Annotated in this window: 107 protein-coding genes and 1 CRISPR repeat array (1 of these 108 cut by a window edge); of the genes, 59 read left to right on the top strand and 48 right to left on the bottom strand. The window is 67.9% G+C overall.

The genetic code is table 11. The features are described from left to right. The 3 genes from ML01_RS12855 to ML01_RS12845 all read right to left on the bottom strand — a co-directional run. Positions 1–829, bottom strand: the 5' portion of a protein-coding gene (locus ML01_RS12855; RefSeq protein WP_058555796.1) for a mechanosensitive ion channel family protein. Its footprint begins 197 nt before the window's first position; the window shows 829 of its 1026 coding nt (coding positions 1–829); it begins with the start codon at positions 827–829; the stop codon falls past the left edge of the window. A 70-nt stretch (positions 830–899) separates the two neighbouring features. After that, positions 900–1265 carry a hypothetical protein gene (locus tag ML01_RS12850; RefSeq protein ID WP_058555795.1) on the bottom strand — a complete coding sequence of 122 codons (366 nt, stop codon included), beginning with the start codon at positions 1263–1265 and terminating at the stop codon, positions 900–902. Between the two features lie 307 nt (positions 1266–1572). Beyond that, a complete protein-coding gene (locus ML01_RS12845; RefSeq protein WP_058555794.1) occupies positions 1573–2520 on the bottom strand; it encodes a glutathione S-transferase family protein in 948 nt (315 codons plus the stop codon). A 134-nt stretch (positions 2521–2654) separates the two neighbouring features. Between ML01_RS12845 and ML01_RS12840 the strand changes: the two genes are divergently transcribed. From ML01_RS12840 to ML01_RS12825, 3 genes are all read left to right on the top strand, one after another. Next, positions 2655–4253: an ATP-binding protein gene (locus tag ML01_RS12840; protein WP_082674232.1), complete on the top strand. Its 1599-nt coding sequence runs from the start codon at positions 2655–2657 to the stop codon at positions 4251–4253. Beyond that, a complete protein-coding gene (locus ML01_RS12835) occupies positions 4250–4942 on the top strand; it encodes a response regulator (RefSeq protein WP_058555793.1) in 693 nt (230 codons plus the stop codon). The genes ML01_RS12840 and ML01_RS12835 overlap by 4 nt, the downstream gene beginning before the upstream one ends. 362 nt (positions 4943–5304) lie before the next feature. Next, positions 5305–5841 carry a hypothetical protein gene (locus ML01_RS12825; RefSeq protein ID WP_058555791.1) on the top strand — a complete coding sequence of 179 codons (537 nt, stop codon included), beginning with the start codon at positions 5305–5307 and terminating at the stop codon, positions 5839–5841. A 56-nt stretch (positions 5842–5897) separates the two neighbouring features. Here the strand turns inward: ML01_RS12825 and ML01_RS12820 are convergent, their stop codons facing one another. The 12 genes from ML01_RS12820 to ML01_RS12765 form a co-directional block, all read right to left on the bottom strand. Continuing rightward, positions 5898–6392: a hypothetical protein gene (locus ML01_RS12820; protein ID WP_216819171.1), complete on the bottom strand. Its 495-nt coding sequence runs from the start codon at positions 6390–6392 to the stop codon at positions 5898–5900. A 245-nt stretch (positions 6393–6637) separates the two neighbouring features. Continuing rightward, entirely contained in the window at positions 6638–7906 is a 1269-nt protein-coding gene (locus tag ML01_RS12815) for a hypothetical protein (RefSeq protein ID WP_058555789.1), read from the bottom strand. A gap of 228 nt (positions 7907–8134) precedes the next feature. After that, a complete protein-coding gene (locus ML01_RS12810) occupies positions 8135–8422 on the bottom strand; it encodes an encapsulin-associated ferritin-like protein (RefSeq protein WP_058555788.1) in 288 nt (95 codons plus the stop codon). A gap of 190 nt (positions 8423–8612) precedes the next feature. Continuing rightward, a complete protein-coding gene (gene hisC / locus ML01_RS12805; RefSeq protein ID WP_058555787.1) occupies positions 8613–9692 on the bottom strand; it encodes a histidinol-phosphate transaminase in 1080 nt (359 codons plus the stop codon). A gap of 90 nt (positions 9693–9782) precedes the next feature. Further along, positions 9783–11090, bottom strand: a complete 1308-nt coding sequence (gene hisD / locus ML01_RS12800) for a histidinol dehydrogenase (RefSeq protein WP_058555786.1) — start codon at positions 11088–11090, stop codon at positions 9783–9785. Between the two features lie 33 nt (positions 11091–11123). Beyond that, positions 11124–11777: an ATP phosphoribosyltransferase gene (hisG, locus tag ML01_RS12795; RefSeq protein WP_058555785.1), complete on the bottom strand. Its 654-nt coding sequence runs from the start codon at positions 11775–11777 to the stop codon at positions 11124–11126. Positions 11778–11861: 84 nt separating this feature from the next. Continuing rightward, a complete protein-coding gene (gene murA, locus ML01_RS12790; RefSeq protein WP_058555784.1) occupies positions 11862–13121 on the bottom strand; it encodes a UDP-N-acetylglucosamine 1-carboxyvinyltransferase in 1260 nt (419 codons plus the stop codon). Positions 13122–13198: 77 nt separating this feature from the next. Beyond that, positions 13199–13576 carry a lipid asymmetry maintenance protein MlaB gene (locus ML01_RS12785; protein ID WP_058555783.1) on the bottom strand — a complete coding sequence of 126 codons (378 nt, stop codon included), beginning with the start codon at positions 13574–13576 and terminating at the stop codon, positions 13199–13201. 2 nt (positions 13577–13578) lie between these two features. Further along, the gene (locus ML01_RS12780; protein WP_058555782.1) at positions 13579–14217 is read right to left on the bottom strand and encodes a phospholipid-binding protein MlaC; all 639 of its coding nucleotides are present in this window, start codon (positions 14215–14217) and stop codon (positions 13579–13581) included. Further along, positions 14214–14684, bottom strand: a complete 471-nt coding sequence (gene mlaD, locus ML01_RS12775; protein ID WP_058555781.1) for an outer membrane lipid asymmetry maintenance protein MlaD — start codon at positions 14682–14684, stop codon at positions 14214–14216. The genes ML01_RS12780 and mlaD overlap by 4 nt, the downstream gene beginning before the upstream one ends. Before the next feature lie 3 nt (positions 14685–14687). Next, on the bottom strand, positions 14688–15470 hold the full coding sequence (mlaE, locus tag ML01_RS12770) for a lipid asymmetry maintenance ABC transporter permease subunit MlaE (protein ID WP_058555810.1): 783 nt from the start codon (positions 15468–15470) through the stop codon (positions 14688–14690). Beyond that, complete coding sequence (locus ML01_RS12765; RefSeq protein WP_082674231.1) at positions 15470–16369, bottom strand: ATP-binding cassette domain-containing protein; 900 nt, start codon at positions 16367–16369, stop codon at positions 15470–15472. Before ML01_RS12765 ends, mlaE begins: the two co-directional genes overlap by 1 nt. Positions 16370–17077: 708 nt before the next feature. On the opposite strand from ML01_RS12765, the gene ML01_RS12760 reads away from it, so the two are divergent. From ML01_RS12760 to ML01_RS31050, 4 genes are all read left to right on the top strand, one after another. Continuing rightward, the gene (locus tag ML01_RS12760; protein ID WP_058555780.1) at positions 17078–17221 is read left to right on the top strand and encodes an entericidin A/B family lipoprotein; all 144 of its coding nucleotides are present in this window, start codon (positions 17078–17080) and stop codon (positions 17219–17221) included. A 71-nt stretch (positions 17222–17292) separates the two neighbouring features. Next, positions 17293–17631, top strand: a complete 339-nt coding sequence (locus ML01_RS28725) for a hypothetical protein (RefSeq protein ID WP_162268016.1) — start codon at positions 17293–17295, stop codon at positions 17629–17631. Positions 17632–17807: 176 nt separating this feature from the next. Then, a complete protein-coding gene (locus ML01_RS12755) occupies positions 17808–18026 on the top strand; it encodes a DUF2892 domain-containing protein (protein WP_058555779.1) in 219 nt (72 codons plus the stop codon). Positions 18027–18134: 108 nt separating this feature from the next. Further along, positions 18135–18269, top strand: coding sequence for a hypothetical protein (locus ML01_RS31050; protein ID WP_256363642.1), 135 nt, complete (start codon positions 18135–18137; stop codon positions 18267–18269). A gap of 893 nt (positions 18270–19162) precedes the next feature. Here the strand turns inward: ML01_RS31050 and ML01_RS12750 are convergent. The 6 genes from ML01_RS12750 to ML01_RS12725 all read right to left on the bottom strand — a co-directional run bounded on the left by ML01_RS12750 (position 19163) and on the right by ML01_RS12725 (position 32876). Then, on the bottom strand, positions 19163–21175 hold the full coding sequence (locus ML01_RS12750; protein WP_058555778.1) for a YgiQ family radical SAM protein: 2013 nt from the start codon (positions 21173–21175) through the stop codon (positions 19163–19165). A 454-nt stretch (positions 21176–21629) separates the two neighbouring features. Beyond that, on the bottom strand, positions 21630–30299 hold the full coding sequence (locus tag ML01_RS12745) for a glycoside hydrolase family 94 protein (protein ID WP_254045243.1): 8670 nt from the start codon (positions 30297–30299) through the stop codon (positions 21630–21632). A 401-nt stretch (positions 30300–30700) separates the two neighbouring features. Beyond that, positions 30701–30910, bottom strand: a complete 210-nt coding sequence (locus ML01_RS12740; protein WP_254045242.1) for a hypothetical protein — start codon at positions 30908–30910, stop codon at positions 30701–30703. 95 nt (positions 30911–31005) lie between these two features. Continuing rightward, positions 31006–31215: a CsbD family protein gene (locus ML01_RS12735; RefSeq protein ID WP_058555776.1), complete on the bottom strand. Its 210-nt coding sequence runs from the start codon at positions 31213–31215 to the stop codon at positions 31006–31008. Positions 31216–31590: 375 nt separating this feature from the next. Next, the gene (locus ML01_RS12730) at positions 31591–32664 is read right to left on the bottom strand and encodes a DUF2333 family protein (protein WP_058555775.1); all 1074 of its coding nucleotides are present in this window, start codon (positions 32662–32664) and stop codon (positions 31591–31593) included. A 23-nt stretch (positions 32665–32687) separates the two neighbouring features. Beyond that, positions 32688–32876 carry a Thivi_2564 family membrane protein gene (locus ML01_RS12725; protein ID WP_058555774.1) on the bottom strand — a complete coding sequence of 63 codons (189 nt, stop codon included), beginning with the start codon at positions 32874–32876 and terminating at the stop codon, positions 32688–32690. Positions 32877–33190: 314 nt separating this feature from the next. Here ML01_RS12725 and ML01_RS12720 point away from each other — a divergent pair, with 314 nt between their 5' ends. Then, positions 33191–33826 (top strand): Crp/Fnr family transcriptional regulator, encoded by a 636-nt coding sequence (locus ML01_RS12720; RefSeq protein ID WP_254045241.1) that lies wholly within the window; start codon positions 33191–33193, stop codon positions 33824–33826. A 226-nt stretch (positions 33827–34052) separates the two neighbouring features. Further along, entirely contained in the window at positions 34053–34796 is a 744-nt protein-coding gene (locus tag ML01_RS12715; RefSeq protein ID WP_058555772.1) for a Crp/Fnr family transcriptional regulator, read from the top strand. A gap of 10 nt (positions 34797–34806) precedes the next feature. Here the strand turns inward: ML01_RS12715 and ML01_RS12710 are convergent, their stop codons facing one another. Then, on the bottom strand, positions 34807–35421 hold the full coding sequence (locus ML01_RS12710; RefSeq protein WP_058555771.1) for a hypothetical protein: 615 nt from the start codon (positions 35419–35421) through the stop codon (positions 34807–34809). 131 nt (positions 35422–35552) lie between these two features. Between ML01_RS12710 and kdsC the strand changes: the two genes are divergently transcribed. The 18 genes from kdsC (at position 35553) to ML01_RS28720 (ending at position 52392) form a co-directional block, all read left to right on the top strand. Then, positions 35553–36092, top strand: coding sequence for a 3-deoxy-manno-octulosonate-8-phosphatase KdsC (gene kdsC / locus ML01_RS12705; protein ID WP_058555770.1), 540 nt, complete (start codon positions 35553–35555; stop codon positions 36090–36092). After that, the gene (gene lptC, locus ML01_RS12700) at positions 36089–36700 is read left to right on the top strand and encodes an LPS export ABC transporter periplasmic protein LptC (RefSeq protein ID WP_058555769.1); all 612 of its coding nucleotides are present in this window, start codon (positions 36089–36091) and stop codon (positions 36698–36700) included. The genes kdsC and lptC overlap by 4 nt, the downstream gene beginning before the upstream one ends. Further along, positions 36690–37295 carry a lipopolysaccharide transport periplasmic protein LptA gene (gene lptA, locus ML01_RS12695; RefSeq protein ID WP_058555768.1) on the top strand — a complete coding sequence of 202 codons (606 nt, stop codon included), beginning with the start codon at positions 36690–36692 and terminating at the stop codon, positions 37293–37295. Before lptC ends, lptA begins: the two co-directional genes overlap by 11 nt. After that, positions 37292–38032: an LPS export ABC transporter ATP-binding protein gene (gene lptB / locus ML01_RS12690; protein WP_058555767.1), complete on the top strand. Its 741-nt coding sequence runs from the start codon at positions 37292–37294 to the stop codon at positions 38030–38032. Before lptA ends, lptB begins: the two co-directional genes overlap by 4 nt. Positions 38033–38220: 188 nt before the next feature. Continuing rightward, positions 38221–39702 carry an RNA polymerase factor sigma-54 gene (locus ML01_RS12685; protein WP_058555766.1) on the top strand — a complete coding sequence of 494 codons (1482 nt, stop codon included), beginning with the start codon at positions 38221–38223 and terminating at the stop codon, positions 39700–39702. Between the two features lie 61 nt (positions 39703–39763). After that, positions 39764–40111: a ribosome hibernation-promoting factor, HPF/YfiA family gene (hpf, locus tag ML01_RS12680; protein ID WP_058555765.1), complete on the top strand. Its 348-nt coding sequence runs from the start codon at positions 39764–39766 to the stop codon at positions 40109–40111. 211 nt (positions 40112–40322) lie between these two features. Further along, positions 40323–40787 carry a PTS sugar transporter subunit IIA gene (locus ML01_RS12675; RefSeq protein WP_058555764.1) on the top strand — a complete coding sequence of 155 codons (465 nt, stop codon included), beginning with the start codon at positions 40323–40325 and terminating at the stop codon, positions 40785–40787. A gap of 63 nt (positions 40788–40850) precedes the next feature. Next, the gene (gene hprK / locus ML01_RS12670) at positions 40851–41804 is read left to right on the top strand and encodes an HPr(Ser) kinase/phosphatase (RefSeq protein ID WP_058555763.1); all 954 of its coding nucleotides are present in this window, start codon (positions 40851–40853) and stop codon (positions 41802–41804) included. Between the two features lie 68 nt (positions 41805–41872). Beyond that, positions 41873–42742 (top strand): RNase adapter RapZ, encoded by an 870-nt coding sequence (gene rapZ / locus ML01_RS12665; protein ID WP_058555762.1) that lies wholly within the window; start codon positions 41873–41875, stop codon positions 42740–42742. After that, positions 42739–43215, top strand: a complete 477-nt coding sequence (locus ML01_RS12660) for a PTS sugar transporter subunit IIA (protein WP_082674230.1) — start codon at positions 42739–42741, stop codon at positions 43213–43215. The genes rapZ and ML01_RS12660 overlap by 4 nt, the downstream gene beginning before the upstream one ends. Next, the gene (locus ML01_RS12655) at positions 43209–43478 is read left to right on the top strand and encodes an HPr family phosphocarrier protein (RefSeq protein WP_058555761.1); all 270 of its coding nucleotides are present in this window, start codon (positions 43209–43211) and stop codon (positions 43476–43478) included. The genes ML01_RS12660 and ML01_RS12655 overlap by 7 nt, the downstream gene beginning before the upstream one ends. Next, entirely contained in the window at positions 43475–45220 is a 1746-nt protein-coding gene (gene ptsP / locus ML01_RS12650) for a phosphoenolpyruvate--protein phosphotransferase (protein WP_058555760.1), read from the top strand. The genes ML01_RS12655 and ptsP overlap by 4 nt, the downstream gene beginning before the upstream one ends. Before the next feature lie 283 nt (positions 45221–45503). After that, positions 45504–46865, top strand: a complete 1362-nt coding sequence (mgtE, locus tag ML01_RS12645; protein ID WP_058555759.1) for a magnesium transporter — start codon at positions 45504–45506, stop codon at positions 46863–46865. 458 nt (positions 46866–47323) lie between these two features. Next, entirely contained in the window at positions 47324–47728 is a 405-nt protein-coding gene (locus ML01_RS12640; protein WP_058555758.1) for an H-NS histone family protein, read from the top strand. Positions 47729–48147: 419 nt separating this feature from the next. Continuing rightward, complete coding sequence (locus ML01_RS12635; RefSeq protein WP_058555757.1) at positions 48148–49935, top strand: extracellular solute-binding protein; 1788 nt, start codon at positions 48148–48150, stop codon at positions 49933–49935. A 10-nt stretch (positions 49936–49945) separates the two neighbouring features. Next, positions 49946–51412: a substrate-binding domain-containing protein gene (locus tag ML01_RS12630; protein WP_058555756.1), complete on the top strand. Its 1467-nt coding sequence runs from the start codon at positions 49946–49948 to the stop codon at positions 51410–51412. Between the two features lie 91 nt (positions 51413–51503). Continuing rightward, complete coding sequence (locus ML01_RS12625) at positions 51504–52172, top strand: hypothetical protein (RefSeq protein WP_082674229.1); 669 nt, start codon at positions 51504–51506, stop codon at positions 52170–52172. A gap of 82 nt (positions 52173–52254) precedes the next feature. Then, complete coding sequence (locus ML01_RS28720; RefSeq protein ID WP_156427695.1) at positions 52255–52392, top strand: hypothetical protein; 138 nt, start codon at positions 52255–52257, stop codon at positions 52390–52392. A 72-nt stretch (positions 52393–52464) separates the two neighbouring features. On the opposite strand, the gene ML01_RS12620 is transcribed toward ML01_RS28720, so the two are convergent. Together ML01_RS12620 and ML01_RS12615 are read right to left on the bottom strand one after the other, a co-directional pair. Further along, positions 52465–52806 (bottom strand): nucleotidyltransferase family protein, encoded by a 342-nt coding sequence (locus tag ML01_RS12620; RefSeq protein ID WP_058555755.1) that lies wholly within the window; start codon positions 52804–52806, stop codon positions 52465–52467. Further along, positions 52803–53210 carry an HI0074 family nucleotidyltransferase substrate-binding subunit gene (locus ML01_RS12615; protein WP_058555754.1) on the bottom strand — a complete coding sequence of 136 codons (408 nt, stop codon included), beginning with the start codon at positions 53208–53210 and terminating at the stop codon, positions 52803–52805. Before ML01_RS12615 ends, ML01_RS12620 begins: the two co-directional genes overlap by 4 nt. A 601-nt stretch (positions 53211–53811) precedes the next feature. Here ML01_RS12615 and ML01_RS12610 point away from each other — a divergent pair. From ML01_RS12610 to ML01_RS12580, 7 genes are all read left to right on the top strand, one after another. Continuing rightward, entirely contained in the window at positions 53812–55059 is a 1248-nt protein-coding gene (locus tag ML01_RS12610; RefSeq protein ID WP_058555753.1) for an MBL fold metallo-hydrolase, read from the top strand. Then, a complete protein-coding gene (locus ML01_RS12605) occupies positions 55019–56008 on the top strand; it encodes a hypothetical protein (protein WP_216819170.1) in 990 nt (329 codons plus the stop codon). The genes ML01_RS12610 and ML01_RS12605 overlap by 41 nt, the downstream gene beginning before the upstream one ends. Positions 56009–56506: 498 nt before the next feature. Continuing rightward, the gene (locus tag ML01_RS12600; RefSeq protein WP_058555751.1) at positions 56507–57067 is read left to right on the top strand and encodes a hypothetical protein; all 561 of its coding nucleotides are present in this window, start codon (positions 56507–56509) and stop codon (positions 57065–57067) included. Positions 57068–57094: 27 nt separating this feature from the next. Beyond that, complete coding sequence (locus ML01_RS12595) at positions 57095–59146, top strand: hypothetical protein (RefSeq protein WP_058555750.1); 2052 nt, start codon at positions 57095–57097, stop codon at positions 59144–59146. Between the two features lie 759 nt (positions 59147–59905). Next, positions 59906–60412, top strand: a complete 507-nt coding sequence (locus ML01_RS12590; protein ID WP_058555749.1) for a Rab family GTPase — start codon at positions 59906–59908, stop codon at positions 60410–60412. After that, a complete protein-coding gene (locus ML01_RS12585) occupies positions 60409–61995 on the top strand; it encodes an ATP-binding protein (protein ID WP_082674228.1) in 1587 nt (528 codons plus the stop codon). The genes ML01_RS12590 and ML01_RS12585 overlap by 4 nt, the downstream gene beginning before the upstream one ends. Positions 61996–62120: 125 nt before the next feature. Continuing rightward, positions 62121–62351 carry a BolA family protein gene (locus ML01_RS12580; RefSeq protein WP_058555747.1) on the top strand — a complete coding sequence of 77 codons (231 nt, stop codon included), beginning with the start codon at positions 62121–62123 and terminating at the stop codon, positions 62349–62351. Between the two features lie 115 nt (positions 62352–62466). On the opposite strand, the gene phoR is transcribed toward ML01_RS12580, so the two are convergent. The 3 genes from phoR to ML01_RS12565 form a co-directional block, all read right to left on the bottom strand. Then, complete coding sequence (phoR, locus tag ML01_RS12575; protein WP_058555746.1) at positions 62467–63807, bottom strand: phosphate regulon sensor histidine kinase PhoR; 1341 nt, start codon at positions 63805–63807, stop codon at positions 62467–62469. A gap of 52 nt (positions 63808–63859) precedes the next feature. Next, positions 63860–64540, bottom strand: a complete 681-nt coding sequence (gene phoB, locus ML01_RS12570; protein WP_058555745.1) for a phosphate regulon transcriptional regulator PhoB — start codon at positions 64538–64540, stop codon at positions 63860–63862. A 337-nt stretch (positions 64541–64877) separates the two neighbouring features. Beyond that, a complete protein-coding gene (locus tag ML01_RS12565; protein WP_058555744.1) occupies positions 64878–65063 on the bottom strand; it encodes a hypothetical protein in 186 nt (61 codons plus the stop codon). 431 nt (positions 65064–65494) lie between these two features. On the opposite strand from ML01_RS12565, the gene ML01_RS12560 reads away from it, so the two are divergent. The 3 genes from ML01_RS12560 (at position 65495) to ML01_RS28715 (ending at position 67303) form a co-directional block, all read left to right on the top strand. Further along, positions 65495–66304, top strand: coding sequence for an MBL fold metallo-hydrolase (locus ML01_RS12560; RefSeq protein ID WP_082674227.1), 810 nt, complete (start codon positions 65495–65497; stop codon positions 66302–66304). 132 nt (positions 66305–66436) lie between these two features. After that, positions 66437–67060, top strand: a complete 624-nt coding sequence (locus ML01_RS12555) for an NUDIX hydrolase (protein WP_371258213.1) — start codon at positions 66437–66439, stop codon at positions 67058–67060. A gap of 90 nt (positions 67061–67150) precedes the next feature. Then, positions 67151–67303, top strand: coding sequence for a hypothetical protein (locus ML01_RS28715; RefSeq protein WP_156427694.1), 153 nt, complete (start codon positions 67151–67153; stop codon positions 67301–67303). Positions 67304–67340: 37 nt separating this feature from the next. Here the strand turns inward: ML01_RS28715 and ML01_RS12550 are convergent, their stop codons facing one another. The 21 genes from ML01_RS12550 to rpsT all read right to left on the bottom strand — a co-directional run bounded on the left by ML01_RS12550 (position 67341) and on the right by rpsT (position 92218). Further along, positions 67341–69746, bottom strand: a complete 2406-nt coding sequence (locus ML01_RS12550; RefSeq protein ID WP_058555743.1) for a sucrose synthase — start codon at positions 69744–69746, stop codon at positions 67341–67343. 11 nt (positions 69747–69757) lie between these two features. After that, positions 69758–70648 (bottom strand): PfkB family carbohydrate kinase, encoded by an 891-nt coding sequence (locus tag ML01_RS12545; RefSeq protein WP_058555742.1) that lies wholly within the window; start codon positions 70646–70648, stop codon positions 69758–69760. Between the two features lie 298 nt (positions 70649–70946). Then, on the bottom strand, positions 70947–71393 hold the full coding sequence (locus tag ML01_RS12540; RefSeq protein ID WP_058555741.1) for a DsrE family protein: 447 nt from the start codon (positions 71391–71393) through the stop codon (positions 70947–70949). 996 nt (positions 71394–72389) lie between these two features. Next, complete coding sequence (locus ML01_RS28710; protein WP_156427693.1) at positions 72390–73286, bottom strand: hypothetical protein; 897 nt, start codon at positions 73284–73286, stop codon at positions 72390–72392. Continuing rightward, entirely contained in the window at positions 73283–76714 is a 3432-nt protein-coding gene (locus ML01_RS28705) for a hypothetical protein (protein ID WP_156427692.1), read from the bottom strand. The genes ML01_RS28710 and ML01_RS28705 overlap by 4 nt, the downstream gene beginning before the upstream one ends. A gap of 607 nt (positions 76715–77321) precedes the next feature. Continuing rightward, positions 77322–77504, bottom strand: a complete 183-nt coding sequence (locus tag ML01_RS30200) for a type II toxin-antitoxin system VapC family toxin (RefSeq protein WP_216819169.1) — start codon at positions 77502–77504, stop codon at positions 77322–77324. After that, positions 77501–77758 carry a PIN domain-containing protein gene (locus ML01_RS30195; protein ID WP_058555734.1) on the bottom strand — a complete coding sequence of 86 codons (258 nt, stop codon included), beginning with the start codon at positions 77756–77758 and terminating at the stop codon, positions 77501–77503. Before ML01_RS30195 ends, ML01_RS30200 begins: the two co-directional genes overlap by 4 nt. Next, the gene (locus ML01_RS12500; RefSeq protein WP_156427691.1) at positions 77758–78006 is read right to left on the bottom strand and encodes a hypothetical protein; all 249 of its coding nucleotides are present in this window, start codon (positions 78004–78006) and stop codon (positions 77758–77760) included. Before ML01_RS12500 ends, ML01_RS30195 begins: the two co-directional genes overlap by 1 nt. A gap of 337 nt (positions 78007–78343) precedes the next feature. Further along, the gene (locus ML01_RS12495) at positions 78344–78721 is read right to left on the bottom strand and encodes a HEPN domain-containing protein (protein WP_058555732.1); all 378 of its coding nucleotides are present in this window, start codon (positions 78719–78721) and stop codon (positions 78344–78346) included. Between the two features lie 26 nt (positions 78722–78747). Further along, complete coding sequence (locus ML01_RS12490; RefSeq protein WP_254045240.1) at positions 78748–79155, bottom strand: nucleotidyltransferase domain-containing protein; 408 nt, start codon at positions 79153–79155, stop codon at positions 78748–78750. 489 nt (positions 79156–79644) lie between these two features. Beyond that, entirely contained in the window at positions 79645–80442 is a 798-nt protein-coding gene (locus ML01_RS12485) for a metal ABC transporter permease (RefSeq protein ID WP_254045239.1), read from the bottom strand. Further along, a complete protein-coding gene (locus ML01_RS12480) occupies positions 80433–81002 on the bottom strand; it encodes an ATP-binding cassette domain-containing protein (protein WP_058555731.1) in 570 nt (189 codons plus the stop codon). The genes ML01_RS12485 and ML01_RS12480 overlap by 10 nt, the downstream gene beginning before the upstream one ends. Before the next feature lie 10 nt (positions 81003–81012). Further along, positions 81013–81894, bottom strand: a complete 882-nt coding sequence (locus ML01_RS12475) for a metal ABC transporter substrate-binding protein (protein WP_058555730.1) — start codon at positions 81892–81894, stop codon at positions 81013–81015. Positions 81895–82016: 122 nt separating this feature from the next. Beyond that, complete coding sequence (locus ML01_RS12470) at positions 82017–83639, bottom strand: TonB-dependent receptor (protein WP_058555729.1); 1623 nt, start codon at positions 83637–83639, stop codon at positions 82017–82019. Positions 83640–83792: 153 nt separating this feature from the next. Then, entirely contained in the window at positions 83793–84113 is a 321-nt protein-coding gene (locus ML01_RS12465) for a hypothetical protein (protein ID WP_156427690.1), read from the bottom strand. 76 nt (positions 84114–84189) lie between these two features. After that, on the bottom strand, positions 84190–84663 hold the full coding sequence (locus tag ML01_RS30575) for a DUF6399 domain-containing protein (protein WP_254045238.1): 474 nt from the start codon (positions 84661–84663) through the stop codon (positions 84190–84192). 35 nt (positions 84664–84698) lie between these two features. Then, the gene (locus ML01_RS12460) at positions 84699–85940 is read right to left on the bottom strand and encodes a hypothetical protein (RefSeq protein WP_058555727.1); all 1242 of its coding nucleotides are present in this window, start codon (positions 85938–85940) and stop codon (positions 84699–84701) included. Between the two features lie 411 nt (positions 85941–86351). After that, the gene (locus ML01_RS12455; protein WP_058555726.1) at positions 86352–89579 is read right to left on the bottom strand and encodes a hybrid sensor histidine kinase/response regulator; all 3228 of its coding nucleotides are present in this window, start codon (positions 89577–89579) and stop codon (positions 86352–86354) included. A 653-nt stretch (positions 89580–90232) separates the two neighbouring features. Beyond that, entirely contained in the window at positions 90233–91342 is a 1110-nt protein-coding gene (locus ML01_RS12450) for a hypothetical protein (RefSeq protein WP_254045237.1), read from the bottom strand. A 17-nt stretch (positions 91343–91359) separates the two neighbouring features. Continuing rightward, positions 91360–91716: a cupin domain-containing protein gene (locus tag ML01_RS12445; protein ID WP_082674225.1), complete on the bottom strand. Its 357-nt coding sequence runs from the start codon at positions 91714–91716 to the stop codon at positions 91360–91362. A 232-nt stretch (positions 91717–91948) separates the two neighbouring features. Next, positions 91949–92218, bottom strand: coding sequence for a 30S ribosomal protein S20 (gene rpsT / locus ML01_RS12440; RefSeq protein WP_058555725.1), 270 nt, complete (start codon positions 92216–92218; stop codon positions 91949–91951). 388 nt (positions 92219–92606) lie between these two features. On the opposite strand from rpsT, the gene ML01_RS12435 reads away from it, so the two are divergent. From ML01_RS12435 to ML01_RS12330, 22 genes are all read left to right on the top strand, one after another. Next, positions 92607–94043, top strand: a complete 1437-nt coding sequence (locus ML01_RS12435) for a cytochrome ubiquinol oxidase subunit I (RefSeq protein WP_058555724.1) — start codon at positions 92607–92609, stop codon at positions 94041–94043. Between the two features lie 50 nt (positions 94044–94093). Next, on the top strand, positions 94094–95095 hold the full coding sequence (gene cydB / locus ML01_RS12430; protein WP_058555723.1) for a cytochrome d ubiquinol oxidase subunit II: 1002 nt from the start codon (positions 94094–94096) through the stop codon (positions 95093–95095). A 184-nt stretch (positions 95096–95279) separates the two neighbouring features. Beyond that, complete coding sequence (locus tag ML01_RS12425) at positions 95280–95663, top strand: hypothetical protein (protein WP_156427689.1); 384 nt, start codon at positions 95280–95282, stop codon at positions 95661–95663. A gap of 131 nt (positions 95664–95794) precedes the next feature. Further along, positions 95795–96814 carry a CRISPR system precrRNA processing endoribonuclease RAMP protein Cas6 gene (cas6, locus tag ML01_RS12420; RefSeq protein WP_058555721.1) on the top strand — a complete coding sequence of 340 codons (1020 nt, stop codon included), beginning with the start codon at positions 95795–95797 and terminating at the stop codon, positions 96812–96814. Between the two features lie 1045 nt (positions 96815–97859). Then, positions 97860–99056 carry an RAMP superfamily CRISPR-associated protein gene (locus tag ML01_RS27265; protein WP_082674224.1) on the top strand — a complete coding sequence of 399 codons (1197 nt, stop codon included), beginning with the start codon at positions 97860–97862 and terminating at the stop codon, positions 99054–99056. A gap of 3 nt (positions 99057–99059) precedes the next feature. After that, a complete protein-coding gene (cas10, locus tag ML01_RS12410; RefSeq protein WP_058555719.1) occupies positions 99060–100961 on the top strand; it encodes a type III-B CRISPR-associated protein Cas10/Cmr2 in 1902 nt (633 codons plus the stop codon). 178 nt (positions 100962–101139) lie between these two features. After that, positions 101140–102348: a type III-B CRISPR module-associated protein Cmr3 gene (locus ML01_RS12405; RefSeq protein ID WP_254045236.1), complete on the top strand. Its 1209-nt coding sequence runs from the start codon at positions 101140–101142 to the stop codon at positions 102346–102348. Between the two features lie 11 nt (positions 102349–102359). Next, positions 102360–103250 (top strand): type III-B CRISPR module RAMP protein Cmr4, encoded by an 891-nt coding sequence (gene cmr4, locus ML01_RS12400; RefSeq protein ID WP_058555801.1) that lies wholly within the window; start codon positions 102360–102362, stop codon positions 103248–103250. 12 nt (positions 103251–103262) lie between these two features. Continuing rightward, complete coding sequence (cmr5, locus tag ML01_RS12395) at positions 103263–103706, top strand: type III-B CRISPR module-associated protein Cmr5 (RefSeq protein WP_082674222.1); 444 nt, start codon at positions 103263–103265, stop codon at positions 103704–103706. Next, entirely contained in the window at positions 103703–104731 is a 1029-nt protein-coding gene (cmr6, locus tag ML01_RS12390) for a type III-B CRISPR module RAMP protein Cmr6 (protein WP_058555717.1), read from the top strand. The genes cmr5 and cmr6 overlap by 4 nt, the downstream gene beginning before the upstream one ends. Before the next feature lie 47 nt (positions 104732–104778). Beyond that, positions 104779–106341, top strand: a complete 1563-nt coding sequence (gene csx16, locus ML01_RS27260) for a CRISPR-associated protein Csx16 (RefSeq protein WP_162268015.1) — start codon at positions 104779–104781, stop codon at positions 106339–106341. Between the two features lie 4 nt (positions 106342–106345). Next, positions 106346–106885 carry a hypothetical protein gene (locus ML01_RS12380; protein WP_058555716.1) on the top strand — a complete coding sequence of 180 codons (540 nt, stop codon included), beginning with the start codon at positions 106346–106348 and terminating at the stop codon, positions 106883–106885. Between the two features lie 110 nt (positions 106886–106995). Continuing rightward, a complete protein-coding gene (locus ML01_RS12375) occupies positions 106996–107421 on the top strand; it encodes a nucleotidyltransferase family protein (protein ID WP_162268014.1) in 426 nt (141 codons plus the stop codon). After that, on the top strand, positions 107414–107839 hold the full coding sequence (locus tag ML01_RS12370; protein WP_254045234.1) for a DUF86 domain-containing protein: 426 nt from the start codon (positions 107414–107416) through the stop codon (positions 107837–107839). The genes ML01_RS12375 and ML01_RS12370 overlap by 8 nt, the downstream gene beginning before the upstream one ends. A 57-nt stretch (positions 107840–107896) precedes the next feature. Next, positions 107897–108214, top strand: a complete 318-nt coding sequence (locus ML01_RS12365) for an STIV orfB116 family protein (protein ID WP_058555714.1) — start codon at positions 107897–107899, stop codon at positions 108212–108214. Between the two features lie 108 nt (positions 108215–108322). After that, the gene (locus ML01_RS12360) at positions 108323–108964 is read left to right on the top strand and encodes a hypothetical protein (protein WP_058555713.1); all 642 of its coding nucleotides are present in this window, start codon (positions 108323–108325) and stop codon (positions 108962–108964) included. A gap of 242 nt (positions 108965–109206) precedes the next feature. Continuing rightward, a complete protein-coding gene (locus ML01_RS12355) occupies positions 109207–110340 on the top strand; it encodes a hypothetical protein (RefSeq protein ID WP_058555712.1) in 1134 nt (377 codons plus the stop codon). Positions 110341–110477: 137 nt separating this feature from the next. Next, positions 110478–111029: a hypothetical protein gene (locus ML01_RS12350; RefSeq protein ID WP_058555711.1), complete on the top strand. Its 552-nt coding sequence runs from the start codon at positions 110478–110480 to the stop codon at positions 111027–111029. A 27-nt stretch (positions 111030–111056) separates the two neighbouring features. Next, a complete protein-coding gene (locus ML01_RS12345; RefSeq protein ID WP_058555710.1) occupies positions 111057–111344 on the top strand; it encodes a CRISPR-associated endonuclease Cas2 in 288 nt (95 codons plus the stop codon). A gap of 229 nt (positions 111345–111573) precedes the next feature. Continuing rightward, positions 111574–112059: a CRISPR-associated endonuclease Cas2 gene (locus tag ML01_RS12340; protein ID WP_058555709.1), complete on the top strand. Its 486-nt coding sequence runs from the start codon at positions 111574–111576 to the stop codon at positions 112057–112059. A 35-nt stretch (positions 112060–112094) separates the two neighbouring features. Next, positions 112095–113192: a CRISPR-associated endonuclease Cas1 gene (cas1, locus tag ML01_RS12335; protein ID WP_058555708.1), complete on the top strand. Its 1098-nt coding sequence runs from the start codon at positions 112095–112097 to the stop codon at positions 113190–113192. A gap of 128 nt (positions 113193–113320) precedes the next feature. Continuing rightward, the gene (locus ML01_RS12330) at positions 113321–114250 is read left to right on the top strand and encodes a reverse transcriptase domain-containing protein (RefSeq protein ID WP_082674220.1); all 930 of its coding nucleotides are present in this window, start codon (positions 113321–113323) and stop codon (positions 114248–114250) included. A gap of 94 nt (positions 114251–114344) precedes the next feature. Continuing rightward, positions 114345–115001: a CRISPR direct-repeat array (repeat unit 36 nt; unit sequence GTCCGACCGCTGCCCCGAATTGAAGGGGATTGAGAC). Positions 115002–115033: the final 32 nt, after the last annotated feature.

The following is a 115033-nucleotide window of genomic DNA, read 5'->3' as shown; positions in this document are numbered from 1 at the left end:
ACATGCCCCATCGCCCGCACCAGCCGCGGCGAAGCTTCCAGCAGCAGTTGCAAGGCGGCGGGGGCGATGACCAGCACCTGCCCCGATTGGGCGGCACCTCGTAAGCGAAGCTGAGCTCCACCCCGCCGGCGCGCTCGAGCGTCGGGCGGGAGAGATTGCTGAACGAGCCCTTATAGAGCGCCGAGTTGGGCACGATCTTGAGCTCCAGGCTCGTCGTCTGCAGCCGCACCGAGCGCCAGTTGATCTCTACCACTCGGCCGGTGACGCCATCGACGGTGATCCAGTCCCCCACCGCCAGCGGGCGCTCTGCGAGCAGGATCAGTCCGGACACCGTGTTGCCAAGCGGCTCCTGCAACGCGAGACCGATCACCACTGAGCCGAGCCCGAGCGCCGCCCAGGCGGTGCCGATCTCCTTGCCCCACACCTCCGAGTAGATGAAGGCCGCGCCGATCCCGACCACGGCAAAGCGCACCAGGTCGCGCACCAGGCTCGGTACCCGAGCCTGCCAGGAGCCCTCCGGCGCCGCGCCGAACAGGACGTGATTGACGAACGACAACCCCTGGTACAGCACCGCGATCCACAGCACGGTCTTGACGAGCTGCACGACCGTGTTGTCCTCCGGCAAGCCGAGGATGTAGCGCAGGAACAGGATGAGCGCGAGCGTCGGCACCACCAGCACGCGCACCCCGGAAACCACGCCGGCCGCCGGCCAGCCGCGGCGACGGCCCAGCGCCGAGAGCTCGCCGAGCGCCACCATCAACAGCGGAAACCCCACCGCCAACGCGATGGTCCAGGGCAGGATCGGTTCAGAGAGGATGCTCGTGTCCATCGCTCCGGCTCATTGGGTGATGTGTTGCCGCGGCCGTGTCGGGCGGCTAGGCGGCCGGCTAGGCGGGCGGTCAGGCGGGCGGACGGCGGTGATGGCGGCTCGGCCCCGCGGCAAGCGGCGGGTCAGTCGAGCAGTCGTCGAGCGCCGGGTCGATATGCACATCTTCGAGGGTGCGGAAGGCGTCGGCAAACTCCTGCATGGCCGCAACGCCCGTTCGGCTGTCGGCGAGGCTCCGCGCCTGATTGCGCATATTGGAGAGCAGGCTCTCCAGTACGTTGGTCTTGGCCACCCGCTGGCCGACGAGCTGGTTCTGCGCCATGGCGGAGAAGGCATCCCGGGCGCGCACGTAGCCGATCACGGTCACGATCAGCACGGAGAACAGGCTGACGAGGAGCAGCGCTAGGATGAGCTTCGATTGGATGCTGAGATGCTTCACTCGGTGGCCCGCCGGAAGGTGCAGAACGACTCGGGTGGGCGGGGCGCCGCCGCGGACCCGGGTGTAGACAGGCGAGCAAGCGCTGCGCCTGCGGCAGACCTTGCCGGGAGGCCACTTTCAGCGGGTGGCAACCGTCAATCTTGCGTGGATTCTGCGCCTGACGCGGCGTTCTTGGATGCCCGCCAGGTGCGTACAACGACAGGCCGCCGTGCGCCCCGAGCGGCCGCCGATGCACGGATGTGTTGCATGCGCGCAAACTGCACACGCAATGCACTGGCGCGCGGCGCGCCCGCACCCCGGCTCGGGCTCAGCCGTCGGTCCTGCGAGCCGCGCGCCCGTGCGGCGCCAGAAAGTCCAGCGCCGGCCCCTTGGGCACGATGCCGGTCGGGTTGATGGCGGTGTGGCTGGCGTAGTAGTGCAGCTTGATGTGGTCCATACGCACGGTCTCGGCGACGCCGGGCATCTGATACAGCTCGCGGGTGTAGGCCCAGAGGCTGGGATAGTCCACGATGCGCCTCAAGTTGCACTTGAAGTGGCCGTGGTAGACCGCGTCGAAGCGGACCAGGGTCGTGAAGAGTCGCCAGTCCGCCTCGGTGATGCGACCGCCGACCAGGTAGCGTTGCGTGGCGAGCCTGGCTTCCAGCTCGTCGAGCGTCGCGAAGAGCGCGTCGAAGGCCGCCTCGTAGGCGCTCTGGCTGGTCGCGAAGCCGGCCCGGTAGACGCCGTTGTTGATGTTGTCGTAGACCAGATCGTTGACCGCATCGATGTCGGTGCGCAAGGCCTCGGGGTACAGATCCAGGTCCGCGCGCCCGAAGGCGTCGAAGGCGCTGTTCAGCATGCGGATGATCTCCGACGACTCGTTGTTGACGATGGTGTCGCGCGCCTTGTCGTAGAGCACCGGCACCGTCACGACGCCGTCGAAGCCTGGCGCGGCGTGCGCGTAGAGCTGATGCAGTTTCTCGTACCCGTGCACAGGGTCCGGCGTCGCGCCCGGGTAGTCGCCGAAGACCCAGCTCTCCGGCGGCATCACGGGGTGCACGACGGACACCGAGATCAGGTCTTCAAGCCCCTTCAGCGCGCGCACGATGAGCGTGCGGTGCGCCCAGGGGCAGGCGTAGGAGACATACAGGTGATAGCGGCCCGGCTCGGCGCGGAAACCGCCGTCGCCGGACGGCCCGGGGCTGCCGTCCGGCGTCACCCAGTTGCGAAAGCCAGACTCCCAGCGAACAAACTCACCGTTGCGATTGGTCTTCATGCGGCCCTCCGGGGCGTTGGGTGGCGGGTGGCGTGGGTCGGGTGATGCAGCTCGGCGGGCGTCCATCTTTGCTGCAACGTTCGCGCGCAGACTCGTTTGTCCGAGAATGGCGGCAGCCGAGCCGGTTTTCGCCCATGCAGTTATCCCTACGCACAAAGCTCTTCCTGGCGCTCCTGTGCGTCAGCCTATTCGCGGTGCTAGTCACCCAGGGCTTCGTGCGCTGGTCGTTTCAGCGCGGGCTGGAGCAGCTCGCCGCCGAGCGGCAGGCGCAGCGCCTGGACGCCATCGCGGAGCGGCTCGTCGCCATCCACAGCGCCGACGGCGGCTGGCAGCGGCTGGCCGCGGACCGGCGGCTGTGGGTGCGCACGCTGCTCGGCGCGCCGGAGCGCGGCTGGCAGCGGCGGCGCGACGGCGAGCCCGACGACCCGGGCGCTCCCGTCCACGGCCCCCGCAGCCATGGCCCGCCGCCCTGGCTGCACGACGCGCTGCGCGGGCGCTTCGGCGGCCCCGGCGACCCCAACGCCTGGCCGCCGGCGCGGGCGCTGGAACGCCTCGCGGCCGGGGAGCCGCCGCACCCGCTGGAGCTCAGGCTGATGCTGCTCAATGCGGCCGGCGACAGCGTCTACGCCCGCCCGGAGCTGCTCGCGGACGCCGAGCGGCTGCCGCTCATGGACGCGGGCGCGCAGATCGGCACCCTGGCCGTGCTGCCAGGGCCGCCCGTCGCGGAGCTGGCGGACCTGCGCTTTCGCGAGCGCCTGCGCCTGGCGCTCTGGCTCATCGCGCTCGGCGTGTCCCTGCTCGCGGCACTGTTGGCCTTTCCGTTGTCGAAGCGGCTGACCCGGCCGGTGGCGGACTTTCAGCGCACCATGCGCCGCCTCGCCGCCGGCGACTATGGCGCGCGCGTGGCCGTGCAGGGCCAGGACGAGCTCGGCCGGCTGGCGCTGGACCTCAATGCGCTCGCCGCCGCACTCGCACAGACCGAGCAGGCACGCCGGCAGTGGGTGGCGGACATCTCGCACGAGCTGCGCACGCCGCTTGCGCTGCTGCGCGCCGACATCGAGGCCATGCAGGACGGCGTGCGTCCGCTGAGCCCCGCGGCACTCGATGCGCTGCATGCCGATACGCTGCGGCTCAAGCGGCTCATCGACGACCTCTACGAGCTGTCCATGACGGACCTGGGCGCGCTCAGCTATCACCGCGAGCCGCTGGACCTCGCGGCGCTGCTTGCAGAGACGCTGGACGGCCATCGCGAGGCCTTCGCGGGAGTCCGCCTCGGGCTTGAGCTGGACGTCGGCCATGCCCGGGACTGGACGCTGTTCGCCGATCCGCAACGGCTGGCGCAGCTCTTTCGCAACCTGCTCCAGAACAGCCTCGCCTATACCGATGCCGGCGGCGAGCTGCGCGTCGGCCTCGCCCGCGTCGACGGGCGGTTCTGCATCGACTTCCACGACAGCGCGCCGGGCGTGCCGGCGGCGGCGCTGCCGCACCTGTTTGAGCGGCTCTACCGCGTCGACAGTTCCCGCAACCGCGCCACGGGCGGGGCCGGGCTCGGCCTCGCCATTGCGCGCAACATCGTGCTGGCCCATGGTGGCGACATCGCCGCCATGCCGTCGCCGCTCGGCGGGCTCTGCGTGCGCATTAGGCTGCCGCCCGGGGGCGGTGCCGCCGCCGAGGCGCGCGGTGGCGGCGCCGACGGCACCGCAACCCACTCCGCCGAGATCGCAGGACCATGACCGAGCGCATCCTGATCATCGAAGACGAGACCCGCCTCGCGGCACTGCTGGCGGATTACCTCAAGGCCGCAGGCTTCGCGACCGATTGCCTTGCCACGGGCACCGGCGCCGTGGACTGGATTCGGGCGCACGCGCCCGCGCTGGTGCTGCTGGACCTGCGGCTGCCCGGGATGGACGGACTCGACATCTGCCGCCAGGTGCGCGCCTTCTCGGCGGTGCCCATCATCATGACCACGGCGCGGGTGGAGGAGATCGACCGCCTGCTCGGGCTCGGGCTCGGCGCCGACGACTACGTCTGCAAGCCCTACAGCCCGCGCGAGGTCGTCGCCCGGGTCAAGGCCGTGCTGCGGCGGCTGCACCCGCCAGAACCCGTCGCGGACGCCGCTGTCGCCGGCCCGCTCCGGCTCGATGACGACAGCCTGCGGGTGCGCGCCGACGGCGGCGAGATCCAGCTCACCGCCGTGGAGTACGCGCTGCTGCGCGCGCTGGTGGCGCGGCCCGGCAAGATCCTCTCGCGCGCCCGGCTCATGGAGCGCATCTACGACGACCACCGCATCGTGTCGGACCGCACCATCGACAGCCACGTCAAGAAGCTGCGCAAGCGGCTCGCCGAGATCCTGCCCCCCGGGCGGGAGCTGATCCACTCCGTCTACAGCGTCGGTTATCGCTACGAGGATGTCGCGGACTAGATTGCTTGACGGCAGGGGGGAGGGCCGAGGGCCGAGGGCCGAGGGCCAAGGAAGACCTGCTCGGGCATTGACCTTACCGTCTTCATCGAAATCGCTATCGAAATCGAAATCGGGATCGCTATCGGCATCGCTATCGGCATCGACACGACATGACACCGGGCCATGAGAAGCGAGATTTCGATAGCGATTTCGATGCTCGCCGACCCCTCGCAACGATTTGCACGATCCTTGCCCATTGCCTGCGTCGGCGTTGCCGACGGGCGGCCTAGACTGCAACGCGTGGATGGCGCGACGCGCAGTGAAGCAAGCGCGGCGCCCGTCCCGAACAGCCCTGCACAAGCCACTGCATTGGAGACGAAAGCATGTTCAAGACCGACACCCTGCCGCTGGCCGCCCTCGGCCTCGCCCTCTGCCTCGGCTCGACGGCGGGCATCGCCCTCGCCGAGCCGCTGGACGGCCATCCCCGCGGCGCCGCCCGCGTCGACGCGCGCCTAGAGCGGATGACCGAGCAGCTCGACCTCACCGAGCCGCAGCGCGATGAGATCCGGGCCCTGCTGGACGAGCATCATCAGGCTGCGGATCAGGAACGCGCAGTGCTTCGCGAGCAGATCGACGCGGTGCTCACCGACACCCAGCGCGAACGCCGCGATGAGCTGCGCACGGGGCGCATGGACCGGCGGCTGGACCGGCTGGCGGAACAGCTCGATCTGAGCGATGCGCAGCGCGACGAGATCCGCGCCATCATGGACGCCAAGCGGTCGGACCCGGACAGGGACCGCGCGGCGGTGCGCGATGAGATTGCAGCGGTGCTGACCGATGCGCAGCGCGCGGAGCTGCGCGACCGGCGCGGCCCGGGTCGCGGCGGCCCGGGCGGCTTCGACGGGGACGTTCTGCGCTGAGGTTCTGCGCTGAAAGCCACGCCGGCGCGCGAACGGCGCGCCGGTGCGGCACCGGGTCAAGCGGCGGGGCTTGTGTGCGTCGGCTTCACGAGATAGCCACGGACCAGCAGCGACAACGCGATGGCGGCGACCGCCGCGATACCGACCACCAGGGTCAGGATCATCCAGTTGTCGTTGAGCCAGGCGATGGCGACGCCGGACAGGAGCAGAAACGTGCCGAACAGGGCCATCTTCCAATCGATGTAGATGCCGGACAGCACCGCGGCCAAGCCGATCAGGTAGATGGTCACGAAGGCCGACTGCTCGTCGTTCAGAAAGTCCTGCACCGCGTGCGCATACAGAAGCCTGAGCACGAGGATCAGCACGGCCCAGTGCAGAATCTGGCGCACGATGTAGGTCCAGCGATCGGCGCTGGACGTACCGGCCCAACGCCAGCCGCCGAGGATCGATACCAGCGCCACGAGCGGGATGAACAACTGCCAATAGGTGCTCATCTCCGCGGCGTCGTGGGCCGTCATGGCCACCAGGCCGATGGCAGCCACGTACAGCACCAGGTACGGCAACTAGTAGAACATGAAGCGCTTGCGCTCAAGCTGTTGGTCGGATGCGGACACGGCGAGATCTCCTTCGACTTGCGGTTCTCTCGTTGTTGGGTCCGCCCGCGCGGCGGCGGCGGGCACGGACGAGGCGGCGCACAGCATAACCCTGACGCCCGGGCCGGGACAGGGAAACTTGACCGCGAGCGGGGTTTCGGCCGCGGTCGCGATGACGCCCCGACGCCCCGCAACCGGATTAATCAGCCGCCCGCGTGATCGAGCTCCACCGCCTCCAGCAGCCGGTCGTAGATCTGCGGAAAGGTGTAGGCGACGCGGTTCCAGGACGGGATCAGCTTCGCCTCCTGCGGGCCCTTGCTCTGCATCCAGGCATCCCACAGAAAGCCGCGGAAATGGCTCGCGGCGGATTCTTCCTCGTACAGGTCGTAGTGCAGATCGTTGACGTCCGCGTCGTAGCTGTACTTGCGAATGTACTTGAGCGCGTTCTGGTAATAGGTATGCAGCAGCATGTCGACGTAGGAGTCGTCCAGCGGCACGCCATGCGAGCGCATGTAGGTGAGATAGAACTTGGCGATGTCCACCACCATGCGATGCAGGCCCTTGTTGGTGTCGTCCGGCGATAGCTCCTGGTGCTTGTGCTCGTAGTTCGGCGCGAGGTCGATCTGCGCCACCTGCCGGCGCGTCAGTTGGTCGTAGACCTGCGACAGGGTCGCGACCTCAAGGCCCCAGTCGTAGGCGATGTTGAGCCCGCGGGCGAGGTCGGACGTGAAGCAGAACTCGCCGGCCAACGGATACTTGAAGGCCCGGTGGTAGTCGAAGAAGCGCTGCAGCTCCGTCTGGCCGTGCTGGCACATGAGGCGCGAGAGGGTATCGACGAAGGGCGTCACGAACAGCCGCGTGACGCGGCCCTTCAGGGAGCGCTCGGTGGGGGAGATGCGCGCGTAATAGCCCTTGCAGAATTGGAAGTCGTTGTTCGGGTTCGCCACGGGCTCGATGAGCCGCCCGAGCATGGTGCGGCTGTAGGTGACGATGTCGCAGTCGTGCAGCGCGATGATGTTGGCTTGATCGCGCGCGAATAAATAGCCAAGGGTAAGCCATACCGACTGGCCCTTGCCCTGCTCGCCGGTGGGGATGCCGCGCTCGGCCATCTGCGCGAGCAGGTTTTGGATGCGCGGACCGTCGATCCACACCACCCGCACCTCGCGCCCGGGCGTCGCGAGCCGGCCGAAGTAGGCCTGTGCCTCGCGGAACTTGTCTTCTTCCGGCGCGCCGCCCAAGGCGACGACGATGCTGCGCAGGTAGCGCACGTCGGCGATGCGCTCGATGATGCGGTCGAGCACACCGGCGTTGCCGAGCTCGGCGTACAGCGACGGCAGCAGCAGGCTGATGTGCTCGTGACGGGCGTGTTGCTCGAGCTTGCGCTCCAGACTGACCAGGTAGTTTTCTTTGTCGAACGCCTCGTAGAGGGCGTGCAGTGTCGTGATCTGCGGTTCCTGATGGAAATCGGCCATGAGCGAAACCCTCAGGTCGGTGTCGCGGTGGGACACGACCAGTCGGTGGCTGCGCCCTGCGCCCGGTCCGCCGGCGCCGCCAAGTTCTCCAGGGGAGCGATGGGCAGGATACCCGCTCGGCTGCTATGCAACAATCGCTCCAAGGTATCGACGCGCGGGTCCTCAAGCCCGCGGCGCCGCAGTCGCGCGCGGCCGGGAAGGACTGGCGCGCGACGCTTGCTCAACGCGTTATTTGTGCGCGATGGGCTTGTCCGTGAACAGGTAATCCTTCAGCTCGCCGTCGAAGGCCGGGTCCTTGCGGCGGATCCACTCCAGCACCATCGCCGCGTGCTCCTTCTCCTCGTCGCGGTTGTGCGCGAGGATCGCGGCCAGATCCGGGTCCTTGCAGGCATCCACGCGCTGGTTGTACCAGTCGACGGCTTCGAGCTCCTCCATCAACGAGATGATGGCGCGGTGCATGTCGCGCGTCTCATCGGAAAGCTCCGCGACGGGTTCGTGGTAGCCCTCGTTTGCCATGCTGTCGTACTCCTCTAAGTCGAAGAAGACCGGTTGCGATCGGGGATGGCGCAGTCAAACGCCGGATGATCAACCGGAAACTCACCGCTAAGGATGACAGAAAAGACCCGTCGGGTCCCGCACGCAGTGTATTGGCGCGGCGGTTCGCGGCCAGCCCGCTCGCCGACCGCTGTGGTCGGCGCCGCGCCGGTCAGGCGTCGGCAATGCTCTGTTTAAGCGCCGCAAGCAGGCTCGCATTCTCATCCGGCGTGCCGACGGTCAAGCGCAGGCAGTCCGCGAGCAGCGGATGGGCGCCGTCGAGCTTCTTGATCAGCACGCCGCGCGCAAGCAGGCCGTCAAAGACGGCGCCGGCACGGCCCGGCGCCGTGCGCGCGAGGATGAAGTTGGCATCGCTCGGGTAGGGAAAGATGCCGGCGAGGGCCGAGAGGGCGTCGTAGAGCCTGCCGCGCTCGGCGCGGATCGCGGCGGTCTGCGCGTCGAGCCTGTCGCGGTGGCGCAGCGCAAAGGCCGCGCTCGCCTGGGTGAGCACGTTGATGTTGTAGGGCAGCCGGACCTTGTCGACCTGCGTGAGCCACTCGGCCGGCCCCGCGAGATAGCCGAGCCGCAGGCCGGCTAAGCCCATCTTGGACACGGTGCGCATCACGAGCAGGTTCGGCCACTCCCCGAGCCGGGGCAGGAAGCTTGCGTCCGTGAAGGGCGCGTAGGCCTCGTCGACGATGACGAGGCCGGGACAGGCCTCGATGACGCGCTCAATGGCCGCCGCGTCGAACAGGTTGCCGGTGGGGTTGTTCGGATAGGCGATGAAGGTCAGCGCGGGCTGCTCGCGCTCGATGGCGGCCAGCGTCGCGTCGAGGTCGAGGGCGAAGTCTGCCGCCCGCAGCGGCACGCCCACGTAGTCCATGCCCGCGAACAGCCCGATCATCCGGTACATCACGAAGCCCGGATCGAGCGACAGCACCTTGCGGCCCGGCTGGGCCACCGCGAGCGCGAGCATCTGGATCAGCTCGTCGGAGCCGTTGCCGAGCAGCAGCGCCATCTCCGCCGGGATGCCCATGGCCTCGCGCAGGGCCTGCTGCAGCTCGCGCCCCTGCGGGTCCGGATAGCGGTTCAGCGGTGCATCGCGCAGCGCGGCGAGCCAATCGTCGCGCAGTGCCTCCGGCCAGGCATAGGGGTTCTCCATGGCGTCGAGCTTGATGAGGCCGGCGCTGTCCGGGACGTGATAGGCCCTCAGAGCCTGAATGTCCGGGCGGATGAGATCAGCGGGGGGCATGGAGAAGTTTGAAGTTTGAAGTTTGAAGTTTGAAGGGTGAAGGGTGAAGGGTGAAGGGGGAAGTGTCAAGGGCGGCCGGTATTTCAAACTTCAAACTTCAAACTTTCCTCGATATTCCGCGGAGCGCGCATGCGCCGTCAGCCCCTCGCCGCGGGCCAGAATCGACGCGGTCTTGGCCAGCTCCGCGGAGCCGGCCGCGGAGGCCATGATGAGGCTGGTGCGCTTCTGGAAGTCGTAAACGCCGAGGGGCGATGAGAAGCGCGCGGTGCCCGAGGTCGGCAGCACGTGGTTGGGGCCCGCGCAGTAGTCGCCGAGTGCCTCGGCGGTGTGGCGGCCCATGAAGATGGCGCCGGCGTGGCGGATCTTGGCGGCGAGCGCCTCGGGGTCGGCCACCGACAGCTCCAGGTGCTCCGGGGCGATGCGGTTCGCGACCCCGGCGGCGTCGTCCGCGTCCTGCGCCAGGATCAGCGCGCCGCGGGCGTTGAGCGCCTTGGCGATGATGTCGCGCCGCTCCATGGTCGGCAGCAGCTTGTCGATGCTCGCGGCAACGCGGTCGAGATAATCCGCGTCCCAGGCGACCAGGATTGACTGAGCGTCCTCGTCGTGCTCGGCCTGGCTGAATAGGTCCATCGCGATCCAGTCCGGATCGGTGGCGCCGTCGCAGAGGATCAGGATCTCGGACGGGCCGGCGACCATGTCGATGCCGACCTGGCCGAACACGGCGCGCTTGGCCGTGGCGACATAGATGTTGCCGGGGCCGACGACCTTGTCGCAGGCCGGTACGCTCTCGGTGCCGTAGGCGAGTGCGGCGATGGCCTGCGCGCCGCCGATGGCGAAGGCGCGATCGACGTTCGCGATGTAGGCCGCGGCGAGCACCAGCTCGTTCAGCTCGCCGTCCGGCGTCGGCACCACCATGACCAGCTCCGGCACGCCCGCGACCTTGGCCGGAATCGCGTTCATCAGCACCGACGACGGGTAGGCCGCCTTGCCGCCCGGCACGTACAGGCCGACGCGATCGAGTGGCGTGACCTTCTGCCCCAGCAGCGTGCCGTCCGGCTCACGGTAGCTCCAGTCCTTGAGCTTCTGGTGCTCGGCGTAGGCGCGGATGCGCGCCGCGGCGGCGGCGAGGGCGTCGCGCTGCACCAGCGGGATCAGCTCCATCGCCTGCGCGAGGCGGGCGCCGGGGATGCAGAGCGCCGCCGCGTCGGCGGGCTGCCAGCGGTCGTAGCGGGCGGTGAATTCCATCAGCGCCGCGTCACCGCGCGCGCGCACGGCGTCGATGATGTCATCGACGGTGCGCTGCACCTCGCGGTTGGACACGGCGTCCCAGGCCAGCAGCGCATCGAGGCGCGCGGCGAAGTCGGCGTCGGCTGAGCGGAGGCGGGCGATGTCGGGCATGGCGATGCTCCGGGGTATTGGGCGGGCCGCGGTTCAGGCCGCGGCGCGGGCGCCGACGGCGCCGCGCAGCGCCTGCAGCAGGGCGGTGACGCGGGCGTGCTTCATCTTCCACGACGCCTTGTTGACGACCAGTCGCGAGCTGATGTCGCAGATGTGCTCCAGCGGCACCAAGCCGTTGGCCTTCAGCGTGCTCCCGCTCTCGACCAAGTCCACGATCAGGTCCGCGAGGCCCACCAGTGGCGCCAGCTCCATGGAGCCGTAGAGCTTGATGATCTCCACCTGCTGGCCCTTGGCGGCGAAGTGCCGCTCGGCGCAGCGCACGTACTTGGTGGCGATGCGCTGGCGGCGGCGGTCGGTGCGCCCGTCGAGCTGCGTGCCGGGCTTGCCGGCCACCATCATGCGGCAGCGGGCGATACCCAGATCGAGCGGCTCGTAGAGCCCGTCACCGCCGTGCTCCAGCAGCACGTCCTTGCCGGCGACGCCCACATCCGCGGCGCCGTATTCGACATAGGTCGGCACGTCGCTCGCGCGGATGATGACGAGCTTCACGCGCGGGTCATTGGTGTCCAGGATCAGCTTGCGGCTCGTCTCCGGGTCCTCGGCGGTGTGGATGCCCGCCGCCGCCAAGAGCGGCAGCGCCTGCTCGAAGATGCGGCCCTTGGACAGCGCGATGGTCAGCGTGGACATTGGAGGAAAGTTTGAAGTTTGAAGTGTGAAGTTTGAAAAGGGCGGCACCTAGCCCCTAGCCCCTAGCCCCTAGCCCCTAGCTCCTCAACTAACACGGCGAATCACGGCCCCGAGCGCGGAGAGCTTCTCTTCGATGTGATCATAGCCACGGTCGATGTGGTAGATCCGGTCCACCAGCGTGTCGCCCTCGGCCACCAGGGCCGACAGTACCAGGCTCGCCGACGCGCGCAAGTCAGTGGCCATCACCGGCGCCGCCGTCAGCCGCGAGACGCCCCGGCAGATGGCCGTGTTGCCCTCGATGGTGATGTCCGCGCCCATGCGCTGCATCTCCTGCACGTGCATGAAGCGATTCTCGAAGACCGTTTCCGTCACGATGCCGGTGCCCTCGGCGATGCTGTTCAGCGCGCAGAACTGCGCCTGCATGTCGGTCGGAAAGGCCGGGTGCGGTGCGGTGTGGATGTTCACGGCGCGCGGACGACGGCCGTGCATGTTCACCTCGATCCAGTGCTCGCCGGTGGCGACCTCGGCGCCGCATTCGCGCAGCTTGCCCAGTACCGCCTCCAGCAGCCCGGCGCGCGTCTCGCGCACCCGTACGCGCCCGCCCGTCATGGCCGCCGCGACGAGGTAGGTGCCGGTCTCGATGCGGTCCGGCAGCACGCTGTACTCGCAGCCCGTGAGCCGCTCGACGCCGTCGATGACGAGGGTGTCGGTGCCGGCGCCCGCGATGCGCGCGCCCATCTTATTCAGAAACAGCGCCAGGTCTTCGATCTCCGGCTCGCGGGCGGCGTTTTCGAGCACGGTGCGCCCGTCGGCCAGCGCCGCCGCCATCATCAGGTTCTCGGTGCCAGTGACGGTGACGATGTCCATGAAGTAGCGGGCGCCCTTGAGCCGCTTCGCGCGGGCGTGGACGTAGCCGTTCTCGACGGTGATGTCCGCGCCCATCGCGCGCATTCCTTCGATGTGCAGGTTCACCGGCCGCGCGCCAATGGCGCAGCCGCCCGGCAGCGACACCTGCGCCTCGCCGAAGCGGGCAAGCAACGGCCCCAGCACGAGGATCGACGCGCGCATGGTCTTCACGAGGTCATAGGGCGCCTCGAAGCGCGTGACCTCGGTGGCGTCCACATGAATGCGCATGCGCTCGTCCACGGTGAGGTGGGCGTCCATGCGGCCGAGCAGCTCCATGGTCGTGGTGATGTCGCGCAGGTGCGGCACGTTCGACAGCAGGCATTCGCCGTCGGCGGCGAGCAGCGTCGCGGCCATGATCGGCAGCGCGGCATTCTTGGCGCCGGAGGCGCGTACCTCGCCGTCGAGGCGGTTGCCGCCGGTGATCAGAAGTTTATCCATGGTGTGCGTCGGTGCGGATGGGCGACGGGCGCGGGCCCGCCGCGTCAGGTCTTGATGTGGGTGCGCGGGCGGGTGCTTCAGCCGGGCGCGGCGTTGGTGTGCGCGGCCTGCGCATCGAGCCCGAGCAGGCCGTCCACGTTCGCCAGCTCCGCGAGCCGACCGAGCGCCGCCGGCGCGTTGTGCAGCAGCAAGACCTTGCCCGCGGGCCGCAGCATCGCCTGCCATTGCAGCAGCAGGGCGACGCCGGCGCTGCTCGCGCGGCCGACGCCGGCCAGATCCAGCGTCACCTGCCCGGCCGCGTCCGCGGTGGGCATTTGCGCCGCCAGCGCGGCCACGGCCGCCAAGGTCAGGTCGCCGTCGAGCCGCCAGCATCCCGGCCCCGTTTGCGTCAGGCGCGCGTCGCCCCGGTCGCCGACGGTGGCAGGGGCCGCCACGCTGCGCAGCGCCGCCGCCATGCTCAGGCGCCGCGGGCCTTCGCCTGCAGCTCGCGGATCAGGCCGTCGATGCCGGAACGGGCGATGGTAGTGCGGAACTGGCCGCGATAGCTGGAGATCATGCTGACGTTCTCGATGACGAGGTCATAGACCTTCCAGCTCCCGCTCTCCTTGTGCATGCGGTAGTCGATGGGGATCGGCGGGGCGCCCGTGGAGCGCACCTCGGTGGGCACCACCACGGTGCCGGCCCGCGTGCCCGGGCGAGAGGGCTTGTAGGTCACCTCCTGACCGGAGTACTTGGCGAGCGACTTCGCGTAGGTGCTGATGAGGAGCTCGCGGAACGAGGACACCAGCTCCGCGCGCTGCGCGGCGGTGGCCTTGTTCCAGTCGACGCCGACGGCGGAGCGGGTGATCAGCTCGAAGTCGAAGTGCGGCGCGAGCTTGCTGCCGACCAGATTGTAGATCGCGGTCGGGTTGCCGCTCAGCTCGCTGCGGCGGCTCTGGAGCGTCGCGAGGGTATCCTCGGCGGTGCGCTTCACCAGTGCCTCGGCGGCGCTGTCCGCCGATGCCGCCCCCGACAGGGACACCAGCGCCGCCAGCAGGACCGCCAGCAGTGCTCTTGAGGCCCGGCTTGCCCGCCGTGCCGGGTTTGCGATGCTCATTCGGAGCCCTCCGCTGCCTTGTTGAAGAGAAACTGGCCGATCATCCGCTCCAGCACCAACGCGGACTGGGTATGCTCGATCTGGTCGCCGTCGCCGAGATAATCCGGGCTGCCGCCCGGATCCAGCGCGACGTACTGCTCCCCAAGCAGCCCCGCCGTGTAGATATTGGCGAAGGTGTCCGCCGGGATGCGGTCGTAGCCCGCATCGATGCGCAGTGTCACCACGGCCTGATAGCTGTCCTGGTCAAACGTGATGGCCTCGACGCGACCCAGGCGCACGCCGGCCATGCTCACCGGCGAGCGGACCTTGAGGCTGCCGATGTTATCGAACCGCGCCATCAACGCGTAGCCGTCGCCGTTGGCCGCTGCGCTCAAATTGCTGACACGCATGGCCAAAAAGAACAGGGCCAGGCAACCCGCGGCGATGAAGGCGCCCACCAGGATCTCCGTCGTGCGCGTCGTGCCCATGCATCAGTCCCCAAACATCAAGGCCGTCAAAACGAAATCCAGCGCCAGCACCGCCAGCGCCGCATGTACCACCGAGCGCGTGGTGGCCCGGCTGACCCCGGCGGACGTCGGCGTCGCGTCGTAGCCCTGGAACAGCGCAATCCAGGTCACCACCACACCGAACACAATGCTCTTGATGACGCCGTTCAGCACATCCTCGCGAAAGTCCACCTTGGCCTGGGTCTGCCCCCAGAAGGCGCCGTCATCGACCCCGAGCAGCCCCACGCCGACGAACCAGCCGCCGAGCACGCCGAGCGCGCTGAACATGGCGGCAAGCAGCGGCATCGCCAGCACACCGCCGAAGAAGCGCGGCGTCAATATGCGCCGCACCGGGTCCACGGCCATCATCTCCAGCGCCGAGAGCTGCTCGGTGGCCTTCATCAGGCCGATCTCGGCGGTGAGCGCCGAGCCCGCGCGCCCGGCCACCAGCAGCGCCGTCACCACCGGGCCGAGCTCGCGCACCAGCGACGCCGCGACCATGATGCCGAGGCTCTCGGCTGCGCCGAACTGGCTCAGCACGTAATAGCCCTGGAGCCCGAGCACCATGCCGACGAAGAACCCGGACACGGCGATGATCAGCACCGACAACACGCCGATGGAATAAAGCTGCGCGATCAGGAGCCGCGGCTTCAGCAGCAGCTCCGGCAACCCGGCGACGATGGCCGCGAGCAGCAGGTTGGCCCGGCCGATGCCCGCCAGGGCCGCGAGCCCGGAGCGCCCGAGTCGCGCCAGCGGCTCCAGCAGCATCATCGCCGCCCTCCATTGCCAAGCAGGTCATCGGCCAGCGGTGGAGCCGGGTAGTGGAAGCGCACCGGGCCGTCCGGCTGCCCGTCCAGAAACTGCCGCACCCGCGGTCCCGGATCCGTCGACACCTGCGCCGACGTGCCGCGGCAGATGATGCGGCCCTCGGCGATGACGTAGACATAGTCCGCGATGCTCAAGGTCTCCGGCACGTCGTGGGAGACGATGATGCTGCTCAAGCCGCCGGCGTCGTTCAGGTGCCGCACCAGGCTCACGAGCACGCCCATGGAGATCGGGTCCTGCCCGGTGAAGGGCTCGTCGTACATGACCATCATCGGGTCCAGCGCCACCGCGCGGGCCAGCGCGACGCGCCGCGCCATGCCGCCCGAGAGCTGCGCCGGCATCAGATAGGCGGCGCCGCGCAGCCCGACGGCCTCCAGCTTCAGCAGCACCAGCCGGCGCAGCAGCGCGGCCGGCAGCCGGGCGTGCTCCCGCAGCGGATACGCCACGTTGTCGAACACCGACAGGTCGCCGAGCAGCGCGCCGCTCTGAAACAGCATGCCCATGCGCGTGCGCAGCGCATAGAGCCGGCGGCGGCTCAAGCAGTGCACGTCCTCGTCATCGACGACAATGCTGCCGGCCTGCGGCGCAAGCTGGCCCGCGATGAGCTTCAGCAGCGTGGTCTTGCCGGTGCCGGACGGACCCATGATGGCGGTGACGGCGCCGCGCGGGATGTCCAGGTCCATGCCGTCGAAGATGACCTTGCCGGCGCGGGCAAAGCGCAGGCCGCGGATGCGCACCAGCGGCGGCGCCGCTGCGTCATCCGACACGGTGCCCGCGGTGGTCGCGTCGGCGTTGCCGAGGGCAGAGCCCGGATTGGCGGCTGCGGGGAGGCCGTTCCCCATGCGTTTGGCTCACTGACAGGCGGCTAAAACAACTCGGCATTCTCTGGCCCGCATCGGCAAGCGTCAAGCAGCACCGCGTCCGAACCCGCATTGATCGGGCGGGATTGCACTGACTGCCAACCGGCTTTAGCCCCTAGGGCCGCTCCGATGCCGACCGCCGCCCCCCATCGGCCACCGGCGAACGGCTGGCGATCGCGGAGACACGCCGCCCGACGTCCGCGGTAGGTCGCTGGCTTTCTCCCCAACCCCTCAGCTCGTCGCTCCTGCCGAAGACTTCGCGCTGATCTGATCCCGCGCTCCCGCCGCCGATGGCACGGGCTGTCCGCGACGGCGTCGTCATGGCGGCTAAGGCGATTTCTGTCAAATAACATACCGCCTGGCTTGTCTTTTCGCCCGCCTTCTGCGTCGCGGCAGCGGGTGCATAGTTCGACTATGCACCCGCTGCCGCTCCTTGAAGGCGGACGAGAATCCTGCGCCATTCGGTACGTTTTTCTCCGGCGATCGCCTAAGTTCGCTAGCGCACAGTCAAGGGTAGGCTGATCGGCATAAATTCGCGATCATCGGGCGAGTGCCATGTGCGCTCCCGCATTCGGGTTTCGAATCTGAGGTGCCGTCAAGACCGCGAGCGCCGGGCAGTCCGGATCGGAGCGCCAAAGGCCGTGAGAGGGCAAAACGTCAACCACTGGCCGCCACAATGAGGTGAAAGTAATGATCAAGCTCGTGATACTGATGCTGTTGATCGCGATGGGAGGGCTGTCCGGCTGCAACACAATAGAAGGCGCGGGCAAGGATATCGAGAGCGGCGGTGGCGCCGTCAGCGATGCGGCGCGCGAGGTCAAAGAGGATCTGTAACGCAGCAGGGCGGGGCGTTGCGAGAATAACCTCAGCAATCCGCCGGTCACGCACTATTGGACCGCCGCATCGTGGACCGCCGCATCGGCGCACCACCAACCGGAGACCCACAGGCAATAATAAGGAGTGTCGAGATGGCGCGATTACGCAAGACACCCATTCGTCAGCAGCGCGATGGCTCACCCAGCCAACAACTCGCGGAAGGGCCTGAACCTCGGGTTGCGGCGGTCTCGGATTTGATCCGTCAGCGCCGCAAGATCGCCCTGGGCTATCGCCGCAGCCTGAGCGAGGCCGAACTGCATCATCTGCGGGATATCGACCACCAGCTCGCCGGGTACAACATCGATATTCCCGCCATTGAGCACCGTGTCGCACAACGCAGCGCCGAGCGCTCGCAAAAGGGGCCGTGAAAAGCCCGTCAAGCGCTCCGCCGGCCCACTGCGAACGCCGGCGTACTGTTCCAAACCTCTGCCCCGCCACCCGGGCATGCAATCCAGGCAGCGGTCCCGGCGAGCACCGCCCCCGTCATTCTGGGCCGGCCCGACAGTCGAGCCGGGACCGACCATCCACCACCGGAGCTTTCGTCATGCAATTTGATTACACCAAGCACAACGTCGGCAACTCCGACAGCCTCATCCGCTCGGTTGTCGGCACCCTCCTCATTGTCGGTGCCGTTCTCGGCGGAAGCTGGATTGCCGGGCTGATCGGCGTGGTGGCGCTCGGCACCGCCTATTTTCGCTTCTGCCCGGCCTACGCGCTGTTCAGTTTCAGCTCGAAGAAGGACGCTGCACCCGTCGCCAAATAGCCCGAGCCGACCCGGCCACCGCCCTGGTGCTTATGCCTGGGCCTCGGGCACGACGCCGGCCGCCCGTGCCGCTCCTGCTGCAACCCCACTCCCCACTGACTGCATGCCATGACCAAAGAACGCCAAAGCAACAAAGAAACCAAGAAGAAGCCCAATTTGACACTCAAAGAGAAGCGCAACGCGAAGAAAACCAAGCAAGAGCCCAAGGGCTTGTTGGAAAGCGGGAAAGGCGCGCGGGTCTAGGGAGGCTGCGCCTCTGACCGACGAGTCGTGACCGCCGCTTTGGAAGGATACGAGTCGAAACCGAAGCCGTTCTGGCAATCCTCGCGGCTGCTCAAGCCGGCGCCATTGGGTTGATGAATCCCGAGGCGCTCGAATACGAAAGAGCGCGTATTCCAGGCAGACAACGTCGTACTGAGGTGGCGGGAATGCTAGCCCCGTCGGCCTTGATCATCACTCCGACCAGCGCGCGGGGGCTGCTACGGAGCGCGGCGGCTGTAGGGCCGAGGGCCGAGGATGGCTCCCTCGGCCCGCGGCCCTCGGCCCTTCCCCCAGGTGTGGTCGTACACTTGACTCATCTGCAAACTCTCAAACTGGGGTATGCCCGACAAGCGGGCTCGAGACCGCGCCGGCGCCGACTGGGAGCGCCGGCTTTCAGCCGGCTTCGCGTGCCGGGGGCTCGATGCCCCCGGCGCGCGATCTGCGGCGCGGGAGCCGGGCGGTTGCCCATGCCGCGCGGCCGGCCGGACGAGCGCGCATGTGCTCTATGATCAGCCAGGACGCCGCCGACGCGGCATCGAGCCGCGCCGGCGGCGAGCCGGCTGGAAAGCCGGCGATCCCAGCGCAGTAGTGTCCGCTGTGCGAACCGCTTGCGTGCGGCAGGCGATGTGGCCGGCACGATGATCGAGGCCGCCCCGTCGCAGTAGCGCATCAAAATCACTGATGAGGCAGAGGGGTTACCATGAAAGTCGCGCGCAGTAGCGCTCCTTAGTCCCCTTCTCCCTCTGAGAGAGGGCCGGGGTAAGGGTAACGGCCATGGCGAGCAGCGCCTTTCATCCTGCGGGGTGGCGCTGGTCGCCATGGCCGTTAGCCGAATCCCTTGAGAGCCGTGGCAGCAGTGTAATGGACGCCCCGGATCACCGCGGCGGCCTAGTCCGCGCGCCTTGGGCGTTGGGGCGCGCCTTGCCGCTGCCCGCGGGCTGAAAGCTCGGTATCAGATGTCGCTTGCCGTTGCCGATGAGGTCCGCGCGACCCATGCGCCGCAGCGCTTCGCGGAGCTGCGGCCAGTTTTCCGGATCATGCCAGCGCAGGAAGGCCTTGTGCAGCCGGCGCTGGCGGAGCTTGCGTACGACACTGACGCGCTCGGCACCGGGCCGGACCGGCCGCAGCGGGTTCCAGCCGGTGTGGTACATGGCGGTGGCGAGCGCCATGGGTGTCGGCAGGTAGGCCTGCACCTGGTCCGGGCGAAAGCCGTTGCGTTTGAGCCAGAGCGCGAGGTTGAGCATGTCCTCATCGCTGGTGCCGGGGTGCGCGGCAATAAAGTACGGGATCAGGTACTGCTCCTTGCCGGCCTCGCGGGAGAAGCGCTCGAACAGTTGCCGAAAGCGCTCGAAGCTGCCGATGCCGGGCTTCACCATCAGCGCGAGCGGCCCGGGCTCGGTGTGCTCCGGGGCAATCTTGAGATAACCGCCGACGTGGTGCGTCACCAGCTCGCGCACGTAGGCCGGCGAGTGCACGGCCAGGTCGTAGCGCAGCCCCGAGGCGATGAGCACGCGTTTGACGCCGGGCACGGCGCGGGCCTTGCGGTAGAGCTGGATCAGCGCCGAGGGGTCCGTGGACATGTGCTTGCACACGTCCGGATAGACGCAGGACAGGCGCCGGCAGGCGCGCTCGACGGCCGGGTCGCGGCAGGCGAGGCGGTACATGTTGGCCGTGGGTCCGCCTAAGTCCGAGATGGTGCCCGTGAAGCCCGGCGTGCGATCGCGGATTTCGGCGATCTCCGCCAACACGGAGCGCTCGGAGCGGCTCTGGATGATGCGCCCCTCGTGCTCGGTGATGGAGCAGAAGCTGCAGCCGCCGAAGCAGCCGCGCATGATGGTCACCGAGAAGCGGATCATCTCCCAGGCCGGGATGCGCGCGTCGCCGTAGGACGAGTGCGGGCGGCGGCTGAAGGGCAGCTCGTAGAGGCGGTCCATCTCCTCGGTGGTGAGCGGAATCGGCGGCGGGTTCAGCCACAGGTCGCGGTCGCCGTGGGCCTGGACCAGCGCGCGGGCGTTGCCCGGATTCGTCTCCAGGTGCAGCACGCGGGCGGCATGCGCATAGCGCATCGGTTCGGCGCGCACCTGCTCGAAGGCCGGCAGGCGCAGTACGGTGCGGGCGCGCTCGGCAGCGCGGTCGGCTTGCGCGCCTCTGGCGGTCGGTAGTCCGGGCTGTTCCGGGGCGCTTGCGTCCAGCTCGGTCCAGCCCGGCGGGCGTTCGCCGTGGGGCGTCAAATAGGCGGTGCCGCGCACGTCGCGAATGCTGCGGATGGGCTCGCCGCGGGCCAGGCGATGCGCCACCTCGCACAGGGCGCGCTCGGCGTTGCCGTAGATCAGCAGGTCCGCCTTGCTGTCCACCAGCACCGAGCGGCGCACCGCGTCGGACCAGTAGTCGTAGTGGGCGACCCGGCGCAGGCTGGCCTCGATGCCGCCGAGCAGGATCGGCACGTCCTTGAACGCCTCGCGCACGCGCTGGGCATAGACCAGCACGGAGCGATCCGGCCGCCGATTGCCGGCGCCGCCAGGCGAATAGGCATCGTCGGAGCGTGGGCAGCGGTCGGCCGTGTAGCGGTTGACCATGGAGTCCATGTTGCCGGCGCCGACGCCGAAGCACAGGTTCGGCCGCCCGAGCACGCCGAACGCCTCGGCCGAGGTCCAGTCCGGCTGCGCGATGATGCCGACGCGAAAGCCCTGCGCCTCCAGCAGCCGCCCCATCAGGGCCATGCCGAACGAGGCATGGTCCACGTAGGCATCGCCGGTGACGATGATCACATCGCATCTGTCCCAGCCGAGCAGGTCCATCTCGTCGCGCGACATGGGCAGCTCCGGTGCGATGCCGAGCTTGTGTGCCCAGTGCTTGCGGTAGCCGAAGAGGTTGGGGGCGGATTCCATGCTTGGAGACGGGCAGGCGATGATGGCAACGAGAGCAACGGCACCGACGGGCAGAGCGCTCGGCCAGGGTCGAGGGCCGAGGGCCGAGGGCCGAGGATCGATCCAGTGCCGCGGCGGCGCAGATGTTCCGGGACCGTCTCGGATCGTAGAGAACGATGGCAACCGGTCTCGGGATGTCCGCCGCGCAGCACCAGACCCGCACAAAGGCCGAGCAAGCGCCGGCTTCTGAGTCCGCGCCTCGGCTCTGCCCCGTTAATTTAGCTCGCGCCTCGCCTGTCGCGGTTGACCTCAGGCAGCTCGGAAGCCGACGCGCGCCCTCGCGCGTCATGCCCGCTCCCCGAGCGCCGCGCGCAGCTTCTGCCGAGCGCGGAAGAACTGTGTACCGGCTCGCTTGCGCGCGTGGTTTGATAAGGGCGCATTGGCCAGATCCGCGCGCCGCCAGCCCTTCGCCCGCCTATCCAGCCAAGTCGATCTCCACGCGATGCACCTGACCGTCATCGCCCAGTTGAATCGGCGAGCCTTCCACCTCGACGCCATCCAGCGTCGTTCGCGTGCCACCGTGGTCGCCGCTCGCAAGCGGGCCGATCTGCCGGACGCGGATCTCGTAGGGCGTGGCCCGATACCGGTAGCGCAGCGTGAAGCCGGTCCAGTCCGGCGGCAGGCAGGGGGCGATGCGCAGCCGGTCTCCCTCCAGACGCAGGCCGAGCAGGGATTCGAGGATGAGCCGGTACATCCAGCCCGCGGAGCCGGTGTACCAGGTCCAGCCGCCGCGCCCGATATGGGGTGACACCCCATAGACATCAGCCGCGATCACATAGGGCTCGACCTTGTAGGTGGCGATGTCCGCGGCGGTGCGGCCGTGGTTGATGGGGTTGATCAGGTCGAACAGCTCCCAGGCGCGCGTGGGCTCGCCAAGGCGGGCGAAGGCCATGACGGCCCAGATCGCGGCATGGGTGTATTGGCCGCCGTTCTCGCGCACGCCGGGGACGTAGCCCTTGATGTAGCCGGGCTCCAGCGCTGAGCGGTCGAACGGCGGCTCCAGCAGTTGAATGAGCCCGGCGTCGCGGCGCACCAGATGGGTGTCGAGCGCGGCCATGGCTTGGCGCGCGCGCTCCGGCGCGGCGACGCCGGACAGCACCGACCAGCTCTGGGCGATGGAGTCGATGCGGCACTCGGGGCTGCTCGTGGAGCCGAGCGGCGTGCCGTCGTCGAAGTAGGCGCGCCGGTACCAGTCGCCGTCCCAGCCGTGCTGCTCGAGGTTCCGGCGCAGGCGCGCTGCCTCGACCTGGCAGCGCTCTGCGAACGGCACGTCCCCGCGCTCGCCTGCCAGCGCGGCGAACTGCGTCAGCACCTCGTGCAGGAAGAAACCGAGCCAGATGCTCTCGCCGCGGCCCTTGATGCCGACCAGGTTCATGCCGTCATTCCAGTCGCCGGAGCCCATCAGCGGCAGGCCGTGCTCGCCCATGCGCAGGCCGTGCCGGATGGCACGCACGCAATGGTCGTAGAGGCTGGCGGACTCGTCGCTGCGGCCGGGCAGGTCGTAATAGCCGTCGTCCTCGCCGCTGACGAGGCGGCCGTCCAGAAACGCGATCGTCTCGTCCAGCACCCCGGCATCGCCGGTGGTGAGGACATAGCGGCAAGTGGCCAGCGGCAGCCAGAGGTAGTCGTCGGAGCAGCGCGTGCGCACGCCCCGACCGGAGGGCGGATGCCACCAGTGCTGGACATCGCCCTCGCGGAACTGGCGCCCTGCTGCGCGCAGCAGATGTTGGCGCACGAGCCCGGGCTCGGCATGAATGAGCGCCATGGCGTCCTGCAACTGATCGCGGAAGCCGAAGGCACCGCCGGACTGGTAGTCGCCGCTACGCGCCCAGAAGCGGCAGGCCAGGGTCTGGTACAGCAGCCAGCCGTTGGCGAGCAGGTCGAGCGCCGGGTCGGGCGTCTCCACCTGCACTGTGCCCAGGGTGCGCGTCCAGTAGTCCTGCACCGCCGCCAGGGCAGCGCGGGCGGCGGCGGCGCCCCGCTGGGCTGGCGCGAGCAGGCCGGCCGCATCGGCGCCGCGCCCGCCGATCATGCCGAGCCGGAAGACGATCTCATGGCGCTGGCCGGCGGCCAGATCGAAGCGCGTCTGCAGCGCGCCGCAGGCATCCAGGCCCGCGCCGACCCGCCCCGAGAGCGTGCTGCGCGCCAGCGCGGCCGGTCGGCCCGGGGTGCCGTTGCGCCCGAGGAATTCGGCGCGGTCGCCGGTCAGGCTGCGCGCCGGGTCGTCTACGTCGAAGAAGGCCAGCCGCTCGGCGAGCTCGCTGTTGTAGGGGTTGCGGGCGAGCAGCGCGCCGCTGTCGGGGTCGATCTCGGTGACCACGTGCAGCGCCGACTTAGGCCGCAGGTCGCCGAGCACCCACTCGACATAGCCGGTCGCCGACAGCCGCCGCGCTTGTGTCGAGCGATTGTGCAGTGTCAGCACCAGGTACTTCACCGGCGCGTCCACGGCCACATAGACCCACAGCGCCGAGGCGATGCCGGCCTCGCAATGCTCGAAGACGCTGTAGCCGAAGCCGTGCCGCGTGACATAAGGCGCGCTGCCGCCGGCGGGCAGCGGGGTGGGCGACCAGACCTGGCCGCTCACCTCGTCGCGCAGATAGAAGGCCTCGCCATGGACATCGCCGACCGGGTCGTTGTGCCAGGGCGTGAGCCGCAGCTCGTGGGCGTTCTCGCACCAGGTGTAGGCACCGCCGCCGGCGGAGACGACGGTCCCGAAGTGCGCATTGGCCAGCACGTTCACCCAGGGTGCGGGCGTAGTCCGGTCGGGCGTCGTAGTGATGACGTATTCGCGCCCATCGGCGGAGAAGCCGCCCAGGCCGTTGTCGAAGCGCAGCGCCGGGCGCGGCGGGGTCGGCTCCTGCCGCTCGCGCGCCCGGCTCCCGCTGGGCTTGAAGGCCGGCATCTGTTTCAGCCGCGGGTCGCGCCGGTTGATCTGCTCGGCCAGCGTGCCGCGATCATCGCTCAGGATGGCGCGGGCCACGGTCTGGAACAGCACGCGGTCCTCGTCCGAGATCTGATCGGCCGGGCGGATGAAGATGCCGCCGGGGCGGTCCACCACATGCGCCTCGGCGCCCGCGGCGATGAGCCCGAGAATCTGCTCCTGAAGCTGCTGGCGGTAACCGGCGCGATCCTCGTTCCAGATCACCAGATCCACGGTGAGCCCCTTCAGCCGCCAATAGGCATGCGCCTGCACGAGCTGGTGCACCAGGGCGATGTTGGCCTGGTCGGCGATGCGGCAGAGCACGATGGGCACGTCGCCGGAGACCGCATGACTCCAGAGGCCGGACTGGCCGCGGCGGTTCTGCGCCAGCACACTGGGTGCGGCGCGCAACGCGGCATTGGTGTAGAGGATCGAGCTGGCCAGGCGGCCGTAGAGCTGCGCGTCCGCCGGGGTGGCATTGAGCTGGCGCAGCACGACCTGGCTGTGGATCCAGGCCAGATCGAAGACGCGATTGGCCAGGCGCGCGTCTTGGTACTTCTCGACCAGGCCCAGGGCCTGCTCGCGGGTCTCGCCGATGCCGTAGAACAGGTCGATGGTGGCGGTCTCATCGGCCTGCAGGACGATGCGCCGGCGGATGGCGACCATCGGGTCCAGCACCGGGCCGGCGCTGCCGGAGAGCGCGCCGGGTGCGTCCATGGCCAGCGGGGCCGCCAGCGTCCGATCGCGCCCGATGAAGCGCATGCGGTCGGTCTCGGCGGAGGGCGCGAGCGCGGTATCCTCCGGTGCGCCAGTCACCAAGCTGCCCCGCACCACCAGCGCATGGAACATCCAGGGCGAGGTCTCCTCGCGCGAGCGCGGCCGGCGGTGACAGAGAATCGCGGACGGCGGGTCCAGGATCTCGGTCTGCATGAAGAGGTTGCTGAAGGCCGGGTGCAGGTTGTCGGCGGCGGACGGGGCGAGCACGACCTCGGCATAGCTGGTGACCTCGATCACCCGGCGGCCGCGCGAGCGGTTGGTCAGGCGCAGCCGGCGCAGCTCGAGGTCATCCTCCGGGGAGACGACCATCTCGGTGTAGGACTCGATCTCGTGATCGCGGCGACGGAGCTCCGCCCGGCCCTCGGAGAAGATGGCCTCGAAGTGGTCCGGCGTCGTCAGCGTCGGCTGGTGGGCGCTCGACCAGACGGCGCCGCTGTCCAGATCGCGCAGATAGCAGAAGCTGCCCCAATGATCGCGCGTGCTGTCCTCGCGCCAGCGGGTCACGGCGAGATCCTTCCAGCGGCTGTAGCCGCCGCCGGCGTTGGTCAGCATCACGTGGTAGCGGCCGTTCGACAGCAACTGGACCTCGGGGTGCGAGGTGTTGGGGGTGTCGAGGACGCGGATCGGCGCCTCCAGACTGCCATCGCTGCCCCGCTCGCCGGTGATCTCGCCGCCGGTGTCGGAGAACAGGACGGTGGTCTTGGGTATGCGCTCTTGCAGCAGCAGCGCCGTGGCCTGGAAGGACGGCACCGAGGCGAAGCGCCGCTGCATGGGCCGCCCGAGCAACAGCGCGGCCAGGGACAGGAAGGTCATGCCCTGGTGATGGGCCATGAAGGAGCGGACCACGGCGCTCGCCTGCCCGCGCGGCAGTCGCGACGGCGTGTAGTCGATGGCCTCGTAGAACCCGAAGGGGCCTGCCAGCCCGCCGGCGGCGAGGCGCTGCAGATTCGCGCAGGCGGCCTCGGGCGCCACCATCAGCGCGAGCGCCGAGGCGTAAGGGGCAACGACCAGATCCTCCGCCAGCCAGCGCTTGAGCCCGAGCCCCGGGACGCCGAAGGCGCGGTACTGGTAGTTGAGCTGGGCGTCGACGCCGTTGTAGCCGGACTCCGAAACGCCCCAGGGCACGCCGCGCTCCTTGCCGTAGGCGATCTGCCGGGCCACCGCCGTGCGGTAGGTCTGGTCGAGCAGGGTGTGGTCGTAGCTCGGCATCACCAACAGCGGCATCAGGTACTCGAACATCGAGCCGCTCCAGGACAGGAGCGTGGTGTCGCCGGCGGCGCGGGTCAGCAGGCGGCCGAGGGCGAACCAGCTCTCCTGCGGCAGCTCGCCCTGCGCAATGCCGACGAAGCAGGCCTGCCGCGCCTCGGAGGCCAGCAGATCGTAGTAGCTCGTATCGCGCCGCCGCTCCGCGACGTTGTAGCCGATGGCCAGCAGCGCCTGCGACTCGTCGAACAGGAAGCCGTACTCCATGCGCGCCAGCTCGGCGGCGGTGCGCGCCAGTTGCTCGATCTCGCTGATCCGCTCGCGGGCGCGGCCGGACGCATTGCCCGCGCTCGGCGCACGCTCGGCTAGCTCGCGCAGGGATAGTGCGAGGCCGGTTTGCGGGCTGTCGTCGGCTGGGGCGGGAGCGCTCGAGCCGGGGGCCGCCGCGGCGAGCCAGGGCGCGAGGAACAAGACCTCGTCCAGCAGGGCGCGGCATTGTCGCGCCAGGCGCTGCACCCATGCCGTGGGCTCATCTTCGCGGGACACATCGCCTGCCCGCTCGGCGGCTTCGGCCCGGGCCGTCAGCGCAGCGAGACAGTCGCGCGCCGCGCCGAGGCTGGTCGGCGGTGCCAGGCGGGCGGCCTCCAGGGTCTGCTTCAGCTCATGGAGGGCGGGCGCCAGAGTGCGCCGGCGTCGGGGCTCGGGAGCTGTCGCGAGGGCCTCCGTCAGTGCCTGCAAGGTATCGCCGAGGCCCTCCAGCCAGCGCGGAGGCAGGATGGGTGCGTCGATCAGCGCCAGCAGCCCCGGTTGCAGGGTCAAGAGATGACCCGCGAGGTTGCCGCTGTCCACCGAGGAGATGTAACAGGGCGCGAGCGGCGCCAGCGAGCGGGTGTCGTACCAGTTGAAGAAGTGGCCGCGGTGGCGCTCCAGTGTGCCCATGGTGCGCAGCGCGGCGCCGGTGCGGGCGATGAGCTCGCCGACGGGCAGGTAGCCGAAGTCATAGGCGGCCAGATTCGCCAGCAGCGCGAGCCCCATGTTGGTGGGCGAGGTGCGATGCGCCACCGCGGCCACCGGGTGCTCCTGCACGTTGTCCGGCGGCAGCCAGTGGTCGTGGGCGCCGACGAAGGTCTCGAAGAAGGCCCAGGTCTTGCGCGCGTTGCCGTGCAGGAAGGCAAGCTGCTCGGCGCTCAGGTGCGCCTCGCGGCGCACGCGCGGGCGGCTCAGCCACCAGGCGATGAGGGGCGCCGCGAGCCATGCCAGCAGGATCGGCGCGGCGACGAGCAGCGCCATCGGCTCCTGCAGCACCAGACCCACGCCCGTGAGCAGCGCCAGGGCAGGCGCGATCCACATGCTGCGGTAGAAGGCGGCGAGCCCTTGTCGCCCGCGCTCCAGGTCGCCCGAGGAGGTCCATTCGAGCAGGCCGCGCCGGCTGACCACCAGTCGCCACAGGGTGCGGAGCACGGCATCGAGGCTGAAATAGGCCTCGTAGGGCAGGCAGGCCAGCGTGAACAGCGCTTGCGCCAAGCGCTGGCCCGCGGCGCGCACCGCGGCGCCCAGATGCGCCGGCCAGCCCAGGTCGCCGGGCTTGCGCAGCGCGCCCAGCATCGCGGTCAGCAATTCCGGAATCAACAGGATGCCCAGCACCGCCAGTAGCCAGACGCCGGGTTCGGACAGCAGCAGCAGGCCCAGCACCAGCAGCCCGGTTAGTGCCGCGGGCACCAGGCTGCGGCGCAGGTTGTCGGCCAGCTTCCAGCGCGACAGGACCGAGATCGGGTTGCGGCGCAGGCGTCCGTCGCGGCCGGGGACGCGCGGCAGCAGCCATTGGGCAATCTGCCAGTCGCCGCGAATCCAGCGGTGGCGCCGACTCACATCCGCGCTGTAGCAGGCGGGGTAGTCCTCGTACAACTGCACGTCCGACAGCAGCCCGGAGCGCGCGTAGCAGCCCTCGAGCAGGTCGTGGCTGAGGATGCGGTTCTCGGGGAAGTGATCGTCGATCGCCGCCTCGAAGGCATCCACCGCATAGATGCCCTTGCCGATGAACGATCCTTCCTGGAACCAGTCCTGATACAGGTCGGACACTGCCCGGGTGTAGGGATCGATGCCGGCATCCTGCCCGTGCAGCCGCGCGAAGCGGGAGCGGTTCGCGCCGGGCAGGCTCACGGCCACGCGCGGCTGGAGGATGCCGTAGCCCGCGCCCACGCGCCGAAGCACGGGGTCGAAGCGGGCCCGATTCAGCGGGTGCTCCATGGCACCGACCATCTCCCGGGCGGCGTCGCGCGGCAACTGGGTGTCGGTGTCCAGCGTGATCACATAGCGCAGGTTCGGGAAGATCAGCCGGTCGCCGACGATCAGCGAAAAGCGTGCGTCGGGTAGCGGCGCTGCTCCGTCGCCGGTCGCCTGCACGCGTAGCCCGGCGTCAGCGTCGCCACGCAGCAGGGCATTCAGATCCATGAGCTTGCCGCGCTTGCGCTCGTAGCCCATCCAGACGCCGGCGCGCGGGTTCCAGCGCCGCGGGCGATGGAACAGGAAGAAGCTGTCGCCGCTCGCGCGCGGGTACTTCGCATTCAGTGCGGCAACGCCCTGCGCGGCCAGATCGATCAGGGCTTGATCGCCGGGCAGCGTCTCGCTCGGCGCATCCTGCAGGTCGGTGAGCAGGCCGAAGTGCAGGTGCGTATCACGATTGGCCAAGAAGCGCACCTCCAGCGATTCGAGCAGGGCCTCGACCCCGCGCGCACTGCCGAGCATGGTCGGCGTCACCACCAGGGTGCGCGCCTCCGCCGGGATGCCGTGGATACAGTCCATGCGCGGCAGCGGATGGGGCGTGGCCAGCAGGCTCGCCAGCCAGTTCATCAGTGCCACCGCCAGTTGACTGGTGCCGAGCACCGCCAAGACTGCGAGGATAGACAGGAGCCAGCCCGGCGCCCCGGCAGCCTGCGTCAGCAAGCCCCAGGAAAAGCCCAGCGTCAGCAACAGGATGCCGCCGAGGTAGAGTACCAAGGCCGCATGCCCCCCCGGTCTGTGCAGCGCCGCCAAGCCAGATCGACGCACCCCGGCGCGCTGCTCCAGCTCGGGGAGTCCGCGATCGATCAGGTAATAGCCGACATGCGCCGTGCGCCCGTCCGGCTGAGCCGGGGCGGGGGCTCGGCCTTCTGCGTGCATTGAGGTTAGAGCCGAGGCCGTGGATGCCGCGCCCGTGTGCGCCAGCTCGATCGCCGCGCGCGCCACGTCGGCTTCGCACAGCCGGCCGCGCTTCGCGAGGCTTTCCACCACATGCCGGTAGCGATCGCGGGTCGCGAAATCCATGCGCCCGTAGAGCCCTTGCGGGTCCTCGCGCAGGACGCGCTCCACCAGGCTCATGGTCTCGACCAGCTCACGCCAGTCCATGGCCCCGAGGAAGCGCAGACTGCCGATGCTGTTGCCGATGGAGACCTGGTCCGCGGCCTGCTGCTGGTTCTCCACCCGCACCAGTTGCTCGATGGTCAGCCCGGACTCGCCGAGCTGCTGCTCGATCCAGGTCAGCGGCAGGGCCAGCGCGGCGCTCTGTCCCTGCAGCCGGCGCGCCAGCTCGGCGACAAAGCCGCCCGACATCGGCGGGCGCGACCGCGCCATGTCGGCGATGACCAGAATCAGATTCTTCGGGTCGCTTTCGGTCATCGCCACCATCCGATCGGCCCAGGCATCGGCCAGGTTCTGATCGAGGCGGCTGGCCGCGACGCGGGCCGTGACGCGGCGGAGATTCTCGATCAGCGCCAGGCGCAGCATGATGGGGATGGCCCACAGCTCGCCCAGCCGCAGCACGTTGACGCTCTGATAAGCGGCGATGAAGCGGCTCAGGTTCTCCGGGTCCACGCGCCCGTCGCCATGCGCGATGACTTCCAGCGCCAGGTCATAGACCCTGGGCAGGCCCGCCGAGGGGCCGTCTCGAAGCCGCGGCAGCTCCCGGCTATAGCCCTTGGGCAGATGCCGCTTGGCGGTGCGGATCTGTTCCTCGATCAGATAAAAGTTGTCGAGCAGCCATTCGCCGGCCGGCGCGATCCTGCGCTGCTCGGCAACCGCGCCCATCAGCAGCCGACAGCCGGCAGTGAGGATCTTCTCATTGGCCGTTAATCGCCCGAGCAGCAGATCCGGCGGATGCTTGGAGACCAGCACATGCGAGGCTGCAAGCACCTTGCCGTGCTGCTCCATCTGCGCCGCGCTGAACAACTCCGAGCGCAGCGGCGGCTCCGCGACCAGATCGGGGTCGGTCAGACCGTCGCTACTCAGCCATGCGCGCAGCGCCGGCGCCACCTCACGCATCGCCCTATTCAATGAGTTCAAATGCGTGCTCTCCCCGGTGCGATGGGCTTGGCTGCGATATCAGATGCAAACTGTCAGGCAGACGAAATGCTCGCGCACGGATGCAGCGGGGCGAGCAAGACCAGAGGGGGCTCGCGCAGAGGCGCGGAGCGAAGCAGGAGTCTGGGTCGAGCAGCGCGCAGAGGCTCCGCAGCGCGGACCCTCCGGAGCGCGGCGGCTGCAGGGTGCGCTGCGCGGACCATCTGCCCGCGCCAGGCAACCGAGTCCGATTTACGACCGACGCCACCCGCTTACCGGCTTTCGCCGTCCTCGCGCAGCGACTCCTGCACCTCATCCATCCGCTCGCCTGCGCTTGCGGCGGCTTCATCGATCTTCTCTCCGGCCTCCTCGGCTGGTCCTTGCTGCTCGCAGCCCATGAAGCCGAGCGCGAGACACAGGCAAGCGATTGCGAAGATACCCTTCGACGCGGCAGATGACATCAGAGCCATTGGCAGTTTCATGCTGGACCCTCGGTGGTGATATGCGACCGGCAACCGACCGCGCAGCGAGCTGAGCCCTCGCGGGCGCCGCAGCGCGGCCCCTCATGCGTGCGCGGTCAGTTTTTGTCCTTGACTGCTTCTGCGGCATCATCGACAGCCGACTGTACGTCTTCCGCAGCATCGCCTAGACCCGCCTGGATCTTCCCGGCTTCCTTTTGGATCTTGCCCTTGATCTCCAGCTCCTCATTGCCGATCATCTTGCCGGTGGCTTCCTTCACCGCGCCTTTCGCTTCTTCGTAGCGGCCTTTGACTTGATCTTTGTTCATGACTGCTCCCAACCTGTGAAATTGATGATGCACCGGCGCGAGCGCGGGGTCATTCCCCACATCGCGCAGTCACCAGACTAGGCTCACGGGCGCTCGCGGTCGGTGCGGCAACGCACACTGACCGATATCCCGATTGCCCGATCGGCAGCATCCGCGAGCGCTCGGGCGCGCATCCCGAGCTCGGGCTAACGGCCATGGCGACCCGCGCCACCCCGGAGGATGAAAGGCGCTGCTCGCCATGGCCGTTTCCCTCACCCCGGCCCTCTCCCAAGGGGAGAGGCAGACTAAAGAGCGCGCTGCGCGCGACTTTCATGGTAAGCCGGCGCAGCAGCAGCGTGCGGCGTCCGCCGCCCGGTTGCGTGAGGAACTCCCTGCTCAGCCATCCTGCAGCAGGTTGCGCAGATCGCTGATCGCGGCATTGGCCCGCGACACATAGGAGGCACTCACCAGTGAGTGATTGGCCATTGGCCCATAACCGGTGCCATTGAGAATCAGCGGACTCCAGATGAAGTTCTGGGTGTTCTTTAACTCGCGGGTGATCTGCTCCAGCGAGACCACGGCATTCTTGTCCTCCAGCACCGCGGCAAAGTCGATCGCTATTGACTCCAACGCATGCAGCAGCGCCCAGGTATAGCCACGCGCCTCGAAGAAGATGTCGTCGACCTTCAGCCAAGGCGTCTTGGTCTGCCCCGCGGCGGGACGCGGCGTCGACTCGCCGGGCTCGGGCTCGCCGGCCGCGGGCGTGGCGAGATGGTCCTGGCCAACCGAAAAGGACAGGCGTTGCGCGAGGCTGCCGAGGCGCTTTGAGACCACGTCCAGGTAGCTGGCGAGATTGTCGGCCCGGGCGTAGAACTGGGCATGCACGACGCCGGTTTCGGAGAGTCCCCTGTGGTAACGATAGAGGGCGGCGATGCCCGTGCGGTACTCCGACTCGGTCGAGGGCAAGAGCCAGGAGTCCGATTGGTAGTTCGATTGGGGTTGCGCGATCTCCAGATCCTTATTCTCGACCGACTGGGACTGGGAACGGCTGAAGTCGTTGCGCAGGGCGTTTGTCAGGTCGCGCCATGCGGTCAAGGCGCCGAATTCCCAGTTGGGGATGTTGTCCAGGAATACGCCCGGCGGGGTGACATCGTTGGTGAGATAGCCACCGGGTTTGTCGAGCAGGGTCTCGCCGATGCGAATGGCCGTGGCCGTGGTCATCGACCCGGTCACCAGCTTGCTCTCATCCTGGTTCACCACGGACAGCGCGTGCTCGCGCACGTCGAACACTCCCGGCGACCGCGACCAATAGACGCCGAGGATGATGACGACAATCACATAGGTGATCAGAAACAGCCCGGCGGTCCACCAGATCCCCTTCTCCTTCCAGGTCCGGGGATTGTAAAAGGCGGCTACCTTCGCGACTTTTCCGGTCAACGCCGTTCTCTTCGGGGATGTGTGAGCTTGCATGTTTGGTCTCCGTTGTCGATCGACTAGCCTATCCGCATCGAAGTCAGCGGAGTCAGGAGGCCGAACACCCCCAGCAGCCACAGCACGACGACAATCACGACGACCACGTTCAGGATCTTCTTGATCTTCCCGTCCATCGGTAGGTAGCTGTTGACCAACCAGAGGATGAGGCCGACGACGACAAGCGTGACGATCAGGGTAATCAGAGGCATGACGCTGCTCCCTTGGTGGGATTCGGGTATGGGTCAAACGTCACGATAGTGCCGGCCAAGACAAGCGTCTGTTCGCCAGCGCACCGACCGGGGCGGCCGGCAAGCGTATTGCTGCGCCATCACGATTGGTCGCCCGTCGCGCGCGACGGGTTGCCGAGACGCGGTTATGCCATCCGGCCTTCGCCCTCACCGCGCCCTCACCTCGCCCTCACCGCGCCATCAGGAGAACCCATGTGCAAGCGGACTCGATGAAGACGTCCACTGACTTTGCCAATCGGCTCCTCGCGGCACTGCCCGCGCAGGACCAAGTCAGGGTGCTGGCGCATTGCGATTGCGTCGAGCTGCGTCGGGGCGAGGTGCTCGGCACGCCGGGCGAGCGCATCCGCCAGGTCTATTTCCCGACGGACAGCTTTGTGTCGGTCGTGACCGCACCCGCTGATCACCCGGGACTCGAGGTGTGGCTCACCGGCAGCGAAGGGATGATCGGGGCGCCCCTGGTCCTGGGGATCGAGCTCACGCTGCTGACCACGTTGGTCCAGGGCACGGGGCCGGCGTGGCGCATGAGCACAGAGGCGCTCCTGCAAGCACTGCACCAGAGCGATGCCCTACAGCGGACCCTGGAGCGCTATGTGGCCGTGTTGCTGAACCAGGCTGCGCGGATGGTGGCTTGCAACCGCTTTCATGCGCTCGAGGGTCGCCTCGCGCGCTGGCTGGCGATGTCGCAGGATCGCGCCCACTCGAATCGCTTTCACGTCACGCACGAGATGCTTGCCGCCATGCTGGGCGTGCGCCGTGCCGGCGTCACCAGAGCGGCGATGGCCTTGCAGGGAGCCCAGCTCATCGAGTATCGCCGCGGTGATGTGACCATCCTCGACAACGCCGGTCTGCGGGCTGCCGCCTGCGGCTGCTATGCGGCAATGAAGGCGATCGACGCGCAGAGCTTGGCGTAATCGCTAATGCGCCGCGGGGTCCTGCGTCCCGCCGGCCGATGGGGCATCGTCTGCGGAGCGCGCCGGGCGCTGTGTGGCCTGCGGCTGGGGCTCGGCGGACAAGAGCGAGAACCGGACGCGTTCGGCGGTTTGTGCGCTATCGTACAAGGGGAGGCGCGGACCGGTTCAGGCGGATCGCCGCGCCGTGCGTCCTTGCATCCAACGCCACTCTTCGGAGAAGCGCTCCATGTCCGTCGCATCCACGCCCGCCTCGCCGCGGCAGAATCATCTCCTCGGCGCGCTGCCCGAGGCCGAGTACGAGCAACTGCTCCCTGACCTGGAGCCGGTCCCGCTGCCGCTCGGCACGGTGCTGTACGAATCCGGCGAGGAGCAGAGCCACGTCTATTTTCCGACCACCGCCATCGTCTCCCTGTTGTATGTCATGGAGAACGGCGCCTCTGCGGAGATCGCCGTGGTGGGCAACGAGGGCATTGTGGGCATCGCCCTGTTCATGGGCGGGGAAACCGTGCCGAACCGCGCCGTGGTGCAGAGCGCGGGCCACGCCTATCGCCTGAGGGGGCCGGTGCTCAAGGGCGCGCTGGCCCATTTTGGGGCGCGTCGCGACTCGGCCCTGCAGCCGCTGCTGCTGCGCTACACCATGGCGCTGGTGACCCAGATGGCGCAGACCGCCGTCTGCAATCGCCACCACAGCATCGACCAGCAGCTCTGTCGCTGGCTGCTGCTCAGTCTGGACCGCTTGCCCTCGGACGAGCTGGACATGACCCAGGAGCTGATCGCCAACATGCTGGGCGTGCGGCGCGAGGGCGTGACCGAGGCCGCCGGGCGCTTGCAGAGCGCCGGCTTGATCCGCTACAGCCGCGGTCACATCAAGGTGCTGGACCGGCCGGGGTTGGAGGCACGGGTCTGTGAGTGCTACGAGGTGGTGCGCCGGGAATTCGAGCGCCTACTGCCCGGGCACACGGGTTTCTGAGCGCTGAGGCTCAGACCGGCGCAACGATCGCCGGCACCGCGAGGCCGAGCAGCGCCGGCAACTGCTGCCAGTCCGCGAGCTGGCTGCTGGTGGGCTTGGACAGCACCACCAGGGTCGTCGGTGCTGCACCGGCGACGGCTTGAAGCCAGCGGGCGGCGGCGCGCAAATCGCGCTGCGCTGTGCTCGGACAGCGCAGCGCTTGGCCGATCCGACACATCGCGCGGGAGTCGCGCGGCGGGCACCAGAGCTCGCCCGGGGTGTCGGTGTCAGCGCCCCAGCGCACGCAGGCAGCGAGCTTGTGTCCGAGGCCGGCCACGGCGGCAGCGAGCTGCTCCGGCGCCGCGGACGCGGGCCATTCCAGTGCAGGCCATTCCAGTGCAGGCCATTCCAGATAGAACGAGAAGCCTTCGTGCACATCGCGGTGCCAGTGCGCGAGCGCATCCATTGGCATGCGCTGCCAGTCGGCGTACGGGACATAAACGCCTTGGTAGTCGTTGGCAAAATAGACCGGGCGCCAGTCATCCGGCAGGTCTTCCGGGAAATACCCGGCCGCGTCGGCGAGGCTCCACCAGCCGTCGGCGACGACGGCGACGCCGGCGGGGGCTGTTGTTGGGACTTGCGACATGGTGTCACGCGAGCTTGAGGTACAGGATTGCCGGCGCCGCCGGGGTGACCCTCCGGCGCCGATCGCGTGCGGCTATGGTACGCTTGGCCCGCTTTGCGATGAGTACACGGCAGTCCAAACAGGCGCTGACGATGCAGGATATCCTCGAACGAGCCAAGGCCATCCGCCTCGTCGTCTTCGACGTCGACGGCGTGCTGACCGATGGCAGCCTCTTTCTCGGCGACGACGGGCAGGAGTACAAGGCCTTCCACTCGCGCGACGGTCACGGCATGGCGATGCTGCGCGACAGCGGCGTCGCCCTTGCCGTCATTACCGGGCGGCGCTCCGAGGTCGTGCGCATACGCATGCAGAGTTTGGGCATCGAGCATGTGCACCAGGGCTGCAAGGACAAGCTGCCGGTGTTTCTGAAGCTTGCCGCCGGCCTTGGCATCGCGCCGGCGGAGGCCGCATACATGGGCGACGACCTCATGGACCTGCCCGTGATGCGCCGCGTCGGCCTCGCCGTGGCCGTCGCCGACGCCCACCCGGTGGTGCGCGAGCACGCCCACTGGTGCACGCCGAGCGGCGGCGGCCGCGGCGCGGCGCGCGATCTCTGCGAGCTCATCCTACGCGCGCAGGACAAGCTGGACGCGCTGGTGCAGGACTATCTCGGGGCCGATCGGCCGGCGTGACGCTGACACGGCGAGAGCTGGCCATCGCGCTCCTGCTTGGTGCCGCAGGCTTAGCCGCCTGGTGGTACCGCGGCGGGCGCGAGCTGCCGGGACTGTCCGGGCCGCTGCTGCCCGGACAGCCGGACTATGTGGTCGAGCAAGTAACGGCGCTATCGATGTCCGCCACCGGCACGCCGGAGCGCCGGCTTTATTCACCGCTGCTGCGGCACTACCCGGACCGCGGCGGCAGCGTATTGGAGACACCGGTCCTGCATTTGCTCGAAACCGACGCACCCGACTGGGTCATCCGCGCAGAGCGCGCCTGGGTGGCGGAGGACACCTCGGAGGTCCTCCTGGAAGGCCGGGTGCTCGCCGAACGCGCCGCCGATGCGAGCTCCCCCGCGCTGCGCATCCAGACCAGCGAGCTGCTGGTGCTAAACGACGTGGGCTACGCGGAGACGGACCGCTTCGTCGAGTTGGAGCGCGGCGCGGACTGGCTCACGTCTATCGACGGCATGCAGCTATGGTTCGAGGAGCCCATGCGCAGCCGCTTCTTCGGGCGCGTGCGCCAGCGCATGCAGAGCGCCACGGCCACCGCGACGGACCATGAGACAAGCGATGCACGCTGAGCGCAGCCGCGGGGCGTTGACGGCGAGCCGCCGCGTCGCCCCATCGGATCTCATGCACGGCGGCAGGGCAAAGGCGCGGGTCGCGGTGATGCTTTGCGTCATCGGTGGACTCTTTGCACCCGCGCTGCCGGCCCTGGACTCGGACCAGGAGCAACCGATGTTTGTCGAGGCGGACGCCGCGGAATTCGACGAGAAACAGTCCATCAGCCTCTACCTCGGCAACGTCGAGGTGCAGCAGGGCAGCATGCGCATCCAGGCCGACGAGGTCTTGGTGCACCACAAGCCCAACCGGCAGCCGCAGAAGATCATCGCCATCGGCAACCCCGTGCGCTACCGGCAGCGGCTCGACAACGACCCCGACGAGGTGCGCGCCCGGGCGCTCAGAATGGAATACGAGGCCGACCCGCAGGAGATCACGCTCATCGACCAGGCCGAGCTGGTGCAGGGCGAGGACCGCTTCGCCAGCGACCGCATCGTGTACAACCGCAGCACCGAGAGGCTAACCGCCGGCACCAGCGCGAGCGGGCGCGAGCGGGTCAAGATTCGCATCGAGCCCCAAGACAACACCGGCGGCCAAGATGCCGGCGATCAATGAGCAGCGCGCCGCGGAGCACCCTGGTCGCCGAAGACCTGGCGAAGAGCTATCGTCGCCGTCGCGTGGTCAATGGGGTCAGCCTTGCGGTCGATGCCGGCGATGTCGTCGGCCTGCTCGGCCCGAACGGCGCCGGCAAGACCACGAGCTTCTACATGATCGTCGGCCTGGTGCCGGCGGACGCGGGCCGCATCCTGCTCGACGGCGAGGACATCACGCTGCGCCCGATGCACGCCCGCGCCCGGCGGGGCTTAAGCTACCTGGCGCAGGAGCCGTCGGTGTTCCGCAAGCTCACGGCGCGGCAGAACCTGCTCGCGGTGCTCCAGGCACGCGCGGATCTCGACCGCACCGAGCAGCGCGCGCGCTGCGCGCGGCTGCTCGATGAGCTCGGCATCGGCCATGTCGCGGACTCGCTCGCCATGAGCCTCTCGGGCGGCGAGCGCCGCCGCCTGGAGATCGCCCGGGCCCTGGCCGTGGAGCCGAAGGTCATGCTGCTCGACGAGCCGTTCGCAGGCGTCGACCCGATTGCCGTCGGCGACATCAAGTCCATCATTACGCATCTGCGGGCGCGCCGCATCGGTGTGCTCATCACCGACCACAACGTCCGCGAGACACTGGACATCTGCGACCGCGCGTACATCATCAGCGAGGGCACGGTCATCGCCGAGGGGACGCCGGATGCGCTGTTGCAGAACGCCCGCGTACGTGCCGTTTATCTCGGTGAGGACTTCCGGCTATGACGACAGGGGCTCGCGCCGACCGTCATCCGACGGGCGGCAGCCGCCTCTGCGAGCGCGCTGACGGGTGTCATTGGAGCGTCATATCGGCGCTGGACGAGCCCCGGGGGCTGGCCCAAGATCGGCGATCTGATTTCGGCTAGAATCGAAATGAACATTCAAATCCCATACCACCCTCCGCAACGGGTGCGATGAAACAGACCATACAACTGCGCCTTGGCCAGCAGCTGACGATGACCCCGCAGCTGCAGCAGGCGATCAAGCTGCTCCAACTGTCCACGCTCGACCTCCAGCGCGAGATCCAGGAAGCCCTAGAATCCAACCTGATGCTGGAGTCCACCGACGAGGCGGAGGCCGACGTGGCGAGCGATGAGTCCGAGCGCCACCGCCGCGCCGCCGAGGCGCAGGTGGACGATGAGGTGCGCGCGGAGCAATCCGAGATGCCGGACGAGCTGCCGGTGGACAGCTCCTGGGGCGACACCTACGACGGCTACCTGTCCACCGGCGGCGGGAGCGGCGGCGGCGGCGACGGCAGCTCGGAGCTCGACCCCTTCGCCCAGCACACGCGCCCGCAGACCCTGCACGATCACCTGGAGTGGCAGTTGAACCTGGCCCGGCTCGCGCCGCGCGACCGCGTCATCGCCGACGCCCTGCTGGACGCCATCGACGCGAACGGCTACCTGCGCTCGGACATCGACGAGCTGGTGGATGCGATGGCGCACCCGGACGACCTGGAAGGCGATGCGCCGGAGCCGGATGAGGTCGAGGCCGTGCTGCATCGCATTCAGGCCTTGGACCCGCCTGGGGTCGGCGCGCGCTCGCTGCGAGAATGCCTCTTGTTGCAGTTGCGGGCAGTGCCGCCGGAGCAGCCGTTTCGCGCCGAGGCGATGCTCATCTGCGACGAGCACTTTGCCGCGCTGGCGCGCAACGACTTGGACGACCTGCGCCGGCACACCAAGCTCGATCCGGACACGCTGCGCGAGGCGCTGACGCTGATCCGCTCCATGCAGCCGCGCCCGGGCTCACTGGTCGCCGACATCCGCCCGGAGTACGTGATCCCGGACGTGGTGGTCGCCAAGCGCAACGGCGTCTGGACAGTCGAGCTGAATCCGGAAACAACGCCTAGACTAAGGGTGAACCCCGGCTACCTTAAGCTGATCCGCCGGGCCGACGACGGCCCGGACAACGCCTGTCTCAAGACGCACCTGCAAGAGGCCCGCTGGTTCATCAAGAGCCTGGCCAGCAGAAACGACACGGTGTTGCGGGTAGCGGCAAAGATCGTCGAGTTGCAGCAGAATTTCTTCGACTATGGCGAAGAGGCCATGAAGCCGCTGGTGTTGCGCGATGTCGCGGACTCGCTGGAGCTGCACGAGTCCACCGTCTCCCGGGTGACGACGCAAAAATACATGCACACCCCGCGAGGAACCTTCGAATTCAAATACTTCTTCTCGAGCCACGTGAACACCGCTTCCGGCGGCGAATGCTCGTCGACGGCCATCCGCGCCTTCATCCGCAAGCTAGTCGCGGCAGAGACGCCGAGCAAGCCGCTCAGCGACAACAAGATCGCCGGTATCCTGACGGAACAAGGTATCAACGTCGCGCGGCGTACCGTGGCAAAGTACCGAGAGGCGATGGGGATCCCCCCATCGAACGAGCGCAAGCGCTTGGCCTGAGCGCACATGCCGCCGCCCCCGGCGGCGGCTGACGGGCGCCCGCAACCACTGGAGTGACGCTATGCAAATCAACCTGACTGGCCACCATGTCGAGATTACCGAGCCGCTGAAGGGCTATGTCGACAGCAAGTTCGACCGCCTTGCGCGCCATTTCGACGAGGTGATCAACGTGCACGTCATCCTCAGTATCGAGAAGCTGCGCCAGAAGGCAGAGGCGACCATCCACGTGAACGGCGCCAACGTCTTTGCCGACGCGGTCCATGAGGATATGTATGCGGCCATTGATGGGTTGATCGACAAACTGGACCGGCAGGTACTCAAGTACAAGGAGAAGCGCCAAAGCCATCGCAACGCCGGCGCCAAGGGCTTGCTCAGCGAGCCACCGGAAGACGCGGAGCAACTAAGCTGACGGACGACGCCGACGTTGGTCCCTGCGAGCTGCTCGGCACCGGAGCAAGGTTCACCTGCTCCGGTGCTCACCCCGCGGGGCGTGCGCTCAGGCACGGCGTGCGCCGGATATCCCCGGGGTGCCTGGTCGGCAAGCAGCGCGTATGCCCTGTTTCAGCCGCTGACAACATGAACGACAATCACACCAAGAGCACGCGCGGGGTTTCTAGGCCATGGTGCCTGCTGATCTGATTTCGGAGTCGAGGGTGCTCTGCCGCTGCGAGGCAGCGAGCAAGAAGCGCCTCCTGGAAACCTTGGCTGGGTTGCTGGCCAGCGGGGACGCGATGCTGTCGAGCAATCGCGTGTTCGATCGGCTGCTGGAGCGTGAGCGCCTCGGCAGCACCGGCCTCGGCCAGGGTGTCGCCCTGCCGCACGCCCGCGTGCCCGGCATCCAGGCGCCCCTCGGCGCCTTCGTGCAACTGCGCGAGCACGTCGCCTTCGACGCCATCGATGACAAGCCGGTTGACCTCGCCTTCGGCCTCCTAGTGCCGGAGGCGACCAACGAGCAGCACCTGCAACTGCTGGCGATGCTGGCCGCGGCATTCGACAATGCCTCGGTGCGCGCGGCGCTGCGGGCGGCGGAGGACGAGGCCACGCTGCTCGCCTTGTTTCGGGATCGGGTTTTCGTCTCCGCCTGATCCGGGACCGCCCGTGTCCGCCCCGGATCGACATTCCCGACACCCCCAGCCCGGGCCCGTGCCATGAACCCCGTCCATTCACTGCAGGGCTTGGTCGAGCATATCGGGCCGCGGCTCAAGCTGCGCTGGCTGACCGCGCCGCCCGTCCAATGCATCCCGCTGCTGAGCCAGACCCGGGGGCAAACGGCGCAAAGCCTCGTCGGCTCACTCAATTGCATCCATCCGAATCGCCTGCAGGTGCTCGGCGAAGCGGAGATCCTGCATCTCGGGGATTTGAGCGCGCCCGCCTACCACGAGACCGTGGAGCGACTGTTCGCGGCCCGCCCGGCCGCGGTGATCTTCGCCTCCGATCTCACCCCGGACCCCATCTTCTTCGACTACGCCACGCGCACCGGCACGCCGCTGCTGGGCTCGGCGGCACGCGATGCTGAGATCGTCGATCGGCTGCAATACTTCCTGACCCATGCGCTAGCCGAGCGCATAACCGTGCACGGGGTGTTGCTTGAGGTCCTGGGTCTCGGCGTGCTGCTCACCGGCGATGCGGGCGTTGGCAAGAGCGAGCTGGCGCTGGAGATGATTGCTCGCGGCCACCGCCTCATCGCCGACGATGCGCCGGAGTTTGCGCGCATCGCGCCGGAGGTGCTGGAGGGCAGTTGCCCGGCGCTGCTGCGGGACTTCCTGGAGGTGCGCGGGCTCGGCGTGCTCAACGTGCGGGCGATGTTCGGCGAGGGCGCCGTCCGCCAGCATGAGACACTGAACCTCATCGTCAACATGCGGTCGTTTGACAACGAGGGGCTTGCGAGCATCGACCGGCTGCGCGGCAGCCTGTCCACGCGTACCATCCTCGGCGTCGCGGTGCCCGAGATTACGCTGCCGGTGGCGCCGGGGCGCAACCTCGCCGTGCTGCTGGAGACCGCCGTTCGCAACCAGATCCTGCGCATCCGCGGCTATGATGCGGGCGTGGACCTGGAAGACCGCCAGGCCCGGGCCATGGCCGGCACCGGCCGCTGTCCCTGAGCCGCTTTCACCGCGCCCCCGGGCCGACCCAACAGCAGCGCAAATCCGCCACCAATCGGCTGAATGTCATGGATCTGTTGATCGTCAGTGGCCTCTCCGGCGCAGGCAAGACCGTCGCGCTCCGCACGCTGGAGGACATCGGCTATTACTGCATCGACAACCTGCCGCTGTTCCTGCTGCGGGAGCTCGCGCTCGGACTCAAGCGCACCCGTCTGCGGGCGCCCGGCGAGACGCGCGACGGCGCCGCCGTGGGCATCGATGCCCGCAACCAGCCGGACTTTCTGGCCGACCTGCCACACGTGGTGGAGGAGCTGCGGGAACAGGGCATCGACTGCCGGCTGATCTTCCTGCACGCGGACGTCCACACGCTGATCCGCCGCTTCAGCGAGACCCGTCGCAAGCATCCGCTGACCGGCGGCGAGCGGTCGCTGGAGGAGGCCATTGCGCACGAGTGCGAGCTGCTCGCCCCGCTGCGGGGCATCGCGGAGATCCGCATCGACACCACCCACACCAACGTGCACGAGCTGCGCGAGCTGGTGCGCGAGCGCCTCGCCAGCGCCGGCGCGGTGCAGGCGTCCGTGCTCCTGCAGTCCTTCGGGTTCAAGAACGGCGTGCCGGATGGCGTCGACTTCGTCTTCGACGTCCGCTGCCTGCCCAATCCACACTGGCAGGAGACACTGCGCCCGCTCACCGGACGCGATGCGCCCGTGATCGAGTTTCTTGAGCGTTCCCCCGAGGTAAGCCAGATGGCCGCCGACATGCAGCACTTCCTGGACCGCTGGATTCCGCGCTTCGAAACGGACGGGCGCAGCTATCTGACCATTGCCGTCGGCTGCACGGGCGGGCAGCATCGCTCCGTGTATTTGGTGGAGCGCCTAGCCCGCCATCTGCGCAGCACCGGTCATCGGGTGCTGGTGCGCCATCGGGAGCTGCCATGACCGTTGGCGTCTTGTTGATTACACATGCGGGCATCGGCGCCGAGCTCCTGGACGCCGCGACGCGCATGCTCGGCGACTGCCCGCTGCCGGCAAAGGCACTGGCGGTGAGCAATGCCGATGACCCGGAGCGCATGCGTGCGCGGGCCGAGCAATATACGCGCGACCTCGATGCCGGTGACGGCGTGCTGGTGCTGACGGACCTATTCGGCTCGACGCCGGCAAACATCGCGGCGGGCCTGTGCGATCCCGAGCACACCCGTATCCTGAGCGGCGTGAACCTACCCATGCTGGTGCGCGTGCTGAACTATCCGGACTTGCCGCTCGAGGCGATGGCGCGCAAGGCCATGAGCGGCGCCCACGACGGCGTGCTGATGTGCACCGGCTCCGGCTGCATCGCCAAGCACGGTGACGAAGTACCGGAGCCGGTCCGACCCGCGCTCGGCACGGCAACACGCGGCGCGCCCAGATGCTGAGCCAGGAAGTCGAAATCGTTAACCGGCTTGGCCTGCACGCGCGGGCCGCCGCCAAGTTCGTGACCTGCTCCGGGCGCTTCGCAAGCGACATCGTCGTCGAACGCAACGGTCGGCGCGTCAACGGCAAGAGCATCATGGGCATCATGACGCTCGCGGCAGCCCGCGGCACCACCATCACCATGCACATCAGCGGCGAGGATGAGGCGGACGCGATGGACGCCCTGGTCGCGCTCGTGGCCGAGCGCTTCGGGGAGGCCGAATGACACTGGCGCTGCACGGTATCGGCATCGACGGCTCCCGGCCCGTCGCCATTGGAGATGCCTTTCTGCTGAGCCGTGAGCCGTCGCTGGCACCCGCGAAGATCCCCGCCGAGAAGGTACCCGAGGAGCTCAAGCGCCTGGATGCCGCGCTCGACTGCGCCCGACGGCACCTGGAGGATGTTCGCACCCAGATCCCGCACAGCACGCCCAAGCACATCGCCGAGTTCATCGATGCACATCTCCTGATGATGACGGACTCGGCGCTCGTGGACGCAACGCGGGAGCTGATCCGCGAGCAGTCCGTGAACGCGATCTGGGCGCTGCAGTCGCAGCGCGACACCCTGGTGGAGATCTTCGACCGCATGGAGGACGCTTACCTGCGGACACGGCGCGACGACATCGATCATGTCGTGCGGCAGATCCAGGTCTTCCTCAGCACCGAGACCGAGGCCGAGGCCCTGACCGAGGCGGACGTCGCGGGTCGGGTCATCGTCGCCGAGGACCTGACGCCGGCGGACACCATTCTGCTGCGCCACCGCGGCGTGGCCGCCTTCGTGGTGGAGCACGGCGGGCCGATGTCGCACACGGCCATCCTGGCCCGCAGCCTGGACATCCCGGCCGTGATGGGCGTGCACCGGGCGACGGAGCGGCTACGCGAGGGCGAGCTGCTGGTCGTGGACGCCGAGACGGGCACGGTGCTCGCCGAGCTCGACACCGCGATCCTGGAGCACTATCGGGCTCGGCTCGCAACCTTTGACGCCCACCGCCGGGAGCTCCGTCGGCTCGTGCGCGAGCCGTCCGCGAGCCACGACGGCACGCCCGTGGTGCTGCTCGCGAACCTCGAGCTGCCGGAGGACGTGGCAGCAGCGCGGGACAACGGCGCCGCCGGTGTCGGTCTGTACCGGACCGAGTTTCTGTACATGAACCGCAGCTCGCTGCCCGACGAAGAGGAACACCTGCAGACCTATCTCGGCCTCATTGAGGGCCTCGACGGCATCCCCCTCACCATCCGCACGCTCGACCTGGGCGCAGATAAGCAGATCCCGGACACGAGCTTCCACCCCGCCCGCAGCAACCCGGCGCTCGGGCTGCGCGCGATCCGCCTGTGCCTGCAGGAGCCGGCGCTGTTCCTGCCGCAACTGCGGGCCATTGTGCGCGCCTCCGCGGCGGGCCCGGTGCGGCTCATGATCCCGATGATCTCCTGCATGGCCGAGGTCAACGCCGTGCTCGGCCTGATCAATGAGGCGCGACGGCAGATGCGCCGCGACGGCCTCAAGTTTGACCCGCTGATGCCCGTGGGCGGCATGATCGAGGTGCCCGCGGCGGCGCTGATGGCCGGCGCCCTGGCCCGTCGCCTGGACTTCCTGTCCATCGGCACCAACGACCTGATTCAGTACACGCTCGCCATCGACCGCGTTGATGACACCGTGAGCTACCTCTACGATCCGCTGCACCCGGCGGTGATCCGGCTCATCAAGCACGTCATCGATGCGGCCGCCAGCACCCGCACCCGCGTCAGCATGTGCGGCGAGATGGCCGGCGACCCGCGCTATACGCCGCTGCTGCTGGGCCTGGGGCTGCGCGAGCTCAGCATGCATCCGGGCTCGCTGCTGGAGGTCAAGGACCGGCTGCGGCGCTGCGACATCGGCGCGCTCAGCCGCACCATCGCAGCGCTCATCGACAACATCGACGAGATGCCCGCGCAGGCGCTGCTGGAGCAGCTAGAGGCCAGCTCACAGCACTGATGCTCTGCCCCGAGGCGTGACCGCGCGCTCGGACGGCGCCTGGCCAAGGGCTCGCATCGCAAGGGCAAGCGCGGCCTCAACGGCATTCCCAACTGCATTACGCAGATGCGCGAACGGGCGATTGTCGGCCTGCCCTGCACGGGCAATTCCAACCGCCGAAACAGCCACGCAACAGCCATCCATCGCTGCGGCGCCAACGCGGCGGCTGCTACACTGAGCGGTTTTCCGCCGCGCCCCGTCCCGCCGTGACTGCGGCCCCACGCGCCCTGCCGTCGGAGCCACGATGAACGCCGAGCTCGCTGCCACCCAAGAGATGGACCGCCTCGATGCCCTGCACGCCGTGCTGGATTCCGGCTCGGTCATCAAGGCGACGCGCATGCTCAATGCACTGCACCCTGCGGAAATGGCGCACGTGCTGCAATCGCTGCCGCCGCAGCAGCGCAAGCTCGTCTGGAGCATGGTGGACGACGGCGTCGAGGGCGAGGTGCTGCTGTACCTCAATGACGATCTGCGCGAGGAGCTGCTGCGCGGCATGGCGCCGAGCCGCATCCTGGCGGCCGCCGAGGCCCTCGATACAGACGACCTCGCCGACCTGGTCCAGGACCTACCCGCGACCATCACGCGCGAGGTGCTGAAGTCGCTGGATGAGCAGCGCCGGGAGCGGCTCGAAACCGCCCTCGCCTTCCCGGAAGACACGGCCGGCGGCCTGATGAATACGGACATGGTGACGGTGCGCCCGGAGGTGACGCTGGACGTCGTCATGCGCTATCTGCGCCGGCTCAAGGACGGGCTGCCGGACCTCACCGACAACCTCATCGTCGTGAACCGCCAGGGCCGCTACCTCGGCGTGCTGTATCTGTCCGACCTGTTGACCAATGACCCGGACGATTCCGTCGCCGAGGTCATGACGCTGCGCATTCAGCCCATGCAGGCGACCCTCGACGCGCGCGACGTCGCAAGCCGCTTCGAGCAGTTGGATCTCGTCTCGGCGCCGGTGGTCGATGAAGACGGCCATGTCCTCGGGCGCATCACCGTCGATGACGTCATGGATTTGATTCGCGAAGAGGCCGAGCACCAATTCATGGGTCAGGCAGGCCTGAGCGAGACCGAGGACATGTTTGCCCCGGTGCTGCTCAGTGCGCGGCGCCGCGCCCTATGGCTGGGCATCAATCTGCTCACGGCATTTCTTGCGGCCTGGGTTATCGGCCGCTTCGAGGCGACCATCCAGCAGGTGGTCGCGCTCGCGGTACTGATGCCCGTGGTCGCAAGCATGGGCGGCATCGCCGGCACGCAGACGCTCACGCTAGCCATCCGCGGCATCGCCCTGGGTCACCTAAGTGCCAAGAACATGCGTTGGCTGGTGAGCAAGGAGATGGCTGTCTCTCTCATCAACAGCGCCGTCTGGGCACTGGTCGTGGCGCTGGTCGCCTGGGTCTGGTTCGGCAGCGGCGCTATCGCGCTGATCATCGCCGCGGCCATCACCATCAACCTGCTGACCGCCACGCTGTCCGGGGCGCTGCTGCCCTTGCTGCTTGATCGGCTCGGCATCGATCCCGCCCTCGCCGGTGGGGTGATCCTGACAACGATCACGGACGTCGTCGGCTTTCTCGCTTTTCTCGGCTTGGCGACCATTTTTCTGCTGTAGCCAAACCCGCGTCCAGCAACGGACGCTCAAGCGCTCGGCGCCGTCAGCTCCAAGGCTGCTCGGGCCAAGCCCGGGCGAGTGTGCGCCCGGCATGTCTCACCGCCACGGCAGCATGCGGCGCTCGGGCAAATAGCCCAACCCGGGCGTGCCGGCGGCAACCGCCATGGTTCAGCCTCATGGCATCGCGAGCACCGGCGGCGCCTCAAGTCTACCGCCAATGCAGCCCGACGCTATGCAGTGGCGCGCCGCGCTTCATGCAATGACCCGGGAAATAACGAACCGGCTATTGACTTTTTTATTGTCTGCTATAAAGTCTCGGGCATGCGGATCGCATACTCGGTCAGGAAGCCGAAGCATGCGTTGGCGCAGACTGATTGTGCATAGCGCAGCAGTTTCCAATCACCCTTCCGTCGGGGGCGCCAAGGGCGGCCCCAAAACATTCGCGCAGGAGGTTATCCTTGGATTACAAGGCATTGAGCGTAGATGAGCTGCAAGCGCAGCTCCAGCAGATCGAGCAGAGCAAGGTCGATCTTGAGAAGGCGCTGTATCAGCGCTGGCACGAGTCGAAGACCGAGCTCGCGCTTGAGATTCGAGAAATGATCGAGACCCGCGGCTACGACATCGACGAGATCCTGGAGCTCGTGGTGCCAAAGCGCCGCCGGGGTGGCGCGGCAGCCGCCTCGAAGAAGGGTAATCGCAACTATATCCGCTATGTGGACCCAGAAGACCCTGACAACATCTACGTGCGCGGCGTGTTGCCGAAGTGGATGAAGGAAAAAATGAGCGCGCAGGGCTACGATCCTTCCGTGAAGGAAGACCGGGAAGCCTTCAAGGCGAATTATCTGCAAGCCGTCAAGGATTGACCCGGGGACACCACCGCAAGGCACTTCGCGCGGCACCGTGCCATCGTACCGAGATCGGGCACGGCGGCACTGGTGTCGCGAGTAAGGTCTAGTCCAGGTCGCGGCGCCGCGGAGCCTCGGCCGTCGCCAGGCGACGCAGATTCGGCGGCCCGGCTTGGCAAAAACGCGTTATTTGCTCGCAGCCTAATTGGCCCACTGTCTACCTAGGGCAAAAGGCTACAAGCCCTTTTTCCGCCCATCGCATCAGCGGGCAGCCCCCCGCAATGTGCGCCAGATCACAACTCAGACAAAGCGGACTTGAATTCCGTTCTCGATTGCTAAGGGTCGTGCGAGAATGCTTCATCCGGGCTTCCACGCGCGGATACTCAGCCTCTTCCTACCGCGGCCACGTGCAGCCAAATCCGGGAGACGAGGAAGTCATGTCGCCACACCACGCCCACCGGGTCGCGAGCGCGCTCGCGTCCCTCGCCTGCTGCGCCGCACTCCTGCCCTGGCCCGCGCTTGGGGCAAAGCATGCCAACACCTGCACGCCGGCCAACAATCAGGTCACCGTGCGCTTTACCTATGGCTCGGAAAAGGCGCCGTGGATCTACGACGTGACCCGGGAGTTTAATGCCCAGGGTATCGAGACGGCGTCCGGCAAGCGCATCTGCGTCAATGCCGTCCCCAAGGGCTCAGGCGACAGCGTCAACCAGATCCGCGACGGGCAGGCCGGCCCGGATGAAGTCCACGCGACGAGCCCCGCATCGGATCTCTATGTCAATCTGATCAATTACGAGACGGAGCAGACCGGCGGCGACGAGCTCTTGAAGATCGAGGGCTTCCTGGTCAGCTCACCGGTGGTCATTGCGGCCTGGGAGCCGGTGGTGGAACGGCTCGGCGGCGGCGATAGCATCGGCTGGAAGGCGCTGTTCGAGGGCGCCGGCGACGGCGGGCTGCGCTACGGCCAGACTAGCCCGGAGCGCTCCAACAGCGGTCTGTCGGCACTGGTGGCACAGTTCTTCGCGGGTGCCGAGGCCGCGGAGGGCAAGCCCGTGACCCGCCTCTCGCAAGCGAAGGTCGATGACCCCTCGGTGCAGGACTTTGTGACGCGCGTGCACGAGAACGTCATCCACTACGGCGAGTCGACCGGCTTCTATGCCGATAAGATGACGACCGGCGGCCCGGCCTACGCGGACGCCGTGGTGCTCTACGAGAGCGACGTCATCCAGGCCAACAACCGAATTCGCAACCAAGGGCTCGGCTTCCCGCGCCTGCTCGCCGTCTACCCGGAAGAAGGCACCTTCGTCAGCAACCATCCCTTCGCCGTGGTCAAGCGCGAGTGGGTCGATGCGGACGAAGAAGAGGGCGCGAAGAAGTACTTCGAATACCTGATGTCGCCCCCGGTGCAGGCGCAGGCGCTGCAGTACGGGTTCCGTCCCGGCGTCGCGCTGGACTTGGACCCGGGGCTATACGCAAGGGTCTGGAACGCCGAGAACGGCACCAAACCCTTCGACACCGTCCATCGCTTCCTCGCCGCGCCGAGCGGCAAGGTCGTCAAGGCCGCGCTGGATGCCTTCCGCGGCATCAAAAACCACGCCCTGGTCTATCTGGTCATTGACCGTTCCGGCAGCATGAACGAGCAGATCATGGACCCGGAGCGGCAACGGCTACGCAGCCGCATGGATCTGGCCGTCGAAAGCGCCGACCTGCTCGCGAGCCGCCTCGGCGACGAAGACCGCCTCGCGCTCTTGTACTACGACTTTTCGGTGGACTACGCCGACGTCTCGCCCGAAGGCAAGCCGCTCGCGATGACCACGGCGGGCAAGGAGCGCCTGCGCGAGGCGCTCGGGCGCGTCACTCCTCGGGGCGGCACCGCCATGCGCAACGCCATCGGGCGCGCCTGGACATCGGTCTGCCAAGACATCAAGCAGAACCCCCAGGACCGGGCCATCCGCATCATCGTCGTGCTCACCGACGGCCAGGACAATGCCTCGGCCATCTCCGCCGACAAGCTCATTGAGCTGATCGGCTACGCGGCCCCCAACCCTCAGGGCGGCCATCACGGCGATCCGGGCTGCCGCATCCCGGTGTTCGGCATCGCCTTCGGCGCGGCCGCCGACGCCACCGATCTGGGCCGCATCACCGAGTCCGCCGGCGGCGAGACCCGCCAAGGCGACTCCGCCGAAATACGCGACATCTTCCAGCGCTTCAGCGACTTGCTCTGAGGAGGCCGCAATGGGCATCTGGTGCAATCCGCGCCGACGCAGCCGCCACCGACTCCTCGCTGCCGTCGCTTTGGTGGCCGTGGCTTGCAGCGTCGCCGCCGCCGACAAACTCTTCGACTTCGGCAACCTGAACGTCGACCTGTCCAAGATCCAAGCGAAGCCGGAACAGGCCCCTGCCCCAGTCAAACAGGCGCCTGACCAGCAGCTCGAAAGCATGCCCGCAAGCCCCGCGCCGCAGGTGCTGCCGAAGGACGCGGAGGTCGCCATCGACGCCACCGTGCAGCGCGAGCAGCTCACCGTTGCGCCGGTCAAGGTCGCGCCCGCGAGCGCCGGCGAACAGCAGGTGCTCTACCCCGTCACCGAGGACCGGGCCGTCATCGAGGTCAAGATCGCCGCCGGCTCCGAGAAGCGCGGCTGGTTCGAGGCCGCCGCCGAGCGCTTCATGGCCGACCCCGCGCAGAACAACATCGACGGCAAGCCCATCCGGCTCATTATCGACAAGATCGGCTCCATCAAGTCCGGCATGCTGATCCGCGACGGCAAGTCGATGCAGGGCGGCCGCAACGAGTATCAGGTCTGGGCGCCGGCGTCATCGATCTTCCGCAGTGTCGTCGAGGACGCATTCAGCGGCGGCAAGCTGTTCGAAACCGACGAATCGGTGGCCAGAAGCCCGATGGTGTTCGTCACCTGGGCGCCGGTGCAGGAGCGCATCGACAGCGTGGTGCAGAAGTCCATGAGCTTCGACACCATTACCGACATCTACGCGCGGGAGCTGACGGGCGATGTCCTGGGGCCGGAAGGACGGATCTATCAGTTCGGCTTCACCGAGCCCGGCAGCTCCAACTCCGGCGCCGTCGCCCTGATCACGATGGCCTACGAGTTCTTCGCCAAGGACAAGCCGCGCTACAAGATCCGCCCGACAGACCTCGAGAACCCCGACTTTCAGGCATATCTGGCCTTCATGAAATACATGTCGGACCAGAGCAAGACCAGCACCGGCAAGCTCGCGGAACCGCTGATGCAGGCCGGCTACGGCGGGCAGCCGCTCAGCACCGTCTATGTCTACGAGAACCTGGCCGTCAAGCTCGCCTACATCCGCGCCGCCAACGACCCGAACGGCGCCAAGCCCGTCATCCGCTACCCGCGATTCAACCTCATCTCGGACCACCCCTACTACGTCCTGCGCCACGGCAACAGCCGCGAGCAGGTTGAGGCCGCCAAGCGGTTCAAGGACTTTCTGCTTAGCCGCGACATGCAGCTCATCGCCTTGCAGACGGAGGGCTTCCGCCCGGTCAGCACCGAGATCACCAACGAAGAAATGAACCAGGTCTTCGGCGACTTTGTTCGCGACAACGGCCTGATCCCCGACCTGATCAAGGCGAGCCAAGTGCTGGTGCCGCCCCAAGACGGCGGCGTGATCCGCGCCCTGATCGACACCTACGACCAGCTCGGCGACCCGGAAGGGGCCAATCTTTAAGCCGCGGGGGCAACGCCAGGCCAAGCATCCTCACTGCACCCTCACTGCACCCTCACTGCACCCTCACTGCACCCTCAATGGAGATGACAGCATGAGAACCACAGCGCTCATCACAACGCTCGCCCTCGCCTGCACCGTCGCCCTGGCGGTCCCGGCCGGGGCGCAAGCCGCCGGCTTCGGCGATTTGCTCAAGCAATTCGGCGCCTTCGACTTCGGCGGCAACGAGTTCGACCCGAGCGATATGCAGGGCAACAAGAGAAGCTGGGAGGACCGCGAGCGCTGGGTCAAAGAGGCCCTCGACAACGCATACCTTGCCCTCGCACGCGCCGACGACGAGATCAGCCTGTTCGATTTCCAGAACTACATCGGTGCGCTGAACATCGACTGGACGCCCGAGTACCTGCAGGACCCGAACAACATCGGCAACCTGAACGCCTACGCGACCTTTACGGAATACCTCTCGCGCTATCTCAGGGTGAAGCAGGAGCTCATCGAGTCCATCGCCGCGCTCAACCGCAACTATGCGATCCTGCACCGGGTGGACCCGAAAAAGCTGACCGGTCCCTTCCAGCTCGAGGCCACCGGGCAGACCAAGACCCTCACCGAGCGCGCCGCCGGCGGTGTTGACGCCACCGCCGCCGACATGGCGCTCGCCACCTCAGCCGGCGCCGTCGAGAAGTTCACCGCGGAGCTCAACCGCGCCATCGACTACGGCATGGAGCTCGAAACCTTCTTCCGCCGAGCGGCGAATATCCAATAGGCTTTAGGTCACTGAGATAACGACACAGCGCTTGTTTTTTGAGAACGCCGTCCCCGTCAACAGCCGACAGCATGCCGGGTGTATGTGGGACTTGGACGACGCGACGCCGGCGCAGATGGTCCGCCGCGACGAGCTTGAGCTCATCTACCTGCACCTGCGGTCCATGGACAACTGCACCGCGTTGTTGAAGCGGACCGGCGCGGTGCCTGCGGCCGCTTAAAGGCGGCAGGCGACAGTAGCAACGAGGCCTAACGGCGGTTCCGGGTTTCGCCGCCGCGTCAGACCGTCGCGCTCATTGCCCGGCGACTCCCTCATCGATCAACACCACATGCTCCCGCTCAATGATCCGGCGAAAGCCGCCACTGACGCTGGAGCAGTCCACGATGTCCACTGGCCAGGGTAGGTCCGATTCCGAAAAGGCCTCCTTCAGCGCCGCGAGCGCTTCCAGCGCCAGCGGCGCGTCGGTGATGAGCGCGAGGTCGAGGTCGGAGTACGGGCGCGCAGTGCCCTTGGTGCGGGAACCGAAGGCCCATACCGGTACCCCGGGCGCATGCCGACGCAGAATGCCGCGGACGATGCGCCAGTGCTCCGGGGCGATATCGAGGGGCGGGGTGATGGGCGCTGCGTCGCTCATGCGCGGCGCCGGGCCAATTCCTCGCGGAGGTGCTCGGCCTCCAGCAGAAAGTCCGGGATGGCGGCGACCACCTGCAAGGCGGTGTCTTCGTCGTAGGTGTGGCTGGTCTTCGCGCGCATCTCGCGGTAACCGCGCCACCGCGGCCAATCGCCGCGCAATAGCCCCTGATCGCTGCCGACGCGGATGAGATCCTGGAAGGTCAGCGCGTGGATGCTGTCAGGCGACGCCGCGGTCGCGCTGAGATATCGCCGCAGCATCTTGTGAGTCAGCTCGTAGGTGCATTCGAAGCGCTGGATCAGGCCATCGCGGATCTGCGTGTCTGACGTGTCCTGCCGATAGCGCGCAAGGCCCTCGCGCAGCCGTGTGACGGCCGTTTCGAGTGGGGCGATATCCAGCATGGCCATGGCGTCCCGCGTCTAATCGATCTCGGTGGAGCCTAGCGCAGCGGCGCGGAAGTATCGAGACCGTCTCGGGTCGGGCCGGGCGGGGTCGGAGAGCCGACCTCCCGGTCGGCTCCGCACTCGCGACATCAGTGCGTTCGCTCTGTCGCCGTGTTGACCTGGAGGTCAACACTCCAGTCAACTCCCGTCACGCCGCGCACGTCGACCACGACCACGACCACGACCACTCTCTGCGTATGTTCCGCCGGTGCGCGCCTCGGACCCCCACAGCGTGAAGAGGGCGCATAGGCGCAGCGCCGCGGCACGACGACCGCTGGCTGAAAGGACCCCCGGACTAAACGCCTCCTCGACACATTCTCTGCGTGCAACGGGAAGCCGGACACTTGCCCCAAGGACAGAACCCGACCCGCGGTGCTTGACTAGGATCGGGGCTCCGCCTAGCCTGCGGCCCGGTCTCGGCTTAGGTCTGGTTTGCTGACTGCTGCGACGCAAAGACGTCTGTGCCGATCGCGGCAGGAGCGGGCAGCCTCGACGGGCGTCGGTCGTACCCGATATCCCCGGGCGGCAGTCCAACACACATGCTCGGCGTCGGAACGGGAAGATCATGCGCGCATGCATCCATCGAGGCAGCAAGCAGATAGGCGGCAGTTGCGTCGAGATCGAGATTGGCGGCCAGCGTTTACTGGTCGATTTCGGCCTGCCATTAGACGCGGCAGAGGATCATAGCCAATACCTACCCGGCATCCAGGGATTAGACGGCAGCGATCCTTCTCTGCTGGGCGTCTTGATCTCCCATCCCCACCTCGATCACTTCGGCTTGCTTGCGCAAATTTCGCCGAGGATTCCTGTCGGCATGGGTGCCGCTGGCCGCCGTATTCTCGCGGCCGCCGCCACTTTCTTGCCGGGGAAATGGCCGATTCCCGCACAGGGTTGGAACTACCGGTCCGGTCAAGGCTTCGACATCGGCCCGTTCCGCGTAACGCCATTGCTGGTCGACCACTCGGCGTATGACGCTTATGCACTGCTAATCGAAGGCGGTGGCAAGCGCCTTTTCTACAGCGGTGATTTTCGTTCTCATGGCCGCAAGGCAGCCTTGTTTGAACGCCTTTCCGCACACCCGCCGCCAAGTATCGATACCTTGCTGGTTGAAGGGTCATCACTCGGGCGTCTCGCCGATTTCCAGCAATGGCCCACGGAAGCAGCAATCGAAGACCAGCTTGTTCAACTCTTTTCCGGTGCGGAAGGCCTGGCACTTGTCCACACATCGAGCCAGAACATCGACCGAATCGTGTCGATTTTCAGGGCTTCCAAGAGAACCGGGCGAGGGCTGATTATCGACCTCTACACGGCAGCAATTCTTGAGGCCACCGGCAACGAGCACATTCCCCAATCCGCTTGGCCGGAAGTCGTTTTGTACGTGCCTCACGCCCAACGCATACAGATAATGGAGAACGCTTGGTTCGACATGCTCAAGCGTCACTCTGCCAATCGGATCTTTCCCGAGCATCTGGCTCGGGCTGCCAACAGGTCGACCTTGCTTTTCCGCCCTTTGCATCGCCTTGACCTTGAGCGTGCGGAATGCCTTGCGGGAGCAATCTATATCTATTCGCAATGGGAGGGTTACTGGGAAAGAGGCAGTTTCGATAACGTCAAGGAATGGCTGTTGAAGCATGCCATTCCCAGGCACAGCGTCCATACGTCCGGTCATGCCGGCCCGGCCGATCTCAAGCGGTTTGTTGCTGCATTGAACCCGCGCAAGGTGGTGCCGATTCACAGTTTCTTTCCGGACAAGTACCCCGAGCTGTTCCCGAATGTGGAAGCTCATCACGATGGCGAATGGTGGGAGGTTTAAAATGAGAGCATTGTCTGATGCCTTTATGCATGACCTGTTAAGCTCCAACGATGGCGTGCTTCACCCGATCCTCGAACGCGTGCATCAGGACCATACGCTGATGCTTGCCATTCGCGATGGCTACATCAATGTCTATTATCGTGGTGGCAGTATCCTCAAACTCAGCGAGCAGCGAAAAGGCTCGTACAGCGCTTTCTTCGACATCAAGTACAACAAATCAGAGCCCCAGTGCCCTGCCTTGCCCAGCGCCGTTGCAAGCAAAGAGGCGGCTGAGACCTGGGTGGATGCATTCCAGGACCTCAAGCGAATCATGGATCGCTTCTTTTCGAACCACCCCAAGCCGGAGCGGGAGCTCCAGCAGTTGGTCGCGCGCGAGAACAACTACTCCACAATCTCCAACGAGAGCGAGTACTTTATTTCCGACATCGAAGTTGCAGACCCCTTGCTTGGTGCCCGCCTCGATATGGTGGCGCTCCGTTGGCTCGCGGCGGAGCGCAAGGGCGGGAACAATTGCAAACCGGCCTTCATCGAGATGAAGTACGGCGACGGTGCGCTAGGCGGTACCGCCGGCTTGGTGAAGCATCTGAACGACCTTGACAGATTGCTCGGCGATGACGGCCGCCGCAACGCTATGTTGGATATGATGGAGAAGCAGTTCAGCCAGCTCGATCTGCTCGGCTTGCTGAAGTTCAATAGGAGCACCAGCGTTACCGGCGTTGAGCTGAATCGCAGCGTTAAGCCGGAAGTGATTTTCATCCTGGCCAACCACAACCCCCGAAGCTCGCAGTTGAATTCAATCCTGAGTGATCAGGAGATGGACAAGTTTTCCGATTCACCGCATTTTAATCTACGGTTCTTTGTTGCCCGATATGCGGGTTTTGGATTGCACGCGGATTGCATGGTCGCATTACCCGAGCTGCGCGAACTATTGGGCAGCAAGGACGCTTAACAGGGCGTGGCCTGATGCCAATTGCGCGGCGATCAACAGGCGCCGGTCATCTTAAGTGCCTTGATCATTGTACCGGCCGCGATCGAGCACAGGTCCCGGTGCCCGCCTCGCTTCCACGATCCAGCGTGGGAGTGTGTGGCGGGCGCTCCAGCGCCGCGTGTGCCCGGTGCCGTCGCCGACGCAGCGCGCTCGGGACGCTGGAGCGTCCGCCCTCGCTCCCACGCCGGAGCGTGGGAGCCAGCGCACTCCCGCTGGTCGCTCTTACGATCGAGGCCGACTTGACGGCGCTGCCGATGTGCAGATCGGAGCAAAAGGTCGGCTCCCGCCTCGACCGCATTCTCGGCATTGATGTGCTCTGCCTGGCGCGACACCGAACCAAAAGGCGCAGCGCAGTGGCCCTATCCACTCGGCGTTCTGCGGGATTCGGCCCGGCGACGCATGTCGGTCTACGCTCAGGCATAATCCCGGCTTCTCCGCAGCAACGGGCAGGAGCGGGCGTTGGACGGCACGACGGCAAACGGCGACGCGTCACCCGGGAAGCCGGGGGCCGGCGACGGCAACATGGCGCAGTTGCGCGCGCTCTTGTTCGGCAGCCAGATGCGCGATTACGAGCGCCGCTTGCGCGCGCTCGACGAGCGTCTGGGCGCCGAGGTGGCGCGGCTCGATGACGAGCAGCTCGCCCGCGGCGATGAGGTCAGTGCCTTTGCCCGCTCGGAGCTTGCGCGCTTGAGCGCTGAGCTGCGCGCGGAGCGCGAGGCCCGCACCGCCGCGCAAGAGCAGACGGCCGACGCGCTGGAGGCCCTGCGCGGCGACCTTGGGGCGCGCCTTGATGCCTTGGGCGCAGCCCTGCGCGAAGAGACGGGCAACCGCGACGCCGCCCTGCTGGCGCAAGCAGGCGCGCTGCGCGAGACCTTGGACACTCGGCTGGCCGAGGTCGAGCAGCGCCTGCGCGCCGACGGCGAGCGGTTGCAGGACGAGAAGACCGGCCGCGACGAGCTGGCCCGGCTCTTCACCGAGCTGTCGTCGCGGCTGCACCGCGCCCCCGACCTCCCCGGCTGATTCCTCAAAGGCGAAACGACAGCCGCGATGCTCCAGCCCTTCCCGGTCGATCCGGCCGCATCCGACGGCGCCGCAGCGCGCACGGAGCCGCGCGAGCCATCTCCAGCCGCGACGCGACCCGAGCCGCCGGCGCATGCCGCGACAGCGCCCGGCGACGACGCCGGCGCCTTCGACGCCCTGCGCCGGCTGCTGCTCGGCAACCACCCGAGTCGGCTCGCCGACCTAGAGCAGCGCCTCGACGACCCGGAGCTGCGCGCGGCAGCCCTTGCCGAGGTGCTGCCGCAGGCCATCCACGCCCGCGCCAACGCGGACCCGCAGCTCGCGGAGGCGCTGCTGGAGCCGGTGGACGCCTGCCTGCACCGCTCGGTCGCGCGCGACCCGTCGCGGCTCGCCGACGCACTGTTCCCGGTGATCGGCCCGGCCATCCGGCGCGCCGTCGCGGAGACGCTGAAGGGCCTGGTGCAGTCCATCAACCAGGTCGTCGAGCACAGCTTGTCGGCGCGCGGCCTGCGCTGGCGCTGGGAGGCCTGGCGCAGCGGTCGTCCCTTTGGCGAAGTCGTGCTGAGCCACATGCTGGTCTACCGGGTGGAGGCCGCTTATCTGATCCACAACGAAACGGGGCTGCTCGTCGATCACGCCGTCGCCGCCACCGAGACGACCCTCAAGGACGAGGACGCGATCTCCGCCATGCTCACCGCCATCCAGGACTTCGTGCAGGAGTCCTTCAGCGCCGCGGGCCATGCGCTTGAGACCGTCGAGATCGGCCCGCGCACCCTCTGGCTGCTGCGCGGCCCGCACGCGACGCTCGCCTGCGCCATCAGCGGCTTGCCGCCGCGGTCGCTGCGGGGTGAGCTGGAGGGCGTGCTGCGGCGGATTCATGCGGGCTTCAGCGCCGGCCTTGCCCACTTCGACGGCGACAAGGCACGGCTCAGGCTGGTGCACCCGCTGCTGGAGGAGTGCCTGGCGCTGGAATATCGCGACGGCGGCCCCGCCGCGTCGCGCATTGCCTGGTGGCCCTGGCTGGTGGCGCTCGCGCTCCTGCTCGCCGCCATCGGCTGGGCCGGCTGGCAGTCCTACGACTGGCAGCGGCGCGTCGCCACCGCCCGTGCCGAGCTGGCCGCGACGCCGGGGCTCGCGCTGCTCGACTGGCAGCCGGGGCGCGAGATTCGCGCGGCCCTACTGGCGGACCCCCTGTCTGCCGCCGTGGCCGGCCCGCCCGCCGAGCGCGTGCAGGACCCGCGGGTCCGCGCCCGCCTGCGCATCGAGGCCCAGCCCTACGTGTCCGCCGATCCGGCCATCGTGCTGGAGCGCGCCCGCCGCCAGCTCAGGCCACCGCCGGGCGTGACGCTCGACCTCGATGCCGGCGTGCTCCACGTCCAGGGCACGGCGCCCGCGGACTGGATCAGCCGCGTGCGTGCCTTCACACTGCCGCCCGCGGGCGTTGATGCGCTGGACATCGCACTCACGCCGGACCTCGCGGACCTCGCCCGGCGCGTACGCGCGGCCATCGAGCCGCCGCCCACCGTGCGCGTCGAGCTGGACGGCACGGCGCTGCGGCTGTCCGGGGCTGCGGCTACCGCCTGGATCGGCGCGCTGCCCATGCGACTCGCCGGCGTCGCCGGGCTTACCGGCTGCACGACCACGGGGCTCGTCGCGCGCGAGGCCGCCGAGGCCCGCGGCTTGGCGGCGGAGCTCGAACAGCTCCGGCTCCTGTTCGGCGAGGATAGCGAGCCCCTGCCCGGCGGCGGTGCCGTGCTGGAGCGCGGCGCGGCGCTGATGCAGCGGCTCGCCGCGCTCGCGGACGCCTTGCCCGGCGCCCGCGTGCGTGTCGTCGCCATCGGGCACTCGGACGGCCTCGGCGCGCCGGCCCGCAACCAGTGGCTGCGGGCCGAGCGGGCCGCCTTCGCCGCCACGCGCTGGCGCGCGCTTGGCGTGCCGGCGGCGCTGCTCGCCACCGAGTCGGCGCCAGGCTTCGAGCCCGCCACGGTGGCCCGGCCGGCGGAGCGGCGCGTCGATCTGCGGGTTGACCTCAGGCTGCCGGAGCCCGGCCCCTGCCTGCCGCCGCGGGTCGGCGAGTGAGTCGCGAGGCGCTGCCTGAGGCCGACTAGTGCAGCGGCGCGGACGTCTTGAGACCGTCTTGGGTCGTCGCGGGCGGGTCGATAGCCGATCCGGAGCGGCCCGGGCCGGGCCGGAGAGCCGACCTCCCGGTCGGCTCGTGTCGCCGTGTTGACCTGGAGGTCAACACTCCAGTCAACGCCCGTCAACACGGCGCACGTTCGATTACGACAACGACAACGACAACGACAACGACAACGACAACGACAACGATGGAACCACGGTCTCGGGAAATTGGGAGCGAAGCACTAGATTGCTTGACGGCGGCGAATGCTTGCAGATGAGTCAAGTTTCACGACGACACGGCGCTTGCAGAAAGGGCCGAGGGCCAAGGGCCAAGGGAGCCCGCCTCGGCCCTTGGCCCTTGGCCCTTGGCCCTTGGCCCTTGGTTCAATGCCCCGACGAGCGGGCTGCGCAAGACCAGGCGCCGCGCCCTGGTCGGTCTGAGGCTCTGCCTCGCTAGATTGCTTGACGGCGCCGAATGCTTGCAGATGAGTCAAGTTTCGATCGGGGCGTCGGACTGGCGAGGTGCGTCGAAATCGAAATCGGGATCGGGATCGGTCGCCACTCGGTTCGATTTCGATTTCGATTTCGATAGCGATTTCGATAGCGATGAGCACGCCTCATCGGTCTGAGACGAAGCCTCGCTAGAGCCGAGGCCCCCTTGGCCCTCGGCCCTTCCCCCGGCGTCGTCGCACAACCTGACCCAATCGGAGCAACGGCGTGAACAGCCGCAAAATCTGCATCCTCGGCGACTTTGCCGTCGGCAAGACGAGCCTGGTGCGGCGCTTCGTGCAGCAGCAGTTCGGCGACAAGTACCTGACCACCGTCGGCGTCAAGGTGGACACCAAGACCGTAACGCTGCACGACGGCCGCGCGCTCAAGCTCGCCATCTGGGACGTCGCCGGCACCGATACCCCGACGGAGCTCTTTCTGCGCTACGCCCGGGGCGCCGCGGGGCTCTTGCTCGTGGCCGACGTCACCCGCGCCGAGACGCTCGACTGTTGCCGGGAGCTCTGGGACGCCGTCAGCGCGCGGCTGGGGCCGCTGCCGCACGTGCTGCTCGCGAACAAGTGCGACCTCGCGGCGCAGCGCGAGCTGCCGCGCGACGCCGCAGACGGCCTGTTCGGCAACGCGCTCGCCCGCCTCGACACGAGTGCGCTGACCGGCGAGAACGTGGACCTCGCCTTCGAGGCGCTCGCCCGCGGCCTGCTGGACGCCGCCCCATGAGGGTGCCCTTCGCCATGGCGCGGCGGCTGCGCGAGCGGGTGCTTGCGCATGCACGGCCCTGTCTGGTGCAGATCAGCTCGGCGGGGGCGCTGCTCGCCATCAGCGGCGACAGCACCCGTTACGGCCTGGACGGGCTCCGTCCCGGCGATGACGTCAGCCACCGGCTGCCGCTGCTCATCGGGCTCGATCTCGCAGCGCTGGGGCCCGAGCACTGGCCCATGGTGGAGCTGCCGGCCGGGGGTCACGCGGACGTGCTGCTGGAGCCGGGCACCGACGGCGCCCGGGTGCTGCTGCTGGATGCGGCCGCGGAGCACGATCGGCGCGTCGCGACCCAACAGCAAGCCAACGAACGTGCGTTGCTGAATCGGCGCTTGGCCGCGACGCTGGCGGAGCTCGAGGCCGCCCGCGCGGCGCTTGAGGCCCAGAACCGCGCGCTGGAATCACTGAACGCCGCCAAGGCCCGCTTCATCGCCGGGCTGTCGCATGAGCTGCGCACGCCGCTCACGGCGGTGCTCGGCCATGCGGCGCTGCTGCGCGAGCGCTCGGTGGCGGGCGCGGGCGACGCGGCCGAGTCGGCAGTCGGCGGCGACCTTTGCGACGTCGCTGCCGAGCGGAGCCTCGATGCGATCCAGTCCGGCGCCCAGCATCTCCTGTCGCTGGTCAACAACGTGCTCGATCACGCGAGCCTGGAGACCGGCCAGTTGGCGCTGAACCCGGCCCCCATGGACCCGCTGCTGCTGCTGACGGAGCTGGAGCGGCTGCTGGCGCCCCAGGCGGCACGCCGCGGGCTGGACTTCCGCGTGCTCCCGCCGCAGGCATTGCCGCCACGCGCGGAGACCGATGCGACGCGGCTGCGGCAGGTGTTGATCAACCTGGTGAACAACGCGCTCAAGTACACCGAGCAGGGCTTCGTGGAGCTGCGGCTCGACTGGCTGGACGGCCGGCTCACGGCGGCGGTGGCGGACACCGGCCCCGGGGTGCCGGTGGCGCAGCGCGAGCACGTACTGAGACCCTTCCATCGCGGCGCCACGGCCGCCGCGGGCAGCGGCGACGGCAGCATCGGCTTGGGACTCGCCATCAGCAACGAGCTGGTGCGCCTGCTCGGCGGGCGGCTGCACATCGGCGACCGGCCCGGCGGCGGTGCCGTGTTCGGCTTCGAGATCCCGGCACCGGCGCTCGCACCGCCGGCCGGCGCGAGCGCGACAACGCCCGCCGCGATCCCGCTGCTGTTGGTGGACGATGCCCGCGAGATCCAGCTCCTGTACGGCCAGATCCTCGCGCGCGACGGCTTTGCGGTGCACGCGGCACTGACCCCGGCCGCCGCACTCACCGCCTTCGACGCGGTGCGCCCGCGGATCGTCATTGTCGATGTGCACTTGGGCGACGAGGACGGGGCGACGCTGATCAGCGGGCTGCGCGCACGCGGGTTCGACGGCGTGCTGCTGGCATGGTCGGCGTCATCCATGCTCGACGACCGCGAGCGACTCCTTGATGCCGGCGCCGACCGCTACCTCGTGAAGCCGGTGCCGCCGCTGGAGCTGCAAGAGACGCTGCGGAGCCTGCTCGCGGAACGGGGCGGCTGAGGACACGATCCCGGCGCGATCCCGGCGCGGGGCTGGAAGTCCGACTGGAGCCGCGCGGGGTCCGCCCCCACTTGTCGCACGCATCCATCCGATGCATGCCCCCTCAAGCGAGAGAGAACGACCCCATGGAGACAGAAGCAGTTGCAGCCCTGATTCGCGCCGGCCTGCCCGGTGCGGAGGTCAGCGTCACCGGCGACGGCGCCCATTTCGAGGCGGTCGTGGTCAGCGACGCCTTCGACGGCCTGAGCCCCATCAAGAAGCAGCGCCTCGTGATGGACGCGGTGAAGCCACAGATCGCGAGCGGCGAGCTGCACGCGCTGTCCATCAAGACCCTGACGCCGGCGGAGGCATCGTAGGAAGGGCCTAGGGCCTAGGGCCGAGGAGGGCTCCCTCGGCCCTTGGCCCTTGGCCCTTGGCCTTCCGGCATCTGCCGCCGCCAAGCAGTGCAAGAAGCCGCGCCCGCGGTCCGCGTCAGCGCGCGCGCAGGACCTGCACCAAGGCGCCGCTGTCTGCACGCCGCAGCCGGCTCGCTGGCGGGAAGCGACAGGTAAAGCTGGTGCCGCGTCCCAAGTCGCTCGCGATGCTGAGCTCGGCGTCGTGCCGGTTCAGCACGTGCTTGACGATGGCGAGCCCGAGCCCGGTGCCGCCGGAGGCGCGGGAACGGGCCTTGTCGACGCGGTAGAAACGCTCGGTGAGGCGCGGGATGTGCTCCGGTGCGATGCCGGGGCCGTCGTCCGCCACACGCAGCGCCGGTGTCCCGCCGTCGTCGTGCCAGTGCACCTGCACGTGGCTGCCGGGCGGCGTGTGCTTGACGGCATTGAAGACCAGGTTCGACACGGCGCTGCGCAGCTCCGACTGGTTGCCGATCAGGAGCAGGTCCTCGTCCATGTCCACGACGATGTCGTGATCGCCGGCGCTGAGCGCCCGCGCGTCGGCCACCACCTGCTCGATCTCCTGCGGCACGTTGACCGGCGCGAGGTTCGACGCCGTGTCCTGCATCTCCAGCCGCGACAGCGTCAACAGATCCTCGATGATGGTGCGCATGCGCGTGGTCTGCTTGTCCATCAGCGACAGCGGCCGGCGATGCGGCTCCGGCGTCAGCGCGGAGCTGGACAGGTTCTCGACGAACCCGGCAATGACGGTCAGCGGCGTGCGCAGCTCATGGGACGCGTTGGCGACGAAGTCGCGCCGGATCATGTTCAGGTGGAAGATCTTCGTGATGTCCCGGCCCACCAGTAGCCGCTGGCGCTTGCGCTCGCCGAAGGGCGCAACGCGGATGGACAGCATGAGCGACTGATTGTGATCGGCGGCGACCTCCAGTGGGCGGCTGTAATCGCCGGCTTCCAGGTACTCACCGAGTCCGCGCTGCGCAAAGACGTCGGTGAGGCGCCGGCCGTCGTGCGCCGGCCACTGCACGCCCATCAGGGCCGCGGCGGCGGGGTTGGCCCATTCCACCTGCTGGCTCTTGCCGAGCACCACCAGCGCGTCGGGCACCGAGTCGGCGGCCTCGCGGAAGCGGCGCTGGAAGCGGATCTGGCGCTTGCGGCCCTTGCGGGAGCGCTGCTGGTAGCGGCCGACGGCGCGATAGATCTCGCCCCAGACGCCGGCCGGAAACGGCGGCGCGAGGCGATGCTGGCGGCGGATAAAGCGCGCGAGCCGCCACAGCAGCCACAGGTGGCGGGCCAGATACAGCGCCGTCGCCGCGAGCAGCGCCGCCGCTGGCGTCGCACCCACGAGCAAGAGCAGCAGCGCCACGACCCCAGCCCCGGCCAACAGGGCAAGCTCGAAGCCGAGCACCCGGTCGGCGCTCATCGGGCGGCCTGCCACCGGGCAGGCGCAAGCCTGTGTGAGGGCCGGCACGCACTCACTTGCCGGAGAACCGGTAGCCGACGCCGCGCACGGTTTGTAACAGGTTCTCGTGCCCGGTCTGCTCCAGCGCCTTGCGCAGCCGACGCACATGCACATCCACCGTGCGCTCTTCGACATACACCCGGTCGCCCCAGACCTGGTCCAGGAGCTGCGAGCGGCTGAAGGCGCGGTCCGCATGGGTCATGAAGAAGTGCAGCAACCGGTACTCCGTGGGCGCGATGTCGATGGACCGGCCGTCGGCGCTGACCCGATGGCTCACGTTGTCGATGGTGAGCCCGCCGATCTCGATCTCGTCGGAGAGCTCGCCCGGGCGCGCCCGCCGCAGTACGGCGTTGACGCGGGCGACCATCTCCCGCGGCGAGAAGGGCTTGGTGATGTAGTCGTCGGCACCGGTGTCGAGGCCCTTGACGCGGTCTTCTTCCTCGCCGCGGGCAGACACCATGATGATGGGCATCGCGCGGGTCCTCGGGTTCTGCTTGAGCTGCTCGGCAAGCTCTAGGCCCGAGCGGCCGGGCAGCATCCAGTCGAGCAGCACCAGATCCGGGTTCTCCGCGAGCAGCTTGCGGGCGTCGTCCGCGTGACCCGCTTCGAGCACGCGAAAGCCGCCCTCCTCCAGTGCGAAGCGGATCACTTCGCGGATGTCAGGCTCGTCATCGACGATCAGTACAGTGGCCATAGCGCCCCCAACAGCAGCTCTTCCGCCGGCGCAGCAAGACTTTGCTTTCCGGGGACCGCGATTCTATTGCCGTCCCGTTACGGATAGGTTACCCACGCGCCGGCAGGCGCATTTAAGTAGGGCCGAGGAGATCCTCCTAACGAGGCTTCGCCTCGGACCGACGTGTCGTGCTCATCGGGATCGGGATCGGGATCGGTTGGCACTCGGGTCGGTCCCGATCCCGACGCGCCTCGCCAGTCCGACGCCCAGTTGAAACTCGACCCATCCGCAAACATTCCGCGCCGTCGAGCAATCTAGGCCCTCGGCCCTCGGCCCTCGGCCCTCGGCAACGACGCCGTCAACCAGGCTCGTCGCGGTAGTCGATACCCCGTGCCGCGAGCCAGGTGCGAAAGCGCTCGATCTTGGTGTCAAGCGAGCACGTGGGCGGCAAAGCGTCCAGATAGTGCCCGAAGGCGACGCGGAGCTCGGTCTGCTCCGCGTCTTCGAGCGCCGCCCAGTCGCGCCGCGGGCTGTCTTGTTGCATGCTGACCTCCGGAAGCAGAGATGGGACGAATCGCAATCCCGCAGTCATGGGCAGGGCGTATTCTGACGGCATCGTTGCGGGGCAGGGAATGCTGCCTTGCCGCCGGGGCGCACGCCCCATCAGGGTGCATGCAGCCCGGTTTGGCGGCGGTATTGCCGTCGCGGCCGATGCTGCGGCAGCGCTGATCATCCTAAATTGCTTGGGGGCGCCAAATGTTTGCAGATGAGTCAAGTTTCATGACCACACGGCGCTTGCAGGCAAAAGGGCCGAGGGCCGACGGCCAAGGGAGCCCTCCTCGGCCCGCGGCCCTCGGCCCTCGGCCCTTGGTTCAATGCGGCAACGAGCGGGCTGCGAGCCCTGGTTGGTCTCCCGCTCTGCCTCGCTAGAAAGAGCGGTAGGCGTTTCTCCAACCCGCGCAGGGCTCAAGGATCATGGATTTCTCGCTGCATTTCATGGGTGTCGGCAATGCCCGCGCCGTCGCCCTCGGCTCATCCGCCGCCGTGCTGGAGGCGGGCGGTGCGCCGCTGCTGCTCATCGACTGCGGCCCGGCGACGCTGGACGCGTTCACTGCCGCCTATGGCGGGCTGCCGCCGGCCGTTTTCGTCACCCACGCGCACCTGGACCACATCGGCGGTCTGGAAGGACTCTACTACCAACTCGCCACCACCGCGGGCGCACCGCTGGTGAAGCTCTACGTGCCGACACCGCTGGTGGCGGTGCTACAAAGCCGCCTCGCGGTGTACCCGAACCTGCTGGCCGAGGGCGGCAGCAATTTCTGGGACGTATTCCACCTGGTGCCGGTGTCGGAGCGCTTCTGGCACCGCGGCCTGAGCTTCACGGCCTTTCCGGTGCGCCACCACGAGCACCTCGGCGCCTTCGGGCTCGCGTTGGAGGGTGTGTTCCTGTATTCCGGCGATACGCGCCCGATCCCCGAGGTCCTGAATCGCTACGCCGCGCGCGGCGAGTGGATCTTTCACGACTGCGGCCTGCACGGCAATCCGTCCCATACGGGCCTGGACGACCTGAAGCGCGAATACAAGCCCGAGCAACTGGCGCGCATGGTGCTGTATCACTACGAATCCTCTGAGGTCGGCACGGAGCTCGCGGCAAGCGGGCTGCGCGTCGCCGAACCTGGCGTGCGGTTTGCTTTGAACGATAAGCCGGATCTAAAGCCCGCACGGCTACTGCCGGAGCCGAGGCAGCGACAAGATGGCTCGACGGCGCCGAATGTCGGCAGATGAGTCGGATTGAGGGCCGAGGGCCGAGGTCCAAGGCAGACCTCCTCGGCCCTTGGCCCTTGGCCCTTTGGTAAGCGCCGGCTGACCGGCGCCGCCAAGTAGCACTGTGCGGTTGTCGACAGCCGCCCAAACAAGATGACGGAGATTGCGATGGCGCAGAGCGATGACCTCACGACCGACCTCGCCCTCGAGGGCGACCGGCGCACCGTATTCCACGGCAAGATCGTGGATGTGGGCCTGGAGCGCGTGCGACTGCCCACCGGGCGCGACGTGGAGCTGGAGGTGATTCGCCACCCGGGCGGGGCCGCCGCCGTGGCCATCGACGACCGCGGCCGCGTCTGCCTGCTGCGCCAGTATCGTTACGTCGCGGGCGGCTGGCTGTGGGAGCTGCCGGCGGGCAAGATCGACCCGGGCGAGGTCCCCGCCGCCACCGCCGAGCGCGAGCTCGCCGAGGAGGCGGGCCTCATGGCCGCGAGCTGGGACTCGCTGGGCCTCATGCACTCCTCACCGGGAGTGTTCGCCGAGGTGATCCACCTGTTCCTCGCCCGAGGCCTGAGCGAGGTGAACTTAGGCCACGACGCGGACGAGGTCATTGAGGTGCACTGGTTGCCGCTGACCGATGCGCTGACCCGCTGCGACGATGGCTCCATCACCGACGCCAAGACGCTGATCGGCCTTTACCGCGCCGATGCGGTGCTGCGTTCCGGCGTGCCGGAGACGGCGGGTTGGACTGACGTGCGGGCCCGACCGGCGCGATGACGCATCAAGCCGGGGGCAAAGGACCAAGGGCCTTTCCTTGGCCCTCGGCCCTCGGCCCTCGGCCCTGAGCTGCGCCACCAGCGCGAGCTAATGCGCGACGGATTCGCGCAGGTCGACAAGCGCTTCGAAGCCGGACAGCAGGACATGCGCGAGCTGCAGCGGCGCATGGACCGCTTCATGCTCTGGTCCTTTGCGACGACGGTCGCCGTCGGCGGCGTGGTCGTGAGCCTGATCAGGTTCTGAAACCCCTGACGCGGCGCGGCTTGCAGCGCCGCGGGCTTTACCCCTCCATCGCCCGCGCCAGCGGCCGGTATTGCAACCCATAGAGCATTTCCAGATAGCGCCGGGTCTCGGCGCGCTCCAGGTCGGTCACGTACTTCCAGAAGCCGTAGACGCGCGCCAGCGTCATCATGCGCTCGGCATACAGGCGCCAGGTGTAGCGGGACTCGATGCGCTCCAGCGCCGCGGACGAGCAGCGCGGCCAGAGCCCCGGGTCGGCCGCGGTCTGCCGCAGAAACTCGGCGATGGTCTCGGCCGACACATCGCCATGGTTCGGGTCGATGTGAAAGCCCGACACGCCGTCCTCGATGATCTCCAACGGCCCGCCGAAGCAGGTGGCGAAGGTGGGCAAGCCGCAGCTCATGGCCTCGATAACCGTGAGCCCGAAGGCCTCGAACAGCGCCGGCTGCACGAAGGCGCCGCGGCGGTCGGCGATGCAGCGGTACAGCTCGCCGGCGAGCTGCTTTTCCAGGTGCACGCCGAGCCAGCGGACTTGGCCGTCCAGGCCGTGGCGGCTCATCAGGTCGTGCATGATGCCGATCTGCTCGCGCTCCTCGTCGTCGCCGGAGCGCGCGGCATCCACGTGCCCGCCCACCACCACCAGGTCCGCAAGCTCGCGCAGCGCCGGCGAGCGGCCGTACCAGTCCACGAGCCCGGTGACGTTCTTGATCCGATCGAGCCGCGCCATGGTGAAGAGCAGCGGCTTGTCGCGGCGCGCGAGCACGCCGCGGGTGTCGCCTCGGCGCTCGCCGCCGTAAATCAGCTCTTCGATCTCCGGGTGCAGGTGCTTGAGCCTGCGCTCATCGGCCGTGTAGGGAAAATAGATGTCCTCGTTGGCGCCCGGCGAGACGATGTTGAACTTGGGGTCGTAGACATCGACGCCGGCGACCACGCGATAGAGCCCCGGCATCGTGAAGCGCGCATAGCTCTCGTACTGGCCGACGCTGTCGTCGGTGCCGGCGATCTCCTGGTAGGTGCTGGTGATGATGAAGTCGGCCGTGTTCATCGCGATGATATCGGCCGTGAACTGCGCGGAGAAATGGTAGCGGTCCTCGTTGTCGCGCCAGTACAGGTCGGAGTACAGGTACTTGGTCTTTTCCAGCGCGTGGGCGACATTGCATTGGCTTACCTTGAGCCGCTGCGACATCAACGACGCCACCAAATTGCCGTCGGAATAGTTGCCGATAATCAGATCCGGCCGGCCGCCGAGCTCCGCGAGCAGCTCGCGCTCGGCGTCCAGCGCATAGCGCTCGAGATACGGCCAGAGATGAAAGCGCGACACCCAGTGCTGCAGCTCCTCGCCGGCCGCGTTGCGAAAGGGCACGCGCAGGATCAGCGCATTGCGGGTGCCGGCGATGGGCTCCAGGCGCTGGTTGCAGAGCGTGCCCTGGGCCTCGGGGATGAGCCGGGTCAGCACAATGACGCGGGGCTCGATGTCAATGCCCTGCTCCATCAGGCGCTGGTGCATCTCGCGCTCCAGCGCGCGCACCTGATCCAGGATGTAGACCACTTGGCCGCCCGTGTCCGGGCGGCCGAGCACGTTGGACTGGCCGAACCAGCCGTGCGGCGACAGGATGGCAATGGAGAAGATCATCGGCACGCGGCCGAGAAACTCCTCCAGCGCCCGCGGCGACGGCGCCTCCAGGATGTCCAGCAGCAGGCCCATGGTGTCGCGGATGCGCGCGACATCGGCACCCCAGCCGGGCTCGAAGCCCAGGGTGCGCAGCTCGGTTGCGACGTCCGCATAGGGCGCGTGGGTCGGCCGGCGGCGCAGCGGGATCAAGGCCTGACGCAGCGCGTTGCGCAGCTCCACGACGCTCTTGATGCTCGCGTTCAGCATCAACTGCTGGCCGCGATAGCTGTGCATGCGCAGAAAATGCAAAAGGCGCTGATCGCCCTTGCCGATCTCCTCGAACAGGCGGCTGGAGAGGCGGCGGTTCAGGAACTCTACCCCGCGGCCGATGGACTCCGCCTCCTGCAGCTTGTATTGGTCGCGGTAGAAGGGCGCGAGGTCGATCTCCAGCCCGAACGGGTCCTCGTTGCCGCCGGTGGCCAGGTGCTCCTTGAAGCCCAGGTACTCGGTCACGCTCACCTGCTGCAGGTCCATGGCCTCCAGGTGGATGCGCAGATAGTCCCAGCGCGCGACGCGGCGGCGCAGCGCGAGATAGATCCAGGACGCGTCGATGGCCGCCTCCTCGCAGCGGCGGAGCATCGCCGTCAGGGGGGTCTCGCCGAGCCCGGGCTCATCGGCCTCGAGGTAGTCGGCGGCATCGGTGAGATCGCTGCGGAGCAGAAACGGCCGCCCGAGGCCGATGATGTGGTGCAGCACCCGATGGGCCTGGCTGCGGTGCTCCGCGAGATAGGCGGCGAGCGCCGGGACCTGTACGTTCGGGACGTCGGCTTCCATAAGGTTACCCCTCAGAGTCCAAAGCGCCGCGCGAAGTCGGCGTAAATGACGGGATCATCGATGACGGCACCGCGCCGGCTCACGATGGCGGACGCAAACGCCTGCGCGTGGGACAGCGTCTCGCCGAGCGGCCAGCCATGCAGCAGCCCGAGGATCAGCACCGCCGCAAAGCCGTCGCCGGCGCCGACCGCATCCACCACCTGCACGGCGGCACCGGGCCGGACGCGGGCGAGGCTGCCGTCGGCGGCGAGCCCGAAGGCGCCGTGCTCCCCGAGCGTGACCACGACCAGCTCCAAGCCGTGGCGCTCGACGAAGGCCGCGGCGCGGGCCTCGGCATCGTCTCCGGCCGGGGCGAGCAGCGCGAGCTCGTCCGCGTTGAGCTTGACCCAGCGCGCGCCGTCGAGCAGCGCGCGCACGCCGGCTTGCGTCCACCAGGGCGCGCGCAGGTTCACGTCCATGAACACCGCGTCGGTCTCCCCCCGCAACACCGCCAGCGCCGTCGCCGAGGCCGCCTGCCGCGTCGCCAGCGTGCCGTGGTAGAGCAGCGTGCCCGCCGGGATACTCGGCAGCGCCGCGGCGTCGATGCAGTCGTACGCACTGTCGGCGACGATGTCGTAGCTCGGCTCGCCGGCGGCGAGGCTCACCTCGACCCGCCCGGTCGGATGCTTCGCGTCGCGCTGCAACGCCGCCAGCGTCATGCCGTGGGCGCGCATCGCCGAGCCGATCTGCTCGCCGAGTGCATCGTCGCCGACGCGGCTCACGAACAGCGGCGCCGCACCGAGCGCCGCCAGGTGCCAGGCGACGTTGAAGGGCGCGCCGCCGAGCACCCGGGCGCCGTCGGGGAAACAGTCGAACAACGCCTCGCCGAAGACGACGGGCGGCAGGTTTGGATCAAAGGGCATGGCGATCTCGCGTGGCGGGCTCAACGGACATGCTAGGGACGCCCGGGTTGCCCTGCAAGGCCGGGGCCCGCCGCGCGCGACAGCCCCCCGTCGGCCGCAAGCCCCCTGCGCTGCTTGCCTTATCGGTGCTTTGCGGGCTTGGGCACTGGCCGATGCTGTAAGGCCCGAACGGCGAGGATGAGCCGATGGTCGGCGGAGGACCTAGGCGCGTGAGACGGCCGCACACAGCGCTTGTCGCCATCGCTGCGGCATCGAGCCGCAGCAAGGGCGAGCTGTGCAGCGCGGCCTCGGGCGGGATTTACCAAGTCAGCGTGCGGGTGTCCGGCGCAAACAGTGCGCCGCCGGTCAGCTCCGGATTGCCCGTCTCCGTGCCCTCCAGCAAGTCCGCCTCCGCGACGCCGTAGTGCTTCATGCACATCGGGCAGACGATGATCTTGGCGCCTGCGCCCATCAGCTCCGTGAGCAAGCCTTGGTGCATGCCGAAGCGCGCGCTGCCCTGCTTCGCGGCGATGAACACACCGCGGTCGTTCAGGAACACCGTCAGCGGATGGCCGCGCTGCAGTTGGTTCTTGCCGAACGCCAGCGCCATGTGCGCCCGGTGCGGGTCGTCGGTAACGAGATTGATGAAGAGCGGCGCGGCGTCGGCCGCCGGCTCCTCGGCCACCGCGCTCGCGGCGAAGCCGGCGAGCAGCGCGGCGAGCAGGACGAGGAGCAAGGCAGATTTCGGCAGGACGGTTCTGGTCATGGGTCCGGTCTCCAGACAGGATGGTGAAAAGTCATCGGGCGAGCGCCGCCGTAATTCGGCGGCGGCGTGACTATCGCGCCGCGCCCGCTAGGGGGCAATGCCCCCGGGCGGGTGCGGCGGATTCTGCGCGCGGGCGCGGCTCAGCGCTCCGGGGAGTCCGGCGCTCGGTGGATCGGCGCTGATCAGCCGTCGCCAGCATCCGTGGCGGTCCGCCGGACCAGCCCGCAGACGCGAGCCAGGCCCGCATAGCCGCCGGCCAGCGCGAGCGGCACGGCCGCGAGCGTCGGCCCGAAGCGCTGGCCGGTGTGCCTACGGTTGGACCGAGGCGGGGGCAGAGGCGCCGGAGCTGGACCCGGGGCGTCGGAGCGGGTCGGGCCAGATCCGCCGGGGGCTGCGCGCAGCGAGTGATGCGCGGTCACGATCTCGCGCCAAAAGTCCATAATCGACAACGAGGCCGAACACCGCTTGCCTGCGACACGGCCGGACGACCCTATGGACCACGCGCACCCGGACCATGCGCACCTGACCGGCCCACGCCACGTCGCCGAAGTAGCGCCCGCGCAGCTAGTCGAAGTCATCGCGGACAGAACGCCGGCAATTCGAAGCGCAAGAGGGGCTGACGGCCGCGGGAGGTTCCGGCAAGCGTCCGATAGGTGAGGCTGAGCGGACGCCCGTTTCTCGGGTCAGGGGCGGCCGCAACCGGCCACTTCCTGCCACTCAGCCAAGTCGCGTGAGCGGCAGGTCAACGCGCATTGCCGTCACCCACAACTCTGAGCCCAAGCGCGTGATTACGACCCGTTCCAGAACTTGGTGGTTCGTCAGTCTGGGTCCGCAGACAAGTGGGAAGCGGACACTCGCCTTGGCAATGCCTTACCTATACCGCAGCCGGAATTGAAGCCGATGCGGTGATACATCCAGAAACGCAATGGTTTCCACGAATAGATCGGTCCTTGGAACTTTGCTCTTCTCTCACCTAGTTCCCCACCTGCGCATCGCTCAGGTGACGGCCTTACTCAATCCCTCCCGCTCAAGGTATAAGAGGAGTTCCTCCTTAGTGCACGGAGTGGACTCAAAGTGCTTCCGTGCAGCCTCCAAGAGCGCACCGACTTCAGGCCCCGGCTTGACATTCAACGACTCTATGATGTCCCGTCCCGTGATTGGCACAATCAGACTGTCCTCGTCGAGTAGTGTCTTCTCAATCAGACGAGTGGCTTCATACTCAAAGTCGAATCCATCCTCTAGCAGCTCAATTTGCTTTCGCCAGCGATCTAAGTGTCGCCTCCGAAAGACAACGGTATTCATAGCATCGCGTCCAAGTCGGTATTTTGCGTTGTCGATGAGACGATCAAATGTTGCTGCTGGCCGGGTACGCTCAAGGCGGCGAAGCCACTCCTCGACATGCATCGCCGCACCGTCGCCGTCGGCCTCAATGCGCCGCACGACCTCGTCGATTCCCTTGAGGAAGTCGCTCGCCTCGGCGACCAAGCGCTCGTAGCAACTTCGCCACTGACCATCATCGCGCGGAATAGCGGTTCCGCAGGCCTTTCGGCGCCAAACTTCTGCAGCTGTCCGAGCCGCCTGATCTGAGTCCGCGAAACCGAGATTATGATGAAGTTCTGTGCGCAGGCACCTTACTAACTCGACGTGCATTTCAGACGCTTCTCGATCTACTAATGAGTAGGCATAGCCAAGCTGTCGAAGCAACGTGAGGCTGACACGACCGGCCTCGAAGTAGAGGCAATAGAGCCACGAGGTTGCCCTAATGAAGCCCGGCTCGGGACTGGCTGGATCCGGTAACGTCACATGAAGTTCGTCGAATGCGGGGCGAGCGAGCAAGGTTCGGGACAGGTTATTTACGCATTGGTAGTAGCGGAGGACGCTTTCAAAATTCATCGTCCACCTCCTCTCCGCCTTAGAGGTTCGGCAACAGGGCCAATGTAGTTGAAAGCGATATGGAATCCGCCGGGAATGCCACCACCACGCCTAAGTTCAAGCAGAGGGAAGTCTCGTTGGAGGAGTTCGATCTCCAACCCGATTTCTTCGACTCGGACTCGCGATCTGCCTTTTCCACGGTCATCGCCAGTCACTCGGCCATGAAAGACACGCGGTGTTCCTTCGGAGTCAGTCCACAGGTGGTGGCGTACGATCCGACGAGGGTCGCTGAAGGATGTCTCTTGCTCCAGTGAGCGCCAGATCTCGCGGGCAGTATTTCCCTGCCCCAGACGCCACATCAGGACGGCGCGGAGATACTCGGTCCTAGGATCGCCGAGAGCACCTTCTGATCCGGCAAGGAGATCAAGCAACTCCAAAAGGCTGTGCAGCTCGTCGTCAGAGCCGGGAATTGGTGAGCGCTCACCACCGAAGAGGTAGGTTCCTGTCGCTCCGATCCATTTGGCTCGGAAAAGATACCTCAGACAACGAGCATCCTCTCGGACCGCGGTCTGGTGCTGAGCCATGAAAGAAACGACAGATTGAGCGCGAGCGCGTTCCTCGTCGCTCGCCGACCCTTGGCCCCAGAGCGTGCCACCCACACCTCTGGCCCGCAGCAACACACCCGCGCGGGATCCCATGCTCTCAAGAGCCTCAAGAGCTTGTTGCTCCAGCGCATTGTCATTGATCGTTCGGGCAACCTTGACGCGGCGTGTTTGGAAGAACTCGCTCTGGTCGGGATCGAGTTGGCCGACGTCAACACGCTCCAGCCTATCCCAGATATCAGCGATCAGCTCTGCTCGCCGTTCGGGCGGCCACGCACCCTCCTCAAGCAGACGGGCGGGGCTCCAGAGACTTACGTCGATTGCATGGTACGTTTCCGCTGCATACACGGCACTCCGAGTCGAGTCTCTTGCAGCCTCGTAGAACTGCCACACTTCGTCAGCAGAAGCCCCTGACTTCAGTTGCTGGACCGCGCGAAAGCCGTAGATCGCGGCGCGCTCAACCTTGAGGTTCGCGCACGCACGTCGAAGCCCTCGGCTGTTGCTCCCGCCAAACTGGTCGAGTGCAAGATCGACTACTTGTCGTGCTTCCTCCAGGATAGCCGCCGGATCGACTTCCGGCATTGGCGGTGAATCGCGGAACACGCGCCGACGGAGAGTTGCCTCCTCCAGCATTAGCCCAGGATCCGTCACTCCGCGCTTGGTCCTCATCTCGGTCAACGCGCGGGCGATTTCTAAATAGTAAGCTGCGTACCTAGACCCGAATGGACCATCTGGACCGAGCTTGTGAACAAGGTCCATTACGAAGCGTCGCTCGCAGTTGTCGTACGAGTTCGGATTTGCGCTCTCAAGCAACTTTATTGCCACTTCTGCTTCGGCACGTGCAGTCCCTAAGCGCCGAGCCGAGATGAGATCGGCTTCGATCTGAAGACGAGGATGCACGAACACGTCATCCTCATCGTTGGCGCTCCATCGGAAAAGGTCGATTCCGGAAAACAACGTCCAGATATCTACGCGGCTTTCGCTACCACCGACGGCACGCATCAACAAAGCCACAGGCACCGGGCAATCTAGCTTGCCCGGCATCATCACGTAGTCGATGGCCTTTGACGCCGAGTCGCTCATGGCACCCAGAAACTCGTCCAGCCGCTGGTCCAGGAGCACCTTCGGATCGACGAGACCAGCATCGAGAAGCGCGTTCCCCAGCGCTCCGGGGAGTTTCGGCCTACCTTTTCTTTGGGCGGTTCCCCGAGAGCGAAGACCGTCTTCGGCAACACGAGCCTCGCGGGCAAGTCCAGCAGCTATTCTTGGACGCACATCTGGAAGCATCCGATATACCGCCGGCAACAGATACCTTGACCTTTTGGCCTCAAACGGCGACCCAGTTCGTTCTTGAAGGATACGCGCTAGAGCCTCTGCCTCTTCGTCGTCCAAGTAAGCAGGTACCTCCAAGAGGTAACTCTTGCCGGTCTCGCCGGTCGCTTGGTCGATGATGCGGTAGGCGCTGCCGACCACCACTACGCGGCGCCCACGGCTTCGGAAACCACGAACTAGGTCGCGATATCGCGAAACTGGCGCGTTAGCGTCGCATATCACCAACGTCGCTTCGGCACCCGCGTCCTCAGCGCGCAGGCAGAACTCATCTAGTTCGTCGACTGCCGGCAGCCGTGAGACCCTGCTCGCCAAAAGCACTGGATAGCGCCGTTCATCCCGTACTCTGAACGCGAGCCGGGCCAAAGCAATGCTCTTGCCGGCACCAGACTGACCATGGATGAATACGGGTTCCGACTTTTGTCCGACTTCAGCCAGGGCCTTAATCGTCCGCTTCCGGAGCTCTCCCTCGAAGGTACGCTCGATCGCGAATCCTCGGCGGACTCCTTCGATCAACCGGCGAGCTTCCTCTACGTGGCCATGAAAACGCCGGAATTCCTCGTAGGTCGCGTCGCTGCCCAGCGGAAAAAGGGGAGCCAACAATGTGTCGTCGATGATAGTCGCTGCGGCGGACGTCTTGAGCCGTGTCGCTGGTTCGATTTCGAGCAGCTTGTCGCGGATGGTGATCGCGTCTCCCGCCCCAATCGCACGAACGCCATCGATATCGATCTTGTTTGCGAGAGCAAGCGATCGGATGGCCGTTGAGAGGCGCTCGGAGAGAAAGGTCACGGGGCCTTCCGGTCCCGCAAGCTCCTGAAGTAGCTCCGATTCATAGTCCGCAGCTTCCTGGTCCCATCCGAACCAGAACACTTGCCCGGAAGTGAACGCGGACAGAACACCGTAAAGCGCTTCTCCAGCCAACCAATCGCGGCCACAGGCGAACCCATCAATCGCCAGAACGCCGAGAGGTGTGGTGGTCTCGACAATGCGCGACAGGAGAGGGGTGGCTTGCAAGGCAGTACGCCGCCGAAGTTCCTGTACGCTCTTAGGTGGCGCCTCGCTTGGGTTCGGCTCACCCGCTCGACCGAAAAGGTAGGTCAGATTCAGATTTCGCCTATGGCGTGGTGCAGTTGGGTTGTCGAGCGTGCTAAGGACGGCCTCGACATCTCGGCCGCCAAAGCGGAGCGCGCGAGAGATTGCAGGGTCGATGCCGGTGGTAAAGACCGCATTCAGCGGGAGCCTCGATATAGCCTCAAACCACTCGGCTTCGGCTTGATGCAGGTACGTATCTGCGAGCCAGTCGAAAAAATCGTCGTCAAGTGGGTCGGCCGTCAGCAGTGACGGCATTCCGGCGAGCGCAGCCTCAGCAGTGTAGCGATCGCATCGCTTCAGCGCGGCAACCAACATGGGATCAGGCCTTGAACCGCTGCGCCATGCGTCTTGACCAAGAAGAACGACTAGCGGACGACCTTCGTTGATGGCATCCGCGAGTCTATCCAATTGCCGTGTGGCACTCATAATGCTATTTTGACTATTCTATTCATCGCCATCTCCCAACAACCCAACATGTATCTGAGTGCTCTGGCGCTGTTCTAGCATCCACTTTTCGACCACGGGGAGGTAAGGCTCCAACGGCCAACCGCCTTGGAGCACGGGACAACCCCGCTTTGCGCCATCTCGTAAGGTGATTTGCCACTCATCAGCTAGCCATAAATGATTTCTGGCTTCCGGGCCAGGACAACGGAGGATGCCGTCATTTCGGACTGTGAAGCGGTAATCCAGGCCACGGAGGCCGCTCGTTCAACCGCCGGAATTCCGGGAATTCCCGCGACAGTATACGCAATCGGAGGGCCTGCCGAGTGTCGGCTGTCCACTCTACTGCGGACCTCGGCCAGCAAAGCATCGGTGCCTAACATCGGCCGTACAGGGTGGCTCACAGGGTTGACTGCGACAGGCCGCAACGCGTCCTTTGCGGTCAGTCAGCCCGTGAGCCTCAGTGGCAGCAATGGGTCGAAAGCTGCCCTCTGGCACTGGGTCGCCGACGGGCAGGTATCGGCCAAAAAGAGGCACTCGGCGGCAGGTGTCCAGTGCCTGCGATCTTCTCTTCGGCGGTCGTGTCCGTTGCTCAGGTGTCCAGCGGCACGACTACGCCGATTCCGAACTGCCGGAAATGCTCATCGAAAGCGAAGGCGGTCGTGATGCCCAAGCGTTCCATGATGACGCGACTGGTGCAGTCGGTGAAGCTCCAGCCTTTGTCCGAAAATCGTCGAAAGCTTTTCCAAGCCTGCTCGACATCTTCGCGAGTCACCCAGTGCAGATCAGCCAGCGACTTCTCAAGGAGTGCGGCTCAAGGAGTGCGGCGCCCGCCCGTAGCGCGCGTTCGCGCTCGCCTCTGACCAGAAGCAGCGTCAGCAACTCATCGAGTACGTAATCGGTTGTGACCAGCGGTCGATCGTTCTGTCGCAGCCATTGATCCGCGCGAGCGTGGTCGCGGTCGCTCGGAACGAAGGCGGCGAACCACGCGCCGGTGTCGACGAACACCGCCTGGGAGCGGTGCATCATCACCGATCCTCGCCGTAGAGCACGCGGTCATGGTCCCGATTCGAGAACCCATCGACGGGAGATCGGCTCGGGAGACTGGCCATCTCGTCCAAGAGATGTTCCAGAGCCGTCCTATTCGGGTTCACCTTCTGGCTCGGCTCCGGTTCAGGGTCGCGCAGGGACCGCGCGATGACCTCGATCAGGCGCACCCGCTCCGCCGTCGGCAGGCGTCGGACAGCGTCTTCGATCTCGGCGATGTCTACGTCCATCGTTGTACCCTGCAAACTGGTGGTGGGTTGGTTTGTGGCCATCCTGCTTGACAGATCGATCCGGTGCAAGTCGCTCACCGGCGCGCAAGGCGCTGGCTGCGGGCTGGGGCGGAACGCCCGACCTTGGCCAGGAGCCCGTGGGGCGACCGGGCGGGCTTGCTGCTGAACGGCGCCGGGTCGGCAAGAGCGCTTTCCGGCGATCAGGAGTCGGCGTTCGGGGCGATCCTCTGCCTCGCCGGCGGCGCCGGCGTTGGCGCGTGCGCGCCCCGCAATGTAAAAGCGGTAAGCCTTTACCTGCAAGCGGTAGGCGCAGACCGGACTTTACATAACGGGGATGTCAAGCATCCCGAACAGCAGCCGCCCCCGCAAGATGGTCGCGCACCGCGCGGACGAAGGCTTCTGCCTGTGACAGCAACTCCCTGGCATCCTGCGGCTCAACCTCGCCGCCCGTATAGTCGGCGAGCAGCCGAACTTCTTCTGCGCGATTGAGCATCCGACCCAGTTCCCTCGGCAAGCGCCCGGTCTTGATCAGCCGGAGACCGAAGGCCGCGATGAGGCCGTTGTGGGTACGTGCGGGTTCAGGCGGGGTCTCGTCGGCGAGCGCAGCACGCGCCGCATCGAACATGGCGTAGTAGGCTCGATTGCAGGCGCCGTCCGTATCGCCGGCATCGAGCAACAGGCGCGCCGAATCCAGCGCCCGAGCGGCCTTCTGCATCAACTGCGTCGCGTGCTGTGATTGGGTCACAGCCGCACGCCCTCGCGGGCGATGTTCTTCAGCAGAGCAGGATTGGCGTGTTGGTCCGGGTTCGCCCACTCGTCTTCCCAGATGGGAAGCGGTTGGATGCGAATTCCGGTCTCGAGCAAGACATCGAAGGCCTCATCTGCCATGGCCAGCTTGGTTGGCAGCAGGCGCTCGTGGCTTCCGCGGAGCAGCACGGCGACATCGGCGTCGCTATGCCGCGCGTGATCACCACGTGCGCGACTGCCGAAGAGCATCATCTCCTCGACGTCGTACTTGGCCCCGATCCTCTCGGCGAAAAGGCGCAAGGCGACTGCGGTCGCGGCATCAAGGTCCGCGTTGGGTTTGAGGATCATGGCGGGCTTTGTCCTGTCCAGGGCGTCGGGCAGATTGATCGTGATCGTCGTCATCCGCGGCTGCCGTGGGCTGGCGCTCGCCAGAGGTGCCATTGGACCGATGATAGCGGAGCCGAACCCTGTCGTCGCAATAGCGCGCGGAACCGAGCCCGACGTACCGGGCGTTTGCCCCGCGCGGTTACCTCCCGGATCGTCGCTCTGCTCCGGCGTCCGCGCCGCGGCCAGCGGACCGGCACGGATAGCGCCACACCGCTCTGGTCGCCCGGCAGTCGTGGATGGCCCTGTGGCCGGCGCCGCCGCCAATGTCTCGCCTCCACGAGCTGGCGCCGCAGCTCGCGTAGCTCCCGTAGCTCGTTGCCCTGGTCCTCGATGCGCCCGATTGCGCTGGTCGGCGATGGCCTTCGCATCCCGGACCTCGGTGTGCGTCTGCGCGTCCTGGTCCAGGAAGACGGTGCGCATCGGTCAGCGTTGTGCGGCTGCCGCCTGGCCGGCTGGAGGCCTTCCAGCAATGGCCGGAGCTGTTCGGCCCACCTCGGCATGGTTTCAGGCGGCCGGTCCGCGAGCGACGGCGGCATAGCCGCCGGCCAGCACGAGCAGCACCGCGACGAGCATGGGCCCGAAGGGTTGATCCAGCGCCAGGGCGGCGGCGAAGCTGACAAGATAGCCGACCACGCCGAGGGCGGCTGACCCGGCGAGCGTCCAGCGCCAGCTCGGCGCGCTGCGAAACGCGATCCAGGCCGGCACGAGCACCAGCGCGAAGGCGGCCATGAGCCCCATGCTCGCGGTGCCGATGGCCATGCCGGCGGCGGCGAGCAGGTCGAAGCCGAGCTGCCAGCGCCGCACCGGGTAGCCGTTGGCGGCGTCGTGCTGCGGCAAGAGCCGGGCGCGCAGCAGGCGCGGCATGAGCCAGGGCAGGATGAGCGCCGTCATGCCCCCGAGCAGCGCGGCGGCGATGAGGTCCGCCGGGCCGGCGAAGTAGAGCTGGCCGTCGATGAGCGCGCGGCCGAGCTGCTCGCCGACCTCGGTGTTGGCGCCGATGAGCAGGAGCGCCGCCCAGCCGCCGAGAATCATGAAGCCATAGACGGCGTTGCCCTGGCCGCCGCCGGCGCCCTTGGCGATGGCCGCCGCCCCGGCGGCAGCAACACCGCCCGCCACCGCCGGCAGGCCGAACGCCAGCCCGAGCAGCGCACCGGCGGCGGCCAGGTGCGCGAAGCCGAGCGCGGCGAGCCATTCGTCGCGCAGCATCAGCACGGCGCCCAGCACCGGCAGCACGGCGGCGAGCAGCAGGCCGTCGATGAGCGCGAGGCGAAACAGCGGGTCGAACAGCTCGCTCAGCACCACGGCTGGATCTCCAGCACGCGGGTGCAGTGGGCGTCCAGAAAGGCCCGCTCGTGGCTCACCAGCAGCACGGCACGGTCCTGCCGGCGCGCCGCGAGCAGGTCGCCGAGCAGCGCGGTATGCAGCGGGTCCAGGTTGTTGGTGGGCTCGTCCAGCAGCACCAGGCGCGCGGCGCCGGCCAGCGCCGCCCAGATGGAAAGCAACTGGTGCTGGCCGCCGCTGATGCGGTCCAGCCGCTGCGCCGCCGCGGCGGCGAGCGTCGGCGGCAGGCCTGCCGCATCGGCGCCGGCGACGCCCAGCAGCTCCCGGCCCGTGACCGGCAGCGGGGCGAGCCGCACCGGCACCTGGGTCTGCATCGCCAGCGTGAGCCCCGGCGCGCGCTCGACGCGCCCGGCGAACACCCGCGCCTGCCCGGCGACGGCCGCGAACAGCGTGGACTTGCCGCAGCCGTTGGCGCCCCAGAGACCGACGATGTCGCCGGCCCCGAGGCTCAGCGACACCGGCCCCACCACCGGCTGTGACCAGCCGGCGATGAGGCCGTCCAGGGCGAGCAACGGCTCCATGCCGAGTTGCTCAGCGCGCCGCCGCGATGGCCGCGACCCAGCGCTCGATGTGGCGCAGGTAGCCGTCACCGTCGGCGTCCACCGGCGGCGACAGCGGCAGTGTCGCCACCGGCCAGCCGAGGTCGCGGGCGAGCTTCTGCGGCGCCTTCGGCGACTGATACGGCGCGTGGATGATGACGCCGTCTTGGCCGCGCAGCTTGGCCGTCAGCTCGCGCAGATGCCGCCCACTCGGCGGCACGCCGGGCACGGCCTCAATGGTGCCGAGCAGCGGCACGTCGAAGCGATCCAGCAGATACACCGCATCCCGGTGGTAGAGCACCACGCCGGGCGCGCCGGCGAGCCGGCCCTGCCAGTCCGGCACCCGCTCGGCGACGGCCGCGCTGAGGCGCTCGGCGTTGTTGCGGTAGCTCGCGGCGTTGCCGGGGTCGAGCCGGGCCATGCGCTCGCCCAGCGCCTCGGCCACCTGCGCCATGCGCACCGGGTCCAGGTCCACGTGCGGATTGCCCGCCGGGTGCACGTCGCCCATGGCGCGGTCCGCGGCGCCGCCGGCATCGAGCAGCGGCACCTGCGCCGCGGCCTCGAAGTAGCCCTCGCGGCCCGGCAGGATGGCGGGGTTCGCCGCGCTCGCGCTCGCCGCCGGCAGCCAACCGACCTCCAGCTCCGCGCCGACGGCCACGATGAGATCCGCCCCGCGCAGGGCCGAGATCATGCTCGGCTTGGCCTGCAGCGCATGCAGGTCCCGATCCGGCCCGGCCAGCACGGTGAGCGTCGCGTCCGGCGCCACCGCACGCACCAGCGCGCCCATGCTCGGGCTCGTCGCCACCACGTCCAGCGCCAGCACCGGCGCTGCCAGCAGCAGCCAGGCCAGCGCGCCCATAAAGCATCGTTTCATCTTCGATCCCCGTTACAAGCAGCCTTTGTCAGGCGCGCCCAGCGGCGCACCACCGTCGGAGTGCGAAGTAACGGAGTACGGAGTACGGCCCCCCGTACTTCGTACTCCGTACCCCGTATTTCCTAAAACTCATGCGCCCCATGACTCCCCAAGCTCACCAAGAACTGGAGATAGAACGCGTTGAAGCGCTCGCGCTCGTCCTCGGCGACGAGGATGTCGTTGTAGGCGTACTGCGCGCGGAGCTGCGAGAACTCCGACAGGTTCCAAGTGATGTCCGCGGTCCAGCGGTCCGAGCTGCCGAAGCTCGCGCTGCGCCCGCCGCTGACCTCGTTGGTGAGCCCGAGCACGTCGTAGCGCAGCCCCGCCTTCCACTTCGGCAGGAAGCCGTAGGTGGCCTGGGCGTAGAGGCCGTCGGTGGTGAAGGTGCGGCCGCTGCCGATCTGCTCCGGATGGGCGCTGGAGCGCACGGTCAGGTCCTTGATGGAGCGCAGGTACTCGGTCTGGAAGGTGAAATCGCCCTGGCCGTAGGCGCCGCCGCCATCGTACTTGTAGACGAGGTCGATGCCCCAGAGGTCCGCGTTGCCGGCGAGGCCGGTCTCGTGCACGATCTCGGTCACGCCGTGATCGTGGTCGTGGCCATGATCGTCGTGCTCATGCCCGTGCTCCTCGTCGTGGTCGCCCTCGTGCACCGCGTGCGTGTGGGTATGAGAGGCCTGATGCTGCTCCGCGTGGGCGTAGGACACGCCGAGCTGGAGCGCCTGGTTGCGCCCGAGCTCCGGGGCGATCTTCGCGAAGGCGGTAAAGAGCCGCGGCCCGGTGTTGGTGCTGCCGAGGTTCAGCTCGTCCTGGTCGGTATCGCCGAGCGTCGCACCGAAGACCTCCTGGTTGCCCTGGAGCGCCTCGCCGCCGATGAGGGCATAGAAGGGCAGGTCCGGCAGCCAGGTGAGCTGCAAGCCGGTGTCCTGGAGGCCGTGAAAACCCAGCAGGTTCAGATACGGCAGGTTCTGGTCCACAAAATCCCAAGCGTGCGGATGCTGGCGATTGATGTAGCCGAAGTCGCTCAGGAACTTGCCGCCCTTCACCCGCAGGCCGTAGGGCAGCGCGCGGGTCTGGAAGTACGCCTCTTCCAGGTTCACGTTGCCGTCGCCGTCGATGGAGATGTACGTCGCCGCGTCGAAGTACGGGTCCACAGTGGCCGTGAAGGACAGCTCCGCCTCGCGGAAGTTGAAGCCGTTCTCGGCGGTGGCGTGCGCATGGCCGCCGTCGCCATGATCGTGCCCATCATCTCCGTGGTCGTGGGCATGGCCGCCGCCGCCGGCCTGGAAGGCCGCGCCCACCAGCGCGGCGCCGTTGCCGTCGTCGCTGTCGTCTTGGTAGAAGTTGCCGTCCAGGATCACCGCGATCTGCGGGTTGAAGGCATTCGCCGAGGTCACTGCATCGAACAGCCCGGCGCTGCGGCTGCCGGCGGGCGCCGGGGCCGCCGCCTGCGATTGCGCACGCAGCACCCGCGGCGCCGTCAGGGGCAGCGACAGCGCATCGGCGCCTGCCGCCTGGCGGGCCGCATCGGCGGCCTGCTCGGCGTCGGACAGGCGCGACTCCAGCGCCCGGATGCGGCTCTCGTACTGGCGCTGCATGGCAGCGACCTCGGCACGCAGCGTTGCGAGATCGGCGTCGCCGGCGGCAATCGCGGCGACCGGGGACAACAGGGCGCCGAGCAGGGCGCCCCGCGACAGGGACTGTTTCATTGCATGCACTCCGAATGATAAAGGCAGGGCCGTCCGGCGCAGGCGCGACGCCTAGGGCGCGCCGCTTGCGCGTGATTGCCCTTGCCGTGTGATCGCGTGTATCGGCGCTGCTCGGGCCGGCGACATGGCCGCCCGGGTGGGCCTCGGCTGCGCTCAGGTGTGATGCGGCGGCGCGCGGGCGGAGTGCGGATTGAAGGTGGCGCGCAGGCGCGGCCACGGGCGCAGCAGTGCGACCGGCTGCGGCGACAGCGGCTTGGAGCACATTGGAACGCTGGGCAGCGCCGTGCCGAGTCCGGCGCCCAGCGACGCCCCGACGACGCAGACCTCACACGCGGCCTCGTCCCCATGCCCGAGATGCTCGACGCCGTGGGCGGCGAGCAGCGTCTGGGCAAGCACCAGCGCACAGGCCAGCAACAGCCCCAGGAGCGGGGCGTTTCGCGCGCAACGGCAGAGCGGGACAGCGCCTTGGGGCACGAGTGAGGTGTTCCAGCCGAGTGAGAGCGACGACGTTATACCATAGCGCTCACAAATGCCGCATGTGGCAATTTCGCTACGCGATCCCGAGCCGGCGGCGCGCAGCAGTATCGCCCGGCGATCTCATGCAGCGGTGGCGGACAACAGCTTGAACAGGCACAGGCACAGCACCTCCTCGGTCAGTGCCGCCAGCCGCCAGCCGCCAGCCGCCAGCCGCCAGCCAGCGGCGCGGCGGCTCGGTCGCGGCGATTTGCCGTACTCGCGGCGGTCGGGGTCGTTCTCGGGCCGGTTGCGGGGGCGGATCGAGGGCGGCGAGCAAGTAGGCGAACATCGGCGCCCGCGGCTGGCCGAAGAAGCGTGCCGCCGCGGTTGTGCCGTCAGGTCGGCGGATGAAGTAGTTGTGCACGGCGGTGAGCACGTCGCGTTTGCGGTTGCTCAGGCGGTGCTTGTCGCGGTGATGCAGGGCGAGTTGGCCATTGCGCCCTTCGACGCAGGAGCTGCTGCGTTGGAGGAGATCGGCACACTCGGCCGCTCGCGCACGCTGAAGCAAACCCCCGGCTCCGCCGGGCCAGTGCCGCCCGGGCGTCAGCCGCCCGCGCGACGCAGCCCGAGAAAGGCCACGAGCAGCCCCGGGTGGGCGGCCCCCAAGGCGCGGCGTCGGCCGACATCGTCCGGCGCGCGCGCGAGCGCGAGCGCGGCGCGATACGCTGTCGCGCGGCCCGGGTCGGACACCCTCTGGTCGGCAGGCACCTCCGCGGCCAGGCCCGGCTCGACGAGCAGGCACCAAGCGGGGAAGTCCGCGGTCTCCAGGGGCGGTGCCGATCCCGCCGGCGGGTCCAGATCGCAGAACGCGACCCAGTGCGCGGCGAGCCGCGGGTCCGGGAAGTCGCCGGCTGCAAGCAGGCGCTCCGCCGTGTCAGGATAGGCCCAGCAGAGGGCAAACCAGTCGCCGAGGGCCGCTCGATGGTCCCCGCTCAGCCGACAGGCCCGTCCGTGGCGCTCAAGCAGCACCGGCTCGTCGGACCAGCCGGGCTCCGCTTCAACCGCCGCCCGGACGTCCGGCCAGCGGCCGAGCCACGCCAGCGCATGGCTTGCGTGCAGCCGCGGCGCAGCAGGGTCGAAGTCCGAGCCGTCCGCGGCATCGGCCAGCTCCGCCCAGAGCAGCGCGAGGCAGTCGCGGGCCCGCCGGCCCAGCAGCCGCTCGGCGGTGGGGGTGATGGCATCGATCGCGTGCAACAGGGCCGCCGCGCCGACGCGGGACGCGTCCGGACCGGTGTGGCGAGCCGTTGGATCCAGCGTGTCGATCAGGTGCTGCCAGTCGCCGAGCCGGGCGTGCGCCGGCGCGAGCCCGCGGAGCCTGTCGCAGGCGTCGCGGGCGGCGCCGAAACGCCGCGCCAGCAACGCCTCGCGGAGTGTCTCTTCGGCCACCACGGCGCCGCTGTCGTAGAACAAGTCGAGCTGCCGGCGATCCGGCGGCGGCGCGTACAGGGTGGCCAGCGCACGCTGCAAGGCCGGGCTCGGGCCGACATGCAGGGGGGCAGCGTCATCGCCCCAGCGACGGTAATCGGTCGGGGCGCCGACCAGGCCGGCGCAGCGGGCCTGCTCCTCGGCTCGCTGCAACAGCACCAGCGTGTCCGCTAGCTGCAGCCGCAGCGCATCCTCCAGCACCGCCCGCTGGCCCAGGCGCCAGGCCTCGTAGTCCGGATACGCGAGCGCCCCCGCGGCGAGCAGGAGCTCCAGCGGCTCTAGGCGCTGCTGTTCCAGAATCAAGCGCTCGATGAGGCTCGCAAGCTCAGCGGCGGACGACGCGGACGGATCGATCGGCATGGGGCGGGTGGGGCGGCTGGGGAGGCGTTGCTGCGAGGCTGATGGGCGCTTTCCGGCGGGCTTCGGCGCTAGATTGCTTGACGGCATCAGATGGTTGCAGGTGCATTGGTTGCAGATGCATCAGGTTGCTTGACGACAGGGCGCTTGAGCGCAAAAGGGCCGAGGGCCAAAGGAGCCCGCCTCGGCCCTCGGCCCCTAGGCGATTGCCGGAAATAAACGTCCCGACTGGCGCAGGATTTTCGTCCGCCTTCAAGGAGCGGCAGCGGGTGCATAGTCGAACTATGCACCCGCTGCCGCGACGCAGAAGGCGGGCGAAAAGACAAGCCAGGCCGTATGTTTTTTGACAGAAATCGCCTTAACCCTTCCGGTCTGAGGCGCTGCCCGCTAGTTTAGTACCAAGCCGCGCGAGCCTCACCCGGCGCAACCGAGCTGCTGCATCACCTCGGCGAGCATCTGGCGGGCGGCGGCGAAGTCGAGCTGGTCGATGCGCCCGCCGACAATGGCGAGGCGCCCGCGCAGGTGTTGGTCCCGCACCCGGGCTCGCAGCGCGGCGAAGTGCGGCTTGGCGCCTGGGTCATGCCCGGCGAGCATGGCGTCCAGGGCGCGTGCCGCCTCGCACAGGTCCGCGTCGTCCCCGGTCGGCGCTGGGCCCGTGTCGCCGCTTGGTCCGGGCGCGTCGGAGCGCCCGGCAAGCATGTCGATGGCCGTGCCCAGCTCGCCCAGCGCCTGCTGCAGCGCGTAGATAGACGCCTGCGGGTCGGCGCCGGGCTGGTTCAGCAGGTGCTCCAGCGCCCGAGCCCGCTCCCCCAGGTATAGCGCACCCAGGTTCAGTGCGAGCCCCGCCAGCGTATGGGCCTCACGCGCGGCCTCCGCCGCGTTGCCCGCGGTCGCCAGGGCCGCGATGCGGGTCGCGGTCTCGCGGTGCTCCGCGTGGAGCTCCCGCAGCAGCCGCAGATGCCGCGCGGGGTCGCCACCGGCGCGCTCCAGCCCGTGCGCCAGGTCCATGCCCGGCAGTGATGCGGGCTGGCCGTTGCCGTCATTGCTCGGGGCCGTCGGACTCGGCGGCCGGGGTTGGGTCCCGGGTTCGGCACAGGGCTCCGCGGTTGGCGGGTCCGCCGGCGACCAGTGCCGCAGCGTGCGGAACAGCAAGGATACGTCGATGGGCTTGGTGATGTAGTCGTCCATGCCGGCGGCAAGGCAGCTCGCGCGTTCGCCCGCCCCGGCGTGCGCGGTCATCGCGATGACGGGGAGCGATGTGAGACCAAGCTCGGTGCGAATGCGGCGGGTGGTCTCGTAGCCGTCCAGCACGGGCATCTGCACGTCCATGAGCACGAGGTCGTAGGCATCGGCGCCGGCGGCGCGCAGGCGATGCAGCGCCTGCGCACCGTTGTCGGTGATATCGACGGCGGCGCCCGCGCCTAGGAGCAGCCCGGCGGCGATCTCCTGGTTCAGCGGCTGGTCTTCCACCACCAGAGCGCGCACGCCGTCGAGCTCGCGGGCGCCGGGCACGGCGTCCTGCGTGCGCAGGTCGGCGAGGGCCTCGGCCGCCGCACGCTCGAAGCGCAGCGCGAAGTGGAAGCGACTGCCCCGGCCGGGCTCGGTCTCCACCTCGATGCGACCGCCCATCTGCTGCACCAGCCGCTGCGAGATCGTGAGTCCGAGCCCGGTGCCGCCAAAGCGGCGCGTAATCGACGCGTCCGCCTGGGTGAACGGCTGGAACAGCCGCGCGAGCTGGTCCGGCGCGATGCCGATGCCGGTGTCCTCGATGCTGAACCGCAGCAGCACCCAGTCGCGGCCCAGCGGCTCCGGATGCACGCACAACCGCACCGCCCCCGTGTGCGTGAACTTAACGGCGTTGGCAAGCAGGTTGGCCAGCACCTGGCGGAGCCGGCCCGCATCGCCCAGCAGATGCAGGTCCGGTGCGCCGGGGCAGTCCAGCTCCAGCGCGAGCCCCTTGCGCGCGGCGCTCAGCTCGACCAGGCCGCGGACCTCGGTCAGGAGCGCATCGAGACCGAACGGCGCCAGATCGAGCTCCAGCCGGTTGGCTTCGATCTTCGAGAAGTCCAGGATGTCGCGGATGATGTCCATCAGCGCCCGCGAGGCCTGATCGATCTTGCGCAGGTGCTCGCGCTGCTGTGCCGCGAGCCGCGTGCGCCCGAGCAGATGCGCGAAGCCGATGATGGCGTTCATCGGCGTGCGGATCTCGTGGCTCATGTTGGCCAGGAACTCGGACTTGGCGCGGTTGGCCGCGTCCGCCTTGTGCTCCGCCTCGCGCCGCACCGCGGCCTCTTCGCGCAACTGCTCGTTCGACGCGCGCAGCTCCTGCAGGCCGGCGGCGACGCGAGACTCCAGCTCTTCGTTCAACTGGTTCAGCTTGCGATTGGATTCCGCGAGCGCCGCCCGGGCGCGCGCCTGCGCCCGGCGCTTCTTCGCCTCGCTCAGGTAGAAGCCGTCCGAGATCGCAAACGCCAGGATGATCGCCACCCAGGCCGAGCCGATCTCCGTGGACCAGGTGGTGAAGAAGCTGCTCGGCAGCACCCCCCAGGCCATGAGCGAATAGACCAGCATGCCCATCACCGCCACCGTCCAGGCCAGCACATAGTAGCGGGCGGGGCGATAGCCCATCAGGCTCACCTTGATGCCCGCCGGGATGAACATCACCAGCGCAAACACCAGCGCGATGGCGTATTTGATGGCCCACTCGTAGGGGCCGACCAGCGCCAGCGCGGCGCCGAACAGCGCCACCCAGCGCAGCGGACGCAGCACCCGATCCAGGCCCGGCGTATTGCGGTACGTTTTCAGCAGCGAGCGGGTCAGCAGCAGGCCGAACAAATAGCTGCACGCGATGAAGAACGGCAGGTTGACGTTGGCCCACCAGGTGTTGTTTGGCCAGAAATACTGAAATGAGATGCCGTTCAGCGCGAGCTGAAAGCCCATGTAGCTGGACAGAAACAGCACGTACAGCAGCGCGTTGCCATCGCGCACCAGCAGAAAGTGATACAGGTTGTAGACGATGAGCATCAGCAGCAAGCCGTAGTAGGCGGCGAGCACGCTGTATTCACTGGAGATGTGCGTCGTCAGTTGGCGCTGCGAGAGCAGCAGCATGGACAGGTTCATCGCGCTGTCGGTCTCAAAGCGCGCGTACACCAGCAGTGGCTCGCCCGGGTGCAGGTCGAGCGGGAACACGAAGAGCCGCGTATCCAGGGGCCGCGTCGCAAAGGGCGTGCGATCGCCGGTGTCGTAGCGGCGCACGCCCGCCGGCCCCTCGATGAACACCGAGACCCGGTCCAGGAGCGGGTAGGCGATCTCCAAAAAATAGGTCTCGGGCGCGGCCAGGCGGTTCTCCACCCGCAGGCGGGCCCAGATCACGTCGCGGGTGAAGCCGAAGCTCGGCGCATCCGCGGTAGCGGGCGCGAAGCGCATGTCGTGCTCGGGCGAGCGCACGGCGTCGAAGTCGAGCGCGCCGGTGGGGTCGCGCAGCAGGTCCAGGTGCGTGCCGAGCCGGTAGAGGTCCTGCTCCGGGTGGACCTGCGCCGGCGGCGCCCGGGTGGCGTCAAGGGCGCCGGCAGCCGGTCCGGCCAACAGGCCCCAGAGCAGCGCGAGCAGGCAAGCGAGCGCGAGCCCGTGCGGCGTCGGCAAAGGCCGTGTGGCGCGAACAGCGCGGGTTAGCGACGGATCGGCGGCGGCAACGCGCCGAACCATCGCCGCCCTCTCCTCCCTCCGGGTAATGTGCTGCACGCGCTGCGGCCCCGTGCTCTGTTGCGCCCCGCCGGGCAGGATGTCCGGCGATGATTCGTGTATGACCGTTCTGCTTGCATGGTAAACCGGACAGGCTCGAGTTTCGAGCGGGAATTTACGGAACGCTCGGGAAGTCAGCGACTTCGTTCGCGCTGCGAACCGAAAGCCGGCCTCCGATGTCTAGCAAAAAAGTACACGGTTCGCCCAGCGATTGCTGGCGCGCGGCGCTTGATGGAAGAAGGGCGGAGTGCGAAGTGCGAAGTGCGAAGTGCGGAGTGCGAAGTGCGGATGCGGAGTGCGAAGTGCGAAGTGCGAAGTGCGGATGCGGAGTGCGGAGTGCGGAGTGCGGAGTGCGGAGTGCGAAGTGCGGAGTGCGGAGTGCGGATGCGGATGCGGAGTGCGGAGTGCGGAGTGCGGATGCGGAGTGCGAAGTGCGGAGTGCGCAGGGAGCCCTCCTCGGCCCTCGGCCCTCGGACCTTGTTCAATGCGCCAACGAGGGCGCTGCGTAAAACTGCGATCTCTGCCCTTGGCGACGCTCAGCCTCGCTGGGGGGGTTAGCGGGGCGCGGCCAGCCAGGGCCAGAGGAGCTCGACGGCCTCCTCGACGCCGGTCGCCGGCACCGGGTCGACCGGTCCTGCGGCGAGCAGCTCCGCCAGCGGCGCGGCGATACGCCCGGCGGCGAAGTCCGCCGGCGACACGCAGCGCATCGGGACCTGCCGCGCGAGCCAGTGTACCAGCGGCGGTTCCTCCGGCCAGTCGCCGCGGGGCACCGACAGCACCGGGATGCCGTGGCAGGCGGCCTCGGCGAAGGTGCCGTAGCCGGGCTTGGTGATGACGGCGTCGCAGCACGCGAGCACGTCCGCCACCGGCAAGGCGTCCGGCCCGGCGGCGGGGCCGATGAGGCGGGCGTCGGGCCGGTCGGCGAGCGCCGGGATCGGCGTCAGCAGCAGCACATCCGGCGGCAGCGGCGCCGCCGCGGGCAGCGCCAGCGAGCCCGCGCCGCCAAACTGGATCAGCACCAGCCGGGTGTGCTCGGCGACGCCGAGCCGGCGGCGTAGCCCGGCCGGGTCCCGCGGGCGCTGGTGCGCTATGGGGCCGATGTCGCGGCCGTTCGGCAGCCAGGCCATGGGCATGCTCGGCGCCGGGCGCAGGAAGAGCTCCGCCCCGGCGTAGCCCTCGCGCAGGTGCGCGACCAGGGCCTCGGGCAGTCGGTGGCCCACCGGGCTCTCGGCGAGGATATCGAGCCAGCTCAGCGAGCAAAGGCCCACCGCGGGGATGCCGAGCTGGCGGGCGGCGGTCAGCGGCAGCCAGGGCACGTCGGCCAGCAGCAGGTCCGGGCGCAGCTCCGCGAGCAGCGCGCGCTGGCTCGCGAGGTGGCGGTCGTGGTCGGCGTCGAAGGCGCTGTAGACGGCCAGGCCCTCGTCCCAGCGCACGCGGAGCGGCCCGTCCATCGGCAACGCGACGTCCATGGCGAGATCGATCAGGATCGTGCCCGCGGGCATCCGCTCGCGCACGAAACCCGCGTCGACGGTCGCGGCCAGGGTGATGCGAAGGTCCGGGTGCCGTTGTCGCAGTCCATGCGCGATTGCGCTCGCCTGGGTCACATGGCCGTAGCCGTGGGCGGTGGCGGCGATGAACAGATGGGCGGGCGTGGCGCGAGGCACCGGGTTAGCCGGCCGCGTCAGGTGGCCGCCGGCAGGTGCACGGCGACCCACACGCAGCAGGGCGACGTCGATGTCGCGACGACGCGGTGGGGCAGGTGGGCCGGGATCAGCAGGTGATCGCCCGCGGTGAGCTCCACCGGCGTGCCGTCGAGATCCAGGGTCGCGTAGCCCTGGAGCAACAAAACCCACTCATCGCTGGCCTGATCGTACAAGACAGGCGCCGGCTGCGGGCTGCTGACGATGCGCTCGATATGCACACCCTCACGGCGGGCGAGGGTCTGAAACTCCTCTCCGTGCTCGAGCATCGGCACGTGCGCGAAGAGGTTCTGCGGCTGGCGCGGCCGTGGGCGGGGTTGGTCTGCGCTGGTCGGCATGGGTCTCGGCCGGTTGCTTGTATCAACAGCCCAACTGTCTTGATCGAAATCGAAATCGAAATCGAAATCGAAATCGCTATCGACCCCGTGCGTAGCCCACTCGTTGGCGCCATGCAAAGGGCCGAGGAGCGCTCCCTTAATCCTTAGGTCCTTGGGCCAAATCGCCGTGAAATTTGACTCATCTGCAGGGACTTGGCGCTTTCGGGCAACTTAGGTGCCCGCCGCGCAAGCGTCAACCCTCCGCCAGTGCCTTGATGTGCGCATTCAGCCGACTCTTGTGGCGCGCGGCCTTGTTCGCATGGACTAGGCCCTTGCCGGCGGCGCGGTCGATGACCGGCACGGCGGCCTTGTAGGCCTCGCTGGCGGCGGCCTTGTCGCCGACGCGGATGGCCTTGATGACCTTCTTGATGGCGGTGCGCAGCGTGCTGCGCTGCGAGGCGTTGCGTTGGCGGTGGTCTTCGGCCTGACGGGCACGCTTGCGGGCTTGGGGGGAGTTGGCCATGGGGGTTCCTCGACGGTTCTCGGTTCGGGCTCGGGGTGATCGGCGCCGGGGCTCGGGTAGCGCCGATGGGGCGGTTCGGGATTTCTGCGGCGCTGCGTCCTGACGCTGACCTGAGCAAAGCTGCCAGGCCGCCGGATGTCGGGTGCCACGAAACCGCGCAGAATGTCTCAACAGCACCGAATTGTCAACGAATTCCGGCCCCTGCCCGCCAAGCCGGCACGCCCGCGCGCCGAAGCGGCCGACGCGCCTGCTCCGGTCGTCTCGCCGGTTGCCGGCCGCGCCCCGGGTGGTGACAGGTCATCAGCGCGGGCGCCTTTGCGCCGACGCTGTGCCGCCTCATTGTCGCGGCAGGGCGGGCAAGCCCGGCGGCACCCGACGGAGATCGATCATGCACACCTTCGACCCGGTTCTGCTCTCGCGCATCCAGTTCGCGTTCACGGTGTCGTTCCACATTATCTTTCCGGCCTTCACCATCGGGCTTGCAGCCTGGCTCGCGACGCTGGAGGGGCTGCACCTGGCCACGCGGCGGGCCGTCTACCGGCAGTTGTTCGACTTCTGGCTCAAGGTATTCGCGGTGGCCTTCGGCATGGGCGTGGTGTCCGGCATCGTCATGGCCTTTCAGTTCGGCACCAACTGGAGCGAGCTGGCGACCCGCACCGGGCCGATCCAGGGTCCGCTCCTGGCCTATGAATCCTTCACCGCCTTTCTGCTGGAGGCGACCTTCTTCGGCGTGCTCCTGTTCGGCCGCGACCGCGTGCCGCGCCTGGCCTACTTTGGCGCGACGCTGATGGTGGCGCTCGGCACCACGTTCTCGGCCTTCTGGATCATGGCCAACAACACCTGGATGCAGGTGCCCATCGCCTATGAGCTGGCCGGAGCGGACACGGTGCCGTCCGACTGGGGCAAGATCCTCATGAACGACGTGCTCTGGGTGCGCTTCCCGCACATGCTGGTCGGCGCCTACCTGACGACTGCTTTCTGTGTCGCGGCTACCGGCGCTTGGTACCTGCTGCGGGGCCGGCACGTGGCGCCGGCGCGGGTCATGCTCGGGATGGGGCTCGGCTTTGCCGCCCTGTTCGCGCCGGTTCAGATCGCCATCGGCCACCTGAACGGCGAGTACACGGCCGAGCACCAGCCGGGCAAGTTCACGACCATCGAGGGGCGCTGGCAGACCGAAGCGCCGGCGCGCCTCCTGCTCCTCGCCTGGCCGGACCCGGAGCAGGAGCGCAACGTCTTCGAGCTGGGCATTCCATACCTGGGCAGCTTCGTCACCAAGGGCGACTTCGCCGCCGCGGAGCCCGGCATTGTCACCGTGCCGCAGGATGAGCGCCCGCCTTTTCTGATCCCCTTCTACAGCTTTCGCATCATGGTGGGCCTGGGCCTCTTGATGTTGGCGTTGTCCTGGGGCGGGGTCTGGCTGCTCGCAAAGCGCCGCTACCGGGACCCGTTGCGCCCGCCGCGCTGGTTCCTGTGGGCGACCTTCCTGCACTTTCCGAGCGGCTTCATCGCCGTGCTCGCCGGCTGGTTCACCGCCGAGGTGGGCCGCCACCCTTGGGTGGTCTACGGCCTGATCCGCACCGAGGACGCCATCACGCCGAGCCTGAGCGGTGCGGCGGTGCTGCTGTCGCTCGCGGCCTTCGCCACGGTCTACGCGCTGATCTTCTCGGCTGGCACGCTCTACATCTACCGGCTCCTGCGCGTGGGGCTGGACGAGCCCGACGCCGGGCCGCCGCCGGCGGATCTCGGCTTTGCGCCGACCAACCCCGCCGGTGCGGCCGAGCCCGCGCCGGCGGCGCCGCGGTGGGGGCGGGCTGAGGGCTGGTGACGACATCTCAGGGCTGGTGACGATATCTCTCCGCCGCCGAGGAGCATCCGATGGAAGCCACTCTCATCTCCTTCTGGGGCGCCGTGCTGGCGCTGTCCATCCTGATCTACGTGCTGCTGGACGGCTTCGATCTCGGCGTCGGCATCCTGTTCGGCCTGAACCGCAGCGAGGAGCAGCGGCGCGACATGATGGGCTCCATCGCGCCGGTCTGGGACGGCAACGAGACCTGGCTCGTCGTCGTCGGCACCGTGCTGTTCGGCGCCTTCCCGGTGGTCTATTCGATCTTTTTGTCGGCCTTTTACCTACCGGTGACGCTGCTTTTGGTGGCGCTGATCCTGCGCGGCGTCGCCTTCGAGTTCCGCTACAAGACCCGTCGGGCGCGCTGGGTGTGGGACATCGGCTTCGTGGCAGGCTCGGCGGTGGCGAGCTTCGTGCAAGGCGCGGCCATCGGCGCCATGGTCAAGGGCCTGGCGGTGGAGGGGCGAAACTTCGTCGGCGGCCCCTTCGACTGGCTCGCGCCCTTCCCGCTGTTGTGCGGCTTCGGGCTGGTGGCCGGCTATGCGCTGCTCGGCGCCGCCTGGCTGGTGCTCAAGACCGACGGCGAGCTGCGCGACTGGGCCTATCGCTGGCTGCCGCGGCTGATGAACACCGTCGTCGCCTTCGTCGCGCTGGCCCTGCTGATGACGCTCATCGGCGACTTCCGCGTGGTCCACCGCTGGCTTGCGGCGCCCTGGCTCCTGCTGCTGCCGTTCGCCGCCAGCATCGCCGCGGGCCAGCTCTGCCTGGCGGCGGAGGCCCGCGGGCCGGACTGGCAGCCCTATGCGATGGCGTCGCTCCTGTTCTTTACGGCCTATCTGATGCTCGCCGGCAGCTTCTGGCCCTGGGTGGTGCCCTACCACCTCACCCTCGTTGATGCCGCGGCGCCGGCGTCGTCCCTCGCGTTTCTGTTCTGGGGCGCCGGCGTCGTGGTGCTGCCGGTGATCCTGATTTACACCGGAGCCGTGTATTGGGTCTTCCGCGGCAAGGTGCAGTCGGCGAAGCAATACCACTGAGGAAGGGCCGAGGGCCGAGGGCCGAGGAGAGGGCGGCTCGATGCGGAGGGCGTCCTTGGCCCTTGGCCCTCGGCCCTTCCTTCTCTGTTTGACTCAGGAGGGCCTGCCGCGCGAGGCTTTGTGTCTGCGGCGGGTGCGCGCGCGTGCGCCCGTGACGGATTTAGCGAGACGACGGAGGCGACAGATGTCCCGAATCATGGCCGTGCTGCTCGACGGTATCGCGCAGATCGAATACGACCGCGGCAAGCCGCTGCCGGACTACCAGGCGGCTTACCTGGAGAAGATGGACCGGCGCATGGACGCCGAAGGCATCGCCGTGGACGGCGCGCTGGTGCCGGCGCCGGACCAGATGCAGAAGGCGCAGTTCATCGCCGCGAATCTGGCGCACGCCATCGTCTCCGACCACGAGGCGCAGGCCGCGGCCTTCACCAGCTACCTGGCCGCTCGGCTGCCGGACCTAAAGCAGATCAAGCTCCGCCGCGACGACAACGGCTTCGGCATCGAGCTCGACTTCGAGCAGGACTACGTCAAGCAGCACCCGGTGCAGTTTATGCCGTTGCAGCGCTGAGCCGCACACGCTGCGCCGGCCTCGACGAACAAGCACCATGCGAGGCGCGGCGCCGCTCACGGCCGCGGGCCGAGGCGCCCAGCTCGGCCCTCGGCCCTCGGCCCTCGGCCCTTCTACTTTGGTGACGTTTGATGGACCTATTGCGCCTTCGCTTTTCCTTCCGCGCCATTGATCCGGTCCAGTTGCCGGAATACAGCGGCTCCGCCTGGCGCGGGCTCTTCGGACATTCGCTGCGGGCGATTGCCTGCGTCACCCGCCAACCGACCTGCAACGGCTGTCTGCTGCTGCGCAATTGCGCCTATCCGGTCTTGTTCGAGACCCCCGCCGCGGCGCTGGATGCCGCCGGCATCGGGCCGGAACGTGCGGGGCAGACCGGCCCGGACACCCTGCCGCACCCCTTCGTGCTGGAGCCCGATCTCGACGCGCCGCCGGCGATTGCCGCGGGCGGGGCGCTCGGGCTCGGGCTGACCCTGATCGGCGCGGTCGAGCAACGCCTGACCTTCGTGATCGCCGCCTTCGTCGAAGCCGGCAAGCGCGGGCTCGGGCCGACGCAGGCGCGCCTACAACTGCACGTCGTGAGCTGGGAGCGCAGCGTCGGCAGCAACGAATGGCAACCGCTCTGGAGCCCGCAGCATGGGCTCGGCCCCGCGCCGACCCCGACGGCCGCCGAGCCGCCGCCCTGTCCGGCAGCGGTGCGCGTGCGGCTCTTGACGCCGCTGCGCATCAAGGCCGGCGGCGGCTTTCCGACGCCCGGGACCTTCCGCGTCCGCGACCTGCTGCGCAATCTCCACACCCGTCTCCATCGACTCTCCCAACTCTATGGCGGTGAGCCAGGCGCGTTCGCGTGGGCGCACGTTGCCGAGCACGCCGATGCGCTCGTCGTCGCGGACATCGACCTGCATTGGCGGGACTGGCGGCGCTGGTCCAATCGCCAACAGGCACACCAGCCCATGGGCGGGCTCGTCGGCAGCTTCGTGCTCGGGGGTCCGGCGCTCGCCGCGTACTGGCCGGTGCTGTGGCTTGGACAATGGGTTCACGCCGGCAAGGGGACCGCATTCGGGCTCGGCGGCTATCGGCTGGAGCCCTTGGCAGACCCGAAGCCACAAGCCGACGGCCCGGGCGGCGGAGGAAGCCGGGGATTGCAGCCCTGAACCATCGGGCCCGGAAGGCACAGGCTTTTTTGTTATATACTCGTGCTCGTTGACGGCTGCCAGTGGCAGTTCGCCACCGAGACGTTGTATGCGCTACTGGTGCTGCTTGACCCGACTACGATGCGGTGCGAGACTTAGTACCGTTTACGCGACACGGTCGTCGATTTGGTTCGGCAGACGCCCCTAACCGGACCGATCCGATACTTGAAGGGGATTTAGACGACGCTCCCGCAATCGTCAAGCGACGTCGCATTTTTTGCGGCGGCGCTTGACCACCTCCCGCCTCGCTCGTGGTGGGGCAAACTACTTAATGGGGAATCTTAACGTGACCTAGCAATTGACTAATGCGACTACGTTTTACGATGGCGGGCAGGCGTTGTTTCGGTTTCAGTCAACCACGGCTGATTCTTGCGTCATCCCTGCGTGACCGCTTCCCGACAACCAACGCCAACGAGGTGCCCCATGCTGGCTTATCTGCCCCAAATCTCGTTCTCTAACGCTGACCTGACCGCCGTCAGCATCGCCGTTACGAGTCTCTCGATCATCGTCCAGGTGATCGTGATCTTCCGTCGCCGCGAGTAAACCCATCGCGTAACCAGTTGCCCAACGGTGGCACACCGTTGGGCCATCGTCCGTTTGCGATTCATTCACAACCGGCCGTAGGTCGCTGCGCGCTCTCTTAGCCCTTTGCGTCCTGCGCGTAGGCAAGATGAAGCTTCCGCGAGGCTGCAAAGCCACGTTTCAACGCCAAAAGGGTGAACGAAATGGCGGCATTTGAAGCACGAAGTGAAGATGACCGACGACGGACTCGGCTGACCCAACGCCCGCGTCGGTCCGCCGCACGCCGACCCGGCTCGACCCGAGGAAGTTTGCTGTACACGCATCAGGCAAATTGTCTGGTGCCGAGGCTCCGCCTCGGCACCCCATTTTCGCGGCTCTGCCGCCGAGGACGCGCGCAGCATCGTGCCCAAAGCGCTTTGCTCCGCACGATCCGTCCAAGGCCAACCCTGAAACCACGCCAACTGAGCAGCAAAGCGAGGCCGCTATGACGCGCAAGTTCGAGCACGCCGATGATTCGGTGGTTGTGGATGAGATCACCGAGCAGTGGAAGGCGGCATCGGCCGATCGAGACTGGACCAGCTACGCCTGCAAGCTCGTCACGCCGCTGTATGGGGGTGGCGTCAGTGCGGGCGTCGTGGATCAGGCGATGCCCGTGCGCGCCGCCGCGCTGCGCGGGCAGCTTCGGTTCTGGTGGCGGATGGCCTGCGCGCCGCTTGATGATCCGAAAGCGATGTTCAAGGCAGAAAGCGCCATCTGGGGTGGCATTGGCGCCAAGGGGCCGGCGGCGAGTCGGGTTCGGGTGCGGGTGGTTTCCTCGTGCGTATCCGCGTCGGATCTCGTGCCGTCGGACGCGGAGCGCGACATTGCTATTCGCTACGCCTTTGGGCCTTCCTCCATCAACGGGGTCACGCATTGGTTGCGGGCCGGTTTCGCGTTCCAGTTTCTGTTGGACTGTCCCGATGCTTGCGCAGAAGAAGTTGAGCTTGCATTGCGCTGGTGGGCGAGCTTCGGCGGATTGGGTGCGCGTACTCGTCGGGGCTTTGGTACCGTCCATGTAAAAGACCTTGCACCTGTATCTGCTGCAATGGTTGCGGATCGAGGCGGCGCGCTGCAATTGGGCCGGCAGGGCAGCGGCGACCCACTTCAGCAATGGAGGCTTGCAGTGAACAAACTGTTTGCCTTCCGACAAGCACCAGGTGTTGGCCGGCGTGCAGGGCACCCCAGGCCAAGCCGCAGCTTCTGGCCAGAGCCTGACCAAATCCGGCGTTTTTTCCCTGGCAGGGATGCCAACGGGCGGCACCGCCCCGTTCACGAGGGCGGTAACGCCTTCCCGCGGGCGGCCTTCGGCATGCCGATTCGCTTCGAATTTCCCGGTTCGCCGCGAAACGGTGAACCGGAGACAACCGAACTGCTACCCGGGGGAGGGGAGGATCGCATGGCAAGTCCGTTGGTCTTGGGGCCCTACTGGGATGGACAACGTTGGCGTCGAATGGCCTTGTTATTGCCGAAGTGGGAACGCGCGCTGAACACACCGCTTCGTTTCAAGGATCACCCGTTTACGCCGCGGCCTTGGCCAACCAATGCCGATGCGCGAGCGAGAATCGCCGCCACCGTCGCACCGATGCGCGAACGCGGGAACGATCCGCTGACAGCCTTCATGCACTTCTTCACGGAGGAATGACCCATGTCGACCTACCTGATTGCCCTTTCGTTGGGGCCGGTGCAAAGTCTCATCGAGGCCGCGCGGCGCACGCGCGATCTCTGGTGCGGGTCCTGGTTGCTGTCGGAGGCGTCGAAGGCGGCGGCATTGGAATTACATGCGGCACAACCCGGCAGCCTGATCTTCCCGTTCACGGACAACCCGGCCGAAGACTTGAGGCCGCGCGACACACCCGGCGACATCGCGAACACGTCCAATATCATTCGCGCTTCCATCGACGCGGATGATCCCGAAAAGATCTCCCGGCTGTGCGAGCGCGCCAAGGGTGCAGCGGAAGAGCGTATTGCCCGGCTTTGCCTTATTGGGAAGGACAAGCTGGGAGACAAGCTACCTTTACATGAAGACCTCTGGGACAAGCAGATCGGCGACATCCTGGAGTGCTACTCGGCCTGGACGGTCATGCGCCCCGGCGAGACCTACGGTGCCGCCTCGAAGCGCCTCGGTGGTCTGCATGCCGCGCGCAAGGCGACGCGGCACTTCCGCCCGGCGGCCACAGCCCCGCACGACGCGCTTGGTTACGGCATCCCGAAGTCTTCACTGGACGCCGCGCGAGAATCCGTACTCAAATTGAAGCGCGCGGAGCGTGATGACCCCATGTATCGCGGTCCGATGCGCAAGCTCCGGCTCGCGGGCAACGAGCAGTTGGATGCACTCGGCGTCGCCAAGCGCCTCGCGGGCGATCCGGAGCAGTTCACCGCGTATGCCCGCGTGGCCGCCGATGCCTGGGTGCAGTCATTGACCGAGGAGCAGCGGCAGGCGATTCGTCGCGACTATGAGCCCCTCGCCCGCGACGACAGCGACCTCGCGACCTTCGTCTGCGGCAACCACATCTACGACGGTCTTCCCGTCGATGGCGAGTTGCTGTACCGCTTCCGCCTGGACAATGCAAGGCAGCGCAGGGACCTGACCGAGACAGAAAAGCGGCATTTGGGTGGGCTCAACGGTACGCTCAAGGCCATTGCCGAGAAGGTCGATGCCAGCGGTACTGCAATCGCCGGCCCGGTGCCCTATGGCGTCATTCTTAAAGCGGACGGTGATCGAATGGGGGCGCTGCTGTCGAAAGCGGTCGAATCGGAGCACGCCCGCGCTATCTCTAAGGCCCTTTCCGGTTTCGCCGATGCCGTGCCGGCCATCGTGCGCAAGTATCGAGGCCATGCAATCTACTCCGGTGGCGATGATGTGCTGGCGATGCTCCCGTTGCAGCAGTCCGTCGATGCCGCCGATGAGCTGCGGCGGTGTTTTGCCACCGCCCTAAACAGCATCGCCGACACGCTCGGGATCGCGCCTGCCGAAAGACCGAGCCTGTCGGTCGGTCTCGGCATCGGCCACGTGATGGAGCCGCTCGGCTCGCTACGGCAACGCGCGGAGGGCGCAGAGAAGGAGGCCAAGGGCAACGCACTTGGAACAGACGAGACGCGCAACGCCCTCGCCATTCGGCTTGGGATTCGCTCCGGTGCCGAATACGGCTGGCGCTCCCGCTGGGACCATCCCACCGCGCTGCCAGATTTGAAGAAGCTTAAACAAGCCTTCGCCGACCGCGCGCTGCCGAGCCGCATCGCCTACGACCTGCGCGCCGTCGCCGATCGACTGAAAGGGCTGGACAAGTGGGTCGCCGAGGGTGAGTCCGATGCGGACAAAGCCGAGCGCTCGCGGACACTGGCGGGCATGCGGGCGGCCGAGACCCGACGCGTACTCGCGCGCGCCCGCACCGAGGCAGGAGAGAAAGAGATCGCGCCGGACTTGATCGACATGCTCGCCGAGCGCGCCGCCTCGATGGGAATCGGCCGGCTCGCCGACACGCTGATCATCGCCCGATGGCTTGCCGCGCGTACCGCGGCCGATGTGGGAGACAACGAGGATGGCTAAGAAGCACAAACAGCCTCCACCCAAGTACCGCAAGCAACCAACGCCCCCAGCATCGGGCTTTGCTGCGGCAACGAAGGCGGCGACCGCCGGCAGCGTTGTGCCGGAACTTGGCCAACCGAAGGCCGCTTCCGCGCCGGCTGGTGCAAAGGCATCGACGGCCGCGAAGGACCGAGCGGCGATGCGGCTCCCGGAACAGGCCGAACCGAGCCCGGTCGTGACCCTGCTGCCGCTGGCGCCGATCATCAGCCGCTCCGGCCGTCCGTTCGACGACCAGGCCGGCCCGGACAGCGCGCGCTTTCCGCCGCCGTCCACTGTCGCCGGTTGCCTGCGCACCGCCTGGGCTCGGGAGACGAACAGCCCCTTCAGCGACGCGTTGATGGAGATCGGCCTGCATGGCCCGCTGCTCGCGCGGCCTGCCCCGGATGGCAGCTTGTGTCTGTTCGCCCCGCGACCCGCGGATGCCCTTTACTTCAACATCGACGACGCGCAGCGCTGTCTGCGCGCGGAGCCCGGGCCCTTCGCCGAAGGCTGCGGGGCGGACCTGCCCGACGGTCTGCTGCCGGTCAGTCTCAGCGAGGACAGCGAGGGCAAGGAGATCAAAGGTCCTGCCTGGTGGGCATGGGAGGACCTGATCGCCTTTCGTGAGCGCCATGAGTTGAGCTTCGCGCAACTGGAAGAGCAAGGCTGGTCGCCGCCGGACGGGGACCGCCGCACCCACGTCGCCATCGAGCCGACCACCTACGCGGCGAAGACCGGTCAGCTCTTCCAGACCGAGGGGCTCGACCTGTCCTCACCGCAAGGTATCAAAGACGACCCAGGCAGCGATTTTCGCCTGCTGATCCGGCTGGAGCGCCCGCTCGGGGCAGCGCTGGCGCACCTCGGCGGCGAGCGCCGGCTGGCGCGCATCGAACCGCGCCCGACGGCGGCATGGCCCGCTATGCCGCCCGGCTGGGCCGCGGCGATCCGCGCAGCCGGCGGGCTTAGCCTCACGCTGCTGACGCCCGGGCTGTTCTCCGCGGGCTATCGGCCGGGCTGGCTCGCTAAAGCTGCCGAGGGCGCGCACGCATCCCGGCTCGTCGGCGCCCCGACTGGCCTGGCCGCACCCGAGCTTGTGCTCTGCGCCGCCGCGCTCGGGCGCTGGCAGCCTCACTCCGGCTGGGACCTGGCCAAGCAGAAGCCGCGCGCCGGCCGCAAGCTGGTCCCGGCTGGCGCTGTGTATTGGTTCGCGCTGGCGGAGCCCGAGAAGGTGACCGACTCCGACCTCGCGGCCCTGTGGCTTCGGAGCGTCTGCGACAACGAGCAAGACTGTCGCGACGGCTTCGGCTTGGCCTTGCCCGCGCCCTGGAGCCTCGGCGACGGCAAAACCCAACGAAACACTCCCGCGTGAGGGACGACACCATGCAAGCACGACTCTTTCATCTCCAAGCCCTCTCCGCGCTGCATTGCGGCACCGGCCAATCGGTCGGCGTCGTGGACCTGCCGATCGCGCGCGCCCGCGCCACCAGGCTGCCGCTGGTGCCAGGCTCCTCAATTCGTGGAGTGCTTCGCGAGGAGCTAACCCCGAAGCGAGACGGCGACGGCAGAGATGCGGAGGTGGTCGCGGATCTGTTCGGCCCGAAAGCGATCGTCGAGAACGAGAAGGCCTTTGCCGGGGCGCTGGCGATCGGCGATGCCCATCTGCTCTGCCTGCCGGTGCGCGCCCTGGCCGGTGTGCTTTGCTACGTGACATCTCCGTTCATCCTGGCGCGCTATGCGCACGACCTCGGCATGACCGGACGCGGTCTGCCCGCGGGTCTGCCGACGCCAGCCAGCAGTAGCGACGCCCTCGTGGCGGAAGGCTCTGTCAACCTGATGGGCAGCACACTCGTACTGGAGGACCTCGACCTCACGGCGGGCCAGAACGCCGACACCACCGCGTGGGCCAAGTGCATCGCGGAGCAGGTCTACGCCGCGGACAGCACCGCCCAAGCGGACCTGATTGCGCGTTTCGCCATCGTGCCCGACGACGTACTGAGCTATCTGTCGGAGACCGCCACCGAGTTGCGCGCGCGCATCGCCATTGATGACCGGACCGGCGTCGTGAGAAAGGGCGCTCTCTGGTACGAGGAGAATCTCCCGGCCGAGACCATCCTTTGGGGCGTCTACGCGCTCGCGGGCTCCATGAACACGGAAAGCAAGAAGAGGCGTACCGCCGAGGAATTGGCGCGACTCCTGCCTGCCGACGGTAGGCTGCTTCAACTCGGCGGCAAGGCCGGCGTCGGCCGCGGCCTTGTGCGGCTGTATATCTAGGAGGGCAGACAGATGACCGCGATTCGCTCACACCTTGTCGCCGTGGCCGCGTTCGAAAGCGTGAGCGCCCGTACCGGCGAATCCTTCAAGAAGCAGTACGGCGCCTTAACGCACAAGCTGCCCGTGCTGATCCTCCAGAACGGCCTCGCCCAGGCCAGCGGCTTCCTGCTCGCCAAAGGCGAGAATGAGCATCTGGCCGTATTGAATGATCTGCTCGCCGTGCTGCGGCAAGGCGGGTCCACAAATGCCGCGGACGCCCGTAGCTTCCACAGCGAGATCATTGCGGCGGACTTGTCTCGGACCATGCAGCTCACCCGCCACGCCCTGGATGCCGCCGCCTGGATGAAGCGCTACGTACAGGGCGAGCTCGGCATCACAGCGACGGGCGACACCCTCGCGGAGGCCCGGGCCGAAAAGAGCGGTGAGGAAGGCGCCACCGAGGAGGCTGGCCAATGACCGCCCTCATCCGCAATGACCTCCGCAATGCCTATACGCGGGCGCGGGATGCCCATGCGGGGTTGTTGATCCAAAGGGGTTATCAGGACTACGACAACGAGACCGAGGCTGGGCGCGTGCGCAAAACCGGCCACATCCAGCGGATTTGCGCCGTCCCACCGAGTACCTTCTACGTCAACGCCTACCAACGCTGGAGCGACCTGGTACGCCGAGAGGGCCTGCGTTTTCGGGTCATCGAGTTGACGCTGGAATCGCGGCTCTTCATCGGGCTCACCGCCGGCGGCATGTTGGAGACCGGCTGTGCCATCCATCACAGCTATGGCATGCCCTACCTGATGGGATCGAGCATCAAGGGCGCCGTCGCCGCACATGTCCGCGCCAGCCCATTCGGCAAGGTACACGCGGAGATCTGCAACGATCTGTTCGGCGCTGAGCCGTCTACGGCGCATCCCGTTGGGTTGGCCGGCGTCTACACCTTCCACGATGCCTGGTGGGTGCCCGGCTCCGCAGCATCCCCGATGGTGCAGGAGGTGGTCACCACCCACCATCTGGATTACTACGGCAAGGAGGGTGAAGTGCCCGCGAGCGATCTCGATAGCCCGGTGCCCAACGCCCAAATCGCGGTGCAAGGGGCCTTCCTGTTCGCGATTGAAGGCCCGCCAGCCTGGATGCATCTGGCCGAGGCCATGCTGCGATCGACGCTCGTGGAAGCGGGCATCGGCGCCAAGCGTCGCGCCGGCTACGGCTACTTCGTCGGCGCGGCTGGCGGCGATGACGCCGGCTGTGGGCGCTGCCCTTGGGTCGATGAGACGATTATCGCGCTGGTGCAGGCCAATCGCTCCAAGGAGGACGAAGTTCTTCGCGGCAAGGGGCTGGCCGAGCGCTGGCAGGCGATCGACGACCCGGACCTCAAGGCCCGCGCCCTGGCCGATATCCGCGCCCGCTGGCAGGCGCGCGACTGGTGGGAAGACCCATCCGGCAAGTCTGCCCGGTTGGCCAAGGCAATCTATGCGCCGCCGGACTGAGCAAGTCCGCCGATGGGGTGGACCTCTCAATGCAATGGAGGAATTGGATGCCCGCTGAACTAGGGCCTGTTATTTTCTCGTTTCTCGGCACCGGCGATTACAAGCCGACCTGCTATGCCTTGTCCGCAGACTTGACTGCAACGATTGAAACGCCATTCGTCGCCGTTGCCCTGGCACGGCTGTATGCTGCGAACGAAGTCGTTGTGTTCGCCACCAAGGAAGCGGAGACGAAGAACGGTACTCTGCTGCGCAACGCATTCACCGCAACTGCCATCCCTGAGCCTCGCTTCGAGTCTCTACCAAGCGGACAACGATCCGCAGAGCTTTGGGATGCTTTTGATCGGATAAGAGAAAACTTGGAGGCGCGTGCGGAACGTCCGGTTCTTTTCGATATCACTCACGGCTTTCGAGCGCAGCCGTTCTTCGCCGCAGCCGTGATCGCCTATGTGCGCGCCCTCGGTCGGGGGCCCGAGGACTTGCGGGTAGTCTACGGCGCCTGGGAAGCGCGCGACCCCGAAACCAACGTCACGCCGATCTGGGATCTGACGACCTTTTCCGATCTGATCGATTGGAGCAACGCGCTCCAACGTCTGGTCTCGACGGGGGATGCCGCCGGCGTCGCCGCGCTCGCGGACGCCCTCGGTCGGAGGTTGGCGCGGGATTGGGCCGCGGGCGGGAAGCAAGGGCCACGTCCCGAGCTGGAGAAACTCGCCCGAGCCTTGCGGGGGTTCGGTGAAGCCTTTGCAACCTTGCGCTTCGGCGAGCTGCTGCTCGGCAAGCCGCGGTGCAGCGGCGGTGGCAAGGGCTCCTGCGCCGACGAGCTCCTGCGCAACATCGAGTCCAGTCGCACCGAGGTCGGCGAAGTCGCCCCGCCGTTGGCGCCGCTGTTGGACGAGATCGCAGCGATGGCGCGTCCGTTGTCTGGCAGCTATGCCGACCTGCGGGATCCAGCTGGTCAACGGGCGCTCGCCGATCTGGTCAAGCTGTACTTGCGTTTCGGGCGTGTGGCCGAGGGTGCCGCCGCGCTCCGAGAGGCTTGGGTCACCGCTTACGCGGAGCCCGGTGCGACCGTCCCGGGCGATGAGCAGGGGTTCGACAAGTCGGCACGCACGCGCGCAGAGGAGCGGTTCAATCGGCTTGAGGCGGCGGCCAAGAGTATCGCGGACGTGCGCAACGACATCGAGCACGCCGGCTTCCGGTCACGGCCCCTCCCGCCTCGAACGATCAGAGAGCAATTGCATCGACTCGCCGAGGAGTTCGAGTCCAAATTGGACGCGGGGAGTTTGCCATGTGCTTGGGTCGACGCTGCGCAGTCCGCTAGGACGTACTTCGTCACCCGACACCCCGGCGCACGCGATTGGGCGCGCGCGGAGGGCATCGTGGTGGACGAGCTGATCGAGCATCTCGAAGCCGACACCATCCAGCCCGGCGACACCGTCATCGGATCCCTGCCGGTGAACCTCGCTGCAGATGTCTGCGCCCGCGGGGGGCGTTATCTGCACTTGACGCTTCCGCTGCCGCCGGAACTGCGTGGAAGGGATCTGACCGCCGAGGATATGCGCCGGCTCGGGGCGCGGGTCGAAGGGTTTCGGGTCTTACGCGAGAAGTGACGCAATGTGGGATACCGCTATCGTCTGGGCTGAGGCCATCAAGCATTTCGTCGATACCTACCTGGACCCGCTTGGGATCGTACTCGGGCTTATCCTGGCGTTCCCGATCTTCGGGACTTGGTGGGAGGTCACCGTCGGCCGACGTCGGCGCGAGCGGCGCTGGTTCCAAGAGATTCGCCGCAGGCCCGGGGAACGGCCGGCGATCCTGATCCTGGACCTCTTGCCGGGGAGAAGCATTCGCCCTGCGGTCGAGCAGTATGTTCAACACGACCCCGGGCTGGCGGCGATCTCCACGGAGCGTATCTTCGTGATCGGGCGCGACTTGAATCTGACGCCGGACGATCTGCCGGAGTTGCGTCGAGAGCTCAGGGACGCGGGGGCGCGGATCTACGCCAACGGCACCGATACGTTGCATTATTTCCATGCGGGGCCGACCTTCGTTGCGGCTCTCATCGGCGCCGAATTCGCAAACGGTTGTCGCGTCATGCTTTATGGTCACGACCAGGGGACCTATGTCAATTTCGGTCCGTTGCGGATGCACTGATACGGGTCTGCGCTACGGAACGCAGTGTGTTCCCGCTGCATGCTATGGCGTCGTCCGCGAAGCGCACTTGGATAACCTCGATGTCCCGATCCGCCATCCACCCTCCGACTATGGCTGACACCGCAACCGCGGTGTCGGGGTTCCCTGCCGGCCTGGACCGAGCCAGCCTCACCGCCCTCGCCCAACAGCATCGCTGGCGTCTGGTCGTGCTGTTCGGCTCCGTTGCGCGCGCGGGCCGCGGCCGGGACTTGGACCTCGCGGTGCTGCCGGCGGGGGTGCCCGATCTGCTGGAGCAGGGTCGCTGGCAGGCGGAGTTGGAGGCACTGGCGGCGCCGCGGCCGGTGGACCTGCTGCTGATGCAGCCAAGCCTGTCGCCGGTGACGCGCTTCGAGGTATTCCGCGCCGGGGTTTGCCTGTTCGAGGCCGAGCCGGGGCTGTTTGAACGGGAGCGGGACCGCGCGTTCTTTCTGCATGCGGATAGCGAATGGTTCCGGCATCAGCAACGCGAGGTCCTTTATGGCACCGAACATGACTGAAGTGCTGGAGCGAAAGCTCGGCTTCCTGAATCGCTACATCACGGATCTCGGCGCCTACGCCGGGCAGGATGAGGCCGCTCGGCTGCGCGAGCACTACACGATCGAACGGCTGCTGCAACTGCTGTGCGAGTCGGCAGCAGATATTGCGCTGCAATTCCTGAAGCAAGATGAGGAAACCCTGCCTGCGAGCTATCGGGAGATCTTCGGCAGGCTCGCCGCGAAGGGCAGTATGCCTGAGCCTTTGGCTAAGGAGTTGATTGCGGCCTGCGGAATGCGCAACGTGTTGACGCATCTTTACGATGAGATCGATTTGGGCCGCGTCACCGCCGCCGTCGAGCCGGCCGTGAGGCTATACACGGCGTTTCGAGACTGGAGCCTGAATCGGCTCGCCGGTCCAAAGTCAAACACGCCGGGCTAATCGCCGCCGTGGCGGCTGCGATTGGCCCGAGAGGCGAGCGCGCCAAACCGGAGCACCATGATCTACCTGCTGAACACGCCTATCCTGACCGCCTACGGCGACTTCCGCTTCTCCGGCCCGATTGCGCCGGAGGTGGCGCGGGCGCGTGTTGCGGGCGGCTTCCAATCGGCCATCGGACATCGGCCGGCGGCGGATTTCTTGTCGCGGCTGCTCGGGCTGCCGGTGGGCGCGGTGCGGGTCAGCATCGAGATGCAGCCCGGTGATGCGGCTTTGGTGCTGCGCCTCAGAGGGCGGCTGGCGGAGGGGCGGGGGCTGAGCGCGGAAGAGATGGCCGCCATGCCCTTCGAGCTGGGCTGGCTGGAGCGGTTGGCGTGAGGCCGGGAGCCTTCGCCGCGGCGCTTCCGGCATTGCGGCGGCTGCGCGTTCGCGGCGCCGAGCCGCTTGCTTCGTCGGCATTGACGTAACCAAGGAGACCTTACCGCCATGAACGAGACCGCCTTCGCAACCGACCCCGCCCTCTGGGAGCTGATCGACCGCATCAGCACGCTGCTTGGGCTCGCGACCTCCGTTGTCGCGATCGTCGTCGGCTCTTTGGCTTGGGTGAGACGCGACCGACTGCGGGCGTGGTTGCGCGGCAATCGCTTCCCGAAGGTCGGCGGGCTGGCGCGGGACGACGCGCACTGGACGGCGCTGTTGTTCACGGTGAGCCGCGCCGAGGTGCCGGCTTGGGTGATGGAGCGGGCGCGGCCGACTTGGGTGGGCTTTGTCGGTACCGCGTTCAGCGGGGACGCGGTGCAGGGCCTTGTGGCGAAGGCGCAAGCGCTCGGCATTCGCGTCGTCGGCTCGCGCGAGGTTGCCGATGCCGATGACCCCGAAGCGGCGCGCACCGCAGTGCACGCGCTGCTTGCGGAGCTCAAGCGCAACGGCGTCAGCAACGTGGCCGTGGACGTGACCGGCGGCAAGGTACCGATGAGCCTCGGTGCCTTCATGGCGGCGGAGGAGGCCCGCGTGGATTCGCTGTATGTCACGGTCGGCTACGATGAGCAGCACCAGCCCAAGCCGGAGACGGCGCGCGTCCGGTGCGTCTCGCGGCCGCGGCCGGCGGGGGCGGTGAGAGCGGCTTGAGCCGCGACAATGCAGCGCCGGCGGTGACGTCGCGGATCGCGGCTAAAGCCGCTCCCACGGAGATTCGCGGCTGAAGCCGCTCCCACCAGGGTCGCGGCGCGGAGCGCCGCCGGATGCGTGACACCGCCGGAGCGGTGTCACGAGACGCGACTTATTGACAAGCTTGCCGCCGGGCGTACACGGAAGCGCCCAGCATTAGTCTCCTATGCAGTCACTAAACGACTGCGTCCCGGAGGCGCACCATGCTGCAACGCTTGTATCCCGTCACCTGGGCCCTGCTGCTCATCCTCGGCCTGCTGCTCTTTGCGGTAGCGGCGGTGCTGGAGGGGCAGGTGCTCTATGCCTATCTCGACAGCCTCTGGCTCGCGCTCGGTCTCGCCGTGGCGCTGGAGGGGCTCAAGGTGCTGGTCATCGTCATGCACCGCTTCCTGCACAGCCAGCAGACGGTGCGTTATCCGCACACGGTGCGCGGCGTCGTGCTCGGCTTCCGCTGGATGCTGCTCGGGCTTTCCGCCGCCTGCTCGCTGATGTACCTCGCCGGTCATCTGGATCGCCCGGCGCTGGAGCAGGTGCGCGGCGCCGATCTCGCGTCCGCCCAAGCCCGCTTCCAGGCCGACACCGAACGCGAGCGCGCCGACGCCGCAGCCCGCCGCACCGACGCCCTCGCCGCGCTCGATGCCCAAGACCTGCGCGAGCGCGAGGCCATCGCCGCGCGCTACCTGCCGGCCATCGCGGCGCTGGAACAGCAGCTCGACGCCGAGATGGACAACGAGGTCGGCGGCGTCTTCATCGGCAAGCGCTACCGCGCCATCGAGCAGCGCCTTGCCGACGAGAAGGCCGCCTTCGAGCGCGCCCGCACCGAGCACGACGCCAACGTTGCCGCCCGCCGGGCCGAGCTGCTCGCAGCGCTCGACGGCGCCGAGGCCGCGCAGACCGCCGCGCGTACCGAGCGCCGCGACCGCGAGCTCGCCGCCATCCGCGCCAGCGGCTACGAGGGCGACTCGCGCGTCGAGCACGCGCTGGCGCGCGCCTTCGTCAACACCCTGGACGCGGTGTTCCCGGAGCCGCCGACGGTGCTCCAGTTCACCTTCTTCCTCGCGCTGTTCCTCAGCGTGACGATGGAGCTCGGCATCTGGGTCAGCTTCGAGCTGCTGACCACCTCGCGCTTGCCCGTTCTCGAAGCCTGGCACCGCGCCGCGCTCGTCGCGGACAGCAAGGCCGCCGAGACGGCCTCCGCGCTGCACGGCTTCGCGCTCGACGGCGAGCTGGTCAAGGCCCGCGTGCGCCGCAGCCGCGAGGCCATCGAGGCCGGCCTGCGCGAGGGCGCAGAAGACAAGCTTGCCGATGGCGGCCCCGGCCCCGCCCGTGCGGCCTAATGGCGGCACGGCGGAAGCCGTGCCGCCTTTGGCCGGTGCGAGCCAGCAGCCCTCGGCCCTCGGCCCTTGGCCCTCTCGCATCGGCTTCTCCAGGCGGCGCCCTCAAGCAATCCAGACAACAACCCAGGACCATCGCCATGTCTCTCGACGACACCCTCAACAACGTCCCGCTGATCGAGCGCGAGCCCAAGGCCATTGCGCCGCACCTCGAGCACAACCGCATGCTCGTCGGCCGCGCCATGCAGCGCGACGAGGAGCGCTTCCTCGCGCGGCTCTTCCCGAGCGAGGCCGAGCGCGAGGTGCGCCGCCACGAGCTTGACCAGCTCCGCTCCGGCTTCGAGTACCGCCGCCGCGCCCTGCACCTGGCCGTGGAGACCAAGCTCCAGGCCGTGCAGGAGATGTGCAACGACGTGCTCGTCACCGGCAAGGCCGAGATGCGCCGCAAGCGCCACGAGTTCTTCGCCGAGGAGAAGCTCAAGCTCCAGCAGACCATGAACCAGGTCACCGAGCGCTTCAACGCCGAGATGGAGCGCCGCTTCGACGCCATCGCCAAGCTCCGCCACGAGTCGCTGCGCGACGCCGAGGAGCAGCGCCTGCTGCGCGCCGTGGACCAGTTCCACGAAATGCTCGACCAGCTCGGCGGCGAGTTCGTCGCCATCATCCACGAAGGCGTCAGCGCCAAGGCCTGAGCGCCGCCACCCAGCGAGGAAACCGCCATGCAGCAGCGCCGCGTCGCCGTGATTGCGTACGACATCAGCGACAACCGTACCCGGCGGGCGGTGCTGCGCATCCTGCGCGAGTGGCGCCTCGACGGGCAGAAATCCGTGCACGAGTGTCTGCTCACCGAGGCCGAGGCCGCCGAGCTCATCGCCCAGCTTGCGGGCGAGATGGACCCGGACACCGACCGCCTGCTGCTCGCCTGGCTGGAGGCTCGCCGCCCGGCCCTCGCCCGCGGTCGCGGCAGTCCGGACACCACCAACCGGCTGCTGCTCGCGGTGCGCTAAGCCGGTGAAGACGGGCTGGCTCTCGCGCCTGCCGAGCCGACCTGGAGGTCGGCTCTCCGGCCGTGCCCTCCGCCCGCTCTCCCGCCACGCTCCCGCCGTGGCGTTGACTGGAGTGTTGACCTCCTGGTCAACACGGACCAAGCGCGTTGCACGGCTCCGACAACGGCAACGACAACGGCAACGGCAACGACAACGACAACGAGCGGACACGCAATCACGAGCAACTTCTATGGACCGCAAAGACTGGTACCTGCTCGCCTACGACATCGCCGACCCGCGTCGCCTCAAGCGCGTGCACTACCGCATGCGCCGCGAAGGCGTCCCGGTGCAGGAATCGGTGTTTCTGGTGCAGCGCAACCGACGCGGCATGGACCAACTGCTGGACATGCTCGCCAAGATCATGGTCGCCGCGGAAGACGACGTGCGCGCCTACCCCGTCGCCGACCCGGCCGACATCTGGATGCGCGGCAAGGGCATCGCCCGCGCGGGACTGCTCGCCGACGCCCATCTGACCGCCGCCGCGCCCGCCCCAGGGCAGCGCGACCAACCCGCCCGCGCCCCGGTCAAGCCCGGCTGGTGGCGCGGCCTGCTCGGCGCCGGTCGCAGCGCCGATCGGCCGGCGCCAGCGCGCGCCGCGGCCGGCAGCGGCGCACGCCCCGCTGCCGCGGATCGGCCGCGCACCGCCACCCGCACCGAGCGCCGCCGCAAGCCCTGAGCAGACCCCGCAGCACCACCACCAAGGAGCCCGCCATGACCACCGACCTCATCCTCGTCATCGACCGGCGCGACACCCGTGTCGAGCTCAACGGCAAGGCGCTCTGCGTGCGCCACGGCGACGCGCCGCCCGAGCACGTCCCCCTCGGCGTGCTCGGTCAAGTCATCGTGCACGGCAAGGCGCTCATTGCCTGCGACGTCTGGCGTGCGCTCGCCGAGCGCGGCATCCCCGGCGTGCTGCTGCCGGCCCGCGGGCGCAGCCCCGCCGCGCTGGTCGGCGCCGCACTCGGCGCCACCATCGAGCTGCGCACCGCCCAGCACCGCGCCGCCGACCGCCCCGAGCTGGCGCTCAGCATCGCGCGCCGGCTGCTCGCGGCCAAGCTCGACGCCCAGCGCCGCGCCGCCCTGCACCTGGCCGCCGCATCGACCGGCGCCGCCGCAGCCCCCAACGCCCTCGCCGCGCTCACCGCCGCCCTCGATGAGGCCGGCGACAAGCTCCAGCGCGCGCGCACCGTGGGCACGCTGATGGGCTTCGAGGGCGGCGCCGCCGGCGCCTGGTACCGCTGGCTCGCCGGCTGGCTGCCGGACGCCTGGCAGTTCGCCGGCCGCAACCGCCGGCCCCCGCGCGACCCCGTCAACGTGCTGCTCTCGCTCGGCTACACCCTGCTCGGCGGCGAGATGCTCGCGGCCGTGCAGCGCCAGGGGCTCGACCCCGCCCGCGGCTTTCTGCACGGCATCGTTCCCGGCCGCGAATCGCTGGTGCTCGACCTCATCGAGCCCCTGCGTCCGTCCGTGGACTGCGTCGTGCTCGGGCTTCTCGACAGCGTGCTCGTCCCCGCCGACTTCACCACCGGCACAACCGGCTGCCAGCTCGGCAAGGACGGTCGCGAACGCTTCTACCGCGCCTGGGCGCAGGCCCGGCGCGACTGGCCGGATCTCGCCGCGCTGCCGGCGGTGCCGGCCGCCTCCGCCCCGGCCGACCGAGACACCGCGACCGCGGACCCGCACCCGGCAGCCGCCACGGCGCAGACCGACGCGGTCGACGCCACCGACACCAGCCTGCCGCAGCTCTGCGGGCGCCGCGTCGACACCCTGCGCCGCTGGCTCAAGCCGGCGCTGCCGCAAGCCGAGTAGCGCCGCACAGCGCCGGCGCGCGCAACCAAGCGCGCCGCACCAGCAGCGCCGCACCACCAGCCGCACCACCAGCCGCACCAAACGCCGCACCGACCGTCCGCCCCACAGCGCCAACCCGAGAAGCCCCCATGCCCAAGCCCCTCGACGACATCCTCAGCCCCGAGACCCTGAACCGCGCCTGGAAGACCCTGTCCACCGACCACGCCGTCTGGGATGCCGGCATCCCCCGCACCGAGATGGAGCGCAATCTGCTGCTCCACCTGCTGACGCTGCGCGACGACGTCGCCGCCGGCCGCTACCGCCCGGCACCGCTGCGCCGCTTCGCGGTCGCCAAGGCCGACGGCAAGCAGCGCGTGCTCTCGGCGCTGTGCCTGCGCGACAAGCTGCTCCAGAAGGCCGTGCAGCTCGTGCTAGAGCCGCGCGCCGAGCAGCTCTTCCACCACGACAGCTACGGCTACCGCCCGCGCCGCAACGTCGAAATGGCCCTTGATCGCACCCGCGAGCGCATCCGCTGCGGCCTGCACTGGCTGGTGGACGCCGACATCAAGGGCTTCTTCGATAACATCCCGCTCAAGCCCCTGCGCCGCACCGTCCGGGACTTCGTCGCCGACGCCCGCCTCATGGCCCTCATCGACCAGTGGCTCGACGTCGGCGCCGCGCACAGCAGCTTTCTCGCCGCCCACCGCGGCATCCCCCAGGGCGCCATCCTCTCGCCGCTGTTCTGCAACCTCTACCTGCACGCCTTCGACAGCGCCCTGGATGCCGCCAAGGTCCCCTTCGTGCGCTATGCCGACGACTTCCTGCTGTTCACCGCCGACAAGGCCGACGCCGAGCGCGCACTCGACTTCGCCCGCCGACAGCTCGAAGCCCTCGATCTCCAGCTCAACGCCGAGAAGACCCGCGTCGTACAGAGCAGCCCGGAGGTCGTCTTCCTCGGGCAGTCCCTGCCGCGGCCAAGCCAAACCCCGGGCTTGCGTCCAGCGCGTCAGCGGCTACAATCAAAGCCGTTGCGACCGCGCCGAAACGGCCCGATCGCTGTACAAAAGCACAGTACCTAGGCCCGCAACGAAAGTTAACTTTTTCGGAAACTTCTCGTGCTCGCTCGGGTCGCCGCAACTCACTGTTCTGCAATCGGAAAGTATTTGTCAAGCTGTCCGACCGCTGCCCCGAATTGAAGGGGATTGAGACTCTCTCACTCATAGCGACTTACCTCAAAAGTTCGGTCCGACCGCTGCCCCGAATTGAAGGGGATTGAGACACTCAATGAAAGAGTGCCAATACGATTGTGTCTGTCCGACCGCTGCCCCGAATTGAAGGGGATTGAGACAGTGCGGGGCTGGGCGGCCGACTGGGTCGGCGGGTCCGACCGCTGCCCCGAATTGAAGGGGATTGAGACGGGTCCCATCGTTCAGGGTAATGGGGCCGTTGTCCGACCGCTGCCCCGAATTGAAGGGGATTGAGACAGACGCCTCAGCACACTGTTCCAGGAGTTGTGCGTCCGACCGCTGCCCCGAATTGAAGGGGATTGAGACCGTGTCGGCTCTCCCCTTTCTCCATACTTTTCTGTCCGACCGCTGCCCCGAATTGAAGGGGATTGAGACCGGGTGGTGGGGGATTGTTCGGGTGGTCGCGTTATGTCCGACCGCTGCCCCGAATTGAAGGGGATTGAGACAACAACGCTCGCGCATGTACCAGTGAAAAGTGGTCCGACCGCTGCCCCGAATTGAAGGGGATTGAGACTGATTGAGACACCCGATGCACGAGTAACGTCATGTCCGACCGCTGCCCCGAATTGAAGGGGATTGAGACTGTGTCGCTTGTTTGTTTTGCAATAGTGCGGA

It is taken from the genome of Thiohalocapsa sp. ML1 (genome assembly GCF_001469165.1).
Lineage (GTDB): Bacteria > Pseudomonadota > Gammaproteobacteria > Chromatiales > Chromatiaceae > Thiohalocapsa.
The sequence above is the reverse complement of the archived record's forward strand: the minus strand, read 5'-3'. Positions and strand labels throughout refer to the sequence as shown.

Coding starts and splice junctions, on each gene's coding strand:
- ML01_RS12845 (WP_058555794.1), bottom strand. CDS start 2,520: ATGAAGACCAATCGCAACGGTGAGTTTGTTCGCTGGGAGTCTGGCTTT.
- ML01_RS12840 (WP_082674232.1), top strand. CDS start 2,655: ATGCAGTTATCCCTACGCACAAAGCTCTTCCTGGCGCTCCTGTGCGTC.
- ML01_RS12835 (WP_058555793.1), top strand. CDS start 4,250: ATGACCGAGCGCATCCTGATCATCGAAGACGAGACCCGCCTCGCGGCA.
- ML01_RS12825 (WP_058555791.1), top strand. CDS start 5,305: ATGTTCAAGACCGACACCCTGCCGCTGGCCGCCCTCGGCCTCGCCCTC.
- ML01_RS12815 (WP_058555789.1), bottom strand. CDS start 7,906: ATGGCCGATTTCCATCAGGAACCGCAGATCACGACACTGCACGCCCTC.
- ML01_RS12810 (WP_058555788.1), bottom strand. CDS start 8,422: ATGGCAAACGAGGGCTACCACGAACCCGTCGCGGAGCTTTCCGATGAG.
- hisC (WP_058555787.1), bottom strand. CDS start 9,692: ATGCCCCCCGCTGATCTCATCCGCCCGGACATTCAGGCTCTGAGGGCC.
- hisD (WP_058555786.1), bottom strand. CDS start 11,090: ATGCCCGACATCGCCCGCCTCCGCTCAGCCGACGCCGACTTCGCCGCG.
- hisG (WP_058555785.1), bottom strand. CDS start 11,777: ATGTCCACGCTGACCATCGCGCTGTCCAAGGGCCGCATCTTCGAGCAG.
- murA (WP_058555784.1), bottom strand. CDS start 13,121: ATGGATAAACTTCTGATCACCGGCGGCAACCGCCTCGACGGCGAGGTA.
- ML01_RS12785 (WP_058555783.1), bottom strand. CDS start 13,576: ATGGCGGCGGCGCTGCGCAGCGTGGCGGCCCCTGCCACCGTCGGCGAC.
- ML01_RS12780 (WP_058555782.1), bottom strand. CDS start 14,217: ATGAGCATCGCAAACCCGGCACGGCGGGCAAGCCGGGCCTCAAGAGCA.
- mlaD (WP_058555781.1), bottom strand. CDS start 14,684: ATGGGCACGACGCGCACGACGGAGATCCTGGTGGGCGCCTTCATCGCC.
- mlaE (WP_058555810.1), bottom strand. CDS start 15,470: ATGCTGCTGGAGCCGCTGGCGCGACTCGGGCGCTCCGGGCTCGCGGCC.
- ML01_RS12765 (WP_082674231.1), bottom strand. CDS start 16,369: ATGGGGAACGGCCTCCCCGCAGCCGCCAATCCGGGCTCTGCCCTCGGC.
- ML01_RS12760 (WP_058555780.1), top strand. CDS start 17,078: ATGATCAAGCTCGTGATACTGATGCTGTTGATCGCGATGGGAGGGCTG.
- ML01_RS12755 (WP_058555779.1), top strand. CDS start 17,808: ATGCAATTTGATTACACCAAGCACAACGTCGGCAACTCCGACAGCCTC.
- ML01_RS31050 (WP_256363642.1), top strand. CDS start 18,135: ATGACCAAAGAACGCCAAAGCAACAAAGAAACCAAGAAGAAGCCCAAT.
- ML01_RS12750 (WP_058555778.1), bottom strand. CDS start 21,175: ATGGAATCCGCCCCCAACCTCTTCGGCTACCGCAAGCACTGGGCACAC.
- ML01_RS12745 (WP_254045243.1), bottom strand. CDS start 30,299: ATGGAGCAGCACGGCAAGGTGCTTGCAGCCTCGCATGTGCTGGTCTCC.
- ML01_RS12740 (WP_254045242.1), bottom strand. CDS start 30,910: ATGAAACTGCCAATGGCTCTGATGTCATCTGCCGCGTCGAAGGGTATC.
- ML01_RS12735 (WP_058555776.1), bottom strand. CDS start 31,215: ATGAACAAAGATCAAGTCAAAGGCCGCTACGAAGAAGCGAAAGGCGCG.
- ML01_RS12730 (WP_058555775.1), bottom strand. CDS start 32,664: ATGCAAGCTCACACATCCCCGAAGAGAACGGCGTTGACCGGAAAAGTC.
- ML01_RS12725 (WP_058555774.1), bottom strand. CDS start 32,876: ATGCCTCTGATTACCCTGATCGTCACGCTTGTCGTCGTCGGCCTCATC.
- ML01_RS12715 (WP_058555772.1), top strand. CDS start 34,053: ATGTCCGTCGCATCCACGCCCGCCTCGCCGCGGCAGAATCATCTCCTC.
- ML01_RS12710 (WP_058555771.1), bottom strand. CDS start 35,421: ATGTCGCAAGTCCCAACAACAGCCCCCGCCGGCGTCGCCGTCGTCGCC.
- kdsC (WP_058555770.1), top strand. CDS start 35,553: ATGCAGGATATCCTCGAACGAGCCAAGGCCATCCGCCTCGTCGTCTTC.
- lptA (WP_058555768.1), top strand. CDS start 36,690: ATGCACGCTGAGCGCAGCCGCGGGGCGTTGACGGCGAGCCGCCGCGTC.
- lptB (WP_058555767.1), top strand. CDS start 37,292: ATGAGCAGCGCGCCGCGGAGCACCCTGGTCGCCGAAGACCTGGCGAAG.
- ML01_RS12685 (WP_058555766.1), top strand. CDS start 38,221: ATGAAACAGACCATACAACTGCGCCTTGGCCAGCAGCTGACGATGACC.
- hpf (WP_058555765.1), top strand. CDS start 39,764: ATGCAAATCAACCTGACTGGCCACCATGTCGAGATTACCGAGCCGCTG.
- ML01_RS12675 (WP_058555764.1), top strand. CDS start 40,323: ATGGTGCCTGCTGATCTGATTTCGGAGTCGAGGGTGCTCTGCCGCTGC.
- hprK (WP_058555763.1), top strand. CDS start 40,851: ATGAACCCCGTCCATTCACTGCAGGGCTTGGTCGAGCATATCGGGCCG.
- rapZ (WP_058555762.1), top strand. CDS start 41,873: ATGGATCTGTTGATCGTCAGTGGCCTCTCCGGCGCAGGCAAGACCGTC.
- ML01_RS12660 (WP_082674230.1), top strand. CDS start 42,739: ATGACCGTTGGCGTCTTGTTGATTACACATGCGGGCATCGGCGCCGAG.
- ML01_RS12655 (WP_058555761.1), top strand. CDS start 43,209: ATGCTGAGCCAGGAAGTCGAAATCGTTAACCGGCTTGGCCTGCACGCG.
- ptsP (WP_058555760.1), top strand. CDS start 43,475: ATGACACTGGCGCTGCACGGTATCGGCATCGACGGCTCCCGGCCCGTC.
- mgtE (WP_058555759.1), top strand. CDS start 45,504: ATGAACGCCGAGCTCGCTGCCACCCAAGAGATGGACCGCCTCGATGCC.
- ML01_RS12635 (WP_058555757.1), top strand. CDS start 48,148: ATGTCGCCACACCACGCCCACCGGGTCGCGAGCGCGCTCGCGTCCCTC.
- ML01_RS12630 (WP_058555756.1), top strand. CDS start 49,946: ATGGGCATCTGGTGCAATCCGCGCCGACGCAGCCGCCACCGACTCCTC.
- ML01_RS12625 (WP_082674229.1), top strand. CDS start 51,504: ATGAGAACCACAGCGCTCATCACAACGCTCGCCCTCGCCTGCACCGTC.
- ML01_RS28720 (WP_156427695.1), top strand. CDS start 52,255: ATGTGGGACTTGGACGACGCGACGCCGGCGCAGATGGTCCGCCGCGAC.
- ML01_RS12620 (WP_058555755.1), bottom strand. CDS start 52,806: ATGAGCGACGCAGCGCCCATCACCCCGCCCCTCGATATCGCCCCGGAG.
- ML01_RS12615 (WP_058555754.1), bottom strand. CDS start 53,210: ATGGCCATGCTGGATATCGCCCCACTCGAAACGGCCGTCACACGGCTG.
- ML01_RS12610 (WP_058555753.1), top strand. CDS start 53,812: ATGCGCGCATGCATCCATCGAGGCAGCAAGCAGATAGGCGGCAGTTGC.
- ML01_RS12605 (WP_216819170.1), top strand. CDS start 55,019: ATGTGGAAGCTCATCACGATGGCGAATGGTGGGAGGTTTAAAATGAGA.
- ML01_RS12595 (WP_058555750.1), top strand. CDS start 57,095: ATGCTCCAGCCCTTCCCGGTCGATCCGGCCGCATCCGACGGCGCCGCA.
- ML01_RS12585 (WP_082674228.1), top strand. CDS start 60,409: ATGAGGGTGCCCTTCGCCATGGCGCGGCGGCTGCGCGAGCGGGTGCTT.
- ML01_RS12580 (WP_058555747.1), top strand. CDS start 62,121: ATGGAGACAGAAGCAGTTGCAGCCCTGATTCGCGCCGGCCTGCCCGGT.
- phoR (WP_058555746.1), bottom strand. CDS start 63,807: ATGAGCGCCGACCGGGTGCTCGGCTTCGAGCTTGCCCTGTTGGCCGGG.
- phoB (WP_058555745.1), bottom strand. CDS start 64,540: ATGGCCACTGTACTGATCGTCGATGACGAGCCTGACATCCGCGAAGTG.
- ML01_RS12565 (WP_058555744.1), bottom strand. CDS start 65,063: ATGCAACAAGACAGCCCGCGGCGCGACTGGGCGGCGCTCGAAGACGCG.
- ML01_RS12560 (WP_082674227.1), top strand. CDS start 65,495: ATGGATTTCTCGCTGCATTTCATGGGTGTCGGCAATGCCCGCGCCGTC.
- ML01_RS12555 (WP_371258213.1), top strand. CDS start 66,437: ATGACGGAGATTGCGATGGCGCAGAGCGATGACCTCACGACCGACCTC.
- ML01_RS28715 (WP_156427694.1), top strand. CDS start 67,151: ATGCGCGACGGATTCGCGCAGGTCGACAAGCGCTTCGAAGCCGGACAG.
- ML01_RS12550 (WP_058555743.1), bottom strand. CDS start 69,746: ATGGAAGCCGACGTCCCGAACGTACAGGTCCCGGCGCTCGCCGCCTAT.
- ML01_RS12545 (WP_058555742.1), bottom strand. CDS start 70,648: ATGCCCTTTGATCCAAACCTGCCGCCCGTCGTCTTCGGCGAGGCGTTG.
- ML01_RS12540 (WP_058555741.1), bottom strand. CDS start 71,393: ATGACCAGAACCGTCCTGCCGAAATCTGCCTTGCTCCTCGTCCTGCTC.
- ML01_RS28710 (WP_156427693.1), bottom strand. CDS start 73,286: ATGAATTTTGAAAGCGTCCTCCGCTACTACCAATGCGTAAATAACCTG.
- ML01_RS28705 (WP_156427692.1), bottom strand. CDS start 76,714: ATGAGTGCCACACGGCAATTGGATAGACTCGCGGATGCCATCAACGAA.
- ML01_RS30195 (WP_058555734.1), bottom strand. CDS start 77,758: ATGATGCACCGCTCCCAGGCGGTGTTCGTCGACACCGGCGCGTGGTTC.
- ML01_RS12500 (WP_156427691.1), bottom strand. CDS start 78,006: ATGGACGTAGACATCGCCGAGATCGAAGACGCTGTCCGACGCCTGCCG.
- ML01_RS12495 (WP_058555732.1), bottom strand. CDS start 78,721: ATGCAGAAGGCCGCTCGGGCGCTGGATTCGGCGCGCCTGTTGCTCGAT.
- ML01_RS12490 (WP_254045240.1), bottom strand. CDS start 79,155: ATGACGACGATCACGATCAATCTGCCCGACGCCCTGGACAGGACAAAG.
- ML01_RS12480 (WP_058555731.1), bottom strand. CDS start 81,002: ATGGAGCCGTTGCTCGCCCTGGACGGCCTCATCGCCGGCTGGTCACAG.
- ML01_RS12475 (WP_058555730.1), bottom strand. CDS start 81,894: ATGAAACGATGCTTTATGGGCGCGCTGGCCTGGCTGCTGCTGGCAGCG.
- ML01_RS12470 (WP_058555729.1), bottom strand. CDS start 83,639: ATGAAACAGTCCCTGTCGCGGGGCGCCCTGCTCGGCGCCCTGTTGTCC.
- ML01_RS12460 (WP_058555727.1), bottom strand. CDS start 85,940: ATGCCGATCGATCCGTCCGCGTCGTCCGCCGCTGAGCTTGCGAGCCTC.
- ML01_RS12445 (WP_082674225.1), bottom strand. CDS start 91,716: ATGCCGACCAGCGCAGACCAACCCCGCCCACGGCCGCGCCAGCCGCAG.
- rpsT (WP_058555725.1), bottom strand. CDS start 92,218: ATGGCCAACTCCCCCCAAGCCCGCAAGCGTGCCCGTCAGGCCGAAGAC.
- ML01_RS12435 (WP_058555724.1), top strand. CDS start 92,607: ATGCACACCTTCGACCCGGTTCTGCTCTCGCGCATCCAGTTCGCGTTC.
- cydB (WP_058555723.1), top strand. CDS start 94,094: ATGGAAGCCACTCTCATCTCCTTCTGGGGCGCCGTGCTGGCGCTGTCC.
- ML01_RS12425 (WP_156427689.1), top strand. CDS start 95,280: ATGTCCCGAATCATGGCCGTGCTGCTCGACGGTATCGCGCAGATCGAA.
- cas6 (WP_058555721.1), top strand. CDS start 95,795: ATGGACCTATTGCGCCTTCGCTTTTCCTTCCGCGCCATTGATCCGGTC.
- ML01_RS27265 (WP_082674224.1), top strand. CDS start 97,860: ATGACGCGCAAGTTCGAGCACGCCGATGATTCGGTGGTTGTGGATGAG.
- cas10 (WP_058555719.1), top strand. CDS start 99,060: ATGTCGACCTACCTGATTGCCCTTTCGTTGGGGCCGGTGCAAAGTCTC.
- ML01_RS12405 (WP_254045236.1), top strand. CDS start 101,140: ATGCGGCTCCCGGAACAGGCCGAACCGAGCCCGGTCGTGACCCTGCTG.
- cmr4 (WP_058555801.1), top strand. CDS start 102,360: ATGCAAGCACGACTCTTTCATCTCCAAGCCCTCTCCGCGCTGCATTGC.
- cmr5 (WP_082674222.1), top strand. CDS start 103,263: ATGACCGCGATTCGCTCACACCTTGTCGCCGTGGCCGCGTTCGAAAGC.
- cmr6 (WP_058555717.1), top strand. CDS start 103,703: ATGACCGCCCTCATCCGCAATGACCTCCGCAATGCCTATACGCGGGCG.
- csx16 (WP_162268015.1), top strand. CDS start 104,779: ATGCCCGCTGAACTAGGGCCTGTTATTTTCTCGTTTCTCGGCACCGGC.
- ML01_RS12380 (WP_058555716.1), top strand. CDS start 106,346: ATGTGGGATACCGCTATCGTCTGGGCTGAGGCCATCAAGCATTTCGTC.
- ML01_RS12375 (WP_162268014.1), top strand. CDS start 106,996: ATGGCTGACACCGCAACCGCGGTGTCGGGGTTCCCTGCCGGCCTGGAC.
- ML01_RS12370 (WP_254045234.1), top strand. CDS start 107,414: ATGACTGAAGTGCTGGAGCGAAAGCTCGGCTTCCTGAATCGCTACATC.
- ML01_RS12365 (WP_058555714.1), top strand. CDS start 107,897: ATGATCTACCTGCTGAACACGCCTATCCTGACCGCCTACGGCGACTTC.
- ML01_RS12360 (WP_058555713.1), top strand. CDS start 108,323: ATGAACGAGACCGCCTTCGCAACCGACCCCGCCCTCTGGGAGCTGATC.
- ML01_RS12355 (WP_058555712.1), top strand. CDS start 109,207: ATGCTGCAACGCTTGTATCCCGTCACCTGGGCCCTGCTGCTCATCCTC.
- ML01_RS12350 (WP_058555711.1), top strand. CDS start 110,478: ATGTCTCTCGACGACACCCTCAACAACGTCCCGCTGATCGAGCGCGAG.
- ML01_RS12345 (WP_058555710.1), top strand. CDS start 111,057: ATGCAGCAGCGCCGCGTCGCCGTGATTGCGTACGACATCAGCGACAAC.
- ML01_RS12340 (WP_058555709.1), top strand. CDS start 111,574: ATGGACCGCAAAGACTGGTACCTGCTCGCCTACGACATCGCCGACCCG.
- cas1 (WP_058555708.1), top strand. CDS start 112,095: ATGACCACCGACCTCATCCTCGTCATCGACCGGCGCGACACCCGTGTC.
- ML01_RS12330 (WP_082674220.1), top strand. CDS start 113,321: ATGCCCAAGCCCCTCGACGACATCCTCAGCCCCGAGACCCTGAACCGC.